This is a genomic window from Paenibacillus sp. G2S3, assembly GCF_030123105.1.
In the GTDB taxonomy this organism is placed as follows: domain Bacteria; phylum Bacillota; class Bacilli; order Paenibacillales; family Paenibacillaceae; genus Paenibacillus_AQ.
In genome coordinates, this window is record NZ_CP126095.1 from 2,133,841 (window position 1) to 2,249,183 (window position 115,343).

68 protein-coding genes (2 of these 68 only partly in view) are annotated in these 115,343 nt (G+C 42.5%); 49 read left to right on the plus strand and 19 right to left on the minus strand.

The genetic code is table 11. From position 1 onward, the window contains the following. The 12 genes from QNH28_RS09215 to QNH28_RS09270 form a co-directional block, all read left to right on the plus strand. On the plus strand, positions 1–613 hold the 3' portion of the coding sequence (locus tag QNH28_RS09215) for an ABC transporter substrate-binding protein (protein ID WP_283911090.1). The gene continues 563 nt to the left of window position 1, outside the view; only the last 613 of its 1,176 coding nucleotides appear in the window; its start codon lies beyond the left edge, outside the window; it ends in the stop codon at positions 611–613. Positions 614–640: 27 nt separating this feature from the next. Continuing rightward, positions 641–2,272, plus strand: coding sequence for a response regulator transcription factor (locus tag QNH28_RS09220; protein ID WP_283911091.1), 1,632 nt, complete (start codon positions 641–643; stop codon positions 2,270–2,272). A 99-nt stretch (positions 2,273–2,371) separates the two neighbouring features. After that, entirely contained in the window at positions 2,372–3,385 is a 1,014-nt protein-coding gene (locus tag QNH28_RS09225) for an S-layer homology domain-containing protein (RefSeq protein WP_052404220.1), read from the plus strand. A gap of 143 nt (positions 3,386–3,528) precedes the next feature. Next, positions 3,529–8,685 carry an endo-alpha-N-acetylgalactosaminidase family protein gene (locus tag QNH28_RS09230; RefSeq protein ID WP_283911092.1) on the plus strand — a complete coding sequence of 1,719 codons (5,157 nt, stop codon included), beginning with the start codon at positions 3,529–3,531 and terminating at the stop codon, positions 8,683–8,685. Between the two features lie 94 nt (positions 8,686–8,779). Next, positions 8,780–12,748 carry a family 20 glycosylhydrolase gene (locus QNH28_RS09235; RefSeq protein WP_283911093.1) on the plus strand — a complete coding sequence of 1,323 codons (3,969 nt, stop codon included), beginning with the start codon at positions 8,780–8,782 and terminating at the stop codon, positions 12,746–12,748. Between the two features lie 96 nt (positions 12,749–12,844). Beyond that, positions 12,845–17,725 (plus strand): discoidin domain-containing protein, encoded by a 4,881-nt coding sequence (locus QNH28_RS09240; RefSeq protein ID WP_283911094.1) that lies wholly within the window; start codon positions 12,845–12,847, stop codon positions 17,723–17,725. Positions 17,726–17,774: 49 nt separating this feature from the next. Further along, a complete protein-coding gene (locus tag QNH28_RS09245) occupies positions 17,775–18,494 on the plus strand; it encodes a cohesin domain-containing protein (RefSeq protein ID WP_283911095.1) in 720 nt (239 codons plus the stop codon). A gap of 36 nt (positions 18,495–18,530) precedes the next feature. Further along, positions 18,531–22,439, plus strand: a complete 3,909-nt coding sequence (locus tag QNH28_RS09250; protein ID WP_283911096.1) for a glycosyl hydrolase family 95 catalytic domain-containing protein — start codon at positions 18,531–18,533, stop codon at positions 22,437–22,439. A 309-nt stretch (positions 22,440–22,748) separates the two neighbouring features. Continuing rightward, a complete protein-coding gene (locus QNH28_RS09255; RefSeq protein WP_283911097.1) occupies positions 22,749–24,122 on the plus strand; it encodes an extracellular solute-binding protein in 1,374 nt (457 codons plus the stop codon). An 83-nt stretch (positions 24,123–24,205) separates the two neighbouring features. Next, the gene (locus QNH28_RS09260; RefSeq protein ID WP_283911098.1) at positions 24,206–25,102 is read left to right on the plus strand and encodes a carbohydrate ABC transporter permease; all 897 of its coding nucleotides are present in this window, start codon (positions 24,206–24,208) and stop codon (positions 25,100–25,102) included. Positions 25,103–25,115: 13 nt separating this feature from the next. Further along, positions 25,116–25,982, plus strand: a complete 867-nt coding sequence (locus QNH28_RS09265; protein ID WP_283911099.1) for a carbohydrate ABC transporter permease — start codon at positions 25,116–25,118, stop codon at positions 25,980–25,982. 19 nt (positions 25,983–26,001) lie between these two features. Continuing rightward, entirely contained in the window at positions 26,002–30,123 is a 4,122-nt protein-coding gene (locus QNH28_RS09270) for a beta-N-acetylglucosaminidase domain-containing protein (protein ID WP_283911100.1), read from the plus strand. A 115-nt stretch (positions 30,124–30,238) separates the two neighbouring features. Here the strand turns inward: QNH28_RS09270 and QNH28_RS09275 are convergent, their stop codons facing one another. Further along, positions 30,239–30,592 (minus strand): VOC family protein, encoded by a 354-nt coding sequence (locus QNH28_RS09275; RefSeq protein ID WP_283911101.1) that lies wholly within the window; start codon positions 30,590–30,592, stop codon positions 30,239–30,241. 215 nt (positions 30,593–30,807) lie between these two features. On the opposite strand from QNH28_RS09275, the gene QNH28_RS09280 reads away from it, so the two are divergent. The 6 genes from QNH28_RS09280 (at position 30,808) to QNH28_RS09305 (ending at position 44,251) form a co-directional block, all read left to right on the plus strand. Beyond that, positions 30,808–32,895: an alpha/beta hydrolase fold domain-containing protein gene (locus QNH28_RS09280; RefSeq protein ID WP_283911102.1), complete on the plus strand. Its 2,088-nt coding sequence runs from the start codon at positions 30,808–30,810 to the stop codon at positions 32,893–32,895. Positions 32,896–33,022: 127 nt separating this feature from the next. Next, complete coding sequence (locus tag QNH28_RS09285; protein ID WP_283911103.1) at positions 33,023–33,670, plus strand: hypothetical protein; 648 nt, start codon at positions 33,023–33,025, stop codon at positions 33,668–33,670. Positions 33,671–33,793: 123 nt separating this feature from the next. Next, positions 33,794–34,504, plus strand: a complete 711-nt coding sequence (locus QNH28_RS09290) for an acyltransferase domain-containing protein (RefSeq protein WP_283911104.1) — start codon at positions 33,794–33,796, stop codon at positions 34,502–34,504. 364 nt (positions 34,505–34,868) lie between these two features. Beyond that, a complete protein-coding gene (locus QNH28_RS09295) occupies positions 34,869–36,107 on the plus strand; it encodes an RICIN domain-containing protein (protein ID WP_283911105.1) in 1,239 nt (412 codons plus the stop codon). A gap of 221 nt (positions 36,108–36,328) precedes the next feature. Beyond that, positions 36,329–38,875 carry a winged helix-turn-helix domain-containing protein gene (locus tag QNH28_RS09300; RefSeq protein WP_283911106.1) on the plus strand — a complete coding sequence of 849 codons (2,547 nt, stop codon included), beginning with the start codon at positions 36,329–36,331 and terminating at the stop codon, positions 38,873–38,875. A gap of 231 nt (positions 38,876–39,106) precedes the next feature. After that, positions 39,107–44,251, plus strand: coding sequence for a cadherin-like beta sandwich domain-containing protein (locus QNH28_RS09305; protein WP_283911107.1), 5,145 nt, complete (start codon positions 39,107–39,109; stop codon positions 44,249–44,251). Between the two features lie 190 nt (positions 44,252–44,441). Here QNH28_RS09305 and QNH28_RS09310 read toward each other — a convergent pair whose 3' ends face one another. Continuing rightward, entirely contained in the window at positions 44,442–45,467 is a 1,026-nt protein-coding gene (locus QNH28_RS09310) for a glycosyltransferase family 8 protein (RefSeq protein ID WP_283911108.1), read from the minus strand. A gap of 156 nt (positions 45,468–45,623) precedes the next feature. Beyond that, a complete protein-coding gene (gene coaA, locus QNH28_RS09315) occupies positions 45,624–46,559 on the minus strand; it encodes a type I pantothenate kinase (protein WP_283912097.1) in 936 nt (311 codons plus the stop codon). 176 nt (positions 46,560–46,735) lie between these two features. Between coaA and QNH28_RS09320 the strand changes: the two genes are divergently transcribed. Continuing rightward, positions 46,736–47,827 (plus strand): alpha/beta hydrolase family protein, encoded by a 1,092-nt coding sequence (locus QNH28_RS09320; RefSeq protein WP_283911109.1) that lies wholly within the window; start codon positions 46,736–46,738, stop codon positions 47,825–47,827. Between the two features lie 60 nt (positions 47,828–47,887). After that, positions 47,888–48,538 carry a suppressor of fused domain protein gene (locus tag QNH28_RS09325; protein WP_283911110.1) on the plus strand — a complete coding sequence of 217 codons (651 nt, stop codon included), beginning with the start codon at positions 47,888–47,890 and terminating at the stop codon, positions 48,536–48,538. 34 nt (positions 48,539–48,572) lie between these two features. Here QNH28_RS09325 and QNH28_RS09330 read toward each other — a convergent pair whose 3' ends face one another. Further along, entirely contained in the window at positions 48,573–48,953 is a 381-nt protein-coding gene (locus QNH28_RS09330) for a VOC family protein (RefSeq protein ID WP_283911111.1), read from the minus strand. Positions 48,954–49,174: 221 nt separating this feature from the next. Between QNH28_RS09330 and QNH28_RS09335 the strand changes: the two genes are divergently transcribed. Both QNH28_RS09335 and QNH28_RS09340 read left to right on the plus strand, forming a co-directional pair. Beyond that, positions 49,175–50,209: an NADH:flavin oxidoreductase/NADH oxidase gene (locus QNH28_RS09335; protein ID WP_283911112.1), complete on the plus strand. Its 1,035-nt coding sequence runs from the start codon at positions 49,175–49,177 to the stop codon at positions 50,207–50,209. 359 nt (positions 50,210–50,568) lie between these two features. Beyond that, positions 50,569–51,006: a MarR family winged helix-turn-helix transcriptional regulator gene (locus QNH28_RS09340; protein WP_283911113.1), complete on the plus strand. Its 438-nt coding sequence runs from the start codon at positions 50,569–50,571 to the stop codon at positions 51,004–51,006. 89 nt (positions 51,007–51,095) lie between these two features. Here the strand turns inward: QNH28_RS09340 and QNH28_RS09345 are convergent, their stop codons facing one another. Continuing rightward, a complete protein-coding gene (locus QNH28_RS09345; protein WP_283911114.1) occupies positions 51,096–52,253 on the minus strand; it encodes a HupE/UreJ family protein in 1,158 nt (385 codons plus the stop codon). 257 nt (positions 52,254–52,510) lie between these two features. Here QNH28_RS09345 and QNH28_RS09350 point away from each other — a divergent pair, with 257 nt between their 5' ends. Continuing rightward, the gene (locus QNH28_RS09350; RefSeq protein ID WP_283911115.1) at positions 52,511–59,326 is read left to right on the plus strand and encodes a DUF4350 domain-containing protein; all 6,816 of its coding nucleotides are present in this window, start codon (positions 52,511–52,513) and stop codon (positions 59,324–59,326) included. Positions 59,327–59,380: 54 nt separating this feature from the next. Here QNH28_RS09350 and QNH28_RS09355 read toward each other — a convergent pair whose 3' ends face one another. Beyond that, positions 59,381–59,965: a GNAT family N-acetyltransferase gene (locus QNH28_RS09355; RefSeq protein WP_283911116.1), complete on the minus strand. Its 585-nt coding sequence runs from the start codon at positions 59,963–59,965 to the stop codon at positions 59,381–59,383. A 258-nt stretch (positions 59,966–60,223) separates the two neighbouring features. Here QNH28_RS09355 and QNH28_RS09360 point away from each other — a divergent pair, with 258 nt between their 5' ends. The 5 genes from QNH28_RS09360 to QNH28_RS09380 all read left to right on the plus strand — a co-directional run bounded on the left by QNH28_RS09360 (position 60,224) and on the right by QNH28_RS09380 (position 73,928). Next, positions 60,224–63,982 (plus strand): alpha-L-arabinofuranosidase C-terminal domain-containing protein, encoded by a 3,759-nt coding sequence (locus QNH28_RS09360; RefSeq protein WP_283911117.1) that lies wholly within the window; start codon positions 60,224–60,226, stop codon positions 63,980–63,982. A 259-nt stretch (positions 63,983–64,241) separates the two neighbouring features. Then, the gene (locus QNH28_RS09365) at positions 64,242–64,763 is read left to right on the plus strand and encodes a serine O-acetyltransferase (RefSeq protein WP_283911118.1); all 522 of its coding nucleotides are present in this window, start codon (positions 64,242–64,244) and stop codon (positions 64,761–64,763) included. Between the two features lie 110 nt (positions 64,764–64,873). After that, positions 64,874–66,706, plus strand: coding sequence for a UbiD family decarboxylase (locus QNH28_RS09370; protein WP_283911119.1), 1,833 nt, complete (start codon positions 64,874–64,876; stop codon positions 66,704–66,706). A gap of 236 nt (positions 66,707–66,942) precedes the next feature. Further along, positions 66,943–73,314 carry a rhamnogalacturonan lyase family protein gene (locus tag QNH28_RS09375; RefSeq protein ID WP_283912098.1) on the plus strand — a complete coding sequence of 2,124 codons (6,372 nt, stop codon included), beginning with the start codon at positions 66,943–66,945 and terminating at the stop codon, positions 73,312–73,314. Between the two features lie 149 nt (positions 73,315–73,463). Then, positions 73,464–73,928, plus strand: a complete 465-nt coding sequence (locus QNH28_RS09380; RefSeq protein ID WP_283911120.1) for a DUF2269 family protein — start codon at positions 73,464–73,466, stop codon at positions 73,926–73,928. Here QNH28_RS09380 and QNH28_RS09385 read toward each other — a convergent pair. The 5 genes from QNH28_RS09385 to QNH28_RS09405 form a co-directional block, all read right to left on the minus strand. Then, a complete protein-coding gene (locus QNH28_RS09385; protein ID WP_283911121.1) occupies positions 73,900–75,060 on the minus strand; it encodes a glycosyltransferase family 4 protein in 1,161 nt (386 codons plus the stop codon). The two genes, QNH28_RS09380 and QNH28_RS09385, sit on opposite strands and share 29 nt — an antisense overlap. Before the next feature lie 144 nt (positions 75,061–75,204). Next, positions 75,205–76,047 carry a sugar phosphate isomerase/epimerase family protein gene (locus tag QNH28_RS09390; RefSeq protein ID WP_283911122.1) on the minus strand — a complete coding sequence of 281 codons (843 nt, stop codon included), beginning with the start codon at positions 76,045–76,047 and terminating at the stop codon, positions 75,205–75,207. Between the two features lie 18 nt (positions 76,048–76,065). After that, on the minus strand, positions 76,066–77,166 hold the full coding sequence (locus QNH28_RS09395) for a mandelate racemase/muconate lactonizing enzyme family protein (protein WP_283911123.1): 1,101 nt from the start codon (positions 77,164–77,166) through the stop codon (positions 76,066–76,068). After that, on the minus strand, positions 77,153–78,631 hold the full coding sequence (locus QNH28_RS09400; RefSeq protein ID WP_283911124.1) for a GDSL-type esterase/lipase family protein: 1,479 nt from the start codon (positions 78,629–78,631) through the stop codon (positions 77,153–77,155). Before QNH28_RS09400 ends, QNH28_RS09395 begins: the two co-directional genes overlap by 14 nt. Positions 78,632–78,740: 109 nt before the next feature. After that, positions 78,741–81,086, minus strand: a complete 2,346-nt coding sequence (locus QNH28_RS09405; RefSeq protein ID WP_283911125.1) for a helix-turn-helix domain-containing protein — start codon at positions 81,084–81,086, stop codon at positions 78,741–78,743. A 182-nt stretch (positions 81,087–81,268) separates the two neighbouring features. Here QNH28_RS09405 and QNH28_RS09410 point away from each other — a divergent pair, with 182 nt between their 5' ends. The 12 genes from QNH28_RS09410 (at position 81,269) to QNH28_RS09465 (ending at position 96,026) form a co-directional block, all read left to right on the plus strand. Further along, complete coding sequence (locus QNH28_RS09410) at positions 81,269–82,786, plus strand: extracellular solute-binding protein (protein ID WP_283911126.1); 1,518 nt, start codon at positions 81,269–81,271, stop codon at positions 82,784–82,786. Positions 82,787–82,969: 183 nt separating this feature from the next. Next, complete coding sequence (locus QNH28_RS09415) at positions 82,970–84,529, plus strand: extracellular solute-binding protein (RefSeq protein ID WP_283911127.1); 1,560 nt, start codon at positions 82,970–82,972, stop codon at positions 84,527–84,529. Between the two features lie 104 nt (positions 84,530–84,633). Continuing rightward, positions 84,634–85,593: an ABC transporter permease gene (locus QNH28_RS09420; RefSeq protein WP_283911128.1), complete on the plus strand. Its 960-nt coding sequence runs from the start codon at positions 84,634–84,636 to the stop codon at positions 85,591–85,593. Between the two features lie 21 nt (positions 85,594–85,614). Continuing rightward, the gene (locus QNH28_RS09425) at positions 85,615–86,490 is read left to right on the plus strand and encodes a carbohydrate ABC transporter permease (RefSeq protein ID WP_283911129.1); all 876 of its coding nucleotides are present in this window, start codon (positions 85,615–85,617) and stop codon (positions 86,488–86,490) included. Positions 86,491–86,530: 40 nt separating this feature from the next. After that, positions 86,531–87,634 (plus strand): glycoside hydrolase family 88/105 protein, encoded by a 1,104-nt coding sequence (locus QNH28_RS09430; RefSeq protein WP_283911130.1) that lies wholly within the window; start codon positions 86,531–86,533, stop codon positions 87,632–87,634. A gap of 112 nt (positions 87,635–87,746) precedes the next feature. Beyond that, a complete protein-coding gene (locus tag QNH28_RS09435; protein WP_283911131.1) occupies positions 87,747–88,868 on the plus strand; it encodes a glycoside hydrolase family 88/105 protein in 1,122 nt (373 codons plus the stop codon). A 22-nt stretch (positions 88,869–88,890) separates the two neighbouring features. Then, a complete protein-coding gene (locus QNH28_RS09440) occupies positions 88,891–90,252 on the plus strand; it encodes a glycoside hydrolase family 28 protein (protein WP_283911132.1) in 1,362 nt (453 codons plus the stop codon). A gap of 11 nt (positions 90,253–90,263) precedes the next feature. Then, the gene (locus QNH28_RS09445; protein WP_283911133.1) at positions 90,264–91,154 is read left to right on the plus strand and encodes a dienelactone hydrolase family protein; all 891 of its coding nucleotides are present in this window, start codon (positions 90,264–90,266) and stop codon (positions 91,152–91,154) included. Between the two features lie 27 nt (positions 91,155–91,181). Beyond that, positions 91,182–92,138 (plus strand): pectinesterase family protein, encoded by a 957-nt coding sequence (locus tag QNH28_RS09450; protein ID WP_283911134.1) that lies wholly within the window; start codon positions 91,182–91,184, stop codon positions 92,136–92,138. Between the two features lie 763 nt (positions 92,139–92,901). After that, positions 92,902–93,864 (plus strand): helix-turn-helix transcriptional regulator, encoded by a 963-nt coding sequence (locus QNH28_RS09455; protein ID WP_283911135.1) that lies wholly within the window; start codon positions 92,902–92,904, stop codon positions 93,862–93,864. A gap of 109 nt (positions 93,865–93,973) precedes the next feature. Next, entirely contained in the window at positions 93,974–94,600 is a 627-nt protein-coding gene (locus QNH28_RS09460) for a type 1 glutamine amidotransferase family protein (protein WP_283911136.1), read from the plus strand. 451 nt (positions 94,601–95,051) lie between these two features. After that, positions 95,052–96,026, plus strand: a complete 975-nt coding sequence (locus QNH28_RS09465) for a phosphotransferase enzyme family protein (RefSeq protein ID WP_283911137.1) — start codon at positions 95,052–95,054, stop codon at positions 96,024–96,026. 246 nt (positions 96,027–96,272) lie between these two features. Here QNH28_RS09465 and QNH28_RS09470 read toward each other — a convergent pair whose 3' ends face one another. Next, on the minus strand, positions 96,273–96,806 hold the full coding sequence (locus QNH28_RS09470) for a GNAT family N-acetyltransferase (RefSeq protein ID WP_283912099.1): 534 nt from the start codon (positions 96,804–96,806) through the stop codon (positions 96,273–96,275). 175 nt (positions 96,807–96,981) lie between these two features. On the opposite strand from QNH28_RS09470, the gene QNH28_RS09475 reads away from it, so the two are divergent. Beyond that, entirely contained in the window at positions 96,982–97,521 is a 540-nt protein-coding gene (locus QNH28_RS09475) for a hypothetical protein (protein WP_283911138.1), read from the plus strand. A gap of 153 nt (positions 97,522–97,674) precedes the next feature. After that, a complete protein-coding gene (locus QNH28_RS09480; protein ID WP_283911139.1) occupies positions 97,675–99,180 on the plus strand; it encodes an alpha/beta hydrolase family protein in 1,506 nt (501 codons plus the stop codon). A 218-nt stretch (positions 99,181–99,398) separates the two neighbouring features. On the opposite strand, the gene QNH28_RS09485 is transcribed toward QNH28_RS09480, so the two are convergent. Next, entirely contained in the window at positions 99,399–100,151 is a 753-nt protein-coding gene (locus tag QNH28_RS09485) for an SDR family NAD(P)-dependent oxidoreductase (RefSeq protein ID WP_283911140.1), read from the minus strand. 399 nt (positions 100,152–100,550) lie between these two features. Beyond that, a complete protein-coding gene (locus QNH28_RS09490) occupies positions 100,551–101,444 on the minus strand; it encodes an AraC family transcriptional regulator (RefSeq protein WP_283911141.1) in 894 nt (297 codons plus the stop codon). 196 nt (positions 101,445–101,640) lie between these two features. Between QNH28_RS09490 and QNH28_RS09495 the strand changes: the two genes are divergently transcribed. The 5 genes from QNH28_RS09495 to QNH28_RS09515 all read left to right on the plus strand — a co-directional run bounded on the left by QNH28_RS09495 (position 101,641) and on the right by QNH28_RS09515 (position 108,901). Next, positions 101,641–102,492, plus strand: coding sequence for an aldo/keto reductase (locus QNH28_RS09495; RefSeq protein WP_283911142.1), 852 nt, complete (start codon positions 101,641–101,643; stop codon positions 102,490–102,492). 166 nt (positions 102,493–102,658) lie between these two features. After that, positions 102,659–104,563, plus strand: a complete 1,905-nt coding sequence (locus QNH28_RS09500) for an ATP-dependent DNA helicase (RefSeq protein WP_283912100.1) — start codon at positions 102,659–102,661, stop codon at positions 104,561–104,563. Between the two features lie 224 nt (positions 104,564–104,787). Then, the gene (locus QNH28_RS09505) at positions 104,788–105,831 is read left to right on the plus strand and encodes a YeiH family protein (RefSeq protein ID WP_283911143.1); all 1,044 of its coding nucleotides are present in this window, start codon (positions 104,788–104,790) and stop codon (positions 105,829–105,831) included. A gap of 113 nt (positions 105,832–105,944) precedes the next feature. Then, entirely contained in the window at positions 105,945–106,757 is an 813-nt protein-coding gene (locus tag QNH28_RS09510; protein ID WP_283911144.1) for a MerR family transcriptional regulator, read from the plus strand. A 206-nt stretch (positions 106,758–106,963) separates the two neighbouring features. Beyond that, entirely contained in the window at positions 106,964–108,901 is a 1,938-nt protein-coding gene (locus QNH28_RS09515) for an FAD-dependent oxidoreductase (RefSeq protein WP_283911145.1), read from the plus strand. A gap of 76 nt (positions 108,902–108,977) precedes the next feature. Here the strand turns inward: QNH28_RS09515 and QNH28_RS09520 are convergent, their stop codons facing one another. Then, positions 108,978–109,394, minus strand: coding sequence for a MarR family winged helix-turn-helix transcriptional regulator (locus QNH28_RS09520; protein WP_283911146.1), 417 nt, complete (start codon positions 109,392–109,394; stop codon positions 108,978–108,980). 144 nt (positions 109,395–109,538) lie between these two features. Here QNH28_RS09520 and QNH28_RS09525 point away from each other — a divergent pair, with 144 nt between their 5' ends. Continuing rightward, positions 109,539–109,997, plus strand: coding sequence for a DUF2798 domain-containing protein (locus QNH28_RS09525; RefSeq protein WP_283911147.1), 459 nt, complete (start codon positions 109,539–109,541; stop codon positions 109,995–109,997). Positions 109,998–110,163: 166 nt separating this feature from the next. On the opposite strand, the gene QNH28_RS09530 is transcribed toward QNH28_RS09525, so the two are convergent. Then, complete coding sequence (locus tag QNH28_RS09530) at positions 110,164–110,655, minus strand: effector binding domain-containing protein (RefSeq protein WP_283911148.1); 492 nt, start codon at positions 110,653–110,655, stop codon at positions 110,164–110,166. Between the two features lie 107 nt (positions 110,656–110,762). Further along, the gene (locus QNH28_RS09535; RefSeq protein ID WP_283911149.1) at positions 110,763–111,038 is read right to left on the minus strand and encodes a MerR family transcriptional regulator; all 276 of its coding nucleotides are present in this window, start codon (positions 111,036–111,038) and stop codon (positions 110,763–110,765) included. A gap of 245 nt (positions 111,039–111,283) precedes the next feature. Between QNH28_RS09535 and QNH28_RS09540 the strand changes: the two genes are divergently transcribed. Next, positions 111,284–113,065, plus strand: a complete 1,782-nt coding sequence (locus tag QNH28_RS09540; RefSeq protein WP_283911150.1) for a methyl-accepting chemotaxis protein — start codon at positions 111,284–111,286, stop codon at positions 113,063–113,065. Positions 113,066–113,497: 432 nt separating this feature from the next. Here the strand turns inward: QNH28_RS09540 and QNH28_RS09545 are convergent, their stop codons facing one another. Together QNH28_RS09545 and QNH28_RS09550 are read right to left on the minus strand one after the other, a co-directional pair. Beyond that, complete coding sequence (locus QNH28_RS09545) at positions 113,498–114,385, minus strand: NAD-dependent epimerase/dehydratase family protein (RefSeq protein WP_283911151.1); 888 nt, start codon at positions 114,383–114,385, stop codon at positions 113,498–113,500. A 341-nt stretch (positions 114,386–114,726) separates the two neighbouring features. After that, on the minus strand, positions 114,727–115,343 hold the 3' portion of the coding sequence (locus QNH28_RS09550; RefSeq protein ID WP_283911152.1) for an RNA polymerase sigma factor. The gene runs 358 nt beyond the window's last position; 617 of the gene's 975 nt are visible here — the last part of the coding sequence; its start codon lies beyond the right edge, outside the window — the gene reads right to left on this strand; the stop codon is at positions 114,727–114,729.

Consider the following 115,343-nt stretch of genomic DNA (forward strand, 5'->3'; position numbering starts at 1 on the left):
CGGAAAAGGTTCTCCCTTCGAGAAGGCAGCAGTGATGATTAAGAAAATAGCAGAGAATGAACTAGCAGGGCCCGATGCACTCAACATTGGTGTGGATCAGGCAACGCAGCTGTTTCAAAATAATGAAGCGGCCATGCTTGCACTCGGCCAGTGGTACCTTAGAGATCATTTATCCAAAATGAAAGATGATATAGATTTAGATGCTTTCACCTTGCCCTGGAGAGAGACAACATCAGAGCGTTTGCAGGCAATCACTATGCCGGATCAATATATGGCCATCAATAAAAATTCAAAGAATACGGAAGAAGTTAAAGCATTCTTGGAATGGGTATTTAGCCGGGAAGTTTACCAAGTGTATATTAATTATTCGCAAAATTCATCGACAGTGAACAATATCGAATCATTCCTGCCATTCTTCAACAATGTTCAAGAGAAGCACCCCTTTGAGCCGTTTATGTACCTTGGGATTGATGAGAAGTTTGAAAAAGTAAAAAATGCTATACAGTTTGATGAAAAGAAGGCTGCACAAGAAATTTTTTCAGGGGCTGAGGTGTCCGATATTCAAGGGAAATTGAATGATGATTGGGAGATAGCGGTTGAAGCTTTGAAGTAATCCTATAGATCAATTATGGAGGGATTTATGATGAAATTTAAAGCTCTCATTGTTGATGATGAACCATTAGCTAGGTTAGCCCTTCGGGAATATATATCCATTGCTTCGACTGATTTTGAGATTGCAGGGGAAGCAGGAGATGGCAAGGAGGCCTTAAGCATGCTGAAAATCCATCAGGATGTGGATCTAGTTCTGGCGGATATTCAAATGCCAAATATGAATGGAGTAGAGCTTCTCGAAGCACTGAATAACACTACTTTTTCGAATCAACCGCTAACCATCATGCTCAGCGCATACGGAGATTATTCTTTTGTAAGAGATTCCTTTGTGCTCGGCGCCTTTGATTACATTGTTAAAGCCAAGTTAGATGAAACTTATATTGCACCGGTTCTGACTAAAACCGTGGATGAATTGAAGCGACGTCAGAGCTCCTCAAGGTCAGTATCAACCTTAGAGGACGCAGAAGCATCGATCTGTTCTGTTCTGCACCGGCTCTGCCTAACAGATTCCTTAGAAGTGACGGATGATGAATTAGCGCCTTCGTTAGAGCTTGTTCGAAAGCATATGGGGGAGAAAAATCTGGAGGTTGCGCTTATTCGACTATCGGATACCGTTCAATTTGAAGATTCACACCGTATGATTATGCAGACGATACGAACGGTAACGAATCGAAGTAGAAGTGAAGGGATCTGCAAAGTATGCAGATATGATGACAGACATTATGTTTTGTTCTTCTCTTTTCCAGAGCAATGCAGCATTATTGCCGTTCGTAGATTGACAGACATTATCTTGTCTGAAGTGAGCATGAGATTAAAGCAATTCATTAATTTGAAGCTATCTATGGGCATCAGTGACATTGTAGATGGTCTTCACCAGTGGAACCGTTTATTCCGCCAAGCTGAACGATTAGCAGGTTTGAGCTTTTACCAAGGGTACAATCGATTATATTATCCGGAAGCTGAAAGGCATCCATCTATTAAAGAAAGTGATTGGAAAGAAGCGTGGTACTTGGGTAGAACCGAAATGCTGAAGTCATTAAGTGATCCGGATTCAACGAAATGGCAGGAGGTATATGAACAATGCTGTAGCTTGTTGATTCAGCGCTACCCTTGTTCACCTGAGCTTATCAAATCAGATGTAGTCGATATGACCTGGGAGGCAAGCGCATTAATTTATCAAAAAGGCGTTTCTTGGGAAAAGCTTCATGATAAGCTGCCTTATCCCATCACGGATCATATATATAAGCAGGAAACCTGGGAGAATACGGTGCATTGGTGCCGACTGTTCTTGGAACATCTGCATCAAAAGCTGCATCCGAAAGACCAACCTAAGGAATGCTTTCTCAGCCCTGTTGTTGCTAAAACGAAAGAGCTATTAGAGAAAAACTTTAACGAAGATGTGCATTTATCGAATATTAGTCAGATTGTCGGTGTAAGCGAGAGCTATTTAAGTAAACAATTTTCTAAAGAAATAGGTGTTAATTTCATTCAGTTTCTGACGAATCTGCGAATCGAGAAGGCTAAAAAGGCGCTGGAGAGCGGAATGAAAATATATGAGGTTTCTGAGCAAGTAGGGTACGTTAATCCAGAACATTTCAGTCGTATTTTCAAAAAAATCACAGGAATTAGCCCCTTAGCTTATCGCAGAGAGAAAGAATAACAAAAATAATCAATTTTGAACAAAATAAATCATGTGTATCCGTTTTCAAAATCCATATGATAGGGGGGAGTAAAAATTCACGGGTGAAGGGATGTTCTTATGAGACGCAAACGGTTCACATTCGCACTAATCTGTACGTTATGTTCTTCCATGTGGTTGAGTACAGTCCATGCTGAAAAAGTCTCTGATTTCGAGATGCAGACATCAGCTACTGAATCTGCTAATTCTACGTTCACCGTTACATTAAAGGGGAAAGATATTCAAGACTTATATGCATATGAAGCTAAATTTAATTTTGACCCGAAAGTGCTTGAGATTGTAAAAGCAGAAACGAAGATCAAAGGCTTTTCAGTATCTCCGATCGTTAAAAACAATGAAATTACGATAGCCCATACTAAGATTGGTAATGTGAATGGTGAAAAGGGTAATTTGGACATTGCCACGATTACCTTTAAAGCTAAAAGGGCTGGTACAACTGCAGTAAAATGGACCGCATTAAAAGTTCTTGATCGTAATCTGAAAGATCAGGAATTCACCCCGAATCAATCCTCAACATTCACCAAGATTTTCAGCGATATCGTCTCACATTGGGCGAAGCAAGATATCATGGAAATGGTCACTAAAGGAATTGTTGAAGGCATGGATGCCGACAGCTTTGCCCCTAATAATAACATCACTCGCGCACAATTCGCAGCTCTTATAGCCAGGGCATTAGATCTTACAGAAGGTTCTGGAAGTAATCCGTTTACGGATGTGAAATCAGGGGTTTGGTACGAAGATACGGTAAAGAAAGCTTATGCAGCCGGAATTATTAGTGGTTTGTCGAAGACGAAGTTTGCCCCGGAAAAAAGCATTACCCGTGAGGAAATGACGACGATGCTGATGCGTGCGAAAGCTTATGCTTCCGGCGTAAAGGTCGATAGTATGGCCTCAGATTCCACTACTGCGTTTAAAGATGATAGTAAAATAAGCCCATGGGCTAAAGCGTCGGTGGGGTTTGCCTTGAAATCAGGATTAATGAAAGGTAGAACTCAGACTACTTTTGCACCCAAAGAATCTGCCACAAGAGCCGAGTCAGCCGTTGTTATCAAGCGATTGTTAAATTCCAAGTAATACAAAAAAACAAATAATGACGTACCTTCTTATGGAAGGAGGGCTCATTATGTCCTTTTGATGTAAAAAACATACATTTAAAGGAGATATATGAATTGATAATGTTCATTCTACTTATATTTAAGTGAAAAGAGGTCGTAGAGATGAGAAAACCTTACAAAGCGTTTAGCTTGTTATTGACGTTGTTGCTAGGGGTACAGCTTGGCTTGCCATCGGCAGCCGTATTCGCGGCTCAAGAATCGGACGTGTATTTCAGAGATTACAATGATGGCAACATCAGCGGATGGGCTGCAGCTAAGGGGACCACTACTTTTTCGGCGGATCAAGGTGCTGTTAAGGCGGTTACACAAGGGGTTGTTATTTTAGCAGACCAAGATTCTCCTCAGGTTGCCAATGCTGAATATGAAGTGAAGTTAAAATTTAGTCAGCCTGCTACACGATTTGGACTGGTCTACCGATTCGTCGATAGCAATAACTACAATGTTATTCAATATGATGCGGGTTCTTGGGGCTGGGATGCAATGAAAGGAGGGACGGAATCGTATGGAAATATTACGGCTCCTAGTTTTACCTTTGCTGCTGACCAACAGTATACCCTTAAATTACGATATGAGAAAGGTAGCGTAACTTTATCGATCGATGGCAATAACGTGCTTACGACGAGTCTTCCCTCATTATCGACAAGTGCAGGGAAGATTGGACTTCGCAGCTGGTTTAATAACAAGACCCTATGGATTGACGATGTGAAGGTAACTCCAATTGTATCCACTGATCCAGTACCGAGACCGATTACGATTACAGAAACTTTAAGCTCGGATACGATGAAGGTTGAAATCGATAAAGAGTTCCCACGGGTTAAACAATACACATGGTTAGATAGCGGCGCGGAAATGTATGGACAATTAAATGGATTTAATGAAATAAAAATCAATGAGAAGTCCTATTTCGTTGTCGCTTCTGATTTTAGTAAAAAAGCAGCAGATGCCACTCATGGTGAGACTGCAGCCTACACGCTTCAGATTCCAGAAATTAAAGTGAACCTCAAAGTTGAGATGGAGGTTCAGGATAACATTCTTCAGTTCAAAGTGGCCAGCATTGAAGAGAATGGTACTGAAAAAGTAAAAACGATCGAATTCCCTGATCATGACCTTGTCTCTGTAATTGGAACCCAGCCTACAGCGCAGGAAACGGCTGTACGGATAACTGGGGGCTGGAACATTGTACAGGACGAATTTAACGATCTTAAGACGGGAGTAGCAGACGTGAGTGGGGGTCGTGCATATGCATTCGTTAACTCCGACGTCTTAGCTGCGAGTGTAATCACCAATGTAGTAAATGGTTTTGATAAGGTACGTATTAAGGTAGGCGATGATACAGCACTCCATACGAAGAAAGCAGCGTTATCAGGAGGATCATGGGTTTATCGTGGAAGTACTGTGCTTGATCCTGAGCCACTGCCTTGGGCTAAGGTTGTACTGACTCCAGATGCGAATGGAGACAAAGTTGTTGACTGGCAAGATGGAGCCATTGTATATCGTCAGAATACGGATGCTCCAACGGGCAGTGAAATGATAAGGGACAATATCTCCTATATCAGTATGAACATTGGATCTACTACAACTTCTCCGTTCTTGCGTGCTTTTGATAATGCGAAGAAAATTTCTAATCTCACGGATGGCTTTGGACAACTGATTTTATTCAAAGGATATCAAGCGGAAGGTCACGATGACTCTCACCCAGATTACGGCGGTCATATCGGTATTCGTCAGGGTGGAGCGAAGGATTTTAATTATGTTTTGAGTGAAGGCAAGAAATACAATATCCGTGGCGGTGTACACATTAACGCAACAGAATACGCGCTGGATGCTTTCGGCACCAAAATGGAAAATATGAATCAGCCATTGAGTAAAGGCTGGGGCTGGCTGGATCAGACATTCTATGTAAACAAAACCAAAGACGTGGAATCCGGCGAATTAAAAAGACGTCTGGATATGCTGAAAAGCGATACAGGTGACAACCTTTCCTTTGTATATGTAGATGTATATGATGGTGCCGATTACAATGCGAAGAAACTCGCAGATTATATCAATGGTAACGGCTGGATGCTCGGTACAGAATTTGCAGGACCTCTGTTTGAGCAGGCAGCTTGGGTTCACTGGGGAACAGATCCGGGGTACCCGAACCAAGGTGACGACAGCAAGGTTACCCGTTTCCTACGGAATCAATCGCTGGATGGCTTCTTAACAACCCCTTTACTGAAAGGGAATAAGCAGGTAGGCGTGGGTTATTGGCAGAACAGTGCTCCATTCTACAGCTATCAATCAACTAGTGCGGCATTCTTCAATCACAATCTACCAACAAAATATATGCAGCATTTCCCGATCATCAAGATGACCGATAACCGCATCGACTTTGAAGAGAAGGTTGTAGTTGAACGTAAGCAGGATGGTAAGATCCATTTAAGCAAGGATGGTCGTGAAATCGCTATCATGACAGATAGCAGCAACATCAGTGACAGTACGGTCTTTATTCCATGGAGCCCTGAGACAGAAGATAAAATCTATCACTGGAATCCAGCAGGTGGTCAAACGACTTGGAGTCTTCCAGAATCATGGAGCAACGTAACGACTGCACAGTTATATAAGCTGACAGATTTGGGACGTGAGCATGTTGGCAGTGTAGAAGTAACTGGAGGTAAAGTCACACTTACAGCGCAGCCGGGGATTGGTTATGCCCTGTATAAGACAACAGCTGTTGAAGAGCCGGAAATGGTATGGGGCGAAGGGAGTTCGGTTAAGGATCCGGGTTTTGATAGCCAAACGTTCGGCAGCTGGAAGAAATCCTCCACAGCTGCAAGCGATGATCACATTAAATTCGTGAAGAACAGTAACGCTGATGACCAGCTTCAAGTGAAGGGTCCTGGTGATGCAGTAATTCAGCAGGAGATTACCGGTCTTACACCTGGCAAAACGTATTCTGCATCGGTATGGGTGAAAGTGGATGGGAAACGCACCGTGGAAATCGGTGTGAAGCAAGGGGCTGACAAGGTTGTAAATACGCTGGATAACACGGAGCATGGCTTTCTAGCTCAGCAGCACAAATATGTGAGCACGAATTTCCAACGGATTAAGGTTACCTTTGATGCGGTTAGTGAGACGGCCAATCTCTATATGAAGGTAGAAGATGGAAATTCGACGGTAACCTTTGATGATGTAAGAGTATGGGAGAATCCAACCAAAACCGACGTTGGTAATTCTGTATTATTCGAGGATTTCGAGAACGTTGATGAGGGTTGGGGCCCCTTTGTTTATTCTAAAATAGGTCCAGTTCGTACGCATTTAGTTGAAAAAGGTGATAACCAGATCATGAATTATGTTCTGGATGGTAATTGGTCGCTTAAAACGAATGAAGAAGCAACAGGTGAATGGCTGCGTACATTGCCTCACACGCTCCGAATGAAGGAGGATAACCGCTACCATCTGACGATGGACTACAACTCGGATGAGACGGATATGTACACAGTGGCTATTCGAGTGAAGGAGAATGGGGTAGTTCGTGATCTGGTTAGTGAGAATTTGAAAGAAGGACGCAGTACGCTGGATCTGTCTTTTACAACCGAAGGGGTGAAAGATGCCTATCTGGCTATTATCAAAAACAAGCTGAACAGCCAGAAGGAGTTAACCGGTACGCTGGTGGTCGATAACATTCGCGTCGATGATGAGGGTGCGATCGTTCCGGAGGAAGGTGTACTTGTCTCGACTATTACACTAACGCCCAATAAGATGGATCTGAACAAAGGAGAGTCTAGTTCCATTAGCGCTCTAGTTAAACCAGCAAATGCCCACGACCGGACACTTCTCTGGACTTCTGACCACCCGGAAATTGTATCCGTGGATCAAGCCGGAAAAGTTACTGCACTTCAAGCCGGTACGGCGGTCATTACTGCTACCGCTAAGGATGGAAGTAAAAAAAGTGCAACCTCGACCATTAATGTGTATATGCCTAACACGCAAATCCCACAATCGCAAATGACTGCAACGGCCAGTAGCTTCCAGCCTGGAGGTGAAGCAAGTCTTGCACTCGATGGAGATATGTCTACAATCTGGCATACGAAATGGAGCCCGGCACACTTACCGGAATCCATTACTCTGGATCTCGGAGGCAAATATAACATTAATCAATTCAATTATTCACCTAGAGTCACAGGAACCAATGGAACGATTACAAGCTATAACCTATACACGAGCGTTGACGGAACGAATTTCACAAAAATTGCAGATGGATCATGGCCACTCGATCAGACCACAAAAATTGTTCGCTTTACAGCTGTAGAAGCAACACATTTGAGACTTGAAGCTATAGAAGGCGTGGGTACCTTTGCCTCTGCTGCCGAACTCAACGTGTTCAAGACGGAGGATGAGGCAGAGGCAGTAAAAGTCACAGGCGTTGCTATGGATAAAGAACGGCTAGAGATTAAAGTAGGCAGCACAGGCGAATTGAATGCTGTAATAGAGCCTCTGAATGCTTCGAATAAAAAAGTACTCTGGAGCAGCAGTGATGAGGCTGTAGCAACCGTTGAACAGCAAGAAGGTCATGCTCTAGTTAAGGGATTGAAGGTAGGCGAAACCGTAATTACGGCAACGACAATGGATGGGGGCTTCTCTGCGACCAGCCGTGTCATCGTAACAGAAACAGATGGTGAGTTAAAATCTTCCTCTACTTTGACAGCGCCAAGTCAAGTTCAGCCAGGAGAAGTGTTCAAAGTTCAATATGGACTTCGGAATCTGTCTGATAAGATTTTTGCGCAGGACATCGCCCTAGAGTATGCCGCGGATGTTATGGAATTCGTTGAGGCGCGTTCGTTAATTAGTGGGGTAAGCGTTATTGATTCAATCAACAGCACCCCAGGTAAACTTCGCTTTATTGTAGCAAGTGAAGGTGTGGCCAATGGAATTAGTAACCGTGCAGATGTCCTCGAATTAACCTTTAAAGCGAAGGAAGTTAACCAAACGGTGAATGGGGCAATCGCCGTTAAGAGTGCAATCATTTCAGATGATCAGGGCAAAGAAATTTCGGCAGCGATCTCTTCCGTAAATGTAGAGATTGGTAAGAAAGGAACGCAAGGCGACATCAACGGTGACGGAAAAATAACGATTGGTGATCTGGCAATGGTTGCAGCGCAGTATGGTAAGACTACAGCAAGCCCAGATTGGGAGAAAGCGAAGAAAGCAGATATTAACGGTGACGGCAAAGTCGGTTTGGAAGATTTGGTTATTATCGCTCGCAAAATTGTAGAGTAATCAAGATCATAGGCCAGGTACATGTGTGAGTAACTAAACATGATGTACCTGGTTTTTTTCAAAATAGATGATTTGACTAGTAGGAGGATGACAGATGAAAAAATGGGTGTACGCCCTTACAGTTTTTTGTCTAGTACTTTACTCTACTCCATTACAATTTGCAGCAGCAGCTGAAGCAGAGAACGCTAAACCAAAAGTGATACCTAGTTTACAAGAGTGGACTGGTGGTAGTGGTTCTTTTAAGATAACAGCCAATTCCAGAATCGTAATTCCTACAAGTGAATGTTTATGCCAACTACCAAATACCGCAGAGGTCTTTCAAGAGGATCTTAAGGAATTAACCGGATACGATTTACCGATTGTTCAAAATAAGTCTGCTTCTAAAGGTGACTTCCTGCTTATGCTCGATAAGACAGCTGATGGATCGATTGGCAAGGAAGGCTACTACTTTGAAGTAGGAGATTATGTGGAAATACATGCAAACACCGAGACCGGTGTGTTCTATGGAACAAGAACGGCACTACAAATTTTGGAGCAAGATCCTGAGAAGACCAGCATTGTAAAAGGGGTAGCGAAGGATTTTCCTAAGTATGGAGAACGCGGTTTTATGCTTGATGTAGGACGCAAGTTTTTCACGATAGACTTCCTGAAGGATTATGCCAAATTTATGTCCTATTATAAAATGAATGATTTCCAGCTCCATCTGAACGATAACGAGATTTTTAAGGATAACAGCAGGGAGCATTGGAACAAATATACCGCATTCCGTTTAGAAAGTACCAAGTACCCGGAATTAACAGCAAAGGATGGACACTACACCAAACAGGATATGCGTGAATTGCAGGACATTGCCAACATTCGGGGGCTTAACATTACGCCGGAAATTGATACCCCCAGCCATGCTCTTTCCTTTACAAAGGTTAGACCGGATCTGGTTAAGGATAATTTGCCTGTCGATCATCTGGATATTACACGTCAGGAAACGGTCGATTTCATCAAGGATGTATGGGACGAATATTTAGATGGGGAATGGTTTGATTCAGAAACGGTTCATTTTGGAGGCGATGAATTCGCACCTAATGATCGGACTACGTTTGAGAAGTATCGCGAGTTTTTGAACACGATGAACGAACACTTAAAGAGCAAGGGAAAGAAATCAAGAATGTGGGGCAGCTTGAATGCATTCCCAGGTACCACGGTAGTAGATAAGGATATAGCCGTAAACGCCTGGAATAACGGTTGGCAAGATCCGGTAGCCTCGGTGAGAGATGGATTCAAAATTATCAATACGGTGGATTCCACGCTCTACATTGTACCGAAGGCTGGATATTACCATGATTATCTGGATTCTCAGTGGTTGTTTAATAACTGGGACCCAACGAACTTTGGTGGAAATACGAAGCTGCAGGAAGGTGAGCAGAACCTGCTCGGTGCGATGTTCGGGACTTGGAACGATATGATGGGCAAGAAGGTTAGTGAAGCGGATGTCCATGATCGTGTAAAGAAAGCGATGCCTGTCCTTGCGGAAAAAATGTGGAGAGGCCAGTCCACAGACAGCACATTCACCGAGTTCCAGCAGTTGTCAACGAAGCTAGGCGAAGGTCCTGGAACGAATTTATTACATGAAGTGAATACGGCCACTGATCTTGTTGTTCATTATCCATTTGAAGAAGGCGCGCAGACGGTCTCTGATCAGTCCGGAAATGCCTATGATGCTACCTTAGGAGCTGGCGTTACTCGCGTGGATGATGGAAAAACAGGAAAAGGCGTACGGTTTGCAGGGACTTCAGATCATGTTCAAACACCGCTGCGAATAAAGGGCTTCCCTTGGACGGTCTCCACATGGGTTAAGCTTGATGATCAACAAGAAGCGGATGAGAAGATACTGATGGAATCCGAATATGGTGCAATTAAGCTGAAGCAGAAAGGGACACCAAATGCCGGATTCACCCGAGAGGGCTATGATTACAGCTTTAATGCAGCGATCCCAGTGGGTAGGTGGGTACATGTTGCCTTCAGAGGAGATCTAAATGGAACCTCCCTGTATATTGATGGGGATCTAAAAGGCTCTGTTGCTGTAACGACAATGCTACCTGCGGCTATGATCGGCAGTTCATCCAAAGCATTTACTGGACTACTCGACGAATTCAAGATATTCAATCGAGTGCTGTCAGGGAAAGAAATTGCGGAGGAAGCAGGATCACCCGCTTGGACCATCAATTTAGCTGCGCACAAAACAGCAGTAGCTTCTTCCGTCGAAGTACCTCAATTCCCAGCTAGTCTTACTGTGGATGAGATCGATACGGGTGCTTCTCGCTGGTCCTCTAAATATACCGACAACGAGTGGATCTATGTTGATTTAGGCCAAAGTACTGACATTAGCAAGGTTATTTTCAAATGGGAAAGTGCTTATGCCAAAGGCTATAAAGTTCAAGTATCCGATAATGCGGAGAACTGGCGGGACGTTTACACGACTAACGCTGGCGTTGGCGGAGTAGAGATTGTCAAATTCCCAACTGAACAAGCGAGATATGTCCGAATGTTAGGTACGAAGCGAGTGGGAACCTATGGTTACTCCATGTATGAATTTGAAGTCTACGCTCCTAACCCAGAGGATCCTGTAGAAGTTCCAGCGCCTGTGAGATATTCAGCGAGCTTTGAGAATAACTCGCTCGAAGGCTGGGAGCATGTCATCGGTAAAGGTGTCGGACGTATGGAGCTTGTAGAAGCACCTGATCAAGCGGGTGAGCATGCCGTTAAGTTCACCTCCAACAGTGTAAATAATCTGTTTATCGATCAGCAATCTCCGAGCATTGGAGATGGTGAGATCGAGTTTAAGATTACGCCGCAGAGTGATGTTATACGAACGGGTGTTATTTTGCGCTATGTCAATAATGATGCTTGGGCTTCTATAGGCTTTGATCAAGGTGCTTGGTACTGGGTGAACGCTCAGGATTCCTATGGTTTATTGACCAATGCTCAGGCCGCCAAATTGAAAAAAGGCACAACATCGACCGTAAAAGTGAAGTTTGAAGGGAAACATGTAGCGATGATTATCAATGGAACGACTTATTTTGATGATGCTATTGCACAGATCCCAACAGACGCTGGGAAAATGGGGGCTAGAGTATTCGGTCCTTCAGTTACCGTGTTTGATAATTTTATGTACAGCAATAACGTTCCTGAAGTTCCGGTAACCGGTATCAAGCTGGATAAAGCTGAAATTTCGATGAAGGCCGGAGAAACACAAACGCTGAGTGCTTCACTTCAACCGGGGAATGCAACGAATAAACAGGTGACCTGGAACAGCAGTGATGAAGCTATTGCGACCGTTCAAGTTCAAGGCGGGAAAGCTGTCGTGACTGCGTTAAAGGCAGGAACCGCTGATATTACTGCAACTACCGTATCCGGAGGACATAAAGCGGTGAGTAAGATTACAGTGGCTAGGGAGGTTCCAGGTGAAGTGGCAACAAGTTTAGCTGCTCCGAAAAGCGTTCCTTATGGTCAGAATTTCAACATAACGTTAGGTCTCCACAATGTTACAAAGGCGGTGTACGCCCAAGATATCACGATTGAATTCGACGCTTCGCTAATGGATTATGTATCCGCTAATTCGCTGGTGGACGGCGTGGGTATCCTTGAGACGAAAAATACAGAAGGCACTGTACGTCTGATTCTAGCTAGCCAAGGCTCCGAGAGTGCGATTAAAGGGAATGTTGATGTTGCTAAGCTTACCTTTAAGGCTAAGGATCTAACAGAACCCCAAACCGGACGTATGGCTGTAAAGCGTGCAACGCTTGGGGATAACGAAGGACAGGAAACAAGCGCAGTTAACTCCTCGGCTCAGGTGGAGTTTACAACATCAACAGTTCCAGAACCTACTAAAGATTTGAATGGTGATGGCAAAGTCAGCATCGGCGATCTGGCTATTGTCGCTGCTAACTACGGAAAGACTTCTGCAGACCCAGATTGGGATAAGGCGAAACGTGCAGACATCAATGGTGACGGCAAGATCGATCTGACGGACCTGGTGCTTATAGCTAAAGACATTGTTATTGAATAACAATAGCAACTTGAATCCAGGCGGCAAGACAAGGAATTCAAACTACAGTGGAGGCTGTATCCTGTCTTGCCGCTTCATTTGAATGGAGGGAATGGATTGAGAACAATTTATAATCGCTTTGGTATGTGGATGCTTGCACTCATGATCCTTGTGGTTACAGGACTCATGATTCGCCCGGAAACCGCCCATGGTGCTTCCGTTGGCAACATTTCTGACTTCGTAAAGAAAGATGATAATACGTTTGAAATCACGTCAGGCTCTGACAAGATTAAAGTGATTTTTCAGCGGGAGGATATGTTCCGGATTTGGCTTGGTGTGAACGGGCAATTCAAGGAATTGACAGGGAAAAGCGCGGAAAAGCCGATCGAGCCAATCGTCATCAAGGATGATTTCGGACCTGTTAACGTAAAGTGGTCTGATGAAGATACGTATTACAAGATGGAAACAGGAAAATTCGTGCTGAGAGCCTACAAAAATCCGTTAAAGTTCGCCATGTACAAAAGTGACAACCAAACGGTGGTGTGGGAAGAATCCGCTGGCTTGAACTATAACGGACAGTCAGCCTCACAACAGCTTATCCGAGGTGAGGATGAATATTTCTACGGCGGCGGTATGCAGAATGGATTCTTCAACCATCGTGATCGCAAAATTACCATTGCTAACAACTATGGGGATTGGGGAAGCGGCACGGTTTCGAATCCTGCACCATTCTACTTGAGCACCGCAGGATATGGAGTGCTTCGCAACACGTTTCAAAGCGGTACTTATGATTTTGATTCGACCGTCAAGCTGACGCATAACGAAAATCGGTTTGATGCTTATTATTTCTACGGTGAGACAATGAAAGATATTTTGAACGCTTATACAGATCTTACAGGCAAACCGTCCTTGATTCCTCGGTGGGGTATGGGACTTGGTGATGCGGATTGTTACAACAGAGATCCAGAAAAGACCTCCGATGTCGTTAACCTTATTGCCAAAAAATATCGGGAAAATGATATGCCAGGCGCCTGGATTTTGCCGAATGACGGATATGGTTGCGGTTATACAGATCTAGGCAACACCGTTGACGAACTACATAAGGAAGGTTTCTATACCGGATTATGGACTCAAAATGGTGTTGATAAAATCGCGCAAGAAGTTGGCGTAGAGGGTACAAGGCTCGCTAAACTCGACGTTGCCTGGGTGGGACCTGGATATGATTTCGCTCTGGGTGCCAGCAAACAGGCGTTTACAGGTATTGAAGATAACTCTGACGACAGAGGTTATGTCTGGTCCGTTGGTGGCTGGGCAGGTACCCAGCGATATTCTACCGTCTGGTCCGGAGATCAGTCGGGCAACTGGGAATATATTCGATTTCATATCCCTTCGATGATCGGGGCAGGGCTATCTGGGATGCCGTACTCAACCGGAGATATTGATGGGATTTTCGGAGGAAGCGCTAAAACCTACGTTCGAGACTTACAGTGGAAGATCTTCACTCCAATTCTGATGAACATGTCTGGTTGGGCAGCCAAAGATAAGCAGCCTTGGGTATGGGGAGAACCTTATACGAGCTATAACAGGGATGCATTGAAGCTAAGACAGCAATTGACACCATACTTGTATACCTATCTCAATGAGTCTTACGAGTCCGGAGCTCCGATCATGAGGGGAATGATCTATTCTTATCCGAATGATCCGAACTCGAAAGGAACTTTAACACAGTATCAATTCATGTCCGGGGAATCGTTCCTGGTTGCGCCAGTATATACCGACACGACAATGCGAAACGGAATATACCTTCCGAAAGGAAAATGGATCGATTACTGGACAGGAGAAGAACATTACGGTTCAAAAATGTTAGACGAATACAATGCTCCACTGGATCGCTTGCCGCTTCTAGTAAAGGGCGGGGCTATCATCCCGATGTATCCTGAATCGTTATACGATGGTCAGGTTCCTCCTGATCCAATTACTTATGATATTTATCCATATAAATCGTCAAGCTTTACGATGTATGAAGATGATGGTACATCGAAGGAGCATCGTACAGGCAAATTTGCAAAAACACTAATAACCTCCACCGCTCCTGAGCAAGGAAGTGGAGATTTGCTTATCAAGGTTGGAGCAAGCGTAGGTGACTATAAAGGCAAATTGGAGTCACGTAAGAATCAGTTTACAATCCACATGCCAGATCACCCGGCGTCTGTTTCCGTAGATGGAACATCCTATCCTGAATTGCAGTCCAAAGCTGCATGGGATGGAGAAACAAGTGGCTGGTACTATGCTAAGCAAGATAAAGGCGGCATCCTGTACATTAAAACGCCATCCATATCCACTGATAAGGAATTTGTTGTGAAAGTTGCAGGCTTTACAGCAGATACGACTCCACTTGTAGATGCTGTCAAAATTGAGCTGCCTCAGGAGGACACAGATCCAAGTCGTATTCCGCAGGAAGATATGATTGCGACTGCAACGAATGCCGCTTCGGATACACCGGCAGCTAATGTGCTGGATGGCAGCTATGAATCGATATGGCTTTCCTCAGCAAATGGTGGAAGTAAGCAGAGCATCACTTTAGACCTGGGGATTAAACAGTATGTGAATAAAATGAAATACTTGCCAAGACAGTACGGTGGCAAAGACGGCACAATTACAGGTTACAAGCTGTATACGAGTATGGATGGAACCAACTATACGCTCGTAAGCAGTGGACAATGGAACGATGACAAACTAGAGAAGACGGTGAATTTTGATACAGTAGAAGCTGTTTTTGTGAAACTTGAAGCAACAGAAGCTGTTGGGGGTGTCGTATCCGCTGCGGAAATTAATCTGTATCGTGATCTATCACAGCCTTCACCGACAGCGATACCTAAAAATGAGATGACAGCCTCAGCGAAAAGCTTCCAGCCTGGTGCGGAAGCAGCTAAAGCGATTGATGGGGATCGGAATTCCGCATGGCATACGAAATGGGATGGATCCGATAAGCTCCCGCAATCCATTATTCTCGATTTAGGTAAGGTTCGTAAAATTAGCCAATTCCGGTATGCACCACGAACGGATGCTGGGAATGGGACCATTACTTCATACAACCTTTACGTCAGCACAGATGGAGAAGCATATACGAAGGTATCCAGTGGTACCTGGCTCAGAAACAACTTGAAAAAGTACATCCTTTTCGATAGTGTTTCCGCCCGCTATGTGAAGCTTGAAGCAGCTGTTGCACTTGGCGGATTCGCTTCGGCTTCGGAGGTCGATGTCTATGAGTCGCCGAAGGTAGCACCTGAAGTTCGATTGATTTCAGAAGGTAAACCTGCTACAGCGGACAGTGCGGATCAAGCGCATTCGGCTGGCCTCGCTAATGATGGGAATATGGACACATTCTGGTTAGCAGCGGATACGAACAATGGTCATAGCTGGACGGTTGATCTCGGTATGATGCATTCCATTAAATCCTCCGAAGTTTCTTTTGAACACAGTAACAAGGCTTATCAGTACAAAATTGAAGTTCGGGAAACCGCGAACTCCAATTGGATTACGGTAACAAATCGAACGAATAATCAGGAAACTGGCACGATTCAGGATACATTTGGAAGCCAAGGTAGATACGCTAGAATTACGATCACCGGATTGCCTGATGCTCAATCAAAGGCTGCTATTCGCGAATTCAAGCTGTTTGGCATCCCACTGGAAGACGGACAGAAGGTTACTGGCATTAAGCTTGACCGTGAGACACTCTCACTCAAGGCGTTGGACGCACCGGGTCAATTGACAGCGAGCATTGAGCCTGAGAATGCCGGTAATAAGACTGTGAAGTGGGTAAGCGGTGATCCTGGTATTGCCAGTGTGGACAGTAAAGGAATGGTCACACCAAAAGGGCAGGGCACGACATCGATTACCGCGACGACGGAAGAAGGCGGTTTTAAAGCAACAAGTGTGGTGACAGTTACTGGACAAAGCAACCTAATCGAAATTCCGCAAAGTCAAATGAGTGCAGAGGCTACGAGCTCTGAAGCAGGCGAAAACGACCCAAATTTGGCATTGGACGGCGATCCGGATACACATTGGCATACGAAGTGGTTTAACGTTGATCCACTTCCGCAATCGATTATGGTGAATCTGGGCGGAAAGTATACCATCAGCAAGCTAGGATACTTACCTCGGCCGGACGAAGGCAATGGCACAATTACTGCTTACAACGTGTACACAAGCACCGATGGTGTGAATTACACGCTCATGACAAGCGGTACCTGGCTGCGAAGCAAACAGCTCAAGGAAGTGAATTTCGCTCCGGTGAAAGCGACTCACATTAAGCTGGAAGCTGTAAAAGGCGTGGGTGAATTCGCATCTGCAGCCGAGATTACAGTGTATCAAGTGCAGCAGGAAACGGCTCAAGTGCAAGCCGTATTGAGTGCTGATGCATCCGTTACTTCCGGCAAGCCTTTTGTTGTCCGGTATGATGTGAACAATATCTCAGGGAAGGTATTTGCACAGGACATCACCATTCAGTACGATGCTGACCGCATGGATTATGTGACCGTTAAATCACTGATCCAAGGTGTTGCAATTGTTGAAGAGACAAACAAAACACCTGGAAAGCTTCGTTTGATTATGGCGAGTGAAGGTGCGGAACACGGATTAAGCGGAAATCAACAAATTGCTGAGCTGACATTCCAGGCAAAAGAAGTATCTGAGATGGTGACCGTTAATATCAGCGTGTCAGAGGTACTGCTAGGTGATGAAGACGGAACAGAGACTACAGCCGCACCAGCTACAATCTCTGTAAAAGTGAAACCAGAACAAACAGGAGTCACAGGCGATCTTAACGGCGACGGAAAAGTCAGCGTTGGTGACCTGGGTATCGTTGCTGCACACTACGGCAAAGACTCATCAAGTCCTGATTGGCAGCAAGCGAAGCGTGCTGATGTGAATGGTGACGGTAAGATCGATATTACAGATCTTGCTCAATTAGCGAGACAAATCGTAAATCAATAACATACGCTCACATCCTGAACAAAATTTAAAAGATAAAGGTGAGAAGAAAATGAGAAGTATCCGATTGTATCAAAAGGCAATTATGGTGACCCTTATAGCCGTGATTTTAAGCTGGATATCCATTATGAATCCGTCAGTGAACGCAGATGCATCTGATCCTACGCCTTCAGCAACTTTAGTAGGGAGTAAGAAGGTTGTTGCACCGGGGGAGTCTTTTACCGTGAAGTATGGGATCACCAGTGTCTCAAGTGATGTGTATGCACAGGACATTACCTTTGAATTTGATCCGGCAGTCATGGAATACCTTCCAGATTCAATCCGCTCTCTGCAGGAAGGTGTAATTATTATCAATGAACCATCTACAAGTACTCCCGGTAAGCTACGGGTTCTCTTGGCAAGTTTGGGTAGTCAGTATCCGATTACTAGCGATGCTGAAATTGTTGAACTTGGTTTCAAAGCAGCAGATGTAATACAAGACACAGAGGGAGTTATCCGGCTTACTCAAGCGATAATAAGTGACAGTCAAGGGGAAGAATCCGTGCTCCAACCGGCATCCTTAACCATTCAGATCACAGTAAATACGGAATTACCTGGAGATTTAAACGGCGACGGCAAAGTGAGTATCGGCGATTTAGGTATCATGGCCGCACATTACGGTAAGGATTCCTCCAGTCCAGATTGGAGTAAGATTAAGCACGCAGATCTGAACAAGGACGGCAAAATAGATATTACTGATCTTGCTGCACTTGCGAAAAAGATTGTGGAGTAGATAATCATTGGTTGTCATTACGAGAGGGGTAAACAAATGCCAATCGGTAAAAGCAGATTAGTCAGAAGGACGGCAATTCTACTATCTGTATGGATCGCTTGCTCACAGTTACTCAGTAGTATACTTCCGGTTCATGGGGTTCTAGATCAAAAAGTGTACGCAGATGAACAGCCACTGGCTGAAACTGCTGCAGCAGATCAGGATTTGTCATTATGGTATCAAGCGCCGGCCACGAACTGGGAGACGCAGGCTCTCCCCATCGGAAACGGTTATATGGGTGGCATGGTATTTGGTGGTGTTGAGCAGGAGCGAATTCAATTTAATGAAAAAACACTGTGGAGCGGTGGGCCTGGAGCAGATCCAAATTACCAATATGGTATTAAAGACGGTGCTCAGCTACATGTTGAGACCATAAGACAGCTTCTAAAAGAAGGGAAAATTAATGAAGCTAAGGCTCTGGTGGGGAAAATTACTGGTGTTATGGGAGCTGGTGATAGCTCTTTTGGGGCGTATCAAGCATTTGGCGACGTGTTCTTAGATTTTAATCGTCAGTCAGCGTATACCGTAACGGCGAGTTCAGATAACCCACAATACGGCGAGCCTATTTCCAATTTAACCGATGGCTCGGTAGATACGAAATGGTATTCAGGTGATGGAGCACCACCTTTCTGGGTGCAATGGGCATATGAAGAGGCAAAGGTAATTACCGGCTATTCATTCACTTCAGGAAATGATGTGCCTGATCGTGATCCGAAGAGCTGGACGTTGAAAGGCTCGAATGACGGGCAGCAGTGGACCCCGCTAGATAACAGATCCAATGAAGAGTTTGCGAGCCGCAAACAGAAGAAATCATATACTTTTTCCAATGCTACTGCTTATAAATTTTATAAATTCGATCTTGTAAGCAAGGGCGGAACGAAAATTCAATTGTCCGAGATGGAGATGACAAGCGCCTCGGGGAACAGCGGTGCTCAGACGTACTCTGATTATCGGCGTGAATTGAATCTTAATGATGCAACGGCAAGAGTGTCCTATACTTCGGGCAATGTAAAATACAAGCGTGAGTATTTTATCAGTTATCCGGATAAGGTCTTGGTCATGAGACTGACAACGGAAGAGAATCAGCCGATGACCTTTGATGTTCGCCTTACTGGTGCTCAGCCCTCTAATACCGTTAAGGGTGAAGGAAATAAACTAACGCTAAGCGGTAAGGTACCCAGTAATAAGATGGCATACGAAGCTCAGCTTCAAGTGCAGCATGAAGGAGGAACTGTAACAGCAAAGGATGGAAAACTTACGGTCAACGGGGCGAATACCGTCACAATCCTGATGACTGCTGCAACAGATTATGCCAATAATTATCCAACGTATAAGAGTGACAAGACGCCAAAAGAGGTTGTAGAAGCTAACTTAAATGCAGCATCCGCCAAATCATTCAATCAGTTGCGCGCAGCTCATTTGGCAGATTACAAGGAACTGTTCGACAGAGTTTCACTTGATCTTGGTGGGTTAGCTACAAATCTCCCTACGAATGAGCTTTTGAATGGTTATAAAACGAATGCTAGTGACGGAGAGAAAAGAAGCTTGGAGGCATTGTTCTTCCAATATGGTCGTTATTTGCTCATTGCATCCTCCCGGGAAGGCTCACTGCCTGCCAATCTACAAGGGGTATGGAATCAAGTAAATAATCCACCATGGAACAGTGACTATCATACGAATATCAATGTGCAGATGAATTACTGGCCCTCCGAAGTTGTTAATTTAGCGGAAACCGATATTCCGTACATTGATTACATTGATTCTCTGCGCGAGCCGGGTAGGGAAACAGCTCAAAGACATCATGGAATCGAAGGCGAAGGCTGGGCGATTCATACCGTCAACAATCCATTTGGTTATACTGCGCCAGGCTCTGACTTCTACTGGGGCTGGTCACCGGCTGCCAATGCCTTCATGGTGCAGCAGGTGTGGGATCACTATGCTTTTAGTGGAGATAAAGATCTTTTAAGAGGCCAAGTGTATGACATTATCAAGGAAACAACACAATTCTGGGTTAAATATCTGGTCGAAGATTCAGACGGAAGTCTAGTGTCATCTCCTTCGTACTCTCCAGAGCAAGGGGATATATCCATCGGCGTGTCTTATGATCAGGAATTAGTCTGGGAGTTGTTCACACAGTTCATCAAGGCTAGTGAAATCTTGGGTGTGGATGAACAGCTGCGTAACGAGGTCATGGAGAAACGAAGCAAGCTATGGATGCCGCAGGTCGGAAGCTGGGGGCAGGTGCAGGAGTGGAAGAATGATATCGATAGTCCAACAGATCAGCACCGTCATATCTCGCATCTGATCGGCTTGTATCCAGGCACGCTTATTAATGAAGTGGATAATCCAGATTTATTTGCAGCAGCAAGAGTCACCTTGAATTCTCGAGGCGATGGTGGAACGGGGTGGAGTAAAGCCAATAAGATCAATTTATGGGCACGTCTGCTTGATGGTAACCGTGCACATAAACTGTTAGGTGAGCAGCTTAGAGGCAGCACGCTCGACAATTTGTTCGATACACATCCACCGTTCCAAATCGACGGTAACTTCGGAGCAACTTCCGGAATCGCAGAAATGCTTGTACAAAGCCATGCTGGAAGTATCGATTTACTAGCTGCTTTACCAGATGCATGGGCTACGGGAAACGTCAAAGGGCTTGTGGCAAGAGGTGGATTTGAAGTGGATATGCGCTGGGAAGGAACGATCTTGAAAGAAGCAGTGCTCACTTCTAAGCAAGGTAATAAGGCTTCTGTTAAATATCCTGGTTTTGTACAGTCTGGTAAAATTAAGGTCGTTCGTGTTGGGAGCGGGGAATCCGTCAACTTTACGGCGAATGGGGATTTGATTGAATTTCCAACGGTGAAGGGTCAGCAATATAAAATTGTATCCAGTGTAAAACCACCTGTGCTGCCAATAAAAGTAGATGATAAAGATCCGTCGATTATATACACCGGAACGTGGAGTCCTTACAGTGACGCAGGCGATTACAAAGGCACAGAAAGCTATAGTAATCAGAAAGGGGCTTCAGCGTCGTTCACGTTTACAGGAACAGAGATTAAATTTATCAGCGCTTTGCAGGCAAACCACGGACATTTCGATGTATATCTCGATGGGGGGCTAGTCGCTGAAGGTGTTGATGGATATGGTCCAGCGACGATGAAACAGCGGGTATTATTCCAACAATCCAATCTCTCCAAAGGGGAACATACGATTAAGATTGTCGTGAAAGGGACGAAGAACAATGCCTCTTCGAATACTATTGCGATGATTGATGCTTTCGAATATGTACCTGTCGAATTGGATGAACCTACTGCGATAACTTTAAGTGGACCTAAGTCGATAAATCAAGGTCAGACCTTTACTGTAGATATGGGCGTTAGCAATGTAACGGATGCGACCTATGCGCAAGATATTCAATTGAAGTACGACGAGAATCTTCTGGAGTACATCTCGGGCGAATCGGTGAACGATAGGGTTCAAGTATTGGAATCTAAAAAAGATCACATCGGAACCATTCGTCTAATCACAGCTAGTACGCGGACTGGTCTAACGGGGGATGCCAAAGTACTTGAACTAAGCTTCAAAGCAAAGTCAGTGACAAAGTCTGAGTTAGCGAGCATAAAGGTAAGCAGTGCTATATTTGGTGACGAGAATGGACTGGAGACTGAAGCCGATCTCTCAAACCTTGAGGTCGAGATTAAGGCAGATGAAACGCCACCAGTAAAATCCGGAGACTTGAATGATGATGGTAAAGTGAGCATCGGTGACTTGGCGATTGCAGCTTCGCACTATGGTAAAGATAAGAACAGTGCAGATTGGCAGATGGCTAAGCGTGCAGATCTTAACAATGACGGAAAAATCGATATTATGGATTTAGCAGCAATTGCTCAAAAAATACTGAATTGAGAGAAGGACACCTGAGTTTTTACTCAGGTGTCCTTCTTTTGTGAAAATATAAGAATGTATAAGTTTCACGCTATACATTATCCTTATATTTCTCGCATTAACGCTTACCGTCCTTATAAGGACGCCGAAGGCATTAATTGCTTGAAAAAAAGGTTCTATAGGACAAAAAGTATCAACTCCACATCAAAAGAGATCATGTGGTTACGTTTTTATAGCCTATATAATGGAAAAGTGTTAATAGAATTACAGTCAGAATTACAAAATCAAGTGTCTACAGAAGTCGAGCAAGTTATTCGAGGGGGATAGCCAATGAAAAGCAAGGGTAAAAAGAAAGCGGCATTAAGTCTAGTTATGATGTCCATTGTATTGTCTCTGGCAGGATGTGGCGGGGGGACAAATGGGGCTGAAGCTCCAGCTCCCGAGAAAACAACAGCTGCGACGCAGACTGAGCCAGCAAAGACAGACGAGCCCAAGCCTGAAGAGCCGAAAGTAGCGGGAGACCTCGAAATCCAATACTTTGTCGGTGGTTATGGAGACGGTTGGTGGAAAGAAGTCATTGGTGAATTCAAGAAGAATTACCCGGATGTCAACATTAAAGAATCCGCAGGTTCACAAATCAACGAGCAAATGAAGCCCCGCTGGATCCAAGGTAATCCACCAGATGTTGTATACATCGATGGAGCAGGCTCGAACGAAACGCAAATGGTGCTCGACGACCAATTGATGGATATTACAGATTGGGTTAAAGATGCGAAAAATGTGGACGGCGAGCCGCTTACGAGCAACTTGATCGCACCTCCACAAGACTACAGTGGCAAAAACTATACGATTCCACTCGTATTCGGATCATGGGGAACCTTCTATGATGAAACCCTTTTTACTGAAAAGGGATGGGATGTTCCAAAAGATTGGGATAGCTTCCTTGCCACTAGTGAAAAAATCAAAGCGGATGGCGTATATCCTTACATCCATACTGGTAAATACCCATACTACATCGTGGGAGGTCTCTTGAATACAGGTTTTGTATCTGAGAATGGAGACAATCCGCAAATCTTAAAGGATCAAGAAGCAGCTAAAGAAGGTTCTTTCAAAAATGATGCTGTAGCGAATACCTTGAAAAAGATCGTTGATATGAGGGACAAAGGGTATTTCGATAACGCATCGTTCGGTATGAGTCATACAGACTCCCAAATGCTCTTCTTGCAGCATAAAGATGCAATGATTCCTAACGGCTTGTGGCTGGAAAATGAAATGAAAAAAGATGTACCAGAGGGCTTCAAATTTGGATTCATTCCTTCCGTTATGCAGAAGCCAGGCGGTAAATTTGTGGCTATTCCTTACACTAGTAACATTGCAATTGCAAAGAAGGCCAAAAATCCGGATGCAGCAAAAGCATTTATTGAATTTATCTTTACGAAACAAGCCGCAGTTCGTTGGGCTGAGCTGACAGGCGCTTTGATGAACGTCAAGGCAGATCTGGAATCTTCAGGCGCAAGTGATGTTGTTAAAACGGCTATGAAATATTTCAACGGTAGTGACACGATTGTTGCTCCAGTATTTAAATTAGCCGCGGATATTGAGCAGGCAGAGAATGATGCAACCATTGCGTTGCTGCAAGGTTCCATTACGCCAGAAGAATGGATGGACCGTATGGAGAAGGCGGCAGCCAAAATCCGGAAGTAAGTTGACTCTTCTTTCTAAACAATCAGAGGACGTAGGTGCCTCTGATTGTTCTTTCAAATTTAAGGGGAGGATGGCTTACGCCCATGAAGAACAATAAATTGTGGAAACGTAATTTGTTTATTGCGAGTTTCTTGCTGCCTACGTTTGCTATCTTTTGTTTATTCACTATTTATCCGCTGTTTCGAGGCTTATACTTAAGCTTCTTCGATTGGTCAGGCGGTTCCGAATCGATGAATTTTATCGGTATTGATAATTATAGACAATTATTCTCGGATGAGATCATACCAAAGGCCATTTCGAACGATTATTTCTTGATTTTTTGGAAGGTCATCTTAATTATGTTGTTTGCAACGTTTTTCGCAGTATCACTGACCCGTTTTAAATTGAAAGAATACGGTTTTTACCGAGTGGTGTTTTTCTTTCCGAATATCATTTCCGTAGCCGTTATCGGTGTATTGTGGAGTTTTATATACAATCCCCGTCTTGGGTTCCTGAATGCATTCATCTCGTTATTTACAGGAAAACCTGTGGAAACTAACTGGTTAGGTGATTCAAACCTCGCGATGTGGTCACTTCTTCCTCCTAGTGTTTGGGCTGGTATCGGATTCTATATGCTGCTTATCATCGCTTCTATTCTAGGTATTCCTTCCTCGCTATATGAAGCAGCCAGTATCGATGGTGCTGGACAATGGCAACAGTTTACTCGAATTACTTTACCGCTGATCTGGGAGCAATTCAAAACCTCGATCATTCACATCGTAATCACAACACTGAACGGTTCCTTTATCATCGTTAAGCTGATGACGGATGGTGGCCCGGACAATCAGACACAAGTTCTCGGTTATTATTTGTATCAGATGGGCTTCAAGCAGTTCCATTTAAGCTACGGGGCCACCATCGGGGTGCTGATCTTACTATTATCTTTAATCACAACTTTAATTTTACAGCGTATTCTTCACCGGGAGTCCATTGAAATGTAAGGAGGAAAATACTTTGAATGATAGTCCCGCCAAAAAACCACTTCTGTTGATATCAAAAATTGCAGTTCGATTTTTCCTCATCTTGTGGAGCTTGGTTGTCTTATATCCGGTTCTTTGGACATTCCTGACTTCCTTAAAGGATAATCAGCAGGTTATGCTCGGGAAACCGTGGGATTTTCCATCTATTTTTCGTTTTGAAAACTATACAAATGTATGGAGCAGAGCAAACTTTGGCGATTACTTCCTTAACTCCATTATTGTAACCGTGGCAAGTACGCTTTTATCGCTTATTATGGCTGCTACAACAGCTTATATATTAGCTCGATTTACCTTTAAATCTAGAGGCCTGTTTTATTTTGTATACGTTGCTTCGATGATGATTCCAACCACACTCGGATTGATACCGTTGTTCTTTCTTCTCGGAGATATGAATTTATCCAACTCCTTAGTAGGGCTCACGCTTGTTTATTCTGTCGGAACGATTGGCATCCTTCCATTCGGGATCTTCTTTCTGGTTGGATTTTTCAAGGCACTTCCCCGTGAGCTTGAAGAAGCCGCAACAATTGATGGATCTTCACTATACGGCGTTTTCTTCAAGATCATGTTGCCATTATCGAAGCCTGGATTAATCACAGTAGGAATTATGAATGCTTTAACGGTGTGGAATGAGTACATCATGGCCACAGTATTGATCAACGATCCAGCGAAATACACCATTCCTGTAGGAATAGCCATTATGCAAGGGGAAATGCAGTACAGAACGGAATGGGGGCCATTGTTTGCGGGTCTTTCCATTTCTATGATTCCCGTCATTGTGATGTATGTGTTGTATCAACGTCAAATTACGGGTGGGTTAACAGCAGGTGCGTTGAAAGGTTAATTATAGGAGGGTTTAGGAAATGCCGAAGAAGATTCTCAGTATCTTCATTACACTTATGATGGTGGCCGGCTTGTTCTCCAGTTTTGCAGCTGCAGCGGATGTAGCTTCTGATCTTCCGCAAAAAGATGCGAAAATAACGGAATCCTATGAAATCTATCCATTACCGCAGCAACAAACCGAAGAAGCAACAACCTTAACCATCACACAAAATGTAAACGTTGTTATTGAAGATACGATTGACCAGCCGACAAGAAAGCTGCTTCAAAAGATACTGGATTCCAAATCACTTCAGGTGACTGAGTCAGGAGCTGTAGTGGCAGGGAAAACAAATATCTTTTTGGGAACTAGAAATTCATCAGGCTATGTAGATAACTACTTCACTCAGAATATTCCTTATAAGGCGGATAACTTCAATGAGCTAGACGCTTATGTTCTTAACGTTAGCACCAAACAACAGAATAAAGGTGTTGTTGCGATATTAGGTAAAAATACAGATGCGGCTTATTATGGCCTGGCATCGCTGAAGATGATCTTTGATCAAATTCCTGATCTCCAGGTTCGTAATCTCACCATCGAAGATTTCTCTGATACTCGCTCACGGGGATTTATCGAAGGATTTTACGGCACGCCTTGGTCACATGAAGATCGAATGAGCTTGATGCGTTTCGGTGGAGAGCTCAAGATGAATTCTTATATTTTTGCACCTAAAGATGACAAGTACCATAACGCGCAATGGAGAACACCCTATCCTGCAGCTGAGCTTGCCAAGATTAAAGAACTGGTGGATGTCGGCCATGAATCCAAGACGCAGTTTGTATGGGCGATTCATCCAGGGTTCAATATGATCAATTGGAACAATTATGATGCAGAACTCCAAACCTTACTTGCAAAGCTTGAACAATTGTACAGTATAGGCGTACGTCAATTTGGACTATTCATGGATGATATTAGCACTTCACAATCGTTAGTGGATAAGGATAAACATGTTAAGCTTATTACGGATGTTGCGAATTGGGTAACGTCCAAAAAAGACGTCAAATCATTAATTTATTGTCCTCCATACTACAATAAAAGCTGGACCGGAACTACTGGCAGACCTTATCTTGAAGCCTTGAGAAATGTGCCAGCAAATGTAGATATTATGTGGACTGGAAACGGTGTTGTTGCCTCTGTTAATGCGGGTGATATGCAGTGGCCGAAAGATGCACATGGAAGAGATACGTATATGTGGTTAAACTGGCCAGTGAATGACTATAAGGATGCAAGACTGCTACTTGGTAAAGCTGAATTGCTCATTCCAGGTACACATAATATTTCAGGTGTAGTGTCTAATCCTATGAAGCATGCGGAATTATCTAAGGTCGGTATATTCGCGGTAGCGGATTACACTTGGAATGTAGATGATTTTGATCAAGAGGAGATCTGGCTCAATTCATTTAAGCATATTGCTCCAGAAGTTGCCTCTGAGCTTAATACGATTGCCTATCATATGAGTGACCCATCGCCTAGCGGTCATGGACTTGTAGTAGGGGAATCGGAAAATATCAAAGCAGAGCTAGCGCAATTCTTAAGTCAATACTCAAGTGGTCAGCCGATAGAAACGACGGGGAATACATTGATTCAAGAATTTGATCTAGTATTGGATGCCATCGCATCGTTCAGAGAAAATAACACGAATGAAAATATGGAAGAGGAAATTGATCCATGGCTAAATAGCTTGCAAAATGTCGTTCTTGCCGATAAATCGGCAGTTCTCTCTGCGATAGCGATCCAGAAAGAGAATGTAGATCAGGCATGGGAGGAACTTGCTAAGGCCACAAGCGCATTAAGCTTATCCAAAACATTCAAAATTGAGAAGCTTAATTCTCCAGATGTGACAGTCGAGGCAGGAGCAAAGCGGCTAGTTCCTTTTGCTGAGCAGCTCATCAATAAACTGGATGCTCAGATTTATACTTTGGTGGACCCTGAATATGTTAAACCTCTAGCTGTAAGCTCTTATGGTTCCCCTTCTGGATTAAACCTGATGGTCGATGGAGATTTAGCAACGAACGTCTATATTCAAACCATTCAACAGAATGGGGACTGGTATGGCGTTGATTTTGGCAAAACCATTAAAGTGGAAGAAATAGCGATCACACAAGGTAGAAATGACACGGATTTCGATATTTTCCAAAGGGGGATTCTCGAGTATTCCATGAACGGTCAAGAATGGACTGCGATCGGAGAAGAGCGTTCCGGGTATAAAATTTCTGCTTCCGAGCTTAATGTGGAGGCAAGGATGGTTCGATATCGATTGACGCATGCAGGAATTCCTGGAGGAAAGCCTGATTTATGGACGGCAGTTCGTGAGTTTTCCGTAAATGCAAGTAAAGATAAAGTGTCGATTTACACCGATGTGCCAGAGTTGAAGGATACTTCTGTTATGGTAGCTGACAATTCTGTGCAATTAACGAACCTGAACGGAATCACATTAAAACCAGCCCAGTATGTAGGAATTAATTTGAAATCTATTGAAGAGATCACGCAAGTTGCGCTAGAAGCTTCTAACGCAGAAGTTCGGTTAGAATCCTCAAAGAACGGTGTGGAATGGGAACAGGTTAATGAGGGGAATGGGGCGTTTGCTAGTGCTGCCTATTTCCGGATCATGAATAAGGGAACTGAGAATATCACTGTAAATCTGACAAGGCTCATGATCAAGCTGAACAAATTCTCTCCACCTATGATTACTCATAATTACGGAAGCATTTATGAAGGTTCAATCAACAACGTGTACAATGCTTCTTTAGAGAACAAGGTTTGGTTCGGTGCGATTCAATCGAAAGGAAAGTATGTTCAGATCGACATGGGCGGTGTGGTGAATGTCCAAAATGTAGCTGTCGTGATTGGAGACGGTGAAGGAGATTTCTTCCGTAAAGGAGATCTGCAGCTGTCGCTAGACGGACAGACATGGGATACGATCCATACGTTTAGTAATCCGAGCGATCGGAGCTTGAATTTCCCAGAGCACGAGGTGCCTTACCGTTATAAGAGAGTTCAAATTGACGGCGGCAAGCCCGCCCGCTATGTAAGATTGATTTCAACTGAAACCTATGATGCATGGCTCGCGCTTAATGAAATTTTAGTTAATGAAGGAATTGAAAGACCTGGAACTGCCAATCCGGCTATTCAGGCTGAACCTGCTGGAGTTATAGGGAATGAAGCGTCTCTGTCCGTTGACCAAAAGCTATCCACCTTCTATATGCCGAGTGCTGGCAATACGGGTTCCTTAAATTACAAGTTGTCGAAGGATACGAAGGTAAAAGAAGTGATTGTTTTGCAAAATCCAGCGAATCTTTCAAATGCAGCAGTGTCTGTGCGGGATGCGAGTGGGTGGCATAAGGTTGGTACTCTGTCTTCATCGTATAATACATTTGATACCTCCAAGTATAGTAATGTGTTTGAAGTGAAGGTCCAGTGGGAGGGTTCGGTTAAACCTAAAATCCACGAAATCATTACCGTTAAAAAAGACGAGAATGGGGAGGTTGATCCATCGGGCAAGATGACTTCTGTTCTGTCTGGGGTAGACACTGTAGCTGGCGGAAGAGATTTTCAACTGGCGTTTGGAGTGAAGAGTGTAACAGATGCTGTCTATGCGATGGATGTAACCATGAACTATGATCCTAAGCTATTGGAATTCAAATCGGCTACTTCCTTGCGTAGTGGAATCCAGGTGCTTGAAACTGCTAATCACACGCCAGGAAAATTGCGACTGCTGGTGGTGAGTGAAGGAGCGGACAATGCTGTGACTGGCAATATGCAGCTGGTATCCTTGGATTTCGGTACTAAAACAGTAGCGGAAGCTACAGAGAGTATTATTCAGATTGAAAAAGTGACCGTAGCAGATGCGGAAGGCAAGGAGAGCGAAACTGTTACGTCAAGCCATAAGCTCAAGATAACTGCAGAGGAGCCGGAGCCTGGTATGACTGGTGACATCAATAAAGATGGCAAAGTGTCCATCGGTGATTTAGCGATTGTCGCTGCTAATTATGGCAAGGATACCAGCAGTCCAGATTGGGCTGAGGCTAAACGTGCCGATATCAATAAAGATGGCGTGATTGATTTGAATGACTTGGCGCTGGTAGCTCGGAAGATAACTGAATGAGCAGTAGCCTTCAACCCATAACACATTAGCAGGTATAATCAAAAAAAGGGAGTGTCACCGCAGCCATTTCATGGCTTATGGGACACTTCCTTTTTTTGTTTGAAGAGCGCTAGGTCTAGCTATGCTCCGCTAACTGTACCTCGAAGCCGTCCGGGTCCAGTATATAAAAGAAACGCAGCTGGGGATTTGGCGTGATCGGTCCGCGTGCGACGGGGATACCGTGGCTTTTCAAATGCTCTATGGCATCGTAGAGCGATGCCACTTCGAAACCAACAGAAACGCCGCATTCCGGCTTCAGAGCCGGTTCGCTAGCCTGAATAAGCTCGATTTTGGGCTGATCCACAGTTCCCAACATAACAATCTGTTTTCCTCTACTCTCAAATCTGCGTTCAATAGGAAGCCCCAGAATCCGGTTATAAAAATCAAGGGAAGCCTCCAGATCGCGCACCCTGAGCGTTATCCAATTCATGCTCAATTTCATGATTGTAATGTCCTCCTCTATCTATTCTAACGATAACACCGTTTCTTCATAATTATACCTTTCTTATTCACTAAAAGTTCGTAATATTGAACCTAATTCACGAAGGAATACATAATTGTTAAACTCCTACTTGAATTCTAGAATGATGTTATTGGAATTATATTACTTTTTAAAATTCAAAATTATTAAGGGAGGTTGTCATAATGAAGCGTAGGCTTATTTACGTTCTTACAATCCTAGTAATCGTTCTAGGTTCCTGGTTGTTACTGAATAACCGAGAGAATAAGAGCGCTTTAGAAAAAGAAGGAAAAGAAGTGACTAACGTGATTACTACTGACAGTAGTACAAGAGCGGCTAAAGTTACTGTCAATAACGGACAAATTCCGGTTCAGTACTTGACTCCCGCTTATAAGGTTACAGTGAAAGGAGATATTTTGTATGCGAGCAAGAAGAATGAGACAGATGCTGTAGAACCGCTGAAACTCGACCTGTACGAGCCGTCTGGCGATAATAACAAGAAGAGACCTGTATTTATTTTCATTCATGGTGGAGGTTATACAGAAGGGAATAAGAACGATGCAGCAGATTTTTCTACGGGATTGGCGAAGCGAGGATATACTGTATTGTCCATCGATTATAGGCTGAAAAAAGATCCGTTTACTAACTTCACCCACACGCTTAATGACGCTTATGAGGATATAAGCGATGTGATTAAATGGATCAACGATAACGCAGAGCTTTACGGAATGGATGCAAGCCGTATTGTGATCGGCGGTGATTCGGCGGGAGGGCATCTAGCCATAAACTTTGTCAATCAATATGTATCAAAGGATCCATCGATCATTAAATCTATATTTTCGATTGTAGATATTTATGGGGGGGATCTGACGACAAGTGCGGACAGCAAGCTGCCGCCGGTCCTCATCATTCATGGAACAATAGACAAACTGGTGCCGTACCAGCAAAGTGTTGAATTGGCTGAACAGCTGAAAGAGAAGGGGGTGTATCATAATCTACTCACGATGGAAGGCGTTGGACATGACTACAAGAATGAAAAATACATCGATGAGATTATGGAGACGACAACACATTTTCTATGGAATGTCATGAACAGTCCAGAGCTTGCAAAGCTGCCGGAGAATTCCGGAATTTCGATTGCTTCCGGAGATGCCTTTGATATTAAGCTGCCTGAGGCTTACCGCAGCCCTTCAAAGGAGTCGGTGAACATTGATTTGCCGGAGGGCTGGCTGCTACGTGAAGAAGAGGAAGAAGACATACTTCGGATACAGGTTCCAGAAGGCTTGGTGCGAGGAAACGATACGCTGTTCGTCTCACGAGGCGAAGATCCTAAAACGGCAATGAGCTTCACTGTCAATGTCAATGTAATCGACCCGCTGACCGTGAAATATGAGACATTCTATGATGAATCTGCCAAGGAAATAAGAACTCACATGGATGTTACTAATCAGTCTACGAACAATTTCAATGGTTCAGTGGAAGCCGATTATGAGACAGGACGTTCCACGCAAGGTACCTATAGTTCCTCTGTGGAGAATCTGGAACCGGGAAAGAGCGTACGGCTAGAGATTCCTGAGCTTGCTAGAGGACAACGGACGCTTAAATCTTATAATGACATAGGTAATCTATTGCAAACGAAGTTAGATTCTTTTAACGCGTTGTTGTTGCCAAAACTCAGTAAGCCCGTTGAAATCAATGGTAACCTATCAGATTGGAGTGATCAGGCTCGCTTTGATGTGAAGGATATCAAAATCAATGGGTGGGGAGGTGAGCAGGATATCAGTGCGAAGGGCTCCTTAGCTTGGGACGCGGATAACCTTTATCTAGGGGTAGAAGTTATAGATGACAAGCATGAACAGTCGGCATCGGGGGATGCCATTTGGAGTGGGGATAGCATCCAGATCGGGATTGGCATTGCCAACTCAGATGGAACAGTACCCTCGGAGTACCATGAACTAGGTGTGGCTCGGGGAAATGCGGGGAATTTACTCAAGTGGCGCTGGTTAACCCCTAAGGGATTCAATATAAATGATGCCATAGAGCTAAAGTATGCGGTGAGTCGTTCAGATTCAACAACCAGCTATGAATTAGCCATACCCTGGCGTGAACTGAGCAGCGACATGACACAAGTGAAGCAAGGTATGAAGCTTAAATTTTCGCTGCTGGTTAATGATAATGACGGCGAGGGGCGTAGAGGCTGGCTGGAATACAACAGTGGCATAGGCTCTTCCAAGGATGTTAATGCCTTTGGGGATCTATATCTGACGGATTGAGAGGATATTTAATAAGCGGCAGAGATGCCGTTTTTTTATTTTCTCCACAACTGGTAGGAATTTGTCTATTATTAAAGTGTTAGTTCAATTCGCTAGATGGTATGATAAGAGCGGGAGGGAATTTAAAATGACCAATGAGATAACCAATGAGAACGAAGAAACATTAAACGAGAACGAGGAAATAACCAATGATCCAGAAATGTCTGAGGAGGATATGAATAAGCTAGTGATGGCTGTTCATCATAACGGTCTCGTAGCTTTGAGAGTGCACTTTCAAGACGTTGAAGGACAAGTGTTGAATATGGAGGCCTACGGCCCGGTTTTTGTTTTTCACGTAAAGTCTGAGTTAGACCATGTCTATTCTTGCGGCTTTTTTCTGCGTGAATTGATTGCAAGATTCCAATCGGGTAAGGATCCTGCAGCATGGATGGCTTCATTCTTTGTTGATCTGATGAAGATTGAGGGAGGCAAAACGCTTCCAACACCGCCTTCAAGTGAAGAGGAAGCTAAAGCGATCATAGACAATGTATTAGTTCCGCAATGTATTAAAGAAATAACTGAAGAATTTGCGCCAGAGGATGTACATGTAGGTCTAGCTTGGAACGAAAAACTAGGTCCAGTCTTCGAGGCTGGTTTTCCAGCGATAAGCGATGGAAATAACGTGTGTGCGTTCCCACTGCATTTATTGTTAACGCACTTGCAATTAAATCGGGATCCTTCCGAGCTGCTTGTTCAAGGTATGTATAACATCCGCAAGGAACATGGGTTGGAGTAAAACAGGCTCTGAGCCTTGGCCATCCATATAACAAAGAAACGGCAGAAATGCCGTTTCTTTGTTATATTTTATGAGTTTTTACAAGTGGTGTGCTGTATCCATAGGAAATAGGGAGGTTTTCTAGTGAACATCAGAGCATTGTGTGAAGGGATTAAGCTTGATCCTGCTGCTAGACAGCAGGTTTATGAGTTTCAGATGAAAGAAAATGAATATCTAGTTTATAAACAACATTTTTATTTTGACAGATTTTCTTTTTTTGAATCCGTGCAACAATCGGTTGGCTATCGAAAGCTGCTATTATATTTATTTGTTAGATTCGCAGTAGATGCTTATGAAGAGTATCGTATTCGTAACATTGAGGATGAGATCTATTATGATACATTCTCAGATATTCAGATCTGGTGCATGCAATGTCAGCGTGATTATGGTGAATATGGTATTGAAGAATATAACTGGCTGCAAGAGCATGTTCAGCTTCGTTTATTTCGTTTGGGAAGAATGCAATTTCAACCTTTTGCGATGGACCGGGATTTAGTCGTTGATGGATGTAAAATATTCACTAATCAAATCGTGCTTAATGTGCACATTCCAGCTGGAGCGCCTTTATCAGTTCAAGGTGTAGAGGAATCCTTCCAGTTAGCCAAAGCTTTTTTCAGAGGTATATCGCCGATATTTATTTGTCATTCATGGCTGCTCGATCCGGAATTAAGTGAGATGTTAAACCCGGAATCGAACATTATTCAGTTTCAAAGTCAGTTCAACATTTATGAGGTTGATAAGAGTTCGAAGGAAGCAGAGCAAAGAATATTTAATAAGCTAAGTATCAACCCTTAAGAGTATGAAGAGAACACCCAACTGCAACGGAGAGCAAAAGCCTTTCTAATGGCAGGAGGTAAGCTAGGAAGTGGCTACGGAATTAAAGTACATAAGTAAAGTTGAAATCTTGGCATATTACGGATAGAGAAGACGTACACTGCAAATGAAGTGATGCGTTAACCTGACTCTGGCTGTAATAGCTGGTTTTGGGGATAGCGTTTTGTTTTATCCTAAAACGAAACCGGTTTCAAATGTGCGAGCGCGCCGTGCAATGAAATCAATAAGATCAAAGAGGTGATTCCATTGGGCTGACCCTGAGCAGATATCGTCTTAAGCATTCCTGTGTCCTATAATTTTTTTCATTTATTAGGAGGAGACGACGATGTTGAGAAAAGGAAAAATGCTAAGTCTATTTCTGCTGTTTACACTCATGATTGCTTTAGTGACTACTGGCAATTCAAGTGCAGCCTCGAACTGGAATCTGGTATGGAGCGATGAATTTGACGGGAATTCTCTGAATACTGGTAATTGGTCCGCCGAAATCGGCACAGGGAGCGGTGGCTGGGGTAACAATGAACTTCAGTACTATACTAGTCGTCCGCAGAACCTGCAAGTTACGGGTGGAAATCTGGTTATTACAGCGCAAAAAGAATCCTACAATGGAATGAGCTACACCTCTGCACGGATCAAAACACAAGGACTTAAAAGTTTTACCTATGGGAAAATCGAAGCTAGAATCAAGGTACCTTCAGGCCAAGGACTCTGGCCGGCATTTTGGATGCTTGGATCAAATATTGATACAGTAGGTTGGCCTAAATCCGGTGAAACGGACATTATGGAACGAGTGAACAATAATGCTTTTGTGAATGGGACAGTACACTGGGATGCCAATGGGCATGCCGAGTATGGGCAGGTATCCGGAAATCTGGATTTCTCTCAATACCATGTGTACAGCGTTGAATGGGATGCGAATTATATTAAGTGGTTTGTAGATGGCAACCAATTTAATGCTTTTTATATTGAGAATGGAACAGGCAATACGGAGGAGTTCCAAAAACCCTTCTTTATCCTGCTAAACCTTGCCGTTGGTGGGAATTGGCCTGGAAGTCCAAACGCCTCAACTGCTTTCCCGGCGCAAATGCTGGTTGATTATGTACGTGTGTATCAATCCGCGCCTACCTCAAGCATCGTTAGTGGTGGGATTTATACTTTAGCAGATAAGGCTAGTGGCAAGGTTCTGGACGTAGTGGATGTATCCACAGCAAGTGGGGCAAAGATGCAGCAATGGACTAATTACACAGCCAATAATCAGAAATTTAAGGTGGAAAGTACGGGAGACGGTTATTATAAGCTGACAGCAGTGCATAGTGGAAAAGTATTGGATGTGCCAAACTCATCAACCGCCACCGGCATACAGTTGCAGCAATGGGATGACAATGGTACAAACGCTCAGCGGTGGAGCATTGTAGATGTAGGGGGTGGCTACTACAAACTAATTTCTAAAGTGAGTGGATTAGCTATGGATGTAAACGGAGCCTCAACGGCAGATGGCGCAGCGGTTCAGCAGTGGACGGATAACGGAAGCGATGCTCAAAAATGGTTTTTTACTAAAGTGAACTAAAAGGATCTATTATACGATTATGTTCAAGAAAACGGCAGAGATGCCGTTTTTTATTTTTTTGTAGAATATAGATGCACTTATCAGAAGGCATCATTTCATATTTTAATATTCCTCTATCTGATATACTGTGATTAATAGACTTGAATTCTAAAAAATGCTACTAAAATAGATTGAATTTATTGCATTATCCATAGCATTATACATATTCGGAGGGGTTATCATTGATTGTTGGAACGAAACTCCATATCCCTCGTGTTCGTAAAACTTTGGTCTCTCGCCCAAGGCTGATGCGTAAACTTAATGAAGGAATGGACTACAAGTTGACGCTTATTTCTGCTCAAGCCGGTTATGGCAAAACCACAGCATTAAGTGAATGGATTGGACATTGTGATACGCAAGTAGCTTGGGTTTCATTAGATATGCAGGATAACGATTGGGCTCAGTTTTGGAGTTATGTAACAGCCTCTATCCAGGAGCGTTGCCCTAGGTTTGGATCAACGGTTCAACCCCTTCTGATGAATGGGCCTTCTATGACTTTGGAGCCAGCGATAGTAGCGCTATTGAATGAGTTAAATAACTTAACAAGTGAACTAATTATTATTCTTGATGATTATCATGTCATCGAAACCCCCACAATACATCAGTCTATGGCTTATCTACTTGAGCATTTACCTCCCCATATTCATCTATATATCGTTAGTCGAACCGATTTGACCATACCTACTACCAGGCTTTTGGCAAAAGGTGAGTTACATCGAATCATCATGCAGGATCTGCGTTTTCAACTGGATGAGGGATTTGAATTTTTTCGGGATACAACTGATTTGCAATTAACCAAAGATCAAATTACCGAGCTTTATGATCAGACCGAAGGGTGGATCAGCGGCCTGCAGCTGGCGGCGATCAGTCTAAAGCGAAGTGACAATATAGCTGTATCCATTCAGCAATTTAGAGGTAAACAGCAGCATATATCCGATTATTTGCTAGAAGAAGTATTTCATCATCTTCCGGATTCCGTACGCACTTTCTTACTGGAAACTTCTGTTTTAAATCGGATGAATCATTCCTTGTGTCAAGCTGTAACCGGTCAAATGAACTGCCAAGAGCAATTGGAGAAGTTAGTCCATTTGAATTTATTCGTGATCCCCTTGGATGATCAAAGGAATTGGTACAGGTATCATCATTTGCTTTCTGACTTTTTGCAACAAATATTGTTCAGAACAGATCCAAAAAAGTGGATGCAAGTACATACTCGAGCGGCAAATTGGCTGGAGGAGCATGGTTTTGATGAAGAAGCGGTGGAACATTATATAGAAGGAAAACGGTTCGCAGATGCTGTTCGTTTGATCGAGAAGAATCTTCATACGTTGGTGCAATCGAAAAGCGTTGTTTTGATTCGATGGGTGTCTGCTTTGCCGGAGAACTCTTTTGCAGAGAAGCCGATGATTGAATTGTTTTATATCTCTGTATTGCTGGGAGTTGGAGAATGGAAGACGGCATTTAAGAGAGTAGAGCAGGCTGAAATTCGGTTTCTAGCGTTGCAGGGGAAAATGGATGATGCCCAGTGGAATCAGATTATGGGTAATATTTACTTTTTCTGTTCAGTTACCACCTATTTGCAAAAGGACCTTGAGCGAACGTCGGCATACTTTGAGCTCGTAGAGCAATTCGTGCCAGAAGGTAGTTTGTTTCAAACGATGGGGCGTAATCGATATCAAGGGAATGATGTGTTTGATGATCACTTGGCACTTATTAATGATCTTCACGCAGCGGAAGCCTTCCTATTAAAATGGATTACAGTTTGGGAGAACAAACAGGAGTATCCTTTTGTTGGTTATTTGTATGCTTCTTATAGCAAATTGCTCTATGAATGGAATCGATTGGACGAAGCTGAACGGTATGCAAGTAAAGTCCTTGAACGTAAGGACATGCAGCCTTTCGCACGGATTTTGATTCACAATTACACTAGTGCTTCACGGATTCAGCAAGCCAAAGGAGATCCAGCGCGTGCATCACAGCTGCTTATACAGTTGAAACTGCAAATTGACTCTCCTGACTATGATTTGTTTATGTTAGGTATTGAAGCGGAGCAAGCTTGTTTATCTTTACAGCAGGGTTCGATGCAAACAGCTCTGACATGGCTAGGGAAATGCGGTTTGGCACATACGGATGAGATTCCCATGAATCGAATTGCAGAGTATCTAGCTTTGGCAAAAGTACTTGCAGCCTGCGAACGTTCAGAGAAAGCCTTACAAGTATTGGATCAACTGAATCTGTTATTATCTAAGGAAAATCGTCTCCGAGATCAAATTAAGGTATGTATTGCGCAAAGTATGACGTTTGAGTCCATCGGCCGCACAGAGGAAGCTCATCTGCACTTGGAGACCGCACTACATCTAGCAGAGCCAGAAGGTTATATTCGGAGCTTTATGGATGAAGGTTCTAAGATGGAGGAACTGCTATCTACTTATCTGAAGATACAGATAGGTAGTCTAATTCGCAATCCAAAGGTTTCATTGTTCTATGTGAAGCAGTTGATCCAGGCTTTTAATGTAACCATGGAAGGCAAGCCATCTCTCAAGGAAATACTAACGGAACAGGAAATGAAAGTTCTACATTTAATCGCAAGTGGGCTGTCGAATAAAGAAATCGCCGACAAGCTATTTGTTACAGGTGAAACAGTGAAATTTCATATTAAAAATATGTATAGAAAGCTTGGAGTAAACAATCGTGTACAAGCGCTCCAATGTTTCAATACATTCATATAATAGGTATGAAGCCCCCCTTATACTAAGACTATCCTCCCCTTTTGGGGAGTTTTTTTTTGGAAAAGTTAGTCTTATAGTTAGGTAATTGCTGAGTATTCGACATACAAAGATATTTTGCAACAAGAAATTTTATGAAGAGGAAGTGGGGCAATATCAATTAATGCATACAAAAGCACTTTGGAATTATTTTTACCTGTTAGTAAGTTACATCGGAGGAGAGTAAATATAGCTATGTTAATAACAAAAATATCTGGTTCTACAAAAAGATGGTTGAGAGGGTTTACGATTCGTTTATTAGTAGGACTGATGATATTTTCATCGTTCTCCTTTATATTTACAGGCATAGTTTCAGCGCAAGATGGAAATACAGGACCTGATGGAAGCCCCGGCTGGACCTATTGTGCTGATGAGGGAGAGGATAACACTTGTATCGTTCCAGGGAGGAAGGAAGTCCGTTATTGGTCTACTGAGGGGAATTATAATTATTATTCGAAAATTATAACCGATAGTACGATATGTTCAAATGAAGTAATGGGGGGGGACCCTCAACGCGGAGTTAGAAAACAATGTTATTATCGTGACCTACAGCTTGATAGCGGCGAAATGACTAAAGTCGTTAGTGAGCAGAACAAGACCTTAACGGTTACATTTAATGTGTATGCTAGACAGGCAGGCACTATAGAGGATTTGCGAGAAAAGATTACAGTGAAGAAAACAAGCGGCGGCGCTTATGCACCTCTTGACGTAGAGGACACCGTTACAAACGTGACCTATACAGATACAAGTAGTACGCTTGAAATCCGTTTTAATGACACTTTAGTAGGGGATTCAAATGCACTAAAAATCGATGCGGGAGCATTTGTGGATATCTCAGATAACGCATATAGTCAGCCCATTGAGATTACAAATATTCAGTTTACCCCGCCTGTTCTTACAGCGGATACGGATAACAACTACACCGATAAAGATATAACGATTACGTTTCCTGACGATTCTCTGTGGCGTGAAGCGATCACGGCGGTGTCAGACGGAGGGGCAGTATTAAGTAAAGAGACACAATACGCTGTTGATGCCGGTATGCTCACGATAAAAGCCGGTGTACTGATGACAAAAGGCAGTCATGACATTAGAGTGACAGCGCTTGGTTATCCAGATGTGGTGGTAAGTCAACAGATGATCAAAAAGTATACGGGTAATGGGTCTGGTACAGAAAGTGAGCCCTATCTGATTGAGACTGCCGATCAAATGAGTGAAGTTAGAAACCATATGGAAAGTGGTACTTATTTCAAACTTATAGCAGACATCGATCTAGGAAGTTATACAAGCTGGACGCCAATTGGAAATGATAGTGAAAGATTTAAAGGAAATATAGATGGCAATGGATATAAAATAAAGAACCTAAGTATTCAAAATAATTACACTAGTTATCTGGGGTTATTTGGATTTATAGATACTGGAAGTAAAGTTACAAGTATGAGATTGGAAAATGTCAACATTACAGGTAGCAATTTTATTGGTGCTATTGCTGGAGCTAATGATGGAACCATCGATAATAGCTACGTTACTGGAGTATCTATAAATGGCAGTGGATATATTGGAGGGATGGTAGGATATAGCACAAATGGATCCATTACTAATAGTTATGCGATTGGGTCAGTGAATGGATATTATTATGCAGGCGGCTTGGTGGGGTATGCTTTCTTAGGAACGGTAAGTGATAGCTATGCGTCAGGATCAGTAACCGTGAATAATATTTATGGAATAAACGGCGTTGGCGGTTTGATTGGTTATTCTTACTTTGTAAACATTAGCAACAGCTACGCGACTGGAACTGTAAAGCCTGGACCTGGGACTACTGAAGTTGGTGGTTTGATAGGTAGTTATTACTACTATTTTGGATCATTAGCGAATAGCTTCTATGACAAAGATACAGCACAGCAAGAGGATACAGGAAAAGGTGAAGGAAGAACAACTGCAGAGATGCATACTAAGGCTAATTTTAGCGGTTGGAACTTCGATTCCACATGGTATATCACCCCTGATCAGTATCCTAGATTGTGGGCATTTACGGATTTATCTCCAGGGACTAAAGGCTGGACAACAAAGATTAATAATGTATCTACCGGGATGGAATATTCGCTTAACGATAGCAATTATATTCCAATAACAGACATTGATGCAGATAACATTGTTGTAGATGCGGGAGATCAAATTAAAGTCCGAGTATCAGGAGATATAACAAGCACCAAAACATTGACAGTAGGTGTAGCAGATATTAAGGCCGGACCCACTTTAGGTAGCTTAACGGTGGGAACCACCGCGGGAACTACGAAGCTAATCAATGTAAGTGGAGCTATGGAATATAGAGTCAATTCGGGCTTGTATGAGGAAATTACCGATACAAGTGAGGATAATATTTCTGTCTATGCGGGCGATACGATTTTTGTTCGTCTTGCGGCAACTTCCTCAGAACCAGCATCCTTCGACCAAAAATTAAAAGTTGGTTTAGCGCATATTAAATCAGCAGCAGCGCCAACTGGATTATTGGCGCCAGGAACGATTGGTGGCACGACAAAACTAAATGATGTTTCGGAAAAGATGGAATATAAAATCAATGAGAACCCGTATAAAGGGATTTCCGGTACGAGTGTTGACAACCTCATTGTTAATGAAAACGATACGATCTCAGTTCGTATAGCGGAAACAGCTAAACTACCTGCGTCTGAGGTACAAGAGCTGACCGTTGAATCAGATGTAATAAACCCAAAAAGTGCAGACGCGACCCTAAGCGAACTGACCTTTACCGATGTGACGCTCAGCCCTACATTTTCTAAGGATACATTGACGTATACTGCAGCTGTTGCTAATAGCGTAACGAATACGACAATCACAGCAACCAAAGGGAATAAAGATTCTGTGATCCTAGTGACAGATTTAGGTTCGAAGTCGCTGTCCGTTGGAATAAATACCTTTATTGTTCATGTTACAGCTGAGGATGGTGTCACGAAGAAGGAATATACCGTGACGGTAACTCGTGCGACAAGTTCAGACGCCTCTTTGAGTGCGCTGACGTTAAGTGGAGTGACACTCAGTCCTGTATTTGCTAGTGGCACTTTGTCGTACACTGCTAATGTAGCAAACAATGTGACTAGTACAACTATTGGAGCAAGCACGAATAGTGGGGCTGCTATAGTTCCCGTAGCAGATCTAGGTTTGAAGCTGCTATCGGTAGGAGCGAATACATTCACTGTCCACGTCATCGCAGAGGATGGTATTACTAAGAAAGATTATACCGTTACGGTAACAAGAGCGAAGAGTTCAGATGCCACACTCCGTGCGCTGACGTTAAGCGGAATATGGCTGAGTCCAGCATTTGCAAGTGGCACATTGACGTACACAGCCAATGTAGCAAATGATGTGACAAGCACGACCGTTGGAGCAACTAAGAATGACGGAACCGCAACGGTTTCAGCAGGTGATTTAGGATCAAAGCCTCTGTCCGTAGGAAAAAACATAATTACGGTAACCGTAACAGCGGAAGATGGTTCTACGAAGAAAGAATACACTGTTGAAGTAACCCGAGCGGCAAGTTCGGATGCCACGTTAAGCGACTTGTCCTTAAGCGGAGTAACACTGAGTCCAACCTTTGATGAGGACACTTTAACTTACGTATCCAGTGTAACGAATGATGTGAAGAGCTCTATCGTGGCAGCAGTCACGAATGATGAAACTGCTACGATCTCAGCAGATGATCTTGGTTCGAAGCCTCTGTCCGTAGGAAAAAACATAATTACGGTAACCGTAACAGCGGAAGATGGTTCTACGAAGAAAGAATACACTGTTGAAGTAACCCGAGCGGCAAGTTCGGATGCCACGTTAAGCGACTTGTCCTTAAGCGGAGTAACACTGAGTCCAACCTTTGATGAGGACACTTTAACTTACGTATCCAGTGTAACGAATGATGTGAAGAGCACTATCGTGGCAGCAGTCACGAATGATGAAACTGCTACGATCTCAGCAGATGATCTTGGTTCGAAGCCTCTGTCCGTAGGAAAGAACATAATTACGGTAACCGTAACAGCGGAAGATGGTTCTACGAAGAAAGAATACACTGTTGAAGTAACCCGAGCGGCAAGTTCAGATGCAGCGTTAAGCGATTTGTCCTTAAGCGGAGTAACACTTAGTCCAACCTTTACAAGTGGTACACTGGCTTACACAGCCAATGTAGCTAACGACGTGAAGAGCACTATCGTGGCAGCAGTCACGAATGATGAAACTGCTACGATCTCAGCAGATGATCTTGGTTCGAAGCCTCTGTCCGTAGGAAAGAACATAATTACGGTAACCGTAACAGCGGAAGATGGTTCTACGAAGAAAGAATACACTGTTGAAGTAACCCGAGCGGCAAGTTCAGATGCAGCGTTAAGCGACTTGTCCTTAAGCGGAGTGACACTGAGTCCAACCTTTACAAGTGGTACACTGGCTTACACAGCCAATGTAGCTAACGACGTGAAGAGCACTATCGTGGCAGCAGTCACGAATGTTGGAACAGCTACGATCTCAGCAGATGATCTTGGTTCGAAGTCCTTGTCCGTAGGAAAGAATACATTGACGGTAAACGTTACAGCGGAAGATGGGATCACTAAGAAGGAATATACGGTTACTGTAACTCGTGTAGCAGAAGAAGTTATATCTGGTGGGGGTAGTGGAGGTTCTGGTGCTGGGTTACCGACACCAACATTACCAACAACAGCGACACCGACACCGACGCCAGTAGCGACGCCAATGCCAACTATGGCACCAGCGACGACACCGGGATCTACCCCAACACCAGCGAATAACCTAAGTGATATTTCTGGACATTGGGCGCAGCGCTCCATTCAAGAAGCGTTAACCCTTGGAATTATCAAAGGTTATTCTGATGGCACATTCAAGCCTAATGGTACCTTAACGAGAGCAGAGTTTGCTCTTATGCTGATGAATGCTTTGAAACCGCAAGAAGCTGGAACTAAGCTGACCTTCAAAGATGCAGCGAAGATTGGAGCTTGGGCTCAGGAAGCGGTCGCACAGGCGGTACAAGCAGGTATTATTAACGGCTATGAGGATGGCACATTCCGTCCAAATGCAGAAATAACAAGGGCTGAAATGGCAGTGATCCTTGCCAAGATTCTGGGTAAATCTAACGAAGCAAGTGCCACAACCGGGTTTGCAGACGACAAGGATATTCCAGAATGGGCAAAATCCAGTGTAGCTTACTTGAAGTTAGCAGGTCTTGTAAAAGGGAAAGGCTATAATGAATTTGCTCCCCAGGATCACGCCACTAGAGGAGAAGCTATAACCATCTTATTGAACTTATTAAAACAAATTAACAAATAAAGTGAAGATTATTATAAAAGGATGAATGAAATGCCCAATTACTATTTCAATGAAATCTGGACGCCTCTTAAACTTGTAGGAATCCGTCTGTTTCGGGATGATAATATGGGCGTGTGGATCAAGTTCTGGCACAAACGAAGACGCCGTATTCGAGCCTGATAGACATTTAAGTTGATTAGACCTGCAGCCCCTATCTAATAGGGGCTGTTTTTTTACGTTTAATACGTCTTTGATATTGAATTCTTGTGTTGATTACAGTCCCTTTTCTTCTTCTAATCGTTCTAATTAATTTTAATTGAAACAGCGAGAGGGGTGAGATTCTTGTGCGAATAATTTTAATTCTACGTCTATAAATGATTCGTCTTTTACTTTTTCGTGTGAACCGCCGCTTAACATAGCTGACCTTCCGTTTTCTTCGTTTTAATTTGGCTTTAAAAGCTCTCCAAGGGGTTAGATTTAGGAACTTGCGATACAGCGCAAACCCTGAGGAATCTTTATTCCAGCATTTCTCATCCCCTGCAAAATGGACAATTTTATTATTGTAGTCATGATCTGGGATGGCCATATTAAACGAATTAAAGCGGATATCGAGTGGGAGGTAATTTCCTCCAAAAACCGCATTTAAAACATCCTGGTCAGGCATGGTGACATCAGGGAAAGTGCGCAAAAAGTTCAGCATCTCTTGGTACCAGTTCGTATTCTGGCGGATATTATTCAAAGCAAATACGATCACTCCAGAATTAAAATAAATCTCAGGATTAAGCCCTTTGGCGCTCACAATAGGTGCAACATCCATAATGCCCTGATCCCAAATCGCCCCTAAATATTTTTCATTCAGCTCGACCTGCCACAGCTCCGCGATGTCTATGTTTACCAATACATCACAATCCAGATAAATAATTTTGTCAGCAGGAATTAACGCGGGAAGCAGCAATCGGTACATACTTGCATGTGTCCACATATCGATAGAATTAATATTGGCAAGAACCTGGAGCATATCTTCGGGTAAAGTAATCGAATAAAAGCTAATCGTATGCTGATGTTTGGAGACTAATTTGGTGAGCTTTCGTTTGTTAATTTCGGTTAATGAGGCATCATGTAAAATATGAACATGGATTGGGGAACTTGTATGATGAAAAACTGACGCTAAAACGACACCGGCATGCTCTGCATATTGTCCATCCTTATCTTGAAAGGCCAAGGCGATTTCGATCATTTGATTTATCCTCTCTCTACATTAGTGTACGAATGTACCACAGTATACGTTTGCCCTGGCGAGAGGATAAAGGCATTACACCTACGATATTCACCCAATTTATTTTGCACATGAAAAAACCAAGCTCTGCAGATCAGAGGCTTGGTTTGTAATTTCTTATTTTCGCAGCTTAATGCGATCTATGTGATGGTTGTTATTTTTAAATAGTATAAGATCTGCACGATTTCGGGTAGGCAAAATATTGTGTATCAAATTTTCAAAATTGATCTCTTTCCATATTCTTTTCGAGATCTCGATAGATTCTTCTAATGATAACTGTGCATATTTTTTAAAATAAGATTGCTCATCTTGGAAGGCGGTATCTCTAAGCTTAATAAACCGGTCGATATACCATTTCTCTATATTATTCACATCAGCATCCACATAAATTGAAAAATCAAAGAAATCAGATACAAAATAGTTTGGCATATTTTGATTAATCGTCAAACTAGTCTGAAGAACATTTAATCCTTCAACAATTAGGATGTCCGGATTCTCAATCGTAATATATTCATTTGGCACAATATCATAAGTTAGGTGCGAGTATACAGGGCTTTGAACACTCGAAACACCAGACTTCACTTTAGTTAAAAATGAAATTAAACTACGTGTGTCGTAGCTTTCAGGAAATCCTTTTTTCTTCATGATTCCACGTTTTTCTAGCTCGGCATTGGGAAGTAAGAACCCATCAGTCGTAACTAGATCCACTTTTGGATGGGAAGGTAATTGTGAGAGGAGCTTCTGAAGAAGTCTAGCGGTTGTACTCTTGCCAACAGCTACACTTCCGGCGATACCTATGATAAAAGGACCTTTTTTAAGATCGTTATTCAGAAAGTGATTTATAGATTTTTTAAATGTATGAGACGCTTGAAGCTGCAAATTTATTAATTGGGACAGAGGAAGATAGACCTCATTTACATCCTCAATCGAAATTTTATCGTTAATACTTTGGATATCGGTAAGCTCTTCTTCTGATAATTGGATAGCAGTGAAATCGCTTAGCTTCTTCCAATCCTCACGTAAATAAAGTGTATACGCTGAATTATTCACCATTAAAGTTTCCACATCCCTGAGTTTTTTAATTCATCTGCACTTAGGTATTATAACCGTTCATTCAACTTGATTCCATTCATAGCAATCGACATTAGTATGGACATTAAGGGGAATCCATTCCAATAAATAGGAAAATAAATTAAAATATACTGAATGAGAAAGGATGGAATGGAACAATGGGAGTTTTTCGAAAAGTTGAAGTATTAACGGATTACACGCGCAAGGGTACGTTCCAAGAAGAGTCAGAGCGCAGAAAAATCGTGATAAGTATTTATTTTCCGGATACGGATGGTTTGCTTAATAACGACGAAACTGAAATCAAATATATGGAACTTTTCCACCCCTGTGAACTACAAGCGAGAGCAATTCTACAAGATATTGGTATGAATATGGATATCATAGATGGATTATCTACCTCAATCAGCGAGGGAGCGTTGCAACGAAAATCTAAACGATCCTATCCTGTCATTATCTACTCTCCTGCACTAGGGTTAGATAGAGATATGTATATTTACAATATACAATCACTAGTAAAGCGAGAATTCATAGTGGTAACCGTCAGTGCTGCTTATGAAGCGATGTTTACAGTTTTTCCAAGTGGAGAATTTATGAATCAATCAGAGGTCATGAGGACAATACAGGCTACAGATTATACCGAATTACATCACTTAATTTCTATTCGAAAAAAAGATATACAGTATGTCTTGGATTACCTATCCAATCTGAACTCTAAGGCTGAGGATATGATGGGGATTTTCGATATGGATAAGGTTGGCATTGTTGGACATTCAATCGGCGGTGCTACTGCATTAGATTTAACTATGGAAGTTGATAGAATTAAAGCCGCAGTTTTATTAGATGCAAGTATGCATATATATATTGAGAATGAAGTGAAGAATAATACGGTACCCCTACTTGTATTAAGGCAAAAAGCTTCTACATTAGAAGCCTTAAGTAATATTTTACAGGAGAAAATAGCAAAAGATTTCATCAAAGGACAAGAGAAGCTTTTTCAGAATTGGAACGGATATAAATCTTTTTTGAAAATACGGAAGGCTACACATATGTCCTTTAGTGATATGCCTCTTTTTGAGGAGGACGAGACTTTGTATCAAAGAACATGTGGAATTCATAATCAGATAAATGAGCTTGTAGCTAATTTTTTTCAAGAGCATCTATTGAATCAGGGGAATGCTTATTCTACATTAATTAGCCATAAATATAGTGATTTCTGTGTGATCAATGGTAGTGGAGAAGAAATTCTGTAATTTAGCAATAAACTCTCCTTCGTTTATACCGATAAACATATATAAAGGAGGGGATTATGAATGCATTCTGCTCAGTCTCATCAGATGATATGTACTCATATTGAACAATACATAGGGGTAATTGATAATGTTTTTAAAGAGGTTATTTCAGATGCTCTGTCCGTTGATATTCTAATTGTTAACCCGACGCCTGAGCGGAATTACTATACTTTAATTACATCAGGAATGAGTGAATTTGCGATGCAGGTTCCGGATGGCGCAGAAGAATATCAATATACTGAATTAATGATTTGTCTACCTCCTACATGGAAGCTGTCTGATGAGGCTTTTAAGGATGAAAGAAATTATTGGCCTGTACGTGCCCTAAAAACAACGGCTAGGTTTCCACATAAATATAATACTTGGCTCTATATGGGTCATACGCTAGTCAACGGTAATCCAGTACAGCCTTATAGTGTGGATACAGGATTTCAAGGGATGTTCGTGTGGGTACCAGATGTTGAAGATAAAGCTGGATTTTTTAATTTGGAAATGAACAGCGAGAAAGTGGTGCACTTCTATACTTTAATCCCGCTTTATGGAGAAGAGTTAGATTATAAAGTTAAGCATGGCGAGGAAGAATTACTTAATAAGTTAAATAAAATTGGGGTTACCGATGTTCTGAATCCTACCCGTAAAAATAGCTGTAAGAAGATATTTGGACTCTTTTAAAAATAAGAAAAACGGCCGAGGGCCGTTTTTTTTCTTATCCTTTGATCCCAAAAGCAATCCAGCGCCCATCGATATCTTCAATAACAAATTCCTTGTTATTATAGTCGGTGTTTGCTAATGCTCGGACAATGTTAACACCAGCGGCTTCGAATTCTTTTTCCAGCTGCTCTTGCTGTTTCGTAATAAAATAGGCATCGTAACCATAGCCATACAATTCTCGATTAGGAATAACTCTTTGTCCTTGGGATTGAGTCAGGATAATTTCAGTATCATCACGATACAGACAAATATGCGGTTCCTCCGTATCTAAATAGGGCACAACTTGAAAGCCTAAGTATTGACTGTAATAAGCAGCCGTTCGCTCAATATTCAGGGTAGGAAAGATGCTATGTGATTGTAAAAGCTTTTTGTCCACTTGTGAGTTCATCCTTTCTAAGAAAATAGATACCCATATATTACCTTGCGACAAAGATTTCAACAATACGTGGAGCTATTAATTCGCAGGAGACATTCATGGTTGACACCATAGATATTCTATAATAATATACATGCATGAGCATACATTAATTAATTTCTGCTAAAACATGTTTTTAATGTTCATAATAAATTTAGTTTTTTATAAAGAGGAGAGAGATCATGAAGAACTTGTTCACCCCGTATGAAATGAAGGATTTGAAATTGAAGAACCGCGTGGTTATGCCTCCAATGTGTCAGTATTCAGTGACTAACAAGGATGGGATTGCTACCGATTGGCATTATAATCATTACGTAAGCCGCGCCATTGGAGGAACAGGATTAATTATTATTGAAATGACTGATGTAGAGCCTGATGGCCGAATTACTGATTTTGACCTTGGTATTTGGTCCGATGAACAGATTCCTGCACTGGCTAGAATTGTTGAGGCTTGTCATTCCTATGGAGCAAAAGTAGGTATTCAAATTGCTCATGCTGGGCGTAAGGCTGAAGATGCAGCGGTTCCTGTATCCTCATCTGCCGTTCCATTTGACGGTAACTCCAAAACACCACGTGCCCTAACGACTGAAGAAGTAAAGGGTATGGTTGAGAAATTCCGGTTGGGCGTGAAGCGTGCGATTCAAGCGGGATTTGATGTTATCGAGCTTCATGGTGCGCACGGTTACCTAATTCATCAGTTCCATTCACCACTAACGAACAAAAGAACAGATGAATATGGCCAAGATTTGACCTTGTTTGGTACTGAAATCATTCGTGCAGCGAAAAGTGAAATGCCTGAAGGAATGCCATTGATCATGCGTATCTCAGCACAAGAATATGTAGAGGGCGGATACGGCATTAAAGAAAGCTTGGCATTTAGTAAAGCTTATAAAGAAGCTGGCGCAGATATTTTCCATATCAGTGCAGGTGGTGAAGGTCCTATCGCGGCTGCTGGCAAGCCAGGAACACATGCGGCGTATCAAGTTCCTTTGGCAAGAGAAATCAAATATGGCTTGAATGTTCCAGTGATTGCTGTAGGTAGATTGGACGAACCCGCTCTTGCTAATGCAGTGATTGGGAATGAGGAAGCAGATCTTGTTGCAGTTGGTCGGGGGATGCTGAGAAATCCATATTGGACCTTAGAGGCTGGAGTTGAGCTTCAGCAAGACCCGGGTATTCCTCGCCAGTATGCCTTTGGATTTCCTAGAATTAAATGAAATTAAACTTGGGAATGGGAACGGAGTGACGAAGAGGATTTTGGAACTTTAGGAGCGATAGCGTCCGCCTTTGTCTCCGGATTTCAACCGCTATAATCGGTATAAATTAAGAAATCCGGAGACAACAGCGGCTGGAAGTCCAAACATTCACTGTAGTTGCGACTGATCCTTACCCTCAAAGTATTTGCAGTATAATTATAATCGAAATAAAATGATATCATTTGGAGAGACCGACTTCTTGGAGAAACGGTCTTTTCTCTTTTTTGGATTAAGCTTGGCACAATGGATGTGGAGTGTAGTACTATTATATAGAAGAAAAAATTCATGAATAGTCATACGCTCAGGAGATGAATAGATAGATGGACAAAATTCTTAACAATGACCTTATTGCGAATTGGTTGACGTTAACACATATACAAATGAATGTGACGAATGAATTAGAAGTTAATTTGCAAGCGAATCATGATTTATCTTTAAAAGAGTTCTACTTGTTATTATTCTTGTCGGAGGCCCCAGAGAAAAAACTGAAATTGCAGAAACTCGAATCCATGGTTGGTTTAAGCCAAAGTGCGGTTTCACGGCTAGTTAGTCGTTTTGAAGCCAAGGGCTGTGGAGCTTTAGAGAGAAAAGCATGCGATAGTGATCGCAGAAGTATTTATACCTCCCTAACCTCCATAGGTGAAGCAAAGCTCATCCGTGCACAAGAAACCTTTAAAGACACGCTAATGACGTCATTCCCGGAAAAAGATGTGGAACAGCTTCTAGCGCAAATGCTTCGTATGAAGCAACAATCTTGAATCAACACAAAAAACCTCTGTTTTGGTAAATGGATCGCATTCTCCATTTCCCATACAGAGGTTTTTTGCGTGAGACTATAGGATTTATTCTAGAAGAACAATCTCTCCACTAGCCAAAAGGCGCCAAGTGCAGTAATTAACCAAGAACCATAGGCAACGACGGGCTTGTAGAAGTTTCTTTTTTGGAGAAAAATAAGCACCGGAAGCAAAACAATAACAATACATAATTGGATAAATTCAATTCCTACATTAAAGCTCACCAGATCTACAGCCAAATGTGCTTTTGGCAAGTTCATTTCTTGAAGAATATCCGCAAAGCCAATACCATGAATGAGTCCGAACAGGAAAGTTATGAGTGCGCGGAATCGTATCTTTTTACGGAAAATATTCTCCAGTGCAACGTAGCAAATACTGAGTGCAATTACAGATTCAACAACTCGTGAAGGCAAGGAGATCCAGCCAAGGACTGCGAGTGTCAACGTAATGCTATGTGCTAAAGTGAAAGCCGTGATAATTGCAGCATATTGTTTAAGCGTTTGTTTTCTTAATAATAGAGCGAACAGGAATAATAGGTGATCATAGCCGGTAAGAATATGGTTCATTCCCAGTTTAAAAAAAGAAAACCAATCGGATGAGGACCCAGAATTACCTGATGAAGACGAATTGGTAGATGATGTTAATTGCTGCTCCTGTTGATCCTCCGTTAGAAGCATGGTCCACGTGCGCTCTTTTCCTTGCAGTACGGTTTCGCTAGTCTGATCGCCGTTATGTGCAGTAATTAAATTGACATACGGTGAACTTGTAGCTTGTGAATATAAGCCATCATTGATTGCGATGGTTTGTCCAGGCTCAAAGGCTGGATATGTAAAATTCCAAGTCACTACTTCTTTATCCCCTTTTTTATCAAGGAATAGGTCTTGAAGCTCGGGAGCTTGTTGTTGATCATTCATTTCCAAAATGACACTATCTTCGATCCATTCTTCTAAACGATGTCTATTGGTCTCGATTTCATTCTCTTCCAGAATTCCATTTCCGTTGGTATCTATGTTATCCATACTTTCAATAATCGAGATAACATCCAGTGAAAATGAAAAATCAGTCTTGTCCTTATTAAAAGTAACAGTGGTATAACTGGCACTTAGAGGATGGGCTGAAGCAGTTAGGTGAGAAGAAGTGAAAGAGATAAGAAGAATTGCGATGAAGATCAAAGATTTAAATACGTTGGAGCGGATATTGCGAGCTGACAAAGAAGTTCCCCCTTGAAGATCATTATGTATTGTAATGAAGTTATTACAGTTGATGATAAGCTAGAATTGTCATTGGAGTGTTAATTAATGTATAAAAAAGGTCAATTATTAAAGGGAATGGAATAATAAGAATTGTGATTATTTAATATTTTTTAATAAAACTTAACATAACTAAATATTAGAATAATAACTCGTTTACAAAGTTCGTTTATTATAATAGTATAACTGGATATGTTATACAAGGAGGAATTTTGTTCATGAGTTTGAAGTTTATGAGAGTAAAAAAACGGACAAGTTTAGCATTGGTTATACTGATGTTATTGTCCATGATTCCACAAGGCTTGTTCTTGCCTAAGGTTGCAGGAGCTGCTTCTGCGCATGTGGTAATCAGTCAAGTTTTTGGTGGGGGAGGGAACTCAGGGGCTCCATATTCCTACGATTTTATCGAGCTATATAACCCTACCGACGAGAATGTAGATTTGAATGATTATGCAGTTCAATATGCTTCAAGTGCCGGAAAGTTCACGGCCATAACACCTTTAACAGGTAAAGTTATTAAAGCACATGGTTTTCTGCTGATTCAGGAGAAAAAAGGAGCCAATACAATTGCTGAATTTCCTGTTACAGCTGATGTAACAGGTTCTATTGATTTAGCTGCAAAATCCGGAAAGGTTGCACTCGCAAACACTCAGACTGCAATCACTGGGATCTCCGATCCAGCAGTCGTTGACTTCCTAGGATATGGTAGTGATGCTACCGAATTCGAAGGAGCAAAGACAGCTTCTCTAAGCAATTCAACAAGTGCACAACGTAAATCAGAGGACGGCAGCAACTCTGGACCAGGCAAAGGCGCTGGACTAGATACGGATAATAACAGTACGGATTTCATAGTGGCATCTGTACTTGCTCCAAGAAACTACGATACCCCTGCTGTTGTGATTACTAAAAGCTCGCAGCCTCTGGGACAAAACATTCAATTTACTAACCAAGGTACTGTAGGTACAGTTACTGGAGATATTGCGTCTGTTACAGCAGACACTTATGTATCCTTGTATCTAAATGATCCAAGTACAGGTTCAGTTGCGGTTACGAATGCTGTTTATGCAGATGCGTCAGGGGCATTTAACAATTTAACCTTTGATAATACAGGCGGCAGTACGCAAGTTTATTTAACGGCTAAAGATCTAGATAAAAGTGCAAGTAATCCTGTAGTTATACGTTTGGCTGCGCCAAGTGCAGCACTTAATCCGGACAAGCTTAACTATTATCTTGATTCCCAAGGTGGAGGTAGAATTGTAGGTGTGGCAGGTGCTGCTGTTCCTAATTCAACAATCTACAGCTACAATAGCTCCACAAATGGAAACAGATACTCCAATACAGCCGATGGAAAAGATTACGTTGTAGCAGGAGCAGATGGAGCTTTCACATTTACTCTTAAAGGCGGTTCAGATGATGTCTATGTATCACAGTTGACCGTAACCTCTAATGGTAGAAATTTGGAGGGGCCTAGAACTGTAGTTACAAAAGAAGACACATCGGTTATTACACCGATCGGCACGTTACGCACCAATGACAGCAATGGTAAATCAGACAAGATTAATCAAGTGTTTACCATTCAAGGTGTAGTTATCGGAAATAACGAATTGACTGCAAGTAATACGTTCTACATGCAAGATGCTACAGGAGGAATCGCGGTCTTTGGAACCCTTCCAACAGGCGTTACCGTCACACAAGGTGATTTAGTGACAGTAACAGGAGCGATTCAATTTTATAACGGATTAACTGAAATTACCCCAACGAAAGTTGTTAAAAATGGTAAGGCCACGCTTCCTACCCCAACAGAATCTACTTTGTTAGATCTAATCAATTACACAAAGGCAGAACCACTGGAAGGATCATTAGTACAATTCACAGGTAAAATCACTAACATTCCAGCAATGGCTGGTAATGGATATAACATTACGGTTGCAGAAACGGTTACGAATAAAACGATTACGGTTCGTGTCACTACAGCTAGTGGAATTGATGTTCCGACGAAGCTGGAGAAGGATTTAACTTACACATTTACCGGGATATTCAGTCAGTATGTGTCAGGTACTACTTTTAAGAGTGGGTATCAGGTATTTCCTAGGTCTATCGAAGATGTAAAAGAAGTTAAAGAACTTGCTCTTACGCATCAAGCGATTACACAGGCTTATGCGAATGCGGAAATTCAATTTGCCGCTAAAGCTAAAAATGCTGATTCTGTAATTATTCACTACAGAACCATTGGTGGGGTATATGCTTCATTACCAATGAATAGTACTGATGGCAGCAGCTACACAGCACATTTGAATTCTAGCTTTGTTGCTTCAGGTAATAGTTTTGAGTATTACATAGAAGCTAAGATGGGTGAAGTCACTAAGCAGTCGGGTACACCGGATGCACCCTTTAAAGTTTCTGTGGTTGAAGATACATTTGCACCTGAGTTTTTCGAAGAAACTCCAATGTCAGGTACGAAGATCGAAGATAGACAGCCAGTAATTTCCGTGAAATATGATGAACCAAGCGGTTTGGATGCATCCACATTAGTAGTCAAGCTGGATGGAAATACTGTTCCAGCTAGCATTAACGGAGATACCATTATGATTACTAATAGTAGCGAACTTGCGATTAGTGATCATACGGTTGTCGTGAATGTTAGTGATAACAAGCATAATGCGGGAACGTATAAATGGACCTTTACAATTACACCTATCTTTACAGGTGGTAACCACTATCGTGGAACCACTCATAATCACACGAATATTTCACATGATGCTGCGGGTACCCCTGAAGACGCTTTGAAGGCGGCCGAAGCACATAACTATGATTTCTTCGCTTTTTCAGACCATTCGCATGATATTGATGCTGCGATGGTAGGCTCGGATACCGTAGATCATAAAGGTCAACCGGAACGTACGGGTGGAGCAGATTGGAAATTAACGAAGGATCTAGCGAAGCAATACACTAAAAATGATAGCTTTGTTGTATTCCCAGCGTTTGAAATGACTTCAACTACTTGGGGTCACTCCAACGTATTTGGAACCGACAATTTCATTGATCGTAAGCAGAATTCAGGTCAATATCAAGATTTGAGTAAGTATTATGCATGGGTTTTGACGTATGACGATATCGTGGCCCAGTTCAATCATCCTGATATGTCAGCAAATGCATTTAATAACTTCGCACCCTATGATAAAAATGTTGATAAATTGTTCACCATGTTTGAAGTGGGGAATGGATCAGGTCACTATGGTTATGCGAATGCAGAGAGTAAATACTTCAAAGCACTGGATCTGGGATGGCATGTAGCCCCAACTTATGGTGAAGATAACCATGATGGTACATGGGGTCAGACCAATGCAAGAACAGTAATCGTATCCGATGATTTGACGCAGGAATCCTTGCTCCAGTCGATGCGTAATATGCGCGTGTACATGAGTGAAGATCCAAACTTTACGTTAGATGTTCTTGCGAACGGTAGTTACATGGGCGCAACAGTAAAGGGTAATACCCTTAACTTCTCCATCGCAGGAAAAGATGATGTTGCAGAAGATAAGAGCAAACCTGAATATAGTTACCTCAGCAGTTCTTATAAATCAGATGATCGTGTTGCTAAGGTAGAATTGATCACTAATGGCAACAAAATTATCCAAACAGCAAAACCAATGACCAAAGATTTCACTTGGAGTCCTTCTGTCGAAGTATCAGGCGGTCAACAATGGTTCGTTGTGAAGGTAACACAAATGGACGGAGAGCAAATTTATTCCGCACCAATTTGGTCACAAGATGTAACTACAGATATTAAGATCAGTGGTATTAATATTGTAGGCAACAGCTTGGTTTCCGGTAGTCCGACTACCTTGGAAGCGGGATTAACTAACCTTGGATCGCAGGATCTAAGTAATCTTAAAGTTCACTTCTATTATGATGTTGTTGACTCGGCTCATTTGATTAATGAAGTTGTAGTTCCTTCCGTATTATCAAAAGGTACGGCAACGGCGCAAGTATTATGGTCCAATCCAGTTCAAGGCAATCATAAATTAATTGCAGTTGTAGATGCGCCGCCTGGCGATTCACCAGATGATAATCAGTTCGAATTGGAAGTGACCATCAAGGCTTCCTTGGGAATTAAAGTATTGATCGATGCCTCGCATAAGAATGAGAACACATCGACCGATGGAAGCACGTATAAAGATAATCTGAAAAGCTTTACCACCCAACTTCGGCAGGAAGGTTACACTGTCGTAGAAAATACTGGAGCGATTACTAACGCGACGTTGACGGATGTAAGTGTCCTTATGTTTACACATCCTTCAGCTGCTGTAACGGATGCTGAAAGTGCGGCAATTGCTGATTTTGTAGCGCGTGGAGGCTCATTGTTCTTAACAGAGAAAAGTAATAACGGTAGTTCAAGACCTACCATCAGTAATGATCTACTAGCGAAGATAGGATCTACGATTCAGGTGAGTAATGACGGTATTTTTGATACCAGTCCTGAAGGTAACTTCTGGTCTCAACCTGTAGGAACGAACACATATACAGTTAGACTGCATCCAGGATTAGTGAAAAACTATATTACGGATCGTGCATTGACGGTAGAGTATTATAGTGGTGCTAGCTTGGAAAAAGTTGGACATGAAGCATTAGTAGATACGGATAAAGTAACCATCCTTGTATCAGGTAATGAAACGACATACCAAGATAAGATCGCTGCCGGCGGATACGTTTATGATATTATCGATGACGGTATTGGTGGCTCGGCAATTCCTGCAATTGCTTCAGAAGAAGTAGGGAAAGGGCGCATTATTGTCTCCGGCATGAACTTTGTGAATGATAAGCAATTGGATGAATCTTATAATCCTAAAGGTAACAATGAACTTGGATTGAATTCTATCAATTGGCTCGCTCACAGAGAAACGAAGATCGACACTATTGCTAGTCTTAAAACACAACCAGAAGGAACAGCTGGAGTAGTTGAGGGAACAGTCGTCACTGGCTCGGACATCTTCTTCGATGCGTTCTATGTTCAGGACGCTTCAGGGGGGATTATGGCCTTTAAAGAAGTTCCTGAGAAAAGTTTGGTTGAAGGGGATACAGTCAGAATTTACGGAAAGACGAAGCTATTCGAGAACAACTATGAGCTTGAATTTGATTCGTTCGCGATGGATGTGATTAAAACAGGACATACGGATCCGGTGCAGCCACTTACATTAACTACAGAACAGGCTAATTCGGATAATAATCAAGGGCTGCTAGTGAAGGTTGCAGGTAAGGTAATTTCTCAGTTTGATGAGAACTCCTACGTTATTGATGATGGATCTGGTCCAATTCTTGTTTTTGCGGATGGATATATCGTGAAGCAAAGTGGGCCTGTTCCGGTACTAGCTGTGGGTGATACACTGATCGCAGTAGGAATTACCGGTAAGAATACAGAAGGAACTCGTATCCGTGTGCGGAATACGAAGGAACTGGCTAAAGGTACAGATGAGCCAACACCTACGGCAACAGTATCACCAGAACCAACGCAAGCACCGGTTGTGACGCCAGAACCGACAGCAACGCCAACGCCAACACCGACAGCAACGTCGACACCTAAGCCAACAGCAACGTCGACGCCAAAACCAACAGCAACAGCAACGTCGACACCAGAACCGACAGCAACGTCGACGCCAGAACCGTCAGCATCATCGACGCCAACAGCAATACCAACGCTAACACCAGAGGTGACACCATCACCAACACCAGATCCAACGTCACCTAGCTCGGTGTGGACACCAACACCGACAGCAACTGCGACAGCTACACCAGTACCTGCTAGTCATTCAGCACAGTTGGATAACGTTAAGATTGCAACGAAAACTGAATTGGGTAAGGAGGGGGTGACGTACGATAAAGTATCTATTGATACGAATTCGCTCACTCAAGCCCTACTAGGTCATTCACAAGTGGTATTAGGAATTCAAGGTTCCACGAATCCTATTCAGGTTCAGCTTCCATTACAGGCATTTGCACCAACGGATGGTTCTAGATTGAACTCCAGTCTGAAGATTGAGAGTAATCAGTTCTTCTATACCCTTCCTTCAAGTGTGATTCCTACGGCAGAGTTATTAAGAAGTCTGGGTGTGGATATAAAAGATATCACCATCACTATAGTGATTTCTAAAGTGGATGAACAACAAGCCGGTCTTATTAATCAAGCAGCCAACCAAAAGAGTGGCAGCTTGCTAAGTCCAGCATTTAAGTTTGAAATCACCGCTGAAGGTAATGGCAAGACGATTAAGCTTAATAACTTTGGTACGACTTATGTATCCAGAGGGATAGCGCTGGATACAGCACTTGATCCACGGGTTAGTACCGGAGTCCGTTTTGACGAAGCAAGTGGAGAGCTTGTATTCGTGCCTACTTACTTTACAGTAACAGGAAACAAAGCTTTGGCAGACATGAAACGAAATGGAAACAGCATCTACACAGTCATTCACTCTGATGTTACGTTTAATGATATTAAAGGTCATTGGGCGCAGAGCGATATTGAACTTCTTGCTTCTAAATTAATTGTTAAGGGTGAAACCTCTACACGTTTTGCACCTGAACAGCAAATTACACGAGCGGAGTTCGCAGCCTTACTTGTACGGTCACTTGGGCTCGATGCTCAAGGGACAGCTGTGAAGTTCAAGGATGTGAAGACAAGTGATTGGTTCTATGGCGCTGTTGCCGCGGCAACAGATGCGAAGATTGTAAATGGGCTTGAAGATAACAGCTTCCACCCATTAGCACCGATCAGCCGTGAAGAAATGGCAGTGATGACGCTTCGTGCACTGACCTATGCAGGCTATACTTCATCTGCATCGAACTCAAGTAATGTTTTAGCTTCATATAAAGATAAAGGATCTATTGGAAGCTGGGCTGAAGCAGCTGTCTCCGAATTAATCGCTAACCAGGTTATGAATGGGATGACAGAGACTACCTTCGCTCCTAAAGCGTTGGCAACTCGTGCACAAGCGGTTAAGATTCTTAAACAATCTCTACAATCCATTAAATTCATAAACTAATTGTAACTAAAGAAAGAGCTGCCTGAGATTATTCAGGCAGCTCTTTCTTATTCATTACCGCTTGGAAAGCTGGTAATAATTATAACTTTCATTTTCAATCGTAATTTCATTAATTAAGTCGAAGTCACATTTTTGTATGACTCTATTTGAGGGTGTATTGTGTACCAGCGCAATAGCGTTTAATACATCGGTAGAGGTGTGCTCAAACAAATACTTAATTAACCCCTTGGCAGCTTGTGTGGTATATCCTTTGCCGCGATGATCCTTGGATATGGCATACATGATTTCTCTGTTCGGAGCGGGTAATTCATCCTTCATTCCTGTACAGCACCAACCGATAAACTCATTCGTCTCTTTTAAAATAATGCCTAAACGAAGACGAAGCTCCCCGATATTTCCATCCGCTGAGACCGCTTGTAGAAACTGTTGGTTTTCTTTTATTTCATAGTTTATTAACCAATCTAGCCGTTGTTCTTTAGGGACATTCCAGTCGGGCAGAAATTCTATGATTTCAGGCTGCGTGGTAAGTGCGTGAAACTCGTCTAAATCCTCCACTCTAAACTCTCGTAACAGGATATCTTCACATTCAATTGTAAATAAATCGCGTTTTGTTGATTCGAAACCTACACGGTTATTCATATTTCATCTCTCCTTCATACATTCAAATTCATTTTATCATGAATAAAAGGGGCTATTTGGTAATCTTTAATTATAATAAAAGTTTTCTTTTATTTCACACAAATATTAATTAGTTAATATATTAATTGATTATAAAGTATGTTATTATGTTTCGTATAAAGGGAAAATGATCTACAGATAGATCGATTTTGTTGTAGTGATGAGTAGAGCGGTTAAGATTTTATGATTTCTAATATAAAAGATGACAGGTGATCTTCTATGAACAATGACAACAGTAACAAATCTATTAATGGTAATTTGATAGCGCATTATAAGTTTGATAATCCCAATCATGTGGGTCAGGATTACTCAGGGAATGGGAATGATGGAACCGCTTTAGGCACTAAGCTGCCATCCATTCAGACTGTAGCAGGTAGAAGTGCTGTTTCGTTAGCGGGTGGAGAACATGGCACATCCTATATTTCGTTGCCAGATGATCTCCTTAAAGAGGTAAGCGACCAAACGGGCATTACTATCTCGACATGGATGCATGTAAGTACTGCCGGGAGCTTATGGGAAAGACTGTTCGATTTCGGCAAAGGTGAGACAGGACCTTATATTTTCTTAACACGAAATTTCCGGGGAAGTTGCTTTGCTGGGGAAGATTTAGTTGCAGATCCCGGGAAATCCTTTGCTGCTGGTGAATGGGTGCACGTCGCTTTTGCAGTCACAGGCACAAAAGGTGGAACACTTAGCAGCGCAGGACCTGTGATGTATGTCAATGGTGAGATCGTTGCGGATGGAATGATAAGTCAGACCTCTAGCGGTACATATGCTAAGCTACGTACGTGGTTTGCTACATTTGAGGATCAAGTGAATTATAGTAACAATACGATCGGCAAGTCCCAGTACGCTGCAGATGTAGATTTTGGCGGTTCTCTTTCGGACTTCCGTGTATATAAAGCAGGATTAACACAGGACGAAGTCATTGAGATTATGTGTGAGTCTTTGACTGATGAAGATATCGTGAAGCTCGCTAAAGATAAATATTTAACCTTCACTAGCTCGATCATCACCAAAGATATCGAATTGCCAGCTTCGCTCATGGGTGGAAAAGTTGACGTGTCCTGGGTATCCAGCGATTCGGCGATTATTTCTAATACGGGTGTTGTGAACAAAACCGTCCAATCTGCTCAAGGCGTAACACTTACAGCAGTTTTGAAAAAAGGTGACAGTACCGTAGAAAAGAGCTTCACTGTCTCTGTGCTCCCAGATGGTTTGCCACCGTACACCTTAACGATCGATGGAAACCATGAGATTTTGGATGTTAGCGAAGTTTTATATGGCCTCTTCTATGAGGATATTAATAATGCAGCAGATGGTGGAATTTATGCAGAGCTAGTGCAGAATCGTTCCTTTGAGTCGTTTGCTTTTGACAGCTATTCGCATGTATGTGGTGTGCACGGGACTTCAACAGGAAGAAATTATACACCTCTTCATGCTTGGTCCGGTGACACGGACAAAATGACGGTTCATCATACAGGCGGCTTGAACGATTTCTTCGGAATCGAAGATAAAGATATGAATGCGCATTATGTGACAGTGGCAGATGGCGCGACGATTAAGAATAGAGGCTTTGCAGATTCCAATCAGCACTGCTCGATGTTTATTAAGAAGGATGCTAAGTATAACTTCACGATTTGGGCGAAGGCAGAGGCAGCGGGAACAATCACCCTGCAATTGCTCGACAAAGAGGGTAAAGCCATTAGTGATACAACGGTAGTTGAGGTGACCGGTGACGGTAACTGGAAGAAGTATGGTGTAGAGTCTAAGCTAGTATTAACAGGATCTGAAACTGTACTCGGTCAGCTGGCGTTAACCTTTAACGGTGAGATTTCCATTGATATGGTCTCCTTAATGCCGGAAGATGTTTGGGGCGCTGGGGAAGAAGAACGTTCTGCTACAGCTCACGCTAACTATAAGGGGAATTCGAACTATAGATTAAGAAAAGACTTAGTGAATGCGCTTGTTGATCTTCATCCTACATTCTTACGTTTCCCGGGGGGCTGTATTTCTGAAGGCTCTCACATTTGGGAGAATGTGTACGATTGGAAAGAGTCTGTCAACGATATTGAGCTTCGCAAAGAGAACTATAATGTATGGGGCTATATGATGACCATGGGTCTTGGATATATGGAGTATTTCCAATTAGCTGAGGATTTGAACGCAACACCACTTCCAGTTATGGCCTGCGGCGTACTCTGTCAAGCTCGTTCGGATTATGCGAATCCAGCTGGCGGTGCGTTAAGAGATTATTATGTGAAGAACTTTACGGATCTGATTGATTTCGCGATTAGCATGGATTTTGACAATAACGAGTGGGCCGCTTTGCGTAAAAATATGGGCCATGAAGCAGCGTTTGACCTGCGTTACTTGGGCGTGGGGAATGAAAACTGGGGAACAGAGTTTTTTGCCAACTTCGAGTATTTTAAAACAACGATTGATGAATATATGGTGAAAAACTACCCTGATCATGAACTGACCATTCTTTCTACGGTTGGAGCACAAGCAGATGATGATGCCTATCAACAAGGCTGGAAATTCCTAAGCGGAAATCTACAGGGCTCGGAACAGATCAGCTTCACGGATGGAACATCGAGTATTGAAGAGACGGTTACCTGGTATGAGAAACAAAAAAACTACATGGATACGATTGCGGACGAGCATTACTACCGTTCCAACGAGTATTTGTTAGAGAATGGGGATCGCTACAATTACTATTACAGAGCCTATAAAGAAGACGGCAGCTTGGACGAGGCTGAAACTTCGAAGGTTTTTGTGGGTGAATATGCATCGACAGATAAAAATACATTGGCAGGAGCGATTGCTGAGGCAGCGATTATGTCCAGCTTCGAGAATAACTCTGATGTGATTAGACTAGCGGCAACAGCACCGTTGTTCAATAAGGTACTTACAGATGGTACTTATAGATGGACACCAGATTGTATTTGGTTTGATGATGAAACTGTATGGTACACGCCGAACTATTATGTTCAACAGCTATATGCTAAATATCTCGGCACCAAAGTAGTTGGCACATCGTTCTCGACATACCGCAACGGTGAAAAGGTAGAACTCATTCCTCACGGCGGTATTGAAGTGGCTGCTGGAAAAGCATCTGTGGTTGTGAAGCGAGTGAAGGTTACTTCGAATACGGATGGTAGCGTTTTGTTAGAGCAAGATTTCACCCAGCCGCTGCATGAAGCTTGGAAGGTCATTCCTGGGTCTGCCGGATATACGATTGATCCTTCCAAAGGTCTAGTCTTGAAGGCACAGAATAGCGGACTGAACGGATTGTATATCCTTAATGACGTTTGGACTAATTATAAAGTAGAGGTTGTAGCTGAAAAAGCTTCTGGCGAAGATGGCTTCTATGTAGGCGCAGGTCTGACAGAAATCTCACCGGAAAATAAAGATGTTATCGAATATGCGATTGGCTATAACGGCGATGCCACAGGAGTTAAGGTGCACAAGCAAGGAATTGAGGCTTATACGCTCGGCGATTATTCCTCTAGTACCGCTGCTGGTAACCTCAGAGCTAGTTGCTATCAAGAGCTAGCGGATCATACGGAATATACCATCACTGTTAATTATGGTGGAGCAGACGGTAAGCATTTGATTTGCTCTTATACAGATGGCAAGACGACAAGTAAAGTGCTTGATTATAAGCTAGAAGCGTATAACAGAGAAGTATACAATTCCGTTACTAAAGATGATAAGCATCTTTATGTGAAGCTTGTGAATGCGGATCGTGTAGAAAAATCAACACAACTTGATCTAAAAGGCTTAAGCGTAGCTGCTACCGGTAAATGGATTACTTTAACGGGAGATGCTTCGCTCGTTTACACACCTAATGTGAACAGAAAAAATGATGAGAAGGTTACTCCAGTTGAAAAAGAAATCGTATTTGATAAAGACACTGCAATTGTAAATCTAGCTGCCCATTCTGTGAACGTGATTGTTTTGGATCTTATTTAATAGAAAAGATAGCATTCAGCGCGCGCCGATAATACTTCGGCGCGTGTTGTTGTTTAGGTAGCTTATAATCGGTTGATGAATATTTATAGAGAAGGGTCACTTGCTTGATGAATCTCTGAATCTAACTTACACTAGTGAAAGTACAATCACCCGAATGACTCTCCATCCTGCGATCCTCCCAGAATATTTTTCACCACACTAATGCTTTCATTTCACGAGAATATAGTTCATATCTTGCCCTTAATAGGAGGACGATACAATGATGAAATCATTCAAAACGGACTGGAAAGCAAATCTAAAAAATCCACAAACGATTATGGCTTTGTTTACTTATCGTTTTGGAAATTGGGTGTATTATCGGGTGAAAAGTGGCCTGATCCGCAAACCTTTGTGGCTCCTATATCGCATCATGGATGTGCTGTTTGTCCGAATTGTTGCGAATGGAGAGCTTCATGCAGGTGCTCAAATTGGTGATGCACTTCATTTACCACATGGATTAAATGGCATTATTATTAGTCCTAAAGCGGTGATTGGCAATAGCGCCACTATTTTTCACCAAGTGACTATTGGAGGGAGAAACAACTTAGGAGAGCCCGTGATTGGCGATAGAGCGTTTATCGGAGTAGGTTCTAAGATTCTAGGTCCGATTACACTGGGGAACGATGTTAATATCGGAGCCATGTCTGTTGTGGTTAAGGATGTGCCGGATAATGCTTCGGCAGTAGGGATTCCTGCTAGAAATATTTTGCGAAATGAACCTAAACCTGAGAATACAAGATAACTACGAGATGTTCTAGTACATAGGGTATCGCTTTATTTTAAAAAGTTACAGGGTATAATTAAAGCATCCAAGAAATCTTGTAATAACCTTCTAGAGATCGGAGTAATGAAATGAAATATAGCAATTTAGAAGAGTGTGTTAATGATTTAGAGAAACATGGACATTTGGTTCGTATTCGTGAAGAAGTGGACCCTTATCTGGAGATGGCCGCGATTCACTTAAAGGTTTATGAAGCCGGTGGACCGGCATTATTATTTGAAAATGTAAAAGGCTCGGAATTTCGTGCCGTATCTAATCTTTTTGGAACCCTAGAGCGCAGTAAGTTTATCTTTCGGCGTACTTGGAATTCTACACATAACGTAATTGCACTTCGTAACGATCCAGTAAAAGCACTCAAAAATCCTTTTAAATATGTAGGGACCGGACTATCCGCGAGAAAAGCATTGCCTATCAAAAAGCCAGGGGGTTTACCAAGTGGTTTTCAGGAAATCAGTATTTCTGATCTTCCGCTGATCACACATTGGCCAGAGGATGGTGGCGCTTTTGTCACATTGCCGCAAGTGTATTCTGAAGATCCAGACAAGCCAGGCATTATGAACTCCAATCTGGGGATGTACCGTGTGCAGTTGAATGGTAATGATTATGAGCTCAATAAAGAGGTTGGCATTCATTATCAAATTCATCGCGGTATCGGCGTGCATCAAGAAAGAGCTAATCGAAAAGGAGAACCGCTTAAAGTGAGCTGTTTTATCGGCGGACCACCAGCGCATACGTTATCGGCTGTAATGCCATTGCCAGAGGGTATGAGTGAGATGATCGTTGCCGGTTTACTTTCGGGACGTCATTTTAGCTACAGCTATGTAGATGGATATTGTATCAGCAATGATGCGGACTTTGTGATCACAGGGGAAATTCATCCTAGTGAGACGAAGCCAGAAGGGCCATTTGGCGATCATTTAGGCTATTATAGCTTGGTGCATCCTTTTCCAGTTATGAAAGTACATAAAGTGTACGCTAAAAAGAATGCAATCTTTCCATTTACGGTTGTCGGCAGACCCCCACAAGAGGATACCGCTTTTGGCGAGTTAATTCACGAGTTGACGGGCGGAGCTATTCGCCAAGAAATCCCGGGCGTTAAAGAAGTTCACGCAGTCGATGCTGCGGGAGTTCATCCCCTTCTGTTTGCGATTGGCAGTGAACGTTATACGCCTTATCAACAAGTGAAGCAGCCAGCGGAGATTCTTACGATCGCGAATCGGATATTAGGCACAGGTCAGCTTAGTTTGGCTAAATTCTTGTTTATTACAGCCGAAGAGAAACAGCCTATCAGCACACATGATGTTGAGGATTTCTTGACATATATCCTAGAGCGAATTAATCTTCGCAGAGATATTCATTTCTATACGAACACAACGATTGATACCCTTGATTATTCCGGCACAGGATTAAACAGCGGAAGTAAGGTGATTTTCGCTGCAGTTGGGGAGAAGAAAAGAGAGCTATGTACAGAGGTTCCTGACATTCTTCAAGAGCTACAAGAATTTGGACATGCAAAAATGGTGATGCCGGGTCTTGTGGCGCTTCAAGCCTCTAAATTCACAAATTACGCTGAAGCAGCGCAGGAAATGAACAAGCTTAGCGAAGTGATTCAAGAACAGGGAGCACTCCCATCTTGTCCGATGATTATTGTGTGTGATGATAGCGAGTTTTTAAGTGAAAGAATTGAGAATTTCCTATGGGCAACGTTCACACGCAGTAATCCTTCTCATGATATTTATGGTGTGAACAGTTCTACGGAGTATAAGCATTGGTCATGTGATAACGTGATTATTGATGCGCGTGTAAAACCTCATCAAGCGCCACCATTAATTCCGGATCCAGCGGTTCAAAAGCATATCGAACGATTATTTGCTCCAGGTGGGAGCTTAAACGGCAAAATCTAACCATAACTCAAAGACCTTCTTGGGAAACCAAGGAGGTCTTTTTGCTGTTTTTCGAAATGATTTTGCTCTTATGAAATTAAAAACGAATAGGTGTATTTCTAGGTTTTATGTCCCAGCTTGTCACAAAATCGTAGGATTTTATAACTATAAGCGAGTGAATTGAACGGTTTAGTGTATGATAAACTCTGTTTTTTAAATGTTCATAGTGAAACTTAGGTGGTAGTATCGTGTTGGATATGATTGCATCTGGAAATTATTCTCCAGAAAAGTATCTGAGTAAGGAGGAGGGGATACGCGCACGAAGTGAACTTATATTTGAAGAACGAATAACAACGAAGCTTATTGTAAGCGTTTACTACAACTGGGCCAGATGCGTACTAAGTTCTTTTAATCATAAGAAAGCGGGTGAAGCACGGAAGATGAAGAGAAATAAAATGGGGAATAAAATACTTATTGTGTTATTGTCGTGGATCTTCATTTGTTCATCTCTATTTCCCTCTACAACATTTGGGGTGCAACCAGCCAGTGCGGATTCAGGTCCAATAACTTTGCTATATGATTTTGGAACGGCGACAAGTCCTGTAATGAGTGGTTATACAGGGGTGCATGAATCTAAGTTGTATACGAAGGAGCTAGGGTATGGTCTAGATCAGGCAGTTGCCTCGAGAAATCGCTCGGGTGGAGATGCGCTGACTAATGATTTTGTACTGGGTTTGTCCTATTCCTTTCTGGTGGATCTTCCTAATGGGGATTACGACGTGACTATATTCTCAGGAGATTTATTGGCAGGTACGAGTACAACTAAAACTACGATTACTTTGGAAGGAATAACGGCCGGTTCAATAAGCAGCAAGCAGGCTGTAAATCAAGCCACCTACCGCACGACTGTCCAAGACGGTCAACTGACCGTTGGCATTACGGGTACAGGGGTTGGGGGATATTTAAATGGACTTATGATTCAGCAAATCGTGCCCGGTCCATTGAAGGCTCCTGAGGGCTTAGCGGTTACGAATCTTTCGCCTACTGCGGTTTCCTTGGGGTGGAGCAGCGTGACGGAAGCGGTCTATTACAATATATATCGGACTGAGCTTCCAAGCGGAACAATCCAACCGGTAGCTCAAGTTGCTGTTAACAGCTATGTGGATTCAGACGTAAATGAAGGCGGTGGCTACATTTATAATGTGTCTGCTGTCAATGGAACTGGTGAGGAGTCTGCTTTGAGCGCATCTGTGACGGTAGATAAAATTCCGGGTGTAGAGGTTCCAGCAGCACCAACTGGCCTTTCAATTGTCAGTGTAGGTATAAGTTCTGTTCAACTAAGTTGGAACAATGTGGCTGGAGCAACCCGTTATACAATCTTAAGGTCTGATTCAGCAGATGGAACCTTCCATGAGATTGGGCAGTCGGAGACGGCGACATTTACAGATGTAGCAGTGGATACCTCTAAACGGCAATATTATGGGGTAAAAGCTGCTAATGCCCAAGGAGAATCCCAGTTATCTAACAAAGTGGAAAGTTTGGTATACACGCCACCGGTAACATTGCCAGATGGAAATGTATATTCCTTTGATTTTGGCCCAGGTGCTGCGGCGGAAGGCTATCTTAAGGTAGATGCCGGAGTATCTTATTCTCCTGCCGTTAAATATGGCTTTACGGATATATCAAAGGTAACGGGTGTAGACCGGGGAACCTCTGATCCTTTGCGATCAGACTTTGTAGTACCTAAGGAAACTACTTTTAATGTGGATTTACCGAATGGCGATTATACTGTCTCACTTATCGCTGGAGATAGCGCCGGAGACACAGACATTGGCATCAAGGTTGAATCCATTCAAAAGGTTCAGCAGACAAGTAAAACAAATGGTCAGTATTTGGAAATGAACTTTGATATCGCTTTGGTGGATGGTCAAATGAACTTTGTATTCTCTGGCACGAAGCCTAATATCAATGCTCTTGTGATTACTAAGCAGCCAGATCGTCCTGCTAATGAATTGCCTGCAGTTTATATTGCGGGTGATTCCACTGTGCAGACTTATGATCCTTACTGGATACCACAGGCTGGCTGGGGGCAAATGATCGCGGAATTCTTTAGTCAGGAGGTAACCTTTAAGAATCACGCAATCGGAGGTCGCAGCTCTAAGTCATTTATTGTAGAGGGACGGCTGGATGAAGTACTGCGAAAGATACAGCCGGGTGATTATTTCCTTATCCAGTTTGGCCACAATGACGCAACGATTAGCGTTCCTGATCGGTATGCCTCACCAGCGGATTACAAAAATTATTTAAAAACATATGTTGAGGGTGCTAGACAAAGAGGAGCCACTCCGATTCTGGTGACCCCAATGGGGCGCAGAGATTTTAATGCTGCCACGGGAAAATTTAATGTGAGTTTCCCTGAATATGTGCAAGCGATGAAAGAGGTAGCCAATGAGCTGCATGTGGATTTGGTTGATCTTAGCGCGCTAAGTGTCGCTTATTACAATTCTATCGGTTTTGCAGCTACACGCTCTGTATTCCTTCACCTCGATGCCGGGATATATGGTGCTTTTCCGAATGGATCGGCAGACGATACTCACTTTCAAGAGTATGGAGCGATCCAAATGGCCCGCCTGCTGGCGAAAGGAATTGAGCAATTAAACATTCCGCTTTCCAGCTTTGTACAGGACATTAAGCAACCCGAAACAGTGCCTGCAAAACCAAAAGGTCTTGTAGCGGGAAGTATCAGTAATGCAGGTGCAGTGCTGAAGTGGGATAAAGTAGAGGGCGCTGATATTTATAAAATCTATCGTAAGCTAGCGTCAGAAGCTGAATCTGCTTATACATTGGCAGGAACAGCCACTGTTCCAACTTTAACATTAAGCGGGATGGCAGAAGGTAACAGCTACTCAGTCCGAGTGACTGCAGTCAATGGACTAGGTGAGTCTCAGCCTTCGGATGAAGTGAAGCTGACTACGAAATCTGCGCAGTATCGTTATGATTTTGGACCTGTTGGCTCACCCGTTGCGGCAGGTTATACGGAAGTGAATCGTAACGTACTTTATACATCAGAGCGTGGATACGGTCTGACCTCAAGCGAAGGTATGATCGATCGAGATCGCGGTAGTGCGACTGATGCCCTTCGTAGAGATTTCGTTATCTATTTTGGAGGATCGTATGAATTTAAAGTTGATTTACCGAATGGTTATTACTCCGTTAAGACCTATACAGGAGATTGGATTGGTTCTGCCAAGACGAACGTAGCGATTGAAGGCAAAGATTATGGAACGGTCTCCTCAGGCAAGGAAAATATTGCTGAGAAGCTGTATAACCAAATCGCTGTCAAAGATGGTCAGATGAATCTTGTTTTTAGTGGCACAACGGCCCATCTCAATGGACTGGAAATCACACCTCTATTATTAGCTCCAACGAATCTGAAGCTGGGTGGTCTGGATTTAAACAGCGAGCCTATTACAGCCAATCTTTCTTGGGATGAAATGGATGGTGCACTGAAATACCGAGTCTATCGGCAGGCAACTGTTGCTAGCAGCGCGGAGCTGCTAGGTGAAACAACGGGGCCAGTTTACACAGATACTACTGCGGATATCGGTATGGAATACATCTATACGGTAACTTCGGTCGATAGCACAGGACTGGAATCCGTAGGCTCCAATGCCTTAAAGGTGTCTATGATTGATCCATCTGTTGCAAAAGCAGCCGTACCTAGTGGTCTAGCTGTACAATCTACCAACAAAAATGATGTGACCTTTACGTGGAATGAAGTGCCTGATGCCCGGATGTTCAACATTTATCGTGCGAAATCCGCAGACGGTGAGTTCATCCTGATCGGCAAATCATTTGAAGCTTCGTACACAGACACTACTATTCTGAGTACGATTCCTTACTATTACAAAGTAGCCTCGGTCAACGCTGGGGGCATCTCTAATCTATCCGCTACACTGGAAACCTCAGCGGTGACAACACTATATCGGAAGATGGAAGCGCTGGATCGTGCGCCTGTTGCGGTTAAGACAGATGCGGGTGTTTATATCAGCTGGCGGATGTTAGGTCTGGATTCAGAATCGATTGGATTCAATCTGTATCGTGGGGAAGAGAAGCTAAATGATTCGTTAATTACGCAAAGCACGAACTATCTCGACACTTCCGGTACAGCTGACGCCAAGTACAGAATTACATCAGTAATCAATGGAGTCGAAAAAGCGGCTTCGGAAGAATTCAGCGTATGGCAGAAGCAATACCTATCTATCCCCTTGCAAAAACCAGCAGATGATTACACCAAAGATGGTCAGCCTTATACGTATAGTGCAGGGGATGCAAGTGTAGGGGATGTGGATGGTGATGGGGTGTACGAAATCATCATGTTATGGTCGCCTTCGAACAGCAAAGATAATTCCCAGGCAGGTTACACAGGACTAGTCTACATGGATGCTTATAAGCTAGATGGCACACGTTTATGGCGGATTAATTTAGGGCCTAATATCCGTGCTGGCGCGCATTATTCACCATTCATGGTTTACGATTTGGACAGTGATGGTCGTGCTGAGATTATGCTGAAGACAGCAGATGGTACGGTTGATGGTCAAGGTACCGTGATCGGTGATGCAAGTGCAGACTATCGCAATAGCTCGGGTTATGTGCTCCTCGGCAATGAGTATTTAACAGTGTTCGAAGGGGCAACAGGCCGGGCAGTGGATACGGTTAGTTATGATCCGCCGCGTGGTGATGTGGGCGCTTGGGGCGATGCCTATGGTAATCGGGTGGACCGCTTTTTAGCCGCCGTAGCTTACTTAGATGGTGAACAGCCAAGCGTGATTTTTAGCCGTGGTTATTACACTAGAACCGTGCTTGCAGCTTACAATTATCGTGGTGGCAAGCTCGAAAAAGTATGGCGTTTCGATTCCAACGATGAAGGATATGGAGAGTATGCCGGTCAAGGCAACCATAACCTTTCTGTTGGAGATGTAGACGGTGATGGGAAGGATGAGATAACCTTCGGTGCGATGGCGATCGATGATGATGGATTACCACTGTACAATACAAAGCTTGGTCATGGGGATGCAATCCATTTCGGAGACCTTGACCCTACCAGACCTGGACTGGAAGTCTTTGATGTTCATGAGCATACGGATTCGAAATATGGTATTGAAATGCGCGATGCAGCTACAGGGGAAACCTTATGGGGTGTGTTCACGGGAATTGATACTGGACGCGGAATGTCAGCAGATATTGACCCGCGTTATACCGGTGAAGAGGTATGGGCTGCAACGATTACCAATGAGGTGCAGATTCCTGTTACAGGCGTATATAGTGCACAGGGAGAGCTAATCACGAATAAGCTGCCTTCTTCTACGAATTTTGGCATTTGGTGGGACGGTGATCTTTTACGTGAATTGCTGGATTCTAATCGAGTGGATAAGTGGGATTACACCAACCAGACAACAGCTAATTTGTTGACGGCAACTGGAGCCTCTTCTAATAATGGCACCAAGGCGAATCCGAGCTTGCAGGCGGATCTGTTCGGGGATTGGCGTGAAGAAGTGATCTGGCGAGCAACGGACAGTTCTGAATTACGAATCTATACAACAACGGATATGACAGATTATCGTATTCGCACTTTGATGCATGATCCGATCTACCGACTGGGAGTGGCTTGGCAGAACGTGGGTTATAATCAACCTCCGCATCCTGGATTTTTTCTTGGCGAAGGCATGGAACTACCAGCTGCACCAAAAATTCAATATGTAGGCTCGCCTGTGGAAACAGAGGACACTACGCCGCCTGTAATCACTGGTTTACCTTCTATTCAAATGAGTGAATCGGATATCTTGAAGGTACAGGTCGTAGCAGAAGATCCTGAGTCTGGTATTCGTAGTCTGGATATCACCTTTGATGGAAAAGAAGTTGTCTATGGAGATGAGATTCCACTCAAAGGACTTGCGGGATCGCATACGTTCATCGCAACAGCTGTGAATAACGCTGGACTCTCGACGACTGAACAAGTAATTGTGGTCGTAAGTGGACCTCAGAAGGCAACAGGAGTTCCGGGACAACCGGTTCTATCCAATAACAATGGGCAGGATATAGGACTCTTGGACGGGGATTACAAAATCACAATGAATATGTGGTGGGGCAATAACGGTACGGTCTACAAGCTTTATGAGAACGGTACCTTGATTGACACGCAAACCTTACGTGATGACTCCCCAGCCGCACAGACCGCGATGACTAGTGTTACTGGAAAAGAAAACGGAACCTATACCTACAAGGCTGAGCTAACCAATGCTTTTGGAACAACGGCATCTACTTCTCATGTGGTTACTGTGAAGGATGCTGCGCCAGGTAAGCCAGTGTTATCTAATGACAACTGGGATGGTGATGGAGAGTATAAAGTGACCATGAATCTATGGTGGGGGATGAACGGCAAAGTGTATCGCTTGTATGAGAATGGAGTACTGATCGATACACAGACTTTAACAGCAAATACTCCGAATGCCCAAACGGCTTCTACTTCTATCACGAATCGATCTCCGGGTGCTTATGAATACCGGGTAGAACTGATGAATGATCAAGGCGTAAGTGAAAGTACAGTCATGAAAGTCACGGTAAAATAACTAAGCAATAGTTAAAAAAGCGCCTACGTCGGTAATATCCGGCTAGGCGCTTTTTCGAGATTATCTAAGATTTAAAGGATTCTGCAAGACTATTTCCACTATCATCGTCATATGAATCTATACAACGAATGATAGGGAGGATTGTAATTATGGAATTGACGGATATCATCTCTAAGATTGTGGTAGTTATACATGTTATAGCATCCATAGTCGGAATTGGGCCAGCTTTTGTGCTGCCAATACTGACAAGCTCTGCCAAGACTGGCAGCCAGCTTCGTTTTGTATTTGGCATAATGAAGAAAATAAACAGATTCCCTAAGACGGGTGGGATCACCCTAATTCTTACAGGCATTTTGTTAATGATCATTGATAAAATGGGCTTGTCGGTGTTGTGGATCGATCTTTCGTTATTATTTTTTATCGTGATAGAAGTCATTATTATTGGATTTGTTGAGCCTCGATTGAAAAAGCTGACCCAGCTCGTGATGGCGAGTGAAGGCGACGAAATACCTGTAGGCTACACCGCCGCTATAAACAAGATCGCTCCGTTAGAAGCAGCTGTTCATGTGCTCACTATCGTCATTATTATATTAATGGTAGTAAAGCCGGTATAAGATCGAAGCGTCTATTCTCAAGGATCTCTTCATAATCGCGAATGAGTCCATCAAAAATGGACTCCCACGAGCGGCCGAGTGCCAGCTGTCGCCCCTCATACCCCATAGCAGTCAGCTTTTGGGGTTGCTCTATACATGCGCAAATCTCACGAATAAAAGCACCCGGGGAACGAGGTGGGGCGATCATTCCTGTGCGACCGGGTATAACCAGATCCTTCACCCCACCTTCATTTACGGCGAGGACAGGCAGTCCAGAGGCCATGGCTTCAAGGACAACATTACCGAAGGTTTCCGTACTGGAAGGGAAGACAAATAGATCAGCTGAGGCATACAATTGAGCAAGCTCATCACCGTGCTTGTAGCCCGTAAACGTGACATTTTGTGGTGCCTGCGCCCGCATCTCTGATAATAAGGGACCGTCTCCAACAATTAACCAATGAACCTGAGCTTGCATAGACTCGGGCAATTGCTGCATGGTGATAGCAAGGGTATTGATATCTTTTTCAGGGGCGATTCTTCCTACATATAGCAGTAGTAAAGGTGCGCTAATTCCGTAACGATCACGGACCTGATGGCTGCGTTTTTTCGGAGTGTAGAGATTGCAGTCGATGCCTCTAGACCAAAGCTTCAAACGTTGAAAACCTTGAGCTTGGAGGGAATCGAGTGTTTCGTTGGAGGGCGCGAAGGTAACATCGCAGGTTCGATGAAACCACTTCATGTACTTCCAATAAAGAGGTGCGATTTTTTTCATCCGATAATATTCAAGATAGCGATCAAAATGGGTATGGTAGGAGGCGACATGAGGCAGGCCAAGCTTTCGCGCATAGCGAAGGCCGCATAGACCGATATTGAACGGAGTAGCCAAATGAAGCAGATCGGGTCGAAAAGCTTTTAGCTCTGATTGGATGGAGGACATATTCGGCAGTGCGAGTCTACATTCTGGGTATAAGAAAAAGGGGATACTGGTAATGGGACGTATGGGATCAGCATAACTGTCTTCAGGAGCAGATTTCGGCGAAAATAGCAGATGCTCGATACCTCGCCGGTTCAAATGAGTGGTTAAGCGCTGAAGCGTAAGGGAAACACCATTCGTTTGCGGAAGAAATGTGTCTGTAAATAAAGCAAGACGCATAGAACCCCTCCCAGGTACTCTTGATGTCTTGATCATAACAGTCCATTATTTCATGGAGGTCAAACGGATGTTAAACAGAATATAAAAATCCACTGCACAAGGTAATGAGGTATACAGTGGATTTTTTTGTATGAGAGCTTATATTTACACTTCTTCATATATCCGCTGTAAAAAAACGATGCTTTCTCTTAGATGCGATTCAGGAGTACTCTCTAAAATGCCCTGAATATGCGGACGCTCATATTTCATATAACGAAGAATTGGCTCAAATTCAAGCCAGCCCTGACCTACAGGAACAATTTTGATGGCTCCATCTTGCACGACAAAATCTTTTAAATGAATGATGGCAATTCGATTTCCTAAGAGCTTCAAAGCCTCCATAATAGTAGCTTCCTGATGCAAGTAGTTTGTAGGTGACATGAGATTAGCGCAATCTAATATGACCTGAAGATTATTAGAAGGGATCTCATCCAGCAGTCTGCGAGTTAAAGATGCGGTGTACAGCGGATGATGGAGTCCCGCTTCGATTCCTACCGTCACGCCAAAACGTTCGGCCTCTGCCACCATAGCCTTTACCGATGTAATTACCTCTTGAAAAGCCTCTTCTGTAAAATTAGCTGGGGTATAGCCCTGACCTACACTTCCGGTCTCTGTTCCTACCAGACTAGCGCCGAAATCTCTGGCCAAGCGAAGATGCGTAGTGAACTCGGCTAACGCTTGTGCCCGTTTCTGTGGATCGGTGTCTACGATATTAACGTAACAGCCAAGTACGGCAATCTGAATACCAGCCTGTCTAAAGGCATTTCCATAATAACTGGCCGTTCCGGGACTTATCGCTGTCAGACTAGGGGCACTATCAGGAAAAGATTTCTTAAGTGCAAACTGGATATGAGAAAAATTATAATATTTTATTTTCTCAATTAATTCCTGCAAGGGAACTTGTGTGAAATCATGTGCTCGAACACCTAGCTGAAGGGGAATGCTCATGTGATGTGATCGCTCCTCTTAGTAATGTTGTTTGTGTGGTGCTAGTTTATCCCAGTCAAAGGTAACGCCAGTGCCTATAACATCCGGCGCAATAGCCATTCCATTATCTTTGTTAATCACTAGTGGACGCGTAGTGTATTGATCGATAGGGAAGCTATGCATTTCCAGATAACCTGCGTTTGGCATAGCCGCTAACAAACTAACATGTAATTCCTGCATTCCATGCGTGGAGACGGAAAGGTTATACGCTTGTGTTAAGTGAGCTACCTTTAACCAGCCCGTAATCCCACCTATATTGGAAGCATCGGGTTGCGGGAAATCGACATGACCATATTGCAGCATGTGATGAAATTCAGTTAATGTCCGCAAGTTCTCTCCGCCTGCAACAGCAATGCCTGACTCTTCTGCGATACGTGCATAGCCGGCGTAATCTTCTGGAATCGTTGGTTCTTCTAAGAAAAGAATATCGTATTTCAAAAACTCTCGTGCGGCTTTGATTGCTTTTTCTACACTCCAGCTCATATTCGCATCGACCATAAAGGCTACATCTGGACCGATTAATTGGCGCACCGCTGCCACTCGTTCCACATCTTCAGCTAATGTTTTTTGACCTAGTTTAATTTTGACAGCCTTCAAACCCATATCTAAGTATTTTTGATTGTTGCGCAGGAGCTTTTCTAATGGGAAATTTAAATCAATCGCTCCACCATAACATTTGACCTCATTGCTTGCGCCACCCAGAAGTTTGTAGAGGGGTTCATCTGCTTTCTTCGCACGTAAATCCCATAAAGCAATGTCACATGCTGCAATGGCGAAGCTAGCCAACCCCCCGCGAGCAACATAATGTATTCCCCAGTTCATCTGCTCCCAGATACTTTCCACACAGCTAGCGTCCTTGCCGAGTAAGATATGAGTTAATTCATTCGCAATTAGTGAGCAAATCGCTTTGCCGCCAAATCCGCCAGTATAGGTATAACCTACCCCTTCACGACCGTCATCCGTTCTTATTTTGACAATGGGAACTTCAAAGTGAGTGTGCAGGCCGTGTTTAGCGTCCTCCATGATTTCTGGTAAAGGGATACGATAGTACTCTGTAATAACTTCTTTAATTAGAGACATCCGTGATCACTCCTTGTATTAGTTGTTGTAAGTCTGTTAATGGTAAGGCAGTAGATTGTTTAATAGCCTGAACCACAAGTCTGGCGATGTGCTGAGCACCTTGATCAGAGAAATGAGTATCATCCATAACTCCATTTGGGTAATTCGGATGTGCTTTTTCAGGTAAATGCATGAATAATTTCCTGGATTCCTCTTCGCCTAATGAATGATAGAGCACTTGCGAAGCTGTGAAAATATCAAGCAGCGGTGTTTGCGTTTCTTCAGCTACCTGCTTCATGGCCTCGGGATAAGCGCCTACAGCAAGTGGGTTAAGCTCTCCATCGGAGTTGAAGCGGCGGCGACTTACCGAGGTTAGTAGAACCGGAGTCCCGCCTAACTGCCGAGCAGCTTCTATATATTGAGTTAGGTTGTGGCGATATTCAGTGTCGGGATCAGTGTAACGCAAAGGATCTTCTTTTTTCTCATCGTTGTGTCCAAATTGAATGAAGAGGTAGTCGCCGGCTTTGAAGTCTTTAAGGATGGCATTCAGGCGTCCGTCTGATATAAAAGATTTGGTACTGCGGCCATTGATGGCGCGATTATCGATTCGAACAGAAGTCCCAAAATAGCTTTGCAGGTATTCTCCCCAGCCAGTCATAGGTTTCTCTCCAGCACCTTTGATGGCCGCAGTGGAATCCCCCGCAATAAATAATGTGGGTGTCATAGGATCTTCTCCTTGAATGTAATAGTGTTTGCTTAACCATTTCTCAGCAAGAGAAAGCCATTGCTGGCAATGAGGATGTTCTTTAGCAAGCCCTAAACCATGCCGTCCTTCTTCAAAAATATGTAGTTCAAAAGGGATCCCTTGCTTCGATAATGCAGATGAGAACAACAGACTATTCTCCACAGGAACGCTGGCATCGTTTGCTGTAGTCCATATAAAAGTTGGAGATGTTAGAGAAGTCACTTGTGATTCTGAGGAGTAAGCGTGAAGCTCAGCTTGAGTTGGGCGGTCTCTCAGAAAATGAAGTCGGCTCCCCTGGTGGGCATAAGGCTCTTGGAATGTGATTACAGGGTATCCCAGTAGGAGAAGATTTGGTTTCTCTGCCCGCGTGGTAGTATAGATGGAGGCTAAATGTCCTCCAGCCGAGAATCCGATCATTCCTACTTTGTTCGAGATTACATGCCAATCTTTTGAGGCTTCCCTGATCCATTTCAGAGCTTCCTCAACATCATTTAACAATGAAGTAACGCTAAGATTTTCGACCTGATAATCTAATACACCAGCATGAATACCAAGATTATTTAACCATTTAGCGACTGGCGCTCCTTCATGTTTAGCTATGTGTTGGTAACCTCCACCAGGCAATACTAATATAAAAGGACGGGGCTGAACCGTCGCAAGCGGATAGAGGGTGAGTAGTGAGGTTTCCAGAGAGAGCTCGGTTTGTTCTGCATGGTTGGAATGTACACGGAAGCTCAACATTATGTTCCAATTCCTCCTTAAAAGGTTATATGCACACGTTAACATATTTTTAGAAAAAAAGAGAGACTCTTTTTTTTTTGATACCACCTGAACAATATTTTCATGCTTTTCACAACGATTCGTCAAAGGTGGATTTAAGTTTTGTTCCAGCATTGTGATCCCGGTATTGACCGGGTGTCATGCCTTCCTGCTTACGGAAAGAGCGAATGAAGTTCTGAGAGTTGTTGTATCTTAATTTGGCTGCAATATCTTTAATGGGCATGTCAGTTTCCTTCAGCCATTTTTTCGCCATTTTAAATCGGTACATCGTTAAATATTCGCTAAAATAGTACTGGGTCTCCTTGCGGAAGACACTGCTGATATAGTTGGCATTATAATGCAGACGTGAAGCACACTCTTCTAAAGTAAGATCTTTATCATAATCATGTTGTATCAAATCGATGATCTTCTCTGAGATGTTGTGGTATTGAGCATTTTGTCTGCTGTTAAAAATCTTGATCATCGGATAAATGACCATGCTCCAAAACCAATCTTCAATCTCCGTTACAGTATGGAGGTCATGCAGCTCCTCAAATATGGAACCATTAGCATGATAAATTTGATTTAAGCTAATACCGGATTCCTGCATCATAATGAGTAAATTATTGAGTAAGCGCGTCAACGGGATCTGGTATTCCTGTGGTGAAAGCTCATGAGCAAAGATAGATTTGAAGAGCAAATGAATGAGTTCTTTTGCTTTATCTGTTTCAGCTAATTTGATAGCGTCCAGTAAGTCGTTTTCTTTATGAGTAGGGTAGTTCAAATTCAGATAGTGCTTGCCAGAGTTAATATTTTCATACTGGATAATGACACCTTTACCAAGTTTGATCCGATGCTTCAGTGCTTCGAGTCCCTCTCTGTAAGCCGTGGATAATTTATCGAAGGTGTTGAAGGGAAGGCTCAGACCAATGCTCACCTGAAGCTTTAGGTAGTTGTTTATTTCCTGCTGCAGCTTCTCCGTTAATGAATATAATGTCTTGTGAAAAGACTCGGTATCACTGTCTGGACTCCCCAATAAGACGACTACTGCATGATCCATAATTACAGGTGCCAGTCGTTGTTCAGGGCAGACTAACTCTTCGATTATATTGTGGGCAGCGAATAATAAGAGATTAAGATCTTTTTTCTCATAGCTGGAATCATCGGCAAAATCAATCGACAACGTAATCACAGCCATCGTCTTCCATTCTTCGAGCTGCTTATGGTAGCCGAATTGTTCCAGCTCTTCGTGCAGATCGCGCTTCTTAACGTTGCCATGGAAAGCATTGATTAGGAAGAAGGTACGCACCTGTTGGATATGCTGACGGACTTCTTTTTCCAGCTGTGATTTGGATTGGAATAAAGAATGAACTTGTTCTCCTATAATCTGAAATTCATTCGTATGTCTGGATTTAATGTCCGGTTTGCGTTGGCCCATTTGATTGAGCAGTCTTTCAATGGGGGTGTACATCCGTCTTGATCCGATCCATGCCAAGAGAATAGACAATAGAAGCATAAAGGTACACACGAATATCGTAAACAGACTAATTTTTTTGGATTCTTTCGTTAAACTTTCCATGGATGTGACCGAAAGATAGACCCAGCCATTCATCTGAGAGCGCATGTAAGTGACAGAATAATTCTTCTTGTGGATCATGGTCTTAAACTGTCCTGAAAGTTTGGAAGGATTAGTAATGAAAGAGTCTTCTGTAAATCCGCCTTCTTTCATTGGTTTCCCGATCAGGTTGCGGTCTGGATGGAGCAGGAATCGACCTGTCTTATCCAGAACGATAATATCGTCGAGTGGCTGTACATCCGAGTTAATAAAATCCTGAAGACTGCAGACAGGAATATTAGCTAAGGCGAGCCCATATTTTTGCAGCTTATTGGTTGGGAGTTTCTTGATAAGACTAATGCTGTAGTTACAGCCTGTGACGTTAATGCTTTCCTCACTGTAAAATATGGAGGACGGGTTCAGGATCCACGAGGTATCTTCGGCGATATTCATCAGGTTGGTGAGCTGCGCATGGTCCTTGTACTCATTTAAGCGATAAACACCAGAATTTTTGATCATCCAATTTTGCTGCTGATTTAATAAGATGACATCTTCCAGCTTCGTATCGAAGGACTGCATATTGCGAATTTCGTTTCTTAAATCATTGTATAAAATGAAATCGGTTTCATTTAATGGGTTGTTTAGTGCTTTTTTTAATACACTAGAATTGATCACTTGGTTTAATGTTTGATTGACAGTTGTTAACTTATGTTCTACATTTGAGGTGATTTGTAAGATTAATTCCATTTTGCTGTTGTTAATGTTTTTTTGAATTTCTTTTGAAGATGTGAAGTATGAAAAAGAACCGATGAACAATACAGGCAGTGTGCTTATTACAAAGGCAAACATCGTTAGCTTACTTAGAAAGCTTAATGGTCTCACGGGACTCAGCACCTTTACTTATGTAGAAGTAGACACTTGAACTAAGTGTATGTAACTTGGTATGAAATAACAATAATCATCTCGTTCTGTGATAATCATTAGCTCTAATTATGCTTATAAATTGTAAAATTTTCAAGATATAGAGTGATAATCCTTACAATACCTAGGAGGCCACAGAAAAAATGTCTAAAGTATCTATGGGTAAAAGGGCAACGCTGTATTTCTGCTTATTTACCATGCTCGTCTTCTCTTTTTTAAGCGCTTGCAACGATAAGGAATCTGCCGAAGCCGGCCCAGTAGTATCTTCCCCTAGCATCTCAATTTTGGCACCCCTTCATTTTCCACAACAGCCTTCGAAAGAGATTATGACAGAGATCGAAAAACTGACAGGTGTGAAGCTCGATATAAGGTGGGTTCCAGAGGGGGTCTACACGGATAAGATGAACACGGCGCTTACGACCAATTCCCTCGGAAAGGTCACATTTGTAAAATTCTCAGACTACAATCTGGTGAAAAATGCTATTCGTTCGGATGCCTTTTGGGAGATCGGCCCCTATCTTCAGGAGTTCTCCAATCTTAAACAACTGAACCCCGCTATTCTTAAGCAGACTTCTGTAGATAGTAAGATCTATGGCCTATATACGGAACGCCCCTCTTCCAGACAGGGGGCCATTATTCGTAAGGATTGGCTCGACAATCTCCATTTAAATAATCCACAAACACTGGATGAACTGTATGAGGTTATGAGGCAATTTACATACAACGATCCAGATCAGAATGGCAAACAGGATACCTTCGGATTAGTCGATCGAAATGATCTTGTGTATGGGGTATTCAAGACATTAAGTTCGTATTTTGGCACCCCGAATAATTGGAAACTAGAGAATCATCAATTCGTTCCTGAATTTGTGACCGCTGAGTATATGAACACCATGAATTTCATGAAGAAATTATATGATGAGAAAATTATTAATCAGGATTTCGCCTTAACGAGCAAAGAAGTACAACGTGATAAGTTCATTAATGGTATTGCTGGTGTATTTATTGGCAGTATGACAGATGTAAAGCGGCTGTCTATTGAAGCTCAGAATTTGAATCCAAAGGCAGAACTTACGTTAATCAATCGGATCGAAGGGCCAGTAGGATATAAGGTGTGGTCGATACCCAATTATAATGGACTCTATCTCTTCTCCAAAAAAGCCATTGCTACGGAGGATGAACTCCGCGAGGTACTCGAATTCTTTGATCGAACCATGGATAAAGATGTAGCGAATATAATGATGTATGGGTTTGAAGGGCGCCATTATAAGCTTGAGGGAGGAAAAATCATTCTTCCCGAGGAAACCTCAGAACTGCGGGTGCAAGAAGTAAATCCGTTATATTCTTTGATGATTGCAGATATTAGTAATAAGAACATTATGGAGGTGGCTCAGAAGGAGCAATTGACCTCACTTGCGGATCAGCTAAGTAAAGATAATGAATCTTTTTTGGTCGACGATCCGACTGTTTCTCTAAGTTCATCTACCTATGATGAGAAGAATGTGGAACTGTCTACCATTATTGTGGACGCTACTTACAATTACATATTAGGCAATATAACCGCTGAGGGATTCCAGAAGGAAGTTGAGAAATGGAGAGCTAGCGGAGGAGATCTGATTATTAAGGAATATGGTGAGGCTGAGCTTGGGATAGAAAAGTAAATAGGTTAGATAATCTTTGATCCACTGCGGTTGACGCGGTGGATTTTTTTCTGTTATCACCATAATCATTTGCTCAGATCCCTTTAAGAACGGGCCTTTATGGGGAAATGATTGTTTTCGTAACCTTGCCGAACATGTAACGTGGAACTCGTAACCAATACAAATTATGGAGGTCAAAATGGTATGAAGAAGAAATCCTTCACCATGTTGTTGACAGCACTGTTAGCGTTCAGCACATTGTTAGCTGGATGTGGTGGCAACAACAATCAAGCAAGTTCTGAAACTGCAAGTGGTGAGAGCACTGCTAAGCCGGTTGAGACAGAAGCACCTAAAGAAGAAGTGAAAGCAGGACCGACAGAAATTAAGATTATGCTTCCATTAAATACTACAGAAACACCACCCGACAGAATAAAAATTGAGCTTGAAAAACTGACTAACACAAAGTTAACTTATCAATTCTATCCGGCAGATACGTATGAAGAAAAGCTGAATTCATCCTTTGCTACGGGTTCACTGCCACAAGTAACCTATTTGAAGAATCAGACCACCTTTATTCAAATGAAAGACGCGATTAAAGACGGTCAGTTCTGGGAAATCGGTCCTTTATTAAGTGAGTTCCCTAATTTAAGTAAATTGAAACCGGAAATTCTGAATAACACGAAAGTGGATGGCAAGCTGTACACCTTGTATATCGGTCGCCCGCTAGCACGCCAAGGGATCATTTACCGTAAGGACTGGGCAGATAAGCTGGGACTTAAAGCACCAGCTAATGTAGATGAATTGTTGGCTATGGCTAAAGCATTCACAGAACAAGATCCAGATGGTAATGGGAAGAAGGACACCACCGGTATTATTGATCGGAATGAATTAACCTACGGTGCTTTCAAAACAGTATCCTCCTGGTTTGGCACACCAAACACATGGGGCGAAGTGGATGGTAAATTAGCACCTGACTTTACGTTCCCGCAGTATATCGATACGATGGATTTTTTCAAAAAAGCACGTGATGGCGGCTACATGAACCAAGATTTCGCGGCTACAAGTAAAACAGATGCGGTGAATATGTTCACCAGTGGTAAAGGCGGTCTTTATATCGGGGGCTCCATGCAGGATATCGATTCTCTGAATAAAGATACCATCAAGAATTTCCCGGATGCAGTTCTGGACACACATAGTATGGTTGCCGGACCGGGTGGAAAGTTTGCGCAATGGATGATTCCTGGGTATAACAACGTCGTCTTGTTCCCTAAATCTGCTGTAAAAGATGAAGCAGAGCTGAAGAAGATTCTTGCTTTCTTTGATCAAATGATGACCCCTGAAGTTGCAAACTTGATGTATTGGGGAGTTGAAGGCGTTCACTATACCGTTGAAGACGGTAAAGCGAAGCCTGGAGATGATAAAGAGCTGATCGAACGTGAAGTAAAAGGCTTTAAGGATAGCGTTATCGGAGAATATGAAACGAATGGTATGTACCAGAGCTATAACGTGCTGCCAGGCCGAATTCACGCCGAAGAATTAGTTCTTGAGAATGTGAAGGTGGGTGTGCCTGACCCAACTGCTGCAATGGACTCTCCTACTTATACAGAAAAAGGTGTTGAACTCCAACAGATCATAACCGATGCGACCTACAAGTATATCTACGGGCAGATCGATAAGGCTGGGTTTGAGAAAGAAGTGGAGAATTGGAAGAGCCGTGGCGGAGCTAAAATCATTGAAGAGTATAACGCATTGTACAAGAAATAGATTTTAGCTGAAAAGGTTGTTGATCCTGTTTCAACAACCTTTTCTTCTCCTAACCACATTGTGAAATAAAGAGTTTGAATAAAGAAGGAGAAAGGAAGAGAAACATGCAGGAACTCACCGCACAGCCAGCCCCACAACCCAAGCGTATATATAAGAGTAACAGTGAACTAAAAAAGCGGCTGTGGAGAAATAAATGGCTCTATGTCATGCTAACGCCGGGCGTACTGTATTTTATTATCTTTAAATATTTACCTATGTATGGATTGATTATCGCATTTCAAGATTATAAGCCCTACCAAGGAATAACGGGCAGTGATTGGGTAGGGATGAAGCATTTTAGCAGGTTGTTCACAGAACCGGACTTCTTAAATATTTTAGTGAACACACTGATCCTGTTTGGATTGAACATTCTTATTTATTTTCCGATCCCGATTATATTAGCCCTGATGCTGAACGAGCTTCGAGGTACATTTTTCAAAAGAACGTTTCAGACCCTATTCTATTTACCCCATTTTATGTCGTGGGTTATCGTCGTCTCCATCTCCTTCGTTATGGTCACGATGGACGGAGGGATTGTCAACGAGCTACTAGCCTATTTTGGTTTTGAAAAAATCAACTTCCTGCTTAACCCAAGCTGGTTCAGGCCGATGTACATTATTCAGGTCATTTGGAGAGAAGCGGGCTGGGGAACGATTATTTATTTGGCTGCCATTGCTGCAATCGATCCGGGACTCTATGAAGCAGCACGTATGGATGGAGCTGGCCGGCTCAGACAAGTCTGGCATATTACACTTCCAGCGATTCGAGGCGTAATTATCACCTTGTTTATTTTGAAAATCGGTTCCGTTCTGGATCTTGGATTTGAACATGTCTATCTGCTGCTTAATTCCATGAATCGAGAGGTCGCGGAAATTATTGATACGTATGTATACACCGCAGGGCTAAGACAAGGACAGTTTAGTTACAGCACAGCTATCGGATTCTTTAAATCTATTGTTGGTTTGATCATGGTCATGACGGTGAATAAAATCTCCAAGAAAATGGGAGAAGAAGGCGTATATTGATATGTTGTAGGAGGAATCGAAATGGTAGAGGATAAAACAATCGGTGGTAGAATTTTTTCTGCAATAAATTTTACGCTGTTAGCCATTATTGCTTTGGTGACGGTGCTTCCTTTTGTACACGTTGTAGCGGGATCTTTCACAACCAGTGCGGAGATCGCAGCAAATAAATTTGTGCTAATTCCAAAAGTATGGAGTCTCGAAGCGTACAAGTTCATCTTTTCTACGAACACATTATTTAAAGCGATGGGAGTTTCCATCGGGGTCACAGTAATTGGAACAATCTTCAGTATGTTTATTACCTCTCTGATGGCTTACGCGCTGGCTAGAAAAGATCTGGATGGACGTAAGGTGGTTAACTTCTTGGTCGTATTCACGATGCTTTTTCATGGAGGAATGATTCCAACGTTCTTGGTAGTAAAGGAATTAGGTCTCATCGACTCTTATGCAGCACTCATTCTACCTTCAGCCATTAGTGCTTTTAACATGATTATCTTAAAGAACTTTTTTCAAAATATCCCTGAGGGCTTGGAGGAATCCGCAAAAATCGATGGCTGCAACGACTTCGGTATTTTATTCCGAATTGTTCTGCCCTTATCCTTGCCAGCTTTAGCGACCATCGGATTGTTCTATTCGGTTACGTATTGGAACACGTACATGAGCGCTATTCTGTATCTGGATGATAGTGCGAAATGGCCAATTCAAGTACTGCTCAGACAAATCGTTGTCCTTGCAAGTGGAATGGACCATAGCGCTACGCTTGATGCCACTGTCCCACCACCGGATCAAACAATTAAGATGGCTGTCATCGTGGTAGCTACTCTGCCAATACTCATGGTTTATCCGTTCCTGCAGAAGCATTTTGCCAAAGGTGCCATGTTAGGTTCTATGAAGGGCTAATAAGAGAAGAGAGAGATTATTCTTTGGAAGGAGCTTGGAGATGACTGGCAGGATACCAACAACACCAATGGAGTGGGCAAAAAAGGCATGCGATTCTTTAATGGATACTTACAGAGCGGGAGAGCTTCCTCCAGCACATCGTTGGCACTACCATCAAGGTGTATTTCTGTGTGGTATGGAGCTATTGTGGAATGCTTATCAAGAAGACCGCTATATCCAATATATCCAGGATTACGTGGATGATTTGGTAGATGAATATGGTAACTTTTATTTTGCCCGCGATGAGCTGGATGCTGTTCAAGCTGGACAACTGCTGTTTAATCTTCATAAACGGACAGGTAAACTCAAGTATCGTATTGCTGCAGAGAAGCTGAAGAATTTATTGCTTACGTTGAACAAAACCTCTGAAGGTGGGTATTGGCATAAGGATAAATACGCTAACCAAATGTGGTTAGATGGGCTTTATATGGCAGGGGTATTCTCGTTAAAATATGCGAATATCTATGGCGATTCTAGCTTGCGTGATACGGTTCTCCATCAGGAGATGTTAATGCGTAAGCATATGAAAGATGAGAAAACAGGCTTATTGTATCACGCATGGGATGAGAGTCGTAGGATGCCGTGGTCGAACCCCGAGACAGGTTGTTCACCAGAATTCTGGAGCAGGTCGCTGGGCTGGTATGGTCTCGCTTTATCGCAATTTCTTGATCTGTTGGCAGTCCAAGATCCAGCCCGAACAGGATTATCTTCTACTATACGAGAATTCGTAGATGCCCTTATTCGTTATCAAGATCCGGAAAGTGGACTTTGGTATCAGGTCGTAGATAAGGGGCATGAGCCGGATAATTGGCTGGAGACCTCTGGTTCATGTTTATTTGTCTACACGATTGCCAAAGCAGTGAAGCATGGCATTGTAAGCAATGCGGAAGTCGCTACAGCCGCGGCTAGAAAAGGCTATGAAGGATTAATCCAAATCATTCAGTGGGATGAGGAGGATAGATTAATTTTGCCGGACATTTGTATTGGTACTTCGGCTGGAGATTACGAGAGTTACGTCACGCGACCTAAAGTTAAAAATGATTTACATGGCGTAGGCGCGTTGGTGATGGCTTGTGTTGAGATGGAGAGCTTAATCCAAGGGTGATTCGATTGAATTCTTACTAGACAATGACTTGATTCTCTGGGACTGAGAATCAAGTCCTATTATTTTATGGGAGAAGGTAGTTCTTAAATTTAATGACATACAGGAGGTTGGGATGAAGAGATCACATTGGGCAATCCGTACAGCAGATTCTATCATGGCGAGGACACCAAAGCTCTATGAAGATAAAGGCTACAACGGAAGCTGGACCTATGACTATGGTGTCGTATTGAATGGATTTGAATGGCTGTGGAAGCAAACCGGGGATGCGAAGTATCTGCAATTCATTCAAGATCAGATGGATTACTTTATTCAGGAAGATGGTAGCGTTAAGGGCTACCATTTGGAAGAGTACAATATCGATCACATCAATAACGGGAAATTATTATTTACGCTATACAAAGAAACCAAGCAGGAAAAATATAAACAAGCGGCTACCTTATTTAGAAAGCAGCTAGAGACACATCCGCGAACCTCGGAAGGTGCTTTTTGGCATAAAAATATTTATCCCTATCAAATCTGGTTAGATGGTCTTTATATGGGCGCGTCTTTCTATTTAGCCTACTTGCTAGCTTTTGAAGAAGGGCAGGGGCTTGAAGATGTTACGAAACAATTTATCTTGTGTGAGAAGCATACGAAGGATTCGGAAACAGGTCTGTTATATCATGCATGGGATGAACAGCGTCTTCAACCTTGGTGTGACCGCGAGACAGGATGCTCTCCAAACTTTTGGGCGCGTTCACTTGGCTGGTATCTTATGGCTTTAGTAGATGTTCTAGAGTTATTGCCGAGTGAGCATTCCGATTATTCAGAGCTGGTGCGTATTCTAAACGATACTTTATCAGCTGTGAAGAAATATCAGGATCCTGAATCTGGCGTCTGGTATCAAGTAGTGAATCTGGGGCAACGCAAAGGGAATTACTTAGAGGCTTCCGCTTCTAGCATGATTGTGTATGCTATGGCAAAAGGTATTCGATTAGGCGTATTAAAGGCTAGTTGGTACGAACCGTTAGATCTCGCCTTCCAAGGACTTATCTCAGAGTTTGTTCTTGAGACCAAAGAAGGATGGGTCAATCTAAATAAGAATTGCCAAGTAGCAGGGTTAGGTGGAGCAGATCAACGCGACGGCACGTTCGCTTATTACATTAGTGAGCCTATTGTTACTAACGACCAAAAGGGTGTCGGTGCTTTCTTGCAAGCCTGTGTGGAGTACGAACAATTAAGAGGCTGGATCTGATATAGAATAGGAGTGCTATAAAATGTCCGTATATAATATTGAGGATTTTGGGGCGCTAAAGAATAGCGGGATGTTAGCGACAGAGGCGATTGTGCGTGCGATTGAAGCGGCAAGTGAGGCTGGTGGAGGAACCGTTTATGTGCCAGCAGGTACTTTCTATACGGGTGCGATTGTTATGAAAAGCAATATTGAATTAAATTTAAATCCAGGAGCGATTCTTTCATTCAGTACGAATCCGGTGAATTATCCTGCGGTGGAATGCAGATGGGAAGGAGTGAAGCAGCAGGTTCATACGCCTTGTATTCATGGCAAAGGTTTAGTCAATGTATCGATTACCGGAAGCGGAACTATTAATGGTAATGGCAAAGCATGGTGGGATATATTTCGGAACCGCCCTGAAGAGCTCGAATATCCCCGTCCAACTTTGATTGGATTTGATAGCTGTCAGCGGGTAACGATTAAGGATGTCTCGCTAGTGAATTCTCCAAGCTGGACCGTTAATCCTGTGGGCTGCTACAATGTGACGATCGATAATCTGTCTATTTTGAACCCGGCTGATTCTCCGAACACAGATGGTATTAATCCAGAATCTTGTACGAATGTTCGGATTAGTAACTGTAATATTGATGTAGGTGATGACTGTATTGCTATCAAAGCGGGAACTGAAGATACGAAAGAGCGCATTCCATGCGAGAATATCACGATCACCAATTGTACCATGGTTCATGGGCATGGGGGAGTTGTACTCGGAAGTGAAATGAGCGGAGATATTCGTAATGTAACCATTAGTAACTGTGTCTTTAAACAAACCGATCGTGGCATACGCATGAAATCAAGACGTGGACGCGGAGGGACGATTGAAGATATTCGGATCAGTAATATTGTAATGGAAGACATCATTTGTCCGTTCACACTAAATCTATACTATTTCTGTGGACCACGTGGGAAAGAGAAGTATGTGTGGGACAAAAATCCTTATCCGATAACAGATGAAACGCCATCTTTTAGACGAATTCATTTCGCCAATATTACCGCACGTGATGTTCATGCATCTGCGGGATTCTTATATGGACTTGCGGAGCAGTATGTTTCGGAGATTACTTTTACAAATATAGATATCTCCATGGCACGCAATGCAGTTCCCGGGCATCCGGATATGATGACAGGGATCGAGAACATGAACAATCGCGGATTTTTTCTGGGCAACGCAAGGGATGTACAATTTCATCAGGTGACCATCGAGAATCATGAAGGGCCTGCTTTTTATATTGAAAATGGCGAAGCCATAGAGATCATGAATTGTCATTCGAAGAACACGAGCAAGCCAGAAAAACTAGTAGAACAAGTTACAATTTCGCCCACAGAACAGAATGTGTGTCCGTAAGGGAGGGAACCATGGAGCCTGATAAACTGAAGGAACTGTTAGGCGATCTTCCGACGGATAAGCCGATTGCCGTAACTGTGATGAACCAAGAGGACCGGGACGGATATAGTCTGGAATCCCTTTTACTGGATCTTAATGGGATTGAACAGGTGCCTGCTTATGTAGCAATCCCTTTGGATAAGGAAGGGCCGTTTCCGCTGGTCGTCTTTAATCATTCTCATGGAGGGAATTACGCGAATGGCCGCAATGAGTTTATTCGGAGTAGCCCCTATTTACAACAGCCCTCTTTTGCTAAAGCGTTAACGGAGTTGGGGTATGCGGCTTGCTGTATCGACATGTGGGGATTTAATGAGCGGGGTGGCAAAACTGAGAGTGAGTTAGTGAAGGAAATGCTATGGCAGGGGCAGGTTATGTGGGGCATGATGCTATATGACAATATTCGTATGATAGATTATATGGGCCAGCGTGAGGATATTGATGCATCTCGAATCGCAACAATCGGCATGTCCATGGGTGGTTTGATGGCCTGGTGGCTGGCTGCATTAGACGAACGGGTCGGGGTGATTGTCGATATCTGTGGTCAAGTAGATGCGCATACCTTAATTGCTGTAAGAGGACTAGATCACCATGGTTACTATTCTTATGTGCCCGGGTTATTGAAGCATTACACAACGCTCGATATTCAAAAGCGGATCGTTCCCCGCCCGCGAATGAGCCTGGTAGGCAGAAATGATCGGCTATGTCCCATTGAAGGAGTAGAACTCTTGGATAGGGGGCTGTCCGAAGCTTATCAAACGGCAGGGAAATCAGAACATTGGCAACCTGTCATTTCCAGTGGTGGGCATATGGAGACCGTGGAAATGCGGACTTTATGGCCGCAATTTTTGACGAAGCATCTATAAAATCCATAGAAAGGAACTTAACCAACGATGCTAGTAGTAGGCAAAGAATCCTTTTGTGACTATCACTCGATTCAAGAGGCGATAGATTCGCTAGAGCGCGAGCCATCGGGCCAAGCGGATACGCTCTATATTTTGTCAGGCAGTTATAATGAGATTGTTAGGATTTATCGTTCTTATCTAACGATTATAGGGATTGGCCTTGTGGAAATAACGATGAATCGTTGTGCCAAAGAGCGTGATGAAGCGGGTGAAGAAATCAATACGTTTGCTACACCAACGTTATTTCTGGGAGGCACCCACCTGGTTTTAGAGAACTTGGTGATTACCAATAGTGCTGGGCAGGGAGAACCTATTGGTCAGGCGGTAGCCGTTTATGCGCATTGTGACCAAACCGTGTTCAGACATTGTATCTTCAAAGGACATCAAGACACGTTGTTCACAGGGCCTTTGCCACCTGCTCCACGAGAGCGAGGGGCATTCGGAGGCGTTCCGCTGAGAGAACATCATGCCCAGTATCGTCAGTTGTATCAGCATTGCTATATAGAAGGAACAATCGATTTTATTTTTGGCGGTGCAACGGCTTATTTTGATCAATGTGAAATCCGCAGTTTACGTCATTATGAGAACAATACAGGTTATATAACAGCTGCCTCCACACCCGAGGCACAGCCACATGGTTATATTTTCAAGAATTGCTTCTTAACACCCGACCCTGATATTGCTCCAGTGTTTCTAGGACGTCCTTGGCGTGAGTACGCTAAGACAGTATTTGTGGGTTGTCAGATGGGTTCACATATTCATCCTTTGGGCTGGGATAACTGGAATAATGCCGCCAATGAGTTAACCGTAGATTATCAGGAATATGGCGTGAAGGATGCTGCTAATGTACGAAAGCAACGTGTTCCCTGGGCGGATTGCTATGAGGATGGGGGAGAAGCGCTGGATAAGGCGTTTGTTTTTGATGGGATGGATTTTTGGAAGTAATACTGTAATTGATTAGTTTATAAAAGAGAGGCAGTCATGGACGAGTGAGATAAGGTCCTAGGCTGCCGTTTTTAAATGAATGAGCTCTTTATAATTTTTTCTTTTGTTTTCTTTCAATATATATCCAAAAGTAATAGATCAACCAAAATACCATAGGAACTATTAAAACATCAGGTCTCTGGATTGCTGGAAGAATGTAAAATAAAAATAGCCCAATTAATATCGTTGGTAGCAATAGAATAAAATACTTTTTCCAATGCATTTCTTCCCCACCTTTTGTTTAATACTAAAAAAATATTTTGCTAGCTTTAAGTGTTAATGCCCTTGAGTCGAAGGCTAGTTTGTAGTGAATATCTTATTGATAAAATGAATGGTCCTGATGCCTATAAATTGATTATCTAATAATATTTCGGCAAATAAAGTTGTAGACTGAGTTAATTGTAGTAACATAAATAGAGGATGGTTAGTTCATTATATGAGCTAATCTCCTCTATATTTTGTTTAAAAGAAATATTAACTATGGCTTTAAAGCTTAGTATAAATTATTTAATATATTGAGGATACAAGCCTTTCGTTGGGATTGTTGTTGTGAGAGTAAAAGCAGCAATGTTAAAATTGCAGATTGTTGTTTAAGTTATGGGAGTCGAATCACATTGAATGCTGCGTGAGGATTGAAAGGCTGAAAGATTGATGAATAAAGGGATGCAGGCGATTCGCAAAGCTAATATTTAGAGCGTTCCTAATAAAAGATGAGGTATATGTGATGCCAAAAAACGATAATATGCTGGCAATCCTATGGATGCTGAATTCGGGCGTTAAAATGACCGCAAAACAAATATCCGAAAAGTTAGAAATAAATATAAGGACAGTCTATCGGTACATTGATGCGCTAGGTGCCAGTGGAGTGCCAATAATATCCGACACTGGTCATAATGGCGGGTATAGCTTGCTGAATAATTTTATCAGAGCACCTCTGCTATTTGATATTGAAGAAAAAAAAGCACTTCTTCATGCTGCTGTTTTTGCAAAAGAAGCCGGATACCCTTTGAGTGAGGCATTAGGTAATGCGACATCCAAATTGAAAATGTATTCGAATCAGGAACAGGAAGGTGTTCTCAGCCGTCATTTAGCCGGATTTGAAGTAATAAACCGTAAGGGAGACCCTTCTATTCAGCCAGTATTGGCGGAATTGGAGCAAGCTGTAGCAAACGAATTCTCTGTAGAAATTGATTATCGCACACGCCGTGATGATCAACCCAAGACTAGGGTGATAGATCCCTATGGAATGGTTTACTGGAACAATAAATGGTATATTGTTGCATTTTGCCACCTGAGAAATGAGATTCGCAGCTTTCGGGTAGAACGGATTTTACAAATCAAGCGTACTCAAAACATATTTAAGCGTTCCGAAGCTTTTTTGGCTCGGGAATTTTTTTTGCGAAATCTATTACCTGATTTAGTCGGCAAGGACGGTTTAATTGCTTTAATTATCGAAGGTAGCTCAGAGGCGTTGGATGACTTATGCCTGCATTGGTTTTTGGGGCATCATCTGAAAGAGCGTACATCAAATCAAGCAATCTTTTTACTTGAGGAAAAATCAATTCATACCTATGTTCCTAATTTTCTCTTATCCTACGGGAAATCCATTCAAGTAATCGAACCACAGAGTTTGAAGGAAAAACTAGTTGGTGTTGTGTCGGAGTTAATGGAATATTATCAACTTTAATAGCTTCACTGACAGTGGATGTCAGTGAAGTCATTTTATAATGATGATAATCATTGATTACCGATGGTTGGTATCACTTGATGAATTATAAAATAAGGAGAACTTGCAAATGAATAATACGGTATATCTTTATGTGTTTGACACAATGGCAGACTGGGAAATAGGCTACTTAACTGCCGAACTGAACTCGGGAAGATATTATAAAAAGGGGCTGGCCCCATCAAAAATAGTTACCGTGGGAATTGATAAGACTCCAGTAACTACAATGGGTGGATTGAAAATACTGCCTGACATCAAATTGGATGAGTGCAGCATTGAAAGATCAGATCTATTGATTTTACCCGGTGGAGATACATGGACAGAAACCATTCACGACCCCCTCTTAAAAATCGCTGAGAGGTGTTTAAGGGAAGGTATATGGGTTGCAGCGATTTGTGGTGCTACAATGGGACTTGCCCAGACAGGATTGCTGAATTCACGTGGGCATACAAGCAATGATCTGGAATACCTTAAAATGATCTGTCCCACTTATACAGGAGAAAAGTATTACAAAATGGAGTCTGCTGTAACTGATGGAAAACTGATCACAGCATCTGGAATAGCTCCGTTGGAATTTTCTGCACACATCTTGAAAGCTTTGGATGTGTTTTCTCCAAAAACATTAGATGCCTGGTATAGCCTGAATAAGACTAGTGATTCTAAATATTACTATGAGTTGATGAATTCAATACAATGAAGGTATCAGCATTAATATGGACAAAATGCCACATGAGTAACAATATAAATGTTCGTTCCACAGGAATTCTAACGGAGTACGATAGTTAAGCATAAAGGGTCCCACGACAAGCGTTGCCCCGCACTGAGGGCATCTCATGAGCCCGTCAGATAGACTGTCTTTGCTCCCTTAAATTTTCAAAAAAAAATTTAAGGAGCAGAGCTATCATAAAATATGTAAATGCAGATATCATCTTTCCGGAAGAGTTGCTAAAAGAAATTCAGAAGTACATTCATGGCCGCATGGTTTATGTCCCGACCCCTGAAAAGTTGCATAAAAAATGGGGATTCACTTGTAAGTCACATCGAGCTTTCTGATGTGGCTTTTTGTGTAGAGTTTGATTTTGAATCAAATTCAGTATATTTTCAATCAGCCCCTTTTGTTACCATAAAAGTAAAGGGTGAGAGGTTATATGGATAAAAAGATTAAACTACTATACACACAAGATATTTTGAGACAGTCCGCGCAATGTTTTGGAATACGTGAAGACTCAATTTTCGAATTAAATGGGTTTCAAAATTTCGTTTATTCCGGGGTAGTTGGAGATCGAGAAGTTATTTTAAGAATTGCCCATGTCACACATCGGAATGAATTATTAACAAGAGCGGAACTAGATTTTATCATGTTCCTGGCCGATCGCGGAATGAAAGTAGTGAAGCCCATTCAGTCTTTATCAGGGGATCTTATTCATATAATTGACGAGTCCTTTGTTGTGACAGCTTTTGAGAAAGCACCCGGCAGAAATGCAGTAATAGCCGAGGAGAGCAATACGTTTTATGAGAATATCGGTCAAATGGTCGGGAAAATACATAAGTTTTCACTTAATTATTCGTCCCAACATTCACGCTATGAATGGAATGATAATGCCCTATTAGCCTCATTTAAGAAATATTGTCCGTTAGAATTACACGATAACTTTGATCGTTTAATTACTGAAGTTAGCGCTCTACCCAAGGAAAAAGATACGTACGGTCTTATTCATGGGGATATCAGCCCTGGCAATTATCTTAATGATGGGGACAAAGCCTTTATTATTGACTATGATGACGCGGAATATAGCTGGTTTGTTTCTGATATTGCTACACCATTATTTTATGAAATCCCTATTCCGTGGGTTGTGTCTGGAGATGTAAGGAAGGAGATTGCAAAGCGTTACTATTGCAACTTCTTAAACGGCTATTGTAAGGAAAATACTGTGAGTCAAGATTGGTTAAACAAAATCCCATTATTTATTAATTTAAGGCAAGCTAGAGTTTTAGCCGCGCTCTATAGAAGCAGAGATTTTAACGCTCCTGATTGGAGCGAATGGGATGAGCAAGCCCGACGCTTCTACTATGGAAATTTGTTAAATAACACTCCCTATATTGATATGGACTTTTTGTGTTAACCGGGTACGATACTTTAACAAAGCCAGAAAAGGATGGCCTTTAAACTTGCCGTTACAGACAGCGCGGAACCTTATCACAAGTAGCGGCAAGTTTTATAGGTGAAATAAAATATCCCCTCGAAAAGGGGCTTGGTTCTAGGTCACAAATGTGATGTATGGACTCGAAATTGCTCAAACCGATTTTAAGAAAAGCTTGTTACGAAAGCAAATGAAATAAGGAGCCAGTTTGATGGCTCCTTGTTTTCGTTATTTCTGATATTCGTTTCGCAGGATACTCATTAGAATACGATCATACTTCTGCCCGTCTCTTAGTACAGATTCCCGCATCGTGCCTTCAACTTGGAAACCGACTTTTTGATAGGCATGGATTGCACTATTATTGTAACTGATGACATCGAGTCCGATTCGATGTAAGTTCAGTTCACAGAATCCATACCTTAGAATCAAACGCAACGCATCAGTGCCGTAGCCTTTGCCCCGAAAGTTTGGATCGCCAATGCCAATTGCCATTTTTCCACATTGATTGTTCCATTCGATGCTAAACAGAGCAACAAATCCAATAAGTATATCGCTTTCGATAGTTCGCAAATGAAATTCCATACTTTTTGTACTATTGTTGTTCGATTTCTCGAATGATTCAACAGAATCCGGCATGACGAAGTCAGTATCCAAGTTCCTTAGATATTCCGCATCTTCACTCCATAACGCCAAGGTAGTGGCATCTTCAGGGCGGGATGCGCATAAACGAACTAATTGCCCAGAGAAAAGTGATTTGTTAATTGACACTGTAATCCCCCATATCTTGCAAACGGGGACGTGTTCATTAATGCCCCCTGTTTACAGTTGAAATTTGAACCGTAGAGAAATCAGGGTGACAATCATTGGCACACACTCCTTTATTATTGTAAGGATATTTTACTAAAACTTACCCTAAAAAGATAGTCCAACAAGCGCAATGTCTAGTAATTCAATTGGATTTTCTTCGTGGCTGGATATCGTAGGGGATAGACTTTTACCAGCTTTTCCTGGCTTAGGTGGACAAATTAAAGATGAAGTATTGCATGCTCGATTTCTACCAAAGATTATAGCGGCAACTGCATTTGGAGAAATTAATGGTGTAGTGACAGAACGCATAGAAAACCTCGCAAAATTATTTAAATTAGCAAAGCTTCCCTACGTTATTAAAAAGGATATGCAGTCGTATCTAATCACACATTCCGTATCAGACATTGCCTTGTTGAGCTTTTTGCATTCAGAAAATAAGATCATTGACAAAAAAACAGCCAGAACCAGAAAGACGGCACGCAAAATAACAGTCACTTTAAAAGCGTATCTAAGGGCAATACAAAAAGCTGGTGTTTCAATTGATCCACCAATGCTTAAAATGGTTAGGGATATGATGCTGCCGGATTATGCGAATAATGCTAACAATGAGATTGTGCAGCTGAGTAATGATTTAATGAAATTTTTAAGTCAAAATGATATCAAATCTTAAATACATGTTCAGTAATTTTTTTCACGAAACCTTACAAAAGTGTTAGGTAATTGTCATCTAGATCAATGAAATGTCATCTAGATCAATGGTATCAACCTAACAGCTCCTCTATACTAATCCATTGAGAGGATTAATTTTAAGGGGGAGTTGGTCGTGAGGTTTTTTGAAATGCTGCTATTCTTTTCAAGTGCTAGTTTTTTTGGACTCCTGTTCATTTTAAATCAACGTATTCGAAGATCTGCTTTGCTCCTGACAAGCGGAGCAGGCTCCATTTTTTTAGTGATACATTTACTTATCGAAGGATACAGGGTTCAGCTTGTATTTTTATACGGATTTACGATCCTGATGCTTATGCTTTCGCTTATAGACGTTTTTAGAACGCGGAAAGTCGCTCGGACTGCTTCGCGAATTCGTAGGGTGCTGGGCCGCCTTTTTATCGTGTTTGGGCTAATCGCAACGGGGTGCTTCCTATATGTGTTTCCTGTATTCGACTTTCCGGCGCCAACCGGCGAGTTGCAGGTAGGCACGCAAATCTTTCATTTCATAGACCAAAACCGTGAGGAAAAATTTAGCAAAACTGCGACAGGCAAGAGAGAATTGATGGTTCAGGTATGGTATCCGGCTCAAGATGGCACCGGCAAGTACGCTCCCTTTATTCCAGATACCCAGATTTTACGTTATATGGCCACGAACTATGGCCTTCCCGGGTTTACTTTACAACACCTAAAGTACGTATCCAGTCATTCTTATTCGGGGGCTGAAGTCTCTTCTGCACAGATTTCATACCCACTGATCCTTGCGAATCCCGGCTTCGGCTCTTCCAGGTTCCTCCACACGGCGCAAGCTGAATATCTCGCGAGTCACGGATATATCGTGGCAGTGATTGACCACACCTATAATACATTTGCAACCGAGTTTCCGGATGGTCGAATCACGACCAGCACAACCAACGATTTATTCTCGCCTGACCATGATTACCAGACGGAAAGAGGTAATCGCGACAAGTTGGGTAAAGTTTTAACCGACGATGTGGCGTTTGTGCTGGACCAATTCGAGCTCATCCAATCGGGGAAGATTCCAAGTCATCTAAAAGGGAGAGTTGATCTCGGTAATGTCGGAGTGTTCGGTCATTCCATCGGCGGAGCGACGGCCTATGACGCTTCTTACGATCCGCGAATCGCGGTTGGAATAGACTTTGATGGAGGGCTTTATCGTTTGCGTGACAGAGAGGGTCTGCGTAAGCCGTTTTTGTTCATCAACTCGGAAAGCGAATTTGAAAAATTAAAAATGGTGATGGATAACCGGGTCTACACGGATTCAGAGCTTAACCGTATGCGCTCAACAAGAGAGTGGGAGGATAAAGTAACGGAAGATAAAAAGTTGGAGCTTGAACGGATGCGCCAAACAGTCGACGAAGGGGGAAAAGTCCTCTATATCGAAAATACGGAGCATTTGAATTTTACCGACGTACAGTTCATTACTCCGATATTCAAAATACTCGGCATCACCGGGAAGATTGCTCCCGAAAGAGCAAACTTCGTTATCAATGCCTATATGCTGGATTTCTTCGATATGTATCTGAAAAATCAAGGCGGAATCTTAATGAAAGGACCGAATAGCCGCTTTCCGGAGGTGAAGTTCGTAACTTCACTATTATAAATTACGTAACAGGCTATCGATTTTGATAAGCTCCTCTTCAAGTAGATAGGGGTTTAATAAATAACCGTTACTTGAAGGGGAGTTATTATTTTGTCTAAGAAGAATGAATACAAGATCGTTTGGATAATCAATGGATACTCGTAATTGAGCGTATGATTTCATCTTTGAAATGGCTCTTGGCTTCTTTTTGAGCTCACTGGCCTTCTAGAATTAATAGATTATATAATATAGGGATTAGCTTCGATTGTTTCCGCTTTGGCAACGGCTTCCTCCAATGTCATGCCAGTAAAATTCTGCGCATGGAGGAATCGTCCGCTCTTCTTGTCATCCACAAAGGCACCTACCGCGATTCCGGGAATAACGCTCTCCACTGCTCCAGGTGCGTTCGGGCCTCCAAGATCGGTTCTGCACCACCCTGGATCCGTAATATTAATCATAACGTTGGTGCCTTCCAGCCTCGATGCCAAATCCTTCGTAAATTTATCAAGAGCTGCTTTGCTTGCTGCATATCCTGCCTGCTCTGGTTCATTCTTAATTCCGCTTGTTGTATTGATGACACGTCCAAAGCCCCGTTCAATCATTTTAGGAATCAATCGGTGGCAAATCGTGGCAATGGAAATGAAATTAATTCGGAAGCTCATATCGAAGTCTTCCACAGGAGTTTGCCAGTAATCTTTTCTGTAAGCGATTTGCACGGCTGCATTGTTGAAAATAATATCGACAGGGATTTCTTTAGCTTCAATGTCATCTAGCATGGCAACTACTTCTTCGTGATTGGCTAGCTCGGCTTGTACGCAATATGCATCAACACCAAGCGCTTGTACCTCTTCCTTCACTTTCTTGGTATGTTCTAAGTTTCGACTATGTAGAATAAGGTTACACCCTTGCTTGGCCATGAAAATCGCTGTCTCATAACCGACGCCTCTGCTTGCCCCCGTAATAAGTGCCCATCGTCCTTGTACGTTTACCATAATAAGTCCTCCTTGTAATCAGTAGTTAATTTGCTAATGCTATCAGAATAAAAATCGTTATTATATCCTATTTTACACTGTAAACAATAAATTTGATAGCAAAATGTTAGTTATATTTATGTTGTTATTATATAATTAAACTAACAAAATAATTGGACTACTTAGCGGAGGGCATATAAAACAAATTAGAGTCTTTGGTCCGCAGAATCTCAGTGTTGTAACGACGAAAGTTCGCTATTGCACCCGACGAGATATTGATCGACCTGAAAACTTGCGGCATCTGGCTGTCGTGTTGACCGGCTGCCTACTAGTCTTACTAAGTTATCGTTTCTTATAGTTAGCTATGCTCGCCCTTATTTGGGTCAGTTACTATTTAAGATTAGGTTTTATCTAAACGTGTTATGCTTTCAAACGCTTTACATCCTGTTTAGGCGGAAAACCAAACATGCGGGAATACTCACGGCTAAATTGCGAAGGGCTTTCATAGCCTACTCGAAATGCCACATCGGTGGCATCTGCTGACTCGGTTAGTAATAACCGACGGGCTTCCTGAAGTCTCAGATGTTTTTGGAACTGAATAGGGCTCATTGCAGTTACTTCTTTAAAGTACCGATGAAATGAAGAAACACTCATATTCGCTATTTCGGCAAGCTCCTCAATCTTAAAAGAACTAGCATAGTTATTCATGATATGTTCAATAACATCTTTGATTAGATGAGTTGAGCTTCCTTCCATTACAATATCCTCCAATGCAATCCCATTCTGCCCTTGTAGCACCCGGTAAAGAATCTCTTTTGTAAATAATGGAGCTAACACTGGAATGTCTTTAGGCTGATTTAATAAACGAGCCAACCTGAGGACGGCGTCCATTAAAGAAGACTCCATCTGGCTAACAAACATAGCACGCTTGGGATTTTCTTTAGCATAAACACGAACTTCAGACTCCTGTAAAACCTCTAAAATTTGACTTGGTGTAAATTCAAGCTTGAACCCTAAATATGGAACATCGGAAGTGGCTTCAGTGACTTGGGCGGTAACTGGCAGGTGAACGGATGCAATGAGGTAATCGGAAGGTGTGTATTTAAATCGCTCCTGTGCCAGCCAAACCTCCTTTGCCCCTTGAACCACCAAACATAAGGATGGTTTGTAAACTCCATGCCTTGGTATGGACGTATTCGAGTCACGCATGAAAAATAAGGACGGAATAGCAGTTTGGTGAACGCCGTCTTTTTCAGTGTAATAATCAATAATATTTAGGAGCTCATTCTGCTGTTTAGTGATTATTTCAGACATTTGATCCTCTCATTTCCTTATCCCTTAATAGTCTGATTATAGTCTATATTCATCCCTTACAGAAATGACAGTGAGAGGATTAGGCAAACATCTGGCATGAATGTGATAACGGTCGCTTTGTCATCTGGTGGATAATAAAGATGTACTAAGGGAAGGGAATATGCACATAATCATTGAAAACTTGGAGGGTTATATCATGCAAAAAGTAGTTTTAAACAATAATGTTGAAATGCCTATACTTGGTTTTGGTGTGTATCAAATTCAAGATGCAAATGAATGTGAGCAAAGCGTTTATGACGCTATTATGGCAGGTTATCGCCTGATTGATACTGCTGCCTCTTATCTAAATGAAGAAGCCGTTGGTAGGGCGATTAAACGGAGTGGTGTGGCAAGAGAGGAATTATTTATCACTACGAAGCTTTGGGTTCAAGATACGGGTTATGAGCGCACAAAGAAAGCATTTCAACAATCACTAAACCGATTACAGCTTGATTATTTGGACTTGTATTTAATTCATCAGCCATTTGGCGATGTGTTTGGTTCTTGGCGTGCTATGGAGGAATTGTATCGTGAAGGCAAGGTTCGTGCAATCGGTGTTAGTAATTTTCACCCAGATCGTCTGATTGATTTAATTCTTCATAATGAAGTAGTCCCAGCTGTAAATCAGGTTGAGACGCATCCTTTCAACCAGCAAATCGAAAATGCGAAATTTATGAAAGAAAATAATGTTCAAATCGAGTCATGGGCGCCTTTTGCTGAAGGGAAAAATAACTTGTTTCAGAATGAGATATTAATGTCCATAGCTGAAAAATATAATAAATCCGTTGCTCAGGTTGTTTTACGGTGGTTGAAACAAAGAGATATCGTTGTGATTCCAAAGTCAGTTCGGAAAGAAAGAATTATCGAAAACTTCAATATCTTTGATTTTGAATTAAGCCAAGAGGATATGGCATCAATTACTAAGTTAGATACGAATCAGAGTTTGTTCTTTTCACATAGGGATCCTGAAATGGTGAAATGGATTAGTAATCGTAAACTCGATATCTAAGCCTTTTCCGAATGAATGCCTTTGTAATTCCTCCAATGTTATGAGATAATAGAGTTTTTCCGTTGATTCTATTTTTCATGGCATACGAGCTATGCCTGATCAAATATTGGAGGTAGGCTTGTTGGCGACACAGTATCCTTTTGAATATGATCGGACCAGACCTTTTATGGAGCAAGTAGGGGAATGGGTCGGCGATGTATTCTATGAAATTCTTCCTGAGGCAGGATTTGAAGTTCGTGATGAACAGATTTACATGGCGTTTCAGGTAGAGCGAGCTTTTGCTGAAAAGAAGACGATTTTTGCCGAGGCAGGGGTCGGTACGGGTAAGACTTTAGTGTATTTGTTGTATAGCATTTGTTATGCACGGTATATGGGCAAACCTGCGATTATCGCCTGTGCGGACGAGTCCTTGATTGAGCAGTTGGTGAAGCCAGAGGGTGATATTGCCAAGCTTGCGAAGCATTTGAATATGAATATCGATGCCCGACTAGCGAAATCGCCTGATAAATATATGTGTCTGAAAAAGCTGGATCATGCCCGCAACAATGATGATGGGAGCTTGCCGCTGGAGAGTTTGTATGGTACTTTACCTGATTTTGTACATTCTCATGCACCGATGCAGCAATTCCATGCCTATGGCGACCGTAGGGATTATCCAGATCTTAATGATGAACAATGGAATAAGATCAACTGGGATACGTTCCAGGATTGTTTTACTTGTGATATGCGTCATCGCTGTGGACAAACGTTGTCCCGTGATCATTACCGGAAATCAAGTGACCTGATCATTTGTTCCCACGATTATTACATGGAACATGTTTGGACGTATGAAGCGCGTAAGCGAGAGGGTCAAATTCCTTTACTTCCAGAGCATTGTGCAGTTGTATTTGATGAAGGGCATTTGTTAGAATCTGCCGCCATGAAGGCGTTAGGCTATAAAATGAAGCATGTCGTCTTTGAAGAACTAATCTCTCGTCTGCTACAGAATGAGATTCGTGAAACGCTTGCTGTCCTAATCGATGAAGCGATTATGCAAAGTGAGCAAATGTTCAAATACATTCGTCGTCAATGCCGCACCATTCCTGGATCGGATCGAAAAAGCATTGAGCTTAATGCGCCGCTGATCCGTGAGGTGCACCGCATGCGTAGTGTAATTGCTGCTATCGAAGAAGAATTAGTATTCGAAAGTGGACTGTACACGATTGATGAATATCAATTACGCATTGTGGAAGAACGTTTGGAGACTATAGAGATCGCGTTGAGATTGTTTGAGGATTCAGGTGCATTAATCTGCTGGGCGACAGAAGATAGCGATGGCTTAACGCTGTCAGTTATGCCACGTAATGTTAAGGAAGTACTTCAAGACAGCTTGTTCACGCAAAAAATGCCAATCGTATTCTCTTCGGCTACTTTATCCGTGGATAAATCCTTCCAATACTTGAAGGACAGTCTCGGAATACACGACTTTCTGTCTTTCTCTGTAGACTCACCTTATGATTATGAGCACCAGATGAATATCTATGTACCAGAGCTTCGGAGTGGTGATTTTGCTGAGAAAATGGAAATCTCCCTAAAGCTTATCCAGCAGACAGAAGGAAGAGCCCTGTTGTTATTCCGTACTCGAGAAGAGCTTCTGCAGTTCAAGCAGCTCAGCTCGCAGAGAGCAGAATCCAGCAAGTATTCTTTCCTCTATGAAGGGGATCAGGAGATCAGCTATTTGATCTCAGCTTTTCAACGGGATGAGCATAGTGTGCTTTGTGCGGTGACGCTGTGGGAAGGATTAGATATACCAGGACCTTCGCTATCTAATGTGATCATTTGGTCGCTACCTTATCCTCCGCTCGACCCTGTATTTATGGCAAAACGTGCGGAGACCTCCAATCCTTTTGAAGATGTGGATTTGCCTTACATGCTGCTAAGACTTAAACAAGGAATGGGACGTCTGATCAGAACGGGTACGGACCAAGGAATTGTGACAGTGCTTGCGGAAGCTGAAGGACAACATCCCGTTCATGAGTATATTACTTCTGTAATACCGAAGGGAACTAAGCTTCAGAAGTTTGAAGTGTAAATATAATATAGGAACACAATCGCTCTTTTGGTGAGGTGGATGCTCCGGCATGCTGCTTCTCGAAGGAGCTTTTTTTTGCGTAAATTCAAGCATAAGGATTCCTAATCTTACGGATAGTATATTGGTATTTAACTTTCGAGCCATAGCGTATTATTGTTGATTCATGGGGGAAGGGAAATACATACCTCCGTCATCTAGAGATTCATACAAGGGGTGTATACGACATGGGGGATTCACAGGGATTATACCAATCAAACCATAAGAAACAAGTTGGTTTTGTACTTGGCATTGGATTAACCTTAATCATTGCATTAGTCGCAAAATATTTAGCAGGCTTTCCATTTCTCTCAATTATGGGCCAATTGGTCATTGCCATCTTAATCGGAATTATTTGGCGGGCAACCGTCGGAGTGCCGGGCACGATCACCCATGGCACTGATTTTTCCAGCAAAAAGCTGCTACGTCTAGGAATTATCCTACTCGGTATGCGGTTGAATTTAATGGATATTGTTGCTGCAGGTCCACGGGTATTTCTACTGGCTGTTATCGTAATTATATTTACGATCTCAGTTGTATACGGACTTGCCCGACTATTCAAGGTTGATAAGCGACTCAGTATCTTAACCGCCTGCGGAACAGCGATCTGCGGTGCGGCAGCGGTGGTGGCGATAGCTCCACAAATCAAAGCCAAAGACGACGAAACTGCGATTGGCGCAGCTATAGTTGCTATTTTAGGTACAATATTCACGTTGCTCTACACTTTTTTATATCCTTTACTAGGCTTATCGGATCTAGGCTATGGGGTATTCTCTGGAGCTACCTTACATGAAATTGCTCACGTCATCGCAGCAGCAGATGCTGGTGGGAATGCAGCAGTAGATATGGCGGTTATCGTTAAATTGACTCGGGTTGCCTTACTTGTTCCTGTCGCTATCTTAATTGGGGTTTGGACCAATCATGCAGAAAGAAAAGTGCAAGGTGGACAGTCTAAAGCCTCATGGAAAAGCATTCCTATTCCTTGGTTTATTCTAGGCTTCTTACTCGTCAGTGGTGTGAATTCATTAGGGATCGTATCTGAATCGGTGGCAAATGGTATTGTAACGATTGCTTATATGCTAATCGCTATGGCGATGGCTGGACTTGGTTTAAACGTTGATTTGGCGGCATTTAGACGACTAGGGATGAAGTCTTTTGCAGCAGGGCTTATAGGTTCGGTCTTGTTGTCCTTAGTTGGATTTACCCTAGTTCACTGGTTTGGTCTGGCGTGATCTTTTGCATACATTAGAATCGTAAGAAATGAACTACTTCATAGCTAAAAATGCTCCTTCTGTGTATCATTTCATGTGGCTGGGTATGCATGATATGGATGGAGGGACATCAGTTGAAATATTGCATAGGGGAATTTGCTTCCATTCTCGGTGTAACTGCGGATACGCTGAGGTTATACGAGAAACATGATATTGTTAAGCCCACTAAAGATAACAGCAATAATTACAGATATTTTAATGATTTAGATGCTAGAGATTTGCTTATGAGTAGATGGTACAGAAGTATAGGAATTCCATTGCCCGAAGTGGCAACGCTGATGAAAGAGTCTTCTCTAGAGCAAGTTATGGGTAGGATGCAAGAAACAGCGTTGAGTTTAGAAGAAGAGATCAAGCAGAAGACGATGTTGCTAAATAAGATGAATGAAATTCATAAAGAACTCAGGGAATTAGAATTCTCTTTATATACGTGTAAGCTTAAACAACTGTCAGGCATGTACAGACTAAAGCAAACGGATAAGAATGCATTATTGAAAAATGATATCGCAAAAAGCTTGGTTAACACTTGGATGGAGTTGCTTCCATATGCGTTTTATTCTTTTAGAATCGAGGATATTGGAATCTTCTTCAGCGAAAACAATAATTTTGATTACAGCTGGGGCCTTACTTTACTAGAAGAAGAAGCGCGAAAATTCGAAATGGATAGCGAAGAATATGCAGAGTATATTAGCCCAAGTCTTTGTATCTCAGCTACCATATTATGTCCAGATGAAAAATATATCACGAAGAACTCTTTGCAGTTCATGATCGACTTTATCCAGGCTAATCATTATGCCATAGCGGGAGATGTGGTCGGGAAATTATTGCTCACCGAAAAAATCGAAGGCCAGAATAGATCTTATTTGGAAGTGAACTTTCCAATCGAATAGCGTCTCTTATAAAACATTTGCTCTTTGAGCAGGTGTTTTTTCTTTTAGGTTGGACAAAAAGTGGACATTGACCTTGGTGCTGCACCAAGGTTTACACTACGGTATATAGCCTGTCAGATTACTTTGTTGATTAATCATTAAATTTGTGAAAAATATCACGTTATTTGCATCAGGCTATAAGATATTAGACACTGGGGGAGAACAGAATGCGAAACAGAAATTTGGTCAAGACAATGCTCATGTTAACTTTTTGTATGGTGCTGATCGTTTCCATGCTGAGCGGTTGTACTGGAAACGGGGAATCGGAAAATTCGTCATCATCGTCTTTTAAGGCCGGTACATTCGCAGGGGAAGCGGAAGGTAAAGAGGGCATGATTAAAGTAGAAGTAACCATGGATGAGCCAGATCAAATTAAAGATATTAAGATCGTAAGCCAATTGGAAACAGGAGGACTAGGCGATAGCGCACTTGAAAAAATGAAAGAACAAATTCTAGAAGGACAAACCTTGGCAGTAGATGCGGTTAGTGGTGCGAGTCTTTCCAGTGAAGCGATGCTCGCGGCAGTTGAAGATGCCGTAACAAAAGGTGGAGGGAATCTAGAAGCTCTCAAAGCTGGAGGCGTTAAAAAAGCGGGCGAAGGCAAAACAGAAAAGCTTGAAACAGATGTTGTAGTAGTGGGGGCAGGAGCATCTGGTGTATCCGCAGCGGTAACTGCAGCCGATAAAGGTGCGAAGGTTATTATTATAGAGAAAACTGGCGTCATCGGGGGAGCAAGTAATTTATCCTGGGCAGGTAAGTTCTATAACTCCTCTGCTGCTACGAGTAATAATCTAAAAGTAAATGTGGAAAAAGAAATTGCGGATTGGATTGTCAACAATCACTGGAGAGTGGATGCAGCAGCGATTAGACAATATGTTACTAAATCCGGTGAAACTTACGATTGGTTAGCGGAAAAAGGATATCAAACTAGCTTCTTGAATTTCTTCGGCGAGCAATTGCACGTGCTGCCGGCTTATGAAACCCGTGAAGAGACCCTTCGAAAAATGTTATCCGTATCGGTTGAACAACATGGCGGACAAGTGATCACAGAAGCGACTGCCAAGAAGCTGATTACGAATGAAGCTGGAGAAGTTACGGGAGTGGTCGCTGAGAAAGCGGATGGTACAACGCTTGAAATTTCAGCGAAGAGTGTCGTTATGGCAACAGGTGGTTATGCTGCAAATAAAGAAATGGTTAAAGAGGCGTTTGGTTTCGAAGGGGTCAACGGTGGATTAGGTCAAAACGTTGGGGAAGGTCTGAAAATGGCATGGGAGGCTGGAGCCAAGGTGCCTGACAACTTTGGTGGACAAATGCTTCACCAAACCTTAGCTAGAGCAACACAAGATCTAAAAGCACAATATGAACCTTTTGAAGCAAGTTATCCTCTCATGTTGACTTATCTTCCTAACTTCATGAATGTAGGTTCTTCTGGAGCACGATTCAGAGATGAAGCAGCGACTTTAACATCGGTTGCCGCAGCCAACACAAGTGCATTTAATGGTGCTTATCATATGGTTATCATATCGAAATCTCAATTGGATGCCCTGCAATCCAAGGGAATGAAAGGTGTTCATGCACTAAGCTTGCCAGGAATGCCACCTGAATTCTATGCTGAATTTGCGGATCAATTTACGCTTGAGAACCCTTGGACAAATGTCGAGAAGGTATTTGATTCGATGGTGGAAAACGGAGATAACTTCAAAGGGAATACGATTGAGGAGTTAGCTACGAATGCAGGAATGGATGTTGATGTGTTTGTAGAAAATTACAATAGTTATAAAGAAGCTACAAAAACTGGTGTGGATACAGAGTTTGGCAAAGCAGCTGAGTATTTAGAGCCTGTGGGCGAAGAAGGTCCTTATTACGCAATCATTGCTGAAATCAATAACTTGGGGTCTGTAGGCGGCTTGCTGGTAAACACTAAGTTCCAAGTTCTTAATGATAAACGTACGCCAGTGAAAGGATTGTTTGCTGTAGGTCTTGAATCTGAAGGCGTGTTGTTTAACGACACTTATGTTGGAAACGGCGTTGGCATTGGGTACTCCTTTACCTCGGGTCGTCTTGGCGGGGAAAACGCGGCGAACAGTGCTTTAAAAGCTAATTAACGACAATTTCCCGGAAAATAATTGAATCTTTTTAAAGACGCAGGGTGGACAACTCTGCGTCTTTTTTTGCTGGAGATTAAAGCCATTCTTCTTTAAGCAAAGATTTGAGAAGCTCTACGTTAGCTGCCCCAAGCTTGTTAGCGATTCTTTGCTCTAATTCGATTTTGGTGATCATCATTCTTTGATTGCATTCAATCCCCTTCTGGGTAAGGATAATGTTTTTATCTCGTTGATTTCCTTCGACTTGGGTGGCTTCCACATAATTACGGGATAACAGTCCTTGAATGCTTTTATGCGTACCCTGTCTTGAAATGTGAATAATTCTACTGATTTCCGAAATCGAGAGCATTTGATGTGCCTCAAGAACCGCTAGAATGTGGGATTCAGTCTTGTTGATTTGATCCGGATCTTGGTCGGTCACTATTTTACGTAAGGCTAGGTGCTTCTCACTAAGTAAATCAATTAGGTTCATTTCTTGCAGATGGTTATCCATGTGAACACTCCTAAATCATCGCTCATTTATCCAAGTATAAGTCATTTATGTTTATTGTCAACTTGGTTGACTTAATTTAAGGCGTTGTGATATTGTAATCCAAGTTGACAATACTAAGAGAACGCTAAGGAGTCTGAGAAAAAGATGGGAAGAAACAAAAAAGAAGCATTATTATTTACATTCATCATGTGTGCTTTGATGGTACTGGGTATGAGCATTTACAATGTAGCGCTGATGGAGGGCTGGTCAGGTACGTTAGTTAAAGATGTGATCATCGGCTACGTGCCTGCGTTTGTAGTTGCATTTTTTCTGGATGTTTTTGTTATAGGTAAAGTTGCGAAAGGGATCGCACATAAGCTGGTAAAAGAGAATGATCCGATGATCAAAAAAATCATGTTCATATCCTTTTTTATGGTGACCGGAATGGTGTTGTTTATGTCCTTCTATGGCGCAGTTCTTCATGTAGGGTTCACCTCAGAACTACCGATGGCTTATCTGTCTGCGATAGGTAAGAATTTCATTGTTGCACTTCCACTGCAAATTATATTAGTGGGGCCTCTTACACGATTTATCTTTGTAAAGATTACTCCAGCTACTGCATAAATTATGTTTACACCTTCATTACTCAAATCTGCAGCGACTCGTAAAGAAATAGCTCAAGTGTTAGCGAAGTTGTTAAAGCTGTGTCAATCATAAGCTATCACCCCTATTTCTTGATGAGAATAAAAACGCTCTCCAATGCCAGGATGGCAAAGGAGAGCGTTTTGTTCTAAGCTCTCTTTTTTACAGGTTCGAGCAGATTTAATACATACTCATTTCCGCTACCCTTAGGACTATCGTTACGGATATGCTCCTCAAGATATAATCTTGAATCGTGGTCAGCTTGATAATCTATGTTATTATCCAAAAAACTCATTAGTGCTTGCCACGAGCCGTAGATATCATCACTGCTTTCTGTCATCGCATAGAGACCGCCGTCGAACCGCATCTCTTTAAGGTGGCTTGGTATTTCTACATTTTCAGGAATGGAGGTACAGAATCCATAGCCATAAGGGTTATTCTCACCACTAGGATGCGGATTCGTATTTCCACCAAATAAACGTGCCGTCCCCAAGAGATAGTTAGCTTCCAACCATTCCATGACGGGGAGCATAGCTTCATCCTCTGGAGATGTACTGACTGCAATATTATAGGCAAATCTCATAGGTGAAAGTGTAATGAATCTTACATGGATAGGTGGAGAGTATTTAATCGTTGTCATAGATAGTACCTCCTCATTCTCATTCAAATCATCCAATGCATTGAATGACTCTTCATTCAGCTCTAATAACAAATGGTTAGTTATGGGCTCCTCCATACGTGCGGATATTAGTTGTAAAAAGAAGCAGATCTCGCGTTCTTTTTGTGTAAGCTCGGATTTCTCAGTATGAATTGAACGATTCCGATATCTTTAATACTAATATCCAGCTTTCTTAATAATGCGGTGATACGAATAGCGAGAATTGCGTGCTCATCATAAATCCGCCAGCCCGAGCTAGCCTCACGATGACTTTTAAACAATCCTTGTGCTTCCCAGTGACGCAACGTCCGACTCGTCAGCCCTATTTGCGTAGAAAGCTTATCAATGGTCACAAATTCACTCATAGACAACTCCCGTTCTATAGATTGATAAGGCGCCCTATGGGAAGTATTTTAGCACTTAACGTTACGTCAATTGCAAGGATAGTTGTGAACGTGTACTCGACAAAATTTACATTTCTCATACAAAACTGTGTCCGGTATTTAATGTACAGCTTCTACAATTTAGATATTAGTAAAAAGTACCTATTGCCATATGAGGCTTTATACGGAGGATGATATTGTTGAAGGCTAGGTCTATGCATCTATCAATGAAGTGGAAGTTGATCTTGAGTTTTTCTGCCGTGGTACTATTCTTTCTAGGGGTAGCGCTATACCAAAACTATAAAATCAATCAAGTAGAAATCTCTATGGAAACGCAAAAAATGGAGATGGAAAAAAGAATTACAGTATCAACAATTACTCAATTGCTTCAAGAAATGAACGGTGTTGAAACCTCTTTAGCGGGATCTAGCGATTTAGAGTTTACCCAACCTTTTAAGGACAAACAGACAAAGTTAATGGAACAATTGGGCAAAGTGAAGTTTGAGGCAGAATCACCTGCGTCTAAGGCGTTAGAGCAGTTACATAATCAAGTTGGTGCATATACCGGCTATTTTGACGGATTAGTGAATACCCTTAAGGACGAGCAGCTTGATCCCATGGCCGTTCTGGAACGCATAGATGAATTACATACGAAAGCATTGGCAGTGAATAAAGCTATGCTTGAGACCAATGAGGAACTATATACCGCAGCAGCAGAGAACGCAGAGAAGGCCCAGGATTATTCTTTTGATTTATTAAATCTGACCAGTTCTATGGGGGCTTATGCAGCAATACTAGTCTTCATTTTCACACTTGTTATCGCTGTTGTGCTTATACGTTCCTTCCTGAACCCTATAAATAAGCTGCAAGCGGCTCTACGTAAAATTGCTGAGGGAGATTTGCGGCAGCAGATTAATTCACCTTATAACGATGAGCTAGGTAGTCTGAGTCATCATTTTGACCATATGGTGCTGCGGGTACGAGAAATGCTTCAGCAGACCCAATCGGTGGCTTCTTCGCTCGCGACTTATTCGCACTCTTTTCAAGAATCCTCCTCGATCACCGCTCATACGAATCAAGAAATCGTAAGCACTATACAGGAAATCTCTGTAGGGGCTGAGCAGCAGGCCGGACAATCTGAGCAAAGCGCAAGCCTGATCTTGGAATTGGAACGAGAAGTTAATGAAATTACGGAATACACTGAGGTTATGCTATCGACAAGTCAAACGGCTAATCACAATACTCGAAAAGGTTCCGAATCTGTTATCGCCTTACGGGAAGTATCAGAACACTCACGTGAATCAGTGAATAAGGTGTATCTCGCTTTAAATAAACTGAGTGATCAGTCGAAGGATATCTCCAGAATAACTAAATCAATCACAAACATTTCAAATCAGACCAATATTCTCTCGCTAAATGCAGCGATTGAAGCGGCACGGGCAGGAGCTTATGGGAAGGGCTTTGCTGTCATAGCAGATGAAGTGAGACAATTATCTGATCAGACCAAAGAGTCCTCCGTACATATCAGTCAGATTATCAATGAGCTGCAAGCAGGGATGGATGAATTCCAGCAATATATGCTGGAGACCAAAGGAAATCTTGAAGAGCAGGATCAAAAAGTGGTCGAAACGTTGTCATCTTTTGAAGCGATAGATCAGTCGATTGTTGAGATTAGTAAGCAGATTGGGCAAATCCATGACAAGGTAGATATGACACAGACTATGAATCGTAGACTAGCAGAGTCTGTTCACAACGTGGCTGCCATTGCTGAGGAAACTGCGGCAGGGGTTCAGGAAGTGAATGCTTCTAGTGTGCAACAGGATAACGCGATCCACGACATTGCCCGCCAAGCTGTTGAGATTAATGAGATTTCACAAAAATTATTCAAGGAAATCAACGTCTTCAAGATTAACTCGGAATTAGTAGACGAGATGATCGCTGAAGATGACAGTGACTCACCTAGCGATGAAACGCCTGAGGAGCGGTCTTATTTGACAATCTCCGCATAGGGGAAGCTTTGATTCTTGATTGAATGCTCGTACATCGGGAGCGACTTGATTCACTGATTCAGTAACGCAAAAAGGTAGCGTAGAGGGGGAGCCTTTCTAACTACCTTTTTTTGCGCGTTAGTGTTTTTAATACAGCTATTTAAGGATGTGATCTCTTCTATGAGTGTTTAGTTGTACTTAGTGCAGTTATTTCTCCGAGAAATGACTGTTAGTGGTGTTTAGCTAGTTTTTAATTGCACTGAATACAACTAAAGTCCAGAATAAGCTTGGCCAGCTTGATTTAGTTGTATAGAGTGCAGTTATCTGAATATTTGTAGAGGTTTTGTACAATGAAAAAGCTGCTCCTTCGTAGAAGAAATCTACTTAGGGGCAGCCTTTTTGTCGTGTAGATGAAAGAGTGAGTGAAAGGGGCTATCTAGGTGCTGTTTGTGATTACTCGTAGGTTTTGCTCAGAGAGCTTATTAGCTCTGGAAGCCAGACATTTAGATTGAGAAACTTGTACCCCGCCGACTGGGCTTTGGTCGTATTCATAAACCAGGATTGTTCAATTCCGAATGGTGACATATGCTCGTCCGCGGTTTGGCTCTGGATGATGGCTTGCTTCCCCGTTTCTTCTTCAATTATTGTGAGAATGTCCTTAATTCTAACCGTGCCGTCTGAGCAAGCATTAAACGATCCTGTCGCAGTAGAACAGCAGCCGAGCCAATATAGGAAATCAGCAGCTTCATCCGAACGGATAAAGGAGATTTGTGCTCCAGGATTCGGTACACCAATAGGTAACTCGTTACGGACATGCTCAATATGAAAATGAAGTCTTCGCGTATAATCATCTATTCCCAGCACAATTGGAAAGCGAACAGCGGCGACGGGGAATGTAGCTTTCTGCATGAAGACGGCTTCCGCCAGTCTTTTTCCCTCCTGATAGGTGAAATCATTTCGTCCTCCGTAGCGAATAGGGTATGTTTCAGGATCGAAAATCTCTTCGGTCAGAGCTTCTTCGCTGAAATCATAGACAGATAAACTTGAGGTGAGGATATAGCGTTTTGTTTTACCGTCAAAAATCCGGCGTGCCTGATCCGCTTCATCCGGTGAATAACAAATATTATCAAACACGACATCCCACAATGTATCTCCTACCGCTTGAACGAGCTCGTTCGGTTGGAATCGGTCCGCATGGATACGGTGGACGCGATCTCCAAAGGAATCGTCTGTTTTCCCGCGCGTTAATATCGTTACGTCGTTTGCGGAATCCTGTAGCAATCGTTCAACTAATCTTTTTCCAAAAAAGCGCGTGCCGCCTAAAATAAGAATCTTCCTCATAAAATATCACTCCTTGACTGTTTATATTGATTTGAACACTCTGGCAAATTTAGATTAAGCCCGTATGAGAATCCATGCTTCTTGCAGGCAATCGGACCCAGATGCACTTATTCGTGAAAAAAATGGCATTATGAGTGGTTTTCGGACCTGAGCGACGCTATTACTCGTAAACGGCACTGTAATTAGCCTGTTTTGCATCAATAACGTCACTGGGGTCCGATAGCACTTGAAATATAGGGAATCGCTCTAAATAAGAGCATCTGGGTCCGTTTCTCAAGCTTACCCAGACTAAATGGGGGAAGTATGCGCTGATTGCGCTTATTTTCCAAGCAATTATAAGACTAAGCTACCATACGCATTCCGGGATCGGAATAGTTCCAGCCCATAGAGCTGAATCCGCCAGATTGGAAAGGTTGAGCGCTTTGGAAGCTATGGAAGCTTTGACTAGACACGGCCATTACAGCTTCCTGTCTTTCATCCGCGAGGACAAGCTCAATCAGCTCGGCGATTTGCCCTTGTTCATAGGCGGATGCAAGGCGATTCAAGGCAATCTGTAATTCCGTATCCTGCAGTATGGAAGGACCGTCAGATTGAAGAAGCTCTTGTCTGACTGCAGGAAGGGCTTGCCGAGCTCGATGCAGAGCGGCTTTAACCGCTCCTTCCGTGGTGTCGAGGATTTCGGCAGCTTCGATACCGGAGTGCTCGAATACATCGCGGAGCAGGAAGACCGCTTGCTGAAGCGGGGACAGATGCTTCTGTAAGGCTTGAAAAGCAGCCTCAATCTCAAATAAACCGTGACCTGCTGCTTCCTCTGTCCGCGAATGATCCATCTCCAGCACACGTGACAACGTCGCTTTTCGCCGCATAATATCTGTCCAGGTATTTCTGGCAATCCGTAGGAGCAGTGCTTCGGGATTGGGGTGATTCGTTAGTGTTGTGGAATTCGTACTACTAGTAA

Bases quoted from the DNA above. Each gene is read 5' to 3' on its own strand.
- QNH28_RS09445 (WP_283911133.1), top strand. From the start codon at position 90,264: ATGGAGCCTGATAAACTGAAGGAACTGTTAGGCGATCTTCCGACGGAT.
- QNH28_RS09275 (WP_283911101.1), bottom strand. From the start codon at position 30,592: ATGAATTGGATAACGCTCAGGGTGCGCGATCTGGAGGCTTCCCTTGAT.
- QNH28_RS09430 (WP_283911130.1), top strand. From the start codon at position 86,531: ATGACTGGCAGGATACCAACAACACCAATGGAGTGGGCAAAAAAGGCA.
- QNH28_RS09370 (WP_283911119.1), top strand. From the start codon at position 64,874: ATGAAATATAGCAATTTAGAAGAGTGTGTTAATGATTTAGAGAAACAT.
- QNH28_RS09285 (WP_283911103.1), top strand. From the start codon at position 33,023: ATGACCAATGAGATAACCAATGAGAACGAAGAAACATTAAACGAGAAC.
- QNH28_RS09230 (WP_283911092.1), top strand. From the start codon at position 3,529: ATGAGAAAACCTTACAAAGCGTTTAGCTTGTTATTGACGTTGTTGCTA.
- QNH28_RS09365 (WP_283911118.1), top strand. From the start codon at position 64,242: ATGATGAAATCATTCAAAACGGACTGGAAAGCAAATCTAAAAAATCCA.
- QNH28_RS09435 (WP_283911131.1), top strand. From the start codon at position 87,747: ATGAAGAGATCACATTGGGCAATCCGTACAGCAGATTCTATCATGGCG.
- QNH28_RS09260 (WP_283911098.1), top strand. From the start codon at position 24,206: ATGAAGAACAATAAATTGTGGAAACGTAATTTGTTTATTGCGAGTTTC.
- QNH28_RS09425 (WP_283911129.1), top strand. From the start codon at position 85,615: ATGGTAGAGGATAAAACAATCGGTGGTAGAATTTTTTCTGCAATAAAT.
- QNH28_RS09485 (WP_283911140.1), bottom strand. From the start codon at position 100,151: ATGGTAAACGTACAAGGACGATGGGCACTTATTACGGGGGCAAGCAGA.
- QNH28_RS09450 (WP_283911134.1), top strand. From the start codon at position 91,182: ATGCTAGTAGTAGGCAAAGAATCCTTTTGTGACTATCACTCGATTCAA.
- QNH28_RS09460 (WP_283911136.1), top strand. From the start codon at position 93,974: ATGAATAATACGGTATATCTTTATGTGTTTGACACAATGGCAGACTGG.
- QNH28_RS09415 (WP_283911127.1), top strand. From the start codon at position 82,970: ATGAAGAAGAAATCCTTCACCATGTTGTTGACAGCACTGTTAGCGTTC.
- QNH28_RS09390 (WP_283911122.1), bottom strand. From the start codon at position 76,047: ATGAGCATTCCCCTTCAGCTAGGTGTTCGAGCACATGATTTCACACAA.
- QNH28_RS09530 (WP_283911148.1), bottom strand. From the start codon at position 110,655: ATGACAACGATTAAATACTCTCCACCTATCCATGTAAGATTCATTACA.
- QNH28_RS09540 (WP_283911150.1), top strand. From the start codon at position 111,284: ATGAAGTGGAAGTTGATCTTGAGTTTTTCTGCCGTGGTACTATTCTTT.
- QNH28_RS09255 (WP_283911097.1), top strand. From the start codon at position 22,749: ATGAAAAGCAAGGGTAAAAAGAAAGCGGCATTAAGTCTAGTTATGATG.
- QNH28_RS09250 (WP_283911096.1), top strand. From the start codon at position 18,531: ATGCCAATCGGTAAAAGCAGATTAGTCAGAAGGACGGCAATTCTACTA.
- QNH28_RS09235 (WP_283911093.1), top strand. From the start codon at position 8,780: ATGAAAAAATGGGTGTACGCCCTTACAGTTTTTTGTCTAGTACTTTAC.
- QNH28_RS09335 (WP_283911112.1), top strand. From the start codon at position 49,175: ATGAAGAACTTGTTCACCCCGTATGAAATGAAGGATTTGAAATTGAAG.
- QNH28_RS09225 (WP_052404220.1), top strand. From the start codon at position 2,372: ATGAGACGCAAACGGTTCACATTCGCACTAATCTGTACGTTATGTTCT.
- QNH28_RS09410 (WP_283911126.1), top strand. From the start codon at position 81,269: ATGTCTAAAGTATCTATGGGTAAAAGGGCAACGCTGTATTTCTGCTTA.
- QNH28_RS09395 (WP_283911123.1), bottom strand. From the start codon at position 77,166: ATGTCTCTAATTAAAGAAGTTATTACAGAGTACTATCGTATCCCTTTA.
- QNH28_RS09360 (WP_283911117.1), top strand. From the start codon at position 60,224: ATGAACAATGACAACAGTAACAAATCTATTAATGGTAATTTGATAGCG.
- QNH28_RS09280 (WP_283911102.1), top strand. From the start codon at position 30,808: ATGAAGCGTAGGCTTATTTACGTTCTTACAATCCTAGTAATCGTTCTA.
- QNH28_RS09325 (WP_283911110.1), top strand. From the start codon at position 47,888: ATGCATTCTGCTCAGTCTCATCAGATGATATGTACTCATATTGAACAA.
- QNH28_RS09475 (WP_283911138.1), top strand. From the start codon at position 96,982: ATGTCTAGTAATTCAATTGGATTTTCTTCGTGGCTGGATATCGTAGGG.
- QNH28_RS09505 (WP_283911143.1), top strand. From the start codon at position 104,788: ATGGGGGATTCACAGGGATTATACCAATCAAACCATAAGAAACAAGTT.
- QNH28_RS09245 (WP_283911095.1), top strand. From the start codon at position 17,775: ATGAGAAGTATCCGATTGTATCAAAAGGCAATTATGGTGACCCTTATA.
- QNH28_RS09420 (WP_283911128.1), top strand. From the start codon at position 84,634: ATGCAGGAACTCACCGCACAGCCAGCCCCACAACCCAAGCGTATATAT.
- QNH28_RS09305 (WP_283911107.1), top strand. From the start codon at position 39,107: ATGTTAATAACAAAAATATCTGGTTCTACAAAAAGATGGTTGAGAGGG.
- QNH28_RS09320 (WP_283911109.1), top strand. From the start codon at position 46,736: ATGGGAGTTTTTCGAAAAGTTGAAGTATTAACGGATTACACGCGCAAG.
- QNH28_RS09295 (WP_283911105.1), top strand. From the start codon at position 34,869: ATGTTGAGAAAAGGAAAAATGCTAAGTCTATTTCTGCTGTTTACACTC.
- QNH28_RS09500 (WP_283912100.1), top strand. From the start codon at position 102,659: ATGGAGCAAGTAGGGGAATGGGTCGGCGATGTATTCTATGAAATTCTT.
- QNH28_RS09440 (WP_283911132.1), top strand. From the start codon at position 88,891: ATGTCCGTATATAATATTGAGGATTTTGGGGCGCTAAAGAATAGCGGG.
- QNH28_RS09355 (WP_283911116.1), bottom strand. From the start codon at position 59,965: ATGAATAACCGTGTAGGTTTCGAATCAACAAAACGCGATTTATTTACA.
- QNH28_RS09515 (WP_283911145.1), top strand. From the start codon at position 106,964: ATGCGAAACAGAAATTTGGTCAAGACAATGCTCATGTTAACTTTTTGT.
- QNH28_RS09385 (WP_283911121.1), bottom strand. From the start codon at position 75,060: ATGCGTCTTGCTTTATTTACAGACACATTTCTTCCGCAAACGAATGGT.
- QNH28_RS09535 (WP_283911149.1), bottom strand. From the start codon at position 111,038: ATGAGTGAATTTGTGACCATTGATAAGCTTTCTACGCAAATAGGGCTG.
- QNH28_RS09220 (WP_283911091.1), top strand. From the start codon at position 641: ATGATGAAATTTAAAGCTCTCATTGTTGATGATGAACCATTAGCTAGG.
- QNH28_RS09525 (WP_283911147.1), top strand. From the start codon at position 109,539: ATGGGAAGAAACAAAAAAGAAGCATTATTATTTACATTCATCATGTGT.
- QNH28_RS09400 (WP_283911124.1), bottom strand. From the start codon at position 78,631: ATGTTGAGCTTCCGTGTACATTCCAACCATGCAGAACAAACCGAGCTC.
- QNH28_RS09340 (WP_283911113.1), top strand. From the start codon at position 50,569: ATGGACAAAATTCTTAACAATGACCTTATTGCGAATTGGTTGACGTTA.
- QNH28_RS09270 (WP_283911100.1), top strand. From the start codon at position 26,002: ATGCCGAAGAAGATTCTCAGTATCTTCATTACACTTATGATGGTGGCC.
- QNH28_RS09310 (WP_283911108.1), bottom strand. From the start codon at position 45,467: ATGATCGAAATCGCCTTGGCCTTTCAAGATAAGGATGGACAATATGCA.
- QNH28_RS09380 (WP_283911120.1), top strand. From the start codon at position 73,464: ATGGAATTGACGGATATCATCTCTAAGATTGTGGTAGTTATACATGTT.
- QNH28_RS09465 (WP_283911137.1), top strand. From the start codon at position 95,052: ATGGATAAAAAGATTAAACTACTATACACACAAGATATTTTGAGACAG.
- QNH28_RS09455 (WP_283911135.1), top strand. From the start codon at position 92,902: ATGCCAAAAAACGATAATATGCTGGCAATCCTATGGATGCTGAATTCG.
- QNH28_RS09545 (WP_283911151.1), bottom strand. From the start codon at position 114,385: ATGAGGAAGATTCTTATTTTAGGCGGCACGCGCTTTTTTGGAAAAAGA.
- QNH28_RS09520 (WP_283911146.1), bottom strand. From the start codon at position 109,394: ATGGATAACCATCTGCAAGAAATGAACCTAATTGATTTACTTAGTGAG.
- QNH28_RS09490 (WP_283911141.1), bottom strand. From the start codon at position 101,444: ATGTCTGAAATAATCACTAAACAGCAGAATGAGCTCCTAAATATTATT.
- coaA (WP_283912097.1), bottom strand. From the start codon at position 46,559: ATGGTGAATAATTCAGCGTATACACTTTATTTACGTGAGGATTGGAAG.
- QNH28_RS09375 (WP_283912098.1), top strand. From the start codon at position 66,943: ATGATTGCATCTGGAAATTATTCTCCAGAAAAGTATCTGAGTAAGGAG.
- QNH28_RS09495 (WP_283911142.1), top strand. From the start codon at position 101,641: ATGCAAAAAGTAGTTTTAAACAATAATGTTGAAATGCCTATACTTGGT.
- QNH28_RS09350 (WP_283911115.1), top strand. From the start codon at position 52,511: ATGAGTTTGAAGTTTATGAGAGTAAAAAAACGGACAAGTTTAGCATTG.